This is a genomic window from Phytobacter sp. (genome assembly GCF_059074235.1).
In genome coordinates, this window is record NZ_JCACPZ010000002.1 from 1 (window position 1) to 115343 (window position 115343).

At 53.9% G+C, this 115343-nt stretch carries 108 protein-coding genes, 1 pseudogene and 1 riboswitch (1 of these 110 running past the window's edge); of the genes and pseudogenes, 62 read left to right on the top strand and 47 right to left on the bottom strand.

Translation table 11 applies throughout. The features are described from left to right. Positions 1–635: glutamate racemase (murI, locus tag AC5JPW_RS02665; protein WP_494238133.1), on the bottom strand; the 635-nt coding region annotated here is incomplete at its 3' end. Then, positions 580–2430 (bottom strand): TonB-dependent vitamin B12 receptor BtuB, encoded by a 1851-nt coding sequence (gene btuB / locus AC5JPW_RS02670; protein WP_494238134.1) that lies wholly within the window; start codon positions 2428–2430, stop codon positions 580–582. The genes btuB and murI, both read right to left, overlap by 56 nt. Positions 2431–2496: 66 nt before the next feature. Further along, positions 2497–2802: riboswitch (cobalamin riboswitch) on the bottom strand. A gap of 118 nt (positions 2803–2920) precedes the next feature. Between btuB and trmA the strand changes: the two genes are divergently transcribed. Continuing rightward, on the top strand, positions 2921–4021 hold the full coding sequence (gene trmA, locus AC5JPW_RS02675) for a tRNA (uridine(54)-C5)-methyltransferase TrmA (protein ID WP_494238135.1): 1101 nt from the start codon (positions 2921–2923) through the stop codon (positions 4019–4021). A 39-nt stretch (positions 4022–4060) separates the two neighbouring features. Here trmA and AC5JPW_RS02680 read toward each other — a convergent pair whose 3' ends face one another. Beyond that, positions 4061–4414, bottom strand: a complete 354-nt coding sequence (locus AC5JPW_RS02680) for a YijD family membrane protein (RefSeq protein WP_494238136.1) — start codon at positions 4412–4414, stop codon at positions 4061–4063. Between the two features lie 10 nt (positions 4415–4424). Beyond that, complete coding sequence (fabR, locus tag AC5JPW_RS02685) at positions 4425–5063, bottom strand: HTH-type transcriptional repressor FabR (RefSeq protein ID WP_494238137.1); 639 nt, start codon at positions 5061–5063, stop codon at positions 4425–4427. Positions 5064–5259: 196 nt separating this feature from the next. Between fabR and sthA the strand changes: the two genes are divergently transcribed. Then, complete coding sequence (sthA, locus tag AC5JPW_RS02690) at positions 5260–6660, top strand: Si-specific NAD(P)(+) transhydrogenase (protein WP_494238138.1); 1401 nt, start codon at positions 5260–5262, stop codon at positions 6658–6660. On the opposite strand, the gene oxyR is transcribed toward sthA, so the two are convergent. The 4 genes from oxyR to argC all read right to left on the bottom strand — a co-directional run bounded on the left by oxyR (position 6643) and on the right by argC (position 11096). Further along, on the bottom strand, positions 6643–7560 hold the full coding sequence (oxyR, locus tag AC5JPW_RS02695; RefSeq protein WP_494238139.1) for a DNA-binding transcriptional regulator OxyR: 918 nt from the start codon (positions 7558–7560) through the stop codon (positions 6643–6645). The two genes, sthA and oxyR, sit on opposite strands and share 18 nt — an antisense overlap. Before the next feature lie 286 nt (positions 7561–7846). Further along, on the bottom strand, positions 7847–9220 hold the full coding sequence (gene argH / locus AC5JPW_RS02700) for an argininosuccinate lyase (protein WP_494238140.1): 1374 nt from the start codon (positions 9218–9220) through the stop codon (positions 7847–7849). A 79-nt stretch (positions 9221–9299) separates the two neighbouring features. Beyond that, positions 9300–10073: an acetylglutamate kinase gene (gene argB / locus AC5JPW_RS02705; RefSeq protein WP_494238141.1), complete on the bottom strand. Its 774-nt coding sequence runs from the start codon at positions 10071–10073 to the stop codon at positions 9300–9302. An 18-nt stretch (positions 10074–10091) separates the two neighbouring features. Further along, complete coding sequence (argC, locus tag AC5JPW_RS02710; RefSeq protein WP_494238142.1) at positions 10092–11096, bottom strand: N-acetyl-gamma-glutamyl-phosphate reductase; 1005 nt, start codon at positions 11094–11096, stop codon at positions 10092–10094. Positions 11097–11268: 172 nt separating this feature from the next. Between argC and argE the strand changes: the two genes are divergently transcribed. From argE to nagA, 10 genes are all read left to right on the top strand, one after another. Further along, positions 11269–12420 (top strand): acetylornithine deacetylase, encoded by a 1152-nt coding sequence (gene argE / locus AC5JPW_RS02715; protein ID WP_494238143.1) that lies wholly within the window; start codon positions 11269–11271, stop codon positions 12418–12420. 272 nt (positions 12421–12692) lie between these two features. Continuing rightward, positions 12693–15344, top strand: coding sequence for a phosphoenolpyruvate carboxylase (gene ppc, locus AC5JPW_RS02720; RefSeq protein WP_494238144.1), 2652 nt, complete (start codon positions 12693–12695; stop codon positions 15342–15344). 96 nt (positions 15345–15440) lie between these two features. Further along, positions 15441–16295 (top strand): AraC family transcriptional regulator, encoded by an 855-nt coding sequence (locus AC5JPW_RS02725; protein WP_494238145.1) that lies wholly within the window; start codon positions 15441–15443, stop codon positions 16293–16295. Positions 16296–16546: 251 nt separating this feature from the next. Beyond that, positions 16547–17209 (top strand): fructose-6-phosphate aldolase, encoded by a 663-nt coding sequence (gene fsa / locus AC5JPW_RS02730; protein ID WP_494238146.1) that lies wholly within the window; start codon positions 16547–16549, stop codon positions 17207–17209. A 53-nt stretch (positions 17210–17262) separates the two neighbouring features. Beyond that, on the top strand, positions 17263–18366 hold the full coding sequence (gene gldA, locus AC5JPW_RS02735; protein ID WP_494238147.1) for a bifunctional L-1,2-propanediol dehydrogenase/glycerol dehydrogenase: 1104 nt from the start codon (positions 17263–17265) through the stop codon (positions 18364–18366). Positions 18367–18502: 136 nt separating this feature from the next. After that, positions 18503–19252, top strand: coding sequence for a DeoR/GlpR family DNA-binding transcription regulator (locus AC5JPW_RS02740; RefSeq protein ID WP_494238148.1), 750 nt, complete (start codon positions 18503–18505; stop codon positions 19250–19252). A 162-nt stretch (positions 19253–19414) separates the two neighbouring features. Further along, positions 19415–21838: a glycyl radical protein gene (locus AC5JPW_RS02745; protein ID WP_494238149.1), complete on the top strand. Its 2424-nt coding sequence runs from the start codon at positions 19415–19417 to the stop codon at positions 21836–21838. 13 nt (positions 21839–21851) lie between these two features. After that, positions 21852–22766, top strand: a complete 915-nt coding sequence (locus AC5JPW_RS02750) for a glycyl-radical enzyme activating protein (protein WP_494238150.1) — start codon at positions 21852–21854, stop codon at positions 22764–22766. Between the two features lie 9 nt (positions 22767–22775). After that, entirely contained in the window at positions 22776–23519 is a 744-nt protein-coding gene (gene nagB / locus AC5JPW_RS02755) for a glucosamine-6-phosphate deaminase (RefSeq protein WP_494238151.1), read from the top strand. Positions 23520–23522: 3 nt separating this feature from the next. Then, a complete protein-coding gene (gene nagA, locus AC5JPW_RS02760) occupies positions 23523–24668 on the top strand; it encodes an N-acetylglucosamine-6-phosphate deacetylase (RefSeq protein ID WP_494238152.1) in 1146 nt (381 codons plus the stop codon). 27 nt (positions 24669–24695) lie between these two features. Here the strand turns inward: nagA and metF are convergent, their stop codons facing one another. The 3 genes from metF to metB all read right to left on the bottom strand — a co-directional run bounded on the left by metF (position 24696) and on the right by metB (position 29389). Next, complete coding sequence (gene metF, locus AC5JPW_RS02765; RefSeq protein ID WP_494238153.1) at positions 24696–25586, bottom strand: methylenetetrahydrofolate reductase; 891 nt, start codon at positions 25584–25586, stop codon at positions 24696–24698. A 207-nt stretch (positions 25587–25793) separates the two neighbouring features. Further along, positions 25794–28226, bottom strand: coding sequence for a bifunctional aspartate kinase/homoserine dehydrogenase II (locus AC5JPW_RS02770; protein ID WP_494238154.1), 2433 nt, complete (start codon positions 28224–28226; stop codon positions 25794–25796). A 2-nt stretch (positions 28227–28228) separates the two neighbouring features. Beyond that, a complete protein-coding gene (gene metB / locus AC5JPW_RS02775) occupies positions 28229–29389 on the bottom strand; it encodes a cystathionine gamma-synthase (protein WP_494238155.1) in 1161 nt (386 codons plus the stop codon). Positions 29390–29667: 278 nt separating this feature from the next. On the opposite strand from metB, the gene metJ reads away from it, so the two are divergent. Next, the gene (gene metJ / locus AC5JPW_RS02780) at positions 29668–29985 is read left to right on the top strand and encodes a met regulon transcriptional regulator MetJ (protein ID WP_437888660.1); all 318 of its coding nucleotides are present in this window, start codon (positions 29668–29670) and stop codon (positions 29983–29985) included. 481 nt (positions 29986–30466) lie between these two features. On the opposite strand, the gene AC5JPW_RS02785 is transcribed toward metJ, so the two are convergent. Then, positions 30467–31147: an oligogalacturonate-specific porin KdgM family protein gene (locus tag AC5JPW_RS02785; protein ID WP_494238156.1), complete on the bottom strand. Its 681-nt coding sequence runs from the start codon at positions 31145–31147 to the stop codon at positions 30467–30469. Between the two features lie 374 nt (positions 31148–31521). Then, positions 31522–31734 (bottom strand): 50S ribosomal protein L31, encoded by a 213-nt coding sequence (rpmE, locus tag AC5JPW_RS02790; protein ID WP_437432262.1) that lies wholly within the window; start codon positions 31732–31734, stop codon positions 31522–31524. A gap of 207 nt (positions 31735–31941) precedes the next feature. Here rpmE and priA point away from each other — a divergent pair, with 207 nt between their 5' ends. The 7 genes from priA to rraA all read left to right on the top strand — a co-directional run bounded on the left by priA (position 31942) and on the right by rraA (position 39917). Beyond that, entirely contained in the window at positions 31942–34137 is a 2196-nt protein-coding gene (gene priA / locus AC5JPW_RS02795; protein ID WP_494238157.1) for a primosomal protein N', read from the top strand. Between the two features lie 85 nt (positions 34138–34222). Then, on the top strand, positions 34223–35287 hold the full coding sequence (gene cytR / locus AC5JPW_RS02800; protein ID WP_494238158.1) for a DNA-binding transcriptional regulator CytR: 1065 nt from the start codon (positions 34223–34225) through the stop codon (positions 35285–35287). Positions 35288–35382: 95 nt separating this feature from the next. Then, entirely contained in the window at positions 35383–36375 is a 993-nt protein-coding gene (gene ftsN / locus AC5JPW_RS02805; RefSeq protein ID WP_494238159.1) for a cell division protein FtsN, read from the top strand. 90 nt (positions 36376–36465) lie between these two features. Beyond that, entirely contained in the window at positions 36466–36996 is a 531-nt protein-coding gene (gene hslV / locus AC5JPW_RS02810) for an ATP-dependent protease subunit HslV (protein WP_494238160.1), read from the top strand. A 9-nt stretch (positions 36997–37005) separates the two neighbouring features. Next, the gene (gene hslU / locus AC5JPW_RS02815; protein ID WP_494238161.1) at positions 37006–38340 is read left to right on the top strand and encodes an ATP-dependent protease ATPase subunit HslU; all 1335 of its coding nucleotides are present in this window, start codon (positions 37006–37008) and stop codon (positions 38338–38340) included. 69 nt (positions 38341–38409) lie between these two features. Beyond that, positions 38410–39339, top strand: a complete 930-nt coding sequence (gene menA, locus AC5JPW_RS02820) for a 1,4-dihydroxy-2-naphthoate polyprenyltransferase (RefSeq protein WP_494238162.1) — start codon at positions 38410–38412, stop codon at positions 39337–39339. 92 nt (positions 39340–39431) lie between these two features. Beyond that, entirely contained in the window at positions 39432–39917 is a 486-nt protein-coding gene (rraA, locus tag AC5JPW_RS02825) for a ribonuclease E activity regulator RraA (protein WP_494238163.1), read from the top strand. Between the two features lie 60 nt (positions 39918–39977). Here rraA and AC5JPW_RS02830 read toward each other — a convergent pair whose 3' ends face one another. After that, entirely contained in the window at positions 39978–40907 is a 930-nt protein-coding gene (locus AC5JPW_RS02830; protein WP_494238164.1) for a LysR substrate-binding domain-containing protein, read from the bottom strand. A 407-nt stretch (positions 40908–41314) separates the two neighbouring features. On the opposite strand from AC5JPW_RS02830, the gene AC5JPW_RS02835 reads away from it, so the two are divergent. The 7 genes from AC5JPW_RS02835 (at position 41315) to AC5JPW_RS02865 (ending at position 49896) form a co-directional block, all read left to right on the top strand. Continuing rightward, complete coding sequence (locus AC5JPW_RS02835; RefSeq protein WP_494238165.1) at positions 41315–41920, top strand: ankyrin repeat domain-containing protein; 606 nt, start codon at positions 41315–41317, stop codon at positions 41918–41920. 39 nt (positions 41921–41959) lie between these two features. Then, positions 41960–42853 carry an oxamate carbamoyltransferase subunit AllH family protein gene (locus AC5JPW_RS02840; RefSeq protein WP_494238248.1) on the top strand — a complete coding sequence of 298 codons (894 nt, stop codon included), beginning with the start codon at positions 41960–41962 and terminating at the stop codon, positions 42851–42853. Then, positions 42813–44360: an acyl-CoA synthetase FdrA gene (gene fdrA, locus AC5JPW_RS02845; protein WP_494238166.1), complete on the top strand. Its 1548-nt coding sequence runs from the start codon at positions 42813–42815 to the stop codon at positions 44358–44360. The genes AC5JPW_RS02840 and fdrA overlap by 41 nt, the downstream gene beginning before the upstream one ends. After that, the gene (locus AC5JPW_RS02850) at positions 44360–45778 is read left to right on the top strand and encodes a YlbE family protein (RefSeq protein WP_494238167.1); all 1419 of its coding nucleotides are present in this window, start codon (positions 44360–44362) and stop codon (positions 45776–45778) included. The genes fdrA and AC5JPW_RS02850 overlap by 1 nt, the downstream gene beginning before the upstream one ends. A gap of 128 nt (positions 45779–45906) precedes the next feature. Then, on the top strand, positions 45907–47451 hold the full coding sequence (locus tag AC5JPW_RS02855; RefSeq protein ID WP_494238168.1) for a permease family protein: 1545 nt from the start codon (positions 45907–45909) through the stop codon (positions 47449–47451). 83 nt (positions 47452–47534) lie between these two features. Next, positions 47535–48485, top strand: coding sequence for a carbamate kinase family protein (locus AC5JPW_RS02860; protein WP_494238169.1), 951 nt, complete (start codon positions 47535–47537; stop codon positions 48483–48485). Positions 48486–48507: 22 nt separating this feature from the next. Then, positions 48508–49896 (top strand): amidohydrolase family protein, encoded by a 1389-nt coding sequence (locus AC5JPW_RS02865; protein WP_494238170.1) that lies wholly within the window; start codon positions 48508–48510, stop codon positions 49894–49896. 156 nt (positions 49897–50052) lie between these two features. On the opposite strand, the gene zapB is transcribed toward AC5JPW_RS02865, so the two are convergent. Then, positions 50053–50298: a septal ring assembly protein ZapB gene (gene zapB / locus AC5JPW_RS02870; protein WP_121497563.1), complete on the bottom strand. Its 246-nt coding sequence runs from the start codon at positions 50296–50298 to the stop codon at positions 50053–50055. A gap of 451 nt (positions 50299–50749) precedes the next feature. Between zapB and AC5JPW_RS02875 the strand changes: the two genes are divergently transcribed. The 4 genes from AC5JPW_RS02875 to fpr all read left to right on the top strand — a co-directional run bounded on the left by AC5JPW_RS02875 (position 50750) and on the right by fpr (position 55182). Further along, a complete protein-coding gene (locus tag AC5JPW_RS02875; RefSeq protein ID WP_494238171.1) occupies positions 50750–51595 on the top strand; it encodes an MIP/aquaporin family protein in 846 nt (281 codons plus the stop codon). A gap of 21 nt (positions 51596–51616) precedes the next feature. After that, the gene (glpK, locus tag AC5JPW_RS02880; RefSeq protein WP_494238172.1) at positions 51617–53125 is read left to right on the top strand and encodes a glycerol kinase GlpK; all 1509 of its coding nucleotides are present in this window, start codon (positions 51617–51619) and stop codon (positions 53123–53125) included. Positions 53126–53269: 144 nt separating this feature from the next. Further along, positions 53270–54280: a class II fructose-bisphosphatase gene (gene glpX, locus AC5JPW_RS02885; protein ID WP_494238173.1), complete on the top strand. Its 1011-nt coding sequence runs from the start codon at positions 53270–53272 to the stop codon at positions 54278–54280. A 155-nt stretch (positions 54281–54435) separates the two neighbouring features. Continuing rightward, positions 54436–55182 carry a ferredoxin--NADP(+) reductase gene (gene fpr / locus AC5JPW_RS02890; RefSeq protein WP_494238174.1) on the top strand — a complete coding sequence of 249 codons (747 nt, stop codon included), beginning with the start codon at positions 54436–54438 and terminating at the stop codon, positions 55180–55182. Here the strand turns inward: fpr and AC5JPW_RS02895 are convergent, their stop codons facing one another. After that, the gene (locus tag AC5JPW_RS02895) at positions 55183–55602 is read right to left on the bottom strand and encodes a DUF805 domain-containing protein (RefSeq protein ID WP_494238175.1); all 420 of its coding nucleotides are present in this window, start codon (positions 55600–55602) and stop codon (positions 55183–55185) included. A 113-nt stretch (positions 55603–55715) separates the two neighbouring features. On the opposite strand from AC5JPW_RS02895, the gene AC5JPW_RS02900 reads away from it, so the two are divergent. Both AC5JPW_RS02900 and tpiA read left to right on the top strand, forming a co-directional pair. Continuing rightward, positions 55716–56303 (top strand): DUF1454 family protein, encoded by a 588-nt coding sequence (locus tag AC5JPW_RS02900; RefSeq protein ID WP_494238176.1) that lies wholly within the window; start codon positions 55716–55718, stop codon positions 56301–56303. A gap of 107 nt (positions 56304–56410) precedes the next feature. Next, positions 56411–57178 (top strand): triose-phosphate isomerase, encoded by a 768-nt coding sequence (tpiA, locus tag AC5JPW_RS02905; RefSeq protein ID WP_494238177.1) that lies wholly within the window; start codon positions 56411–56413, stop codon positions 57176–57178. Between the two features lie 51 nt (positions 57179–57229). Here the strand turns inward: tpiA and AC5JPW_RS02910 are convergent, their stop codons facing one another. From AC5JPW_RS02910 to cpxP, 6 genes are all read right to left on the bottom strand, one after another. Next, the gene (locus AC5JPW_RS02910; RefSeq protein ID WP_494238178.1) at positions 57230–58534 is read right to left on the bottom strand and encodes an SLC13 family permease; all 1305 of its coding nucleotides are present in this window, start codon (positions 58532–58534) and stop codon (positions 57230–57232) included. A gap of 73 nt (positions 58535–58607) precedes the next feature. After that, positions 58608–59363, bottom strand: coding sequence for a CDP-diacylglycerol diphosphatase (gene cdh / locus AC5JPW_RS02915; RefSeq protein ID WP_494238179.1), 756 nt, complete (start codon positions 59361–59363; stop codon positions 58608–58610). 105 nt (positions 59364–59468) lie between these two features. Continuing rightward, positions 59469–60458 carry a sulfate ABC transporter substrate-binding protein gene (locus AC5JPW_RS02920; RefSeq protein WP_494238180.1) on the bottom strand — a complete coding sequence of 330 codons (990 nt, stop codon included), beginning with the start codon at positions 60456–60458 and terminating at the stop codon, positions 59469–59471. A 147-nt stretch (positions 60459–60605) separates the two neighbouring features. After that, complete coding sequence (pfkA, locus tag AC5JPW_RS02925) at positions 60606–61568, bottom strand: 6-phosphofructokinase (protein ID WP_437432245.1); 963 nt, start codon at positions 61566–61568, stop codon at positions 60606–60608. Positions 61569–61771: 203 nt separating this feature from the next. Then, positions 61772–62656: a CDF family cation-efflux transporter FieF gene (gene fieF, locus AC5JPW_RS02930; RefSeq protein ID WP_494238181.1), complete on the bottom strand. Its 885-nt coding sequence runs from the start codon at positions 62654–62656 to the stop codon at positions 61772–61774. A 147-nt stretch (positions 62657–62803) separates the two neighbouring features. Then, on the bottom strand, positions 62804–63307 hold the full coding sequence (gene cpxP / locus AC5JPW_RS02935) for a cell-envelope stress modulator CpxP (protein WP_494238249.1): 504 nt from the start codon (positions 63305–63307) through the stop codon (positions 62804–62806). A 150-nt stretch (positions 63308–63457) separates the two neighbouring features. Here cpxP and cpxR point away from each other — a divergent pair, with 150 nt between their 5' ends. Both cpxR and cpxA read left to right on the top strand, forming a co-directional pair. Next, positions 63458–64156, top strand: coding sequence for an envelope stress response regulator transcription factor CpxR (gene cpxR / locus AC5JPW_RS02940; protein WP_494238182.1), 699 nt, complete (start codon positions 63458–63460; stop codon positions 64154–64156). Further along, the gene (gene cpxA / locus AC5JPW_RS02945; protein WP_494238183.1) at positions 64153–65526 is read left to right on the top strand and encodes an envelope stress sensor histidine kinase CpxA; all 1374 of its coding nucleotides are present in this window, start codon (positions 64153–64155) and stop codon (positions 65524–65526) included. The genes cpxR and cpxA overlap by 4 nt, the downstream gene beginning before the upstream one ends. A 39-nt stretch (positions 65527–65565) precedes the next feature. Here cpxA and yiiM read toward each other — a convergent pair whose 3' ends face one another. After that, complete coding sequence (yiiM, locus tag AC5JPW_RS02950; protein ID WP_494238184.1) at positions 65566–66240, bottom strand: 6-hydroxyaminopurine reductase; 675 nt, start codon at positions 66238–66240, stop codon at positions 65566–65568. Positions 66241–66397: 157 nt separating this feature from the next. On the opposite strand from yiiM, the gene AC5JPW_RS02955 reads away from it, so the two are divergent. Continuing rightward, on the top strand, positions 66398–67294 hold the full coding sequence (locus tag AC5JPW_RS02955; RefSeq protein ID WP_494238185.1) for a dihydrodipicolinate synthase family protein: 897 nt from the start codon (positions 66398–66400) through the stop codon (positions 67292–67294). Between the two features lie 47 nt (positions 67295–67341). Here the strand turns inward: AC5JPW_RS02955 and kdgT are convergent, their stop codons facing one another. The 4 genes from kdgT to rhaS (AC5JPW_RS02975) all read right to left on the bottom strand — a co-directional run bounded on the left by kdgT (position 67342) and on the right by rhaS (AC5JPW_RS02975) (position 71148). Then, positions 67342–68325, bottom strand: a complete 984-nt coding sequence (kdgT, locus tag AC5JPW_RS02960; RefSeq protein WP_494238186.1) for a 2-keto-3-deoxygluconate transporter — start codon at positions 68323–68325, stop codon at positions 67342–67344. A gap of 259 nt (positions 68326–68584) precedes the next feature. After that, positions 68585–69205: a superoxide dismutase [Mn] gene (gene sodA, locus AC5JPW_RS02965; protein WP_494238187.1), complete on the bottom strand. Its 621-nt coding sequence runs from the start codon at positions 69203–69205 to the stop codon at positions 68585–68587. Between the two features lie 178 nt (positions 69206–69383). After that, a complete protein-coding gene (gene rhaR / locus AC5JPW_RS02970) occupies positions 69384–70232 on the bottom strand; it encodes an HTH-type transcriptional activator RhaR (protein WP_494238188.1) in 849 nt (282 codons plus the stop codon). 79 nt (positions 70233–70311) lie between these two features. Further along, a complete protein-coding gene (gene rhaS, locus AC5JPW_RS02975) occupies positions 70312–71148 on the bottom strand; it encodes an HTH-type transcriptional activator RhaS (protein WP_494238189.1) in 837 nt (278 codons plus the stop codon). Positions 71149–71450: 302 nt separating this feature from the next. Between rhaS (AC5JPW_RS02975) and rhaB the strand changes: the two genes are divergently transcribed. The 9 genes from rhaB to rhaM all read left to right on the top strand — a co-directional run bounded on the left by rhaB (position 71451) and on the right by rhaM (position 81388). After that, entirely contained in the window at positions 71451–72920 is a 1470-nt protein-coding gene (gene rhaB / locus AC5JPW_RS02980) for a rhamnulokinase (protein WP_494238190.1), read from the top strand. Beyond that, positions 72917–74176 carry an L-rhamnose isomerase gene (locus AC5JPW_RS02985; protein WP_494238191.1) on the top strand — a complete coding sequence of 420 codons (1260 nt, stop codon included), beginning with the start codon at positions 72917–72919 and terminating at the stop codon, positions 74174–74176. Before rhaB ends, AC5JPW_RS02985 begins: the two co-directional genes overlap by 4 nt. Positions 74177–74292: 116 nt before the next feature. Then, positions 74293–75123 carry a rhamnulose-1-phosphate aldolase gene (rhaD, locus tag AC5JPW_RS02990; protein ID WP_494238192.1) on the top strand — a complete coding sequence of 277 codons (831 nt, stop codon included), beginning with the start codon at positions 74293–74295 and terminating at the stop codon, positions 75121–75123. A 91-nt stretch (positions 75124–75214) separates the two neighbouring features. Then, positions 75215–76201, top strand: coding sequence for a rhamnose ABC transporter substrate-binding protein (gene rhaS / locus AC5JPW_RS02995; RefSeq protein ID WP_485887594.1), 987 nt, complete (start codon positions 75215–75217; stop codon positions 76199–76201). Positions 76202–76309: 108 nt separating this feature from the next. Continuing rightward, entirely contained in the window at positions 76310–77821 is a 1512-nt protein-coding gene (locus tag AC5JPW_RS03000) for a sugar ABC transporter ATP-binding protein (protein WP_494238193.1), read from the top strand. Then, positions 77821–78825 carry an ABC transporter permease gene (locus AC5JPW_RS03005; RefSeq protein ID WP_494238194.1) on the top strand — a complete coding sequence of 335 codons (1005 nt, stop codon included), beginning with the start codon at positions 77821–77823 and terminating at the stop codon, positions 78823–78825. Before AC5JPW_RS03000 ends, AC5JPW_RS03005 begins: the two co-directional genes overlap by 1 nt. After that, entirely contained in the window at positions 78822–79826 is a 1005-nt protein-coding gene (locus AC5JPW_RS03010) for an ABC transporter permease (protein ID WP_494238195.1), read from the top strand. The genes AC5JPW_RS03005 and AC5JPW_RS03010 overlap by 4 nt, the downstream gene beginning before the upstream one ends. A 102-nt stretch (positions 79827–79928) precedes the next feature. Beyond that, on the top strand, positions 79929–81077 hold the full coding sequence (fucO, locus tag AC5JPW_RS03015; RefSeq protein WP_494238250.1) for a lactaldehyde reductase: 1149 nt from the start codon (positions 79929–79931) through the stop codon (positions 81075–81077). After that, a complete protein-coding gene (rhaM, locus tag AC5JPW_RS03020) occupies positions 81074–81388 on the top strand; it encodes an L-rhamnose mutarotase (protein ID WP_494238196.1) in 315 nt (104 codons plus the stop codon). Before fucO ends, rhaM begins: the two co-directional genes overlap by 4 nt. 45 nt (positions 81389–81433) lie before the next feature. Here rhaM and AC5JPW_RS03025 read toward each other — a convergent pair whose 3' ends face one another. From AC5JPW_RS03025 to AC5JPW_RS03045, 5 genes are all read right to left on the bottom strand, one after another. Further along, positions 81434–81700 (bottom strand): type II toxin-antitoxin system ParD family antitoxin, encoded by a 267-nt coding sequence (locus AC5JPW_RS03025; protein ID WP_494238197.1) that lies wholly within the window; start codon positions 81698–81700, stop codon positions 81434–81436. Positions 81701–81784: 84 nt separating this feature from the next. Beyond that, on the bottom strand, positions 81785–83047 hold the full coding sequence (locus AC5JPW_RS03030) for an MFS transporter (protein ID WP_494238198.1): 1263 nt from the start codon (positions 83045–83047) through the stop codon (positions 81785–81787). Between the two features lie 45 nt (positions 83048–83092). Continuing rightward, on the bottom strand, positions 83093–85216 hold the full coding sequence (locus AC5JPW_RS03035) for an alpha-galactosidase (RefSeq protein WP_494238199.1): 2124 nt from the start codon (positions 85214–85216) through the stop codon (positions 83093–83095). Positions 85217–85331: 115 nt separating this feature from the next. Then, positions 85332–86327 (bottom strand): LacI family DNA-binding transcriptional regulator, encoded by a 996-nt coding sequence (locus AC5JPW_RS03040; RefSeq protein WP_494238200.1) that lies wholly within the window; start codon positions 86325–86327, stop codon positions 85332–85334. A gap of 64 nt (positions 86328–86391) precedes the next feature. Further along, positions 86392–86940, bottom strand: coding sequence for a helix-turn-helix domain-containing protein (locus AC5JPW_RS03045; protein ID WP_494238201.1), 549 nt, complete (start codon positions 86938–86940; stop codon positions 86392–86394). Positions 86941–87044: 104 nt separating this feature from the next. On the opposite strand from AC5JPW_RS03045, the gene AC5JPW_RS03050 reads away from it, so the two are divergent. The 10 genes from AC5JPW_RS03050 to AC5JPW_RS03095 all read left to right on the top strand — a co-directional run bounded on the left by AC5JPW_RS03050 (position 87045) and on the right by AC5JPW_RS03095 (position 96776). After that, a complete protein-coding gene (locus AC5JPW_RS03050) occupies positions 87045–87707 on the top strand; it encodes an AzlC family ABC transporter permease (RefSeq protein ID WP_494238202.1) in 663 nt (220 codons plus the stop codon). Further along, positions 87707–88030: an AzlD domain-containing protein gene (locus tag AC5JPW_RS03055; protein ID WP_494238203.1), complete on the top strand. Its 324-nt coding sequence runs from the start codon at positions 87707–87709 to the stop codon at positions 88028–88030. Before AC5JPW_RS03050 ends, AC5JPW_RS03055 begins: the two co-directional genes overlap by 1 nt. A 148-nt stretch (positions 88031–88178) precedes the next feature. Beyond that, positions 88179–90779: a sigma 54-interacting transcriptional regulator gene (locus AC5JPW_RS03060; RefSeq protein ID WP_494238204.1), complete on the top strand. Its 2601-nt coding sequence runs from the start codon at positions 88179–88181 to the stop codon at positions 90777–90779. Positions 90780–90972: 193 nt separating this feature from the next. Continuing rightward, on the top strand, positions 90973–91455 hold the full coding sequence (locus AC5JPW_RS03065) for a PTS sugar transporter subunit IIA (protein ID WP_494238205.1): 483 nt from the start codon (positions 90973–90975) through the stop codon (positions 91453–91455). Next, positions 91452–92627: a glycoside hydrolase family 88 protein gene (locus AC5JPW_RS03070; protein ID WP_494238206.1), complete on the top strand. Its 1176-nt coding sequence runs from the start codon at positions 91452–91454 to the stop codon at positions 92625–92627. Before AC5JPW_RS03065 ends, AC5JPW_RS03070 begins: the two co-directional genes overlap by 4 nt. 24 nt (positions 92628–92651) lie before the next feature. Continuing rightward, positions 92652–93146 carry a PTS sugar transporter subunit IIB gene (locus AC5JPW_RS03075; RefSeq protein WP_494238207.1) on the top strand — a complete coding sequence of 165 codons (495 nt, stop codon included), beginning with the start codon at positions 92652–92654 and terminating at the stop codon, positions 93144–93146. An 11-nt stretch (positions 93147–93157) separates the two neighbouring features. Further along, positions 93158–93961, top strand: coding sequence for a PTS mannose/fructose/sorbose/N-acetylgalactosamine transporter subunit IIC (locus AC5JPW_RS03080; protein WP_494238208.1), 804 nt, complete (start codon positions 93158–93160; stop codon positions 93959–93961). Next, entirely contained in the window at positions 93954–94793 is an 840-nt protein-coding gene (locus tag AC5JPW_RS03085; protein WP_494238209.1) for a PTS system mannose/fructose/sorbose family transporter subunit IID, read from the top strand. The genes AC5JPW_RS03080 and AC5JPW_RS03085 overlap by 8 nt, the downstream gene beginning before the upstream one ends. A gap of 45 nt (positions 94794–94838) precedes the next feature. Next, positions 94839–95798: a hydroxyacid dehydrogenase gene (locus AC5JPW_RS03090; protein WP_494238210.1), complete on the top strand. Its 960-nt coding sequence runs from the start codon at positions 94839–94841 to the stop codon at positions 95796–95798. A gap of 279 nt (positions 95799–96077) precedes the next feature. Beyond that, positions 96078–96776 carry an oligogalacturonate-specific porin KdgM family protein gene (locus tag AC5JPW_RS03095; RefSeq protein ID WP_494238211.1) on the top strand — a complete coding sequence of 233 codons (699 nt, stop codon included), beginning with the start codon at positions 96078–96080 and terminating at the stop codon, positions 96774–96776. A 38-nt stretch (positions 96777–96814) separates the two neighbouring features. On the opposite strand, the gene AC5JPW_RS03100 is transcribed toward AC5JPW_RS03095, so the two are convergent. From AC5JPW_RS03100 to AC5JPW_RS03140, 9 genes are all read right to left on the bottom strand, one after another. Continuing rightward, positions 96815–98320, bottom strand: a complete 1506-nt coding sequence (locus tag AC5JPW_RS03100; RefSeq protein WP_494238251.1) for a glycoside hydrolase family 43 protein — start codon at positions 98318–98320, stop codon at positions 96815–96817. 131 nt (positions 98321–98451) lie between these two features. Next, complete coding sequence (locus AC5JPW_RS03105) at positions 98452–98997, bottom strand: P-loop nucleotide/nucleoside kinase family protein (protein WP_494238212.1); 546 nt, start codon at positions 98995–98997, stop codon at positions 98452–98454. After that, positions 98994–99431 (bottom strand): PTS sugar transporter subunit IIA, encoded by a 438-nt coding sequence (locus AC5JPW_RS03110; protein ID WP_494238213.1) that lies wholly within the window; start codon positions 99429–99431, stop codon positions 98994–98996. Before AC5JPW_RS03110 ends, AC5JPW_RS03105 begins: the two co-directional genes overlap by 4 nt. Positions 99432–99440: 9 nt before the next feature. Continuing rightward, entirely contained in the window at positions 99441–99710 is a 270-nt protein-coding gene (locus AC5JPW_RS03115; protein WP_494238214.1) for a hypothetical protein, read from the bottom strand. A gap of 70 nt (positions 99711–99780) precedes the next feature. Then, positions 99781–100623, bottom strand: a complete 843-nt coding sequence (locus AC5JPW_RS03120) for a class II fructose-bisphosphate aldolase (protein WP_494238215.1) — start codon at positions 100621–100623, stop codon at positions 99781–99783. Next, on the bottom strand, positions 100610–101977 hold the full coding sequence (locus AC5JPW_RS03125) for a PTS sugar transporter subunit IIC (RefSeq protein WP_494238216.1): 1368 nt from the start codon (positions 101975–101977) through the stop codon (positions 100610–100612). The genes AC5JPW_RS03120 and AC5JPW_RS03125 overlap by 14 nt, the downstream gene beginning before the upstream one ends. Continuing rightward, the gene (locus AC5JPW_RS03130; protein ID WP_494238217.1) at positions 101970–102284 is read right to left on the bottom strand and encodes a PTS sugar transporter subunit IIB; all 315 of its coding nucleotides are present in this window, start codon (positions 102282–102284) and stop codon (positions 101970–101972) included. Before AC5JPW_RS03130 ends, AC5JPW_RS03125 begins: the two co-directional genes overlap by 8 nt. Positions 102285–102294: 10 nt before the next feature. Next, the gene (locus AC5JPW_RS03135; RefSeq protein WP_494238218.1) at positions 102295–103275 is read right to left on the bottom strand and encodes a 6-phosphofructokinase; all 981 of its coding nucleotides are present in this window, start codon (positions 103273–103275) and stop codon (positions 102295–102297) included. A 415-nt stretch (positions 103276–103690) separates the two neighbouring features. Next, positions 103691–103903, bottom strand: a complete 213-nt coding sequence (locus AC5JPW_RS03140; RefSeq protein WP_494238219.1) for a YdgH/BhsA/McbA family protein — start codon at positions 103901–103903, stop codon at positions 103691–103693. 360 nt (positions 103904–104263) lie between these two features. Here AC5JPW_RS03140 and AC5JPW_RS03145 point away from each other — a divergent pair, with 360 nt between their 5' ends. Together AC5JPW_RS03145 and nadS are read left to right on the top strand one after the other, a co-directional pair. Further along, entirely contained in the window at positions 104264–104587 is a 324-nt protein-coding gene (locus AC5JPW_RS03145) for a type II toxin-antitoxin system RelE/ParE family toxin (RefSeq protein ID WP_494238220.1), read from the top strand. 47 nt (positions 104588–104634) lie between these two features. Then, the gene (nadS, locus tag AC5JPW_RS03150; RefSeq protein WP_494238221.1) at positions 104635–104937 is read left to right on the top strand and encodes a NadS family protein; all 303 of its coding nucleotides are present in this window, start codon (positions 104635–104637) and stop codon (positions 104935–104937) included. 79 nt (positions 104938–105016) lie between these two features. Here the strand turns inward: nadS and AC5JPW_RS03155 are convergent, their stop codons facing one another. Continuing rightward, positions 105017–105226: a YdgH/BhsA/McbA-like domain containing protein gene (locus AC5JPW_RS03155; RefSeq protein WP_494238222.1), complete on the bottom strand. Its 210-nt coding sequence runs from the start codon at positions 105224–105226 to the stop codon at positions 105017–105019. Positions 105227–105355: 129 nt separating this feature from the next. After that, positions 105356–106192 (bottom strand): formate dehydrogenase accessory sulfurtransferase FdhD, encoded by an 837-nt coding sequence (gene fdhD / locus AC5JPW_RS03160; protein ID WP_494238223.1) that lies wholly within the window; start codon positions 106190–106192, stop codon positions 105356–105358. Between the two features lie 157 nt (positions 106193–106349). Here fdhD and fdnG point away from each other — a divergent pair, with 157 nt between their 5' ends. From fdnG to fdhE, 4 genes are read left to right on the top strand one after another with little or no spacing between them, the layout of a single operon-like run. Next, positions 106350–109400, top strand: coding sequence for a formate dehydrogenase-N subunit alpha (fdnG, locus tag AC5JPW_RS03165; RefSeq protein ID WP_494238224.1), 3051 nt, complete (start codon positions 106350–106352; stop codon positions 109398–109400). Positions 109401–109412: 12 nt separating this feature from the next. Next, positions 109413–110315: a formate dehydrogenase subunit beta gene (fdxH, locus tag AC5JPW_RS03170; RefSeq protein ID WP_494238225.1), complete on the top strand. Its 903-nt coding sequence runs from the start codon at positions 109413–109415 to the stop codon at positions 110313–110315. Beyond that, a complete protein-coding gene (gene fdoI / locus AC5JPW_RS03175) occupies positions 110312–110947 on the top strand; it encodes a formate dehydrogenase cytochrome b556 subunit (RefSeq protein ID WP_494238226.1) in 636 nt (211 codons plus the stop codon). The genes fdxH and fdoI overlap by 4 nt, the downstream gene beginning before the upstream one ends. Next, positions 110944–111873, top strand: coding sequence for a formate dehydrogenase accessory protein FdhE (fdhE, locus tag AC5JPW_RS03180; protein ID WP_494238227.1), 930 nt, complete (start codon positions 110944–110946; stop codon positions 111871–111873). Before fdoI ends, fdhE begins: the two co-directional genes overlap by 4 nt. A 35-nt stretch (positions 111874–111908) precedes the next feature. On the opposite strand, the pseudogene AC5JPW_RS03185 reads toward fdhE, so the two are convergent. Further along, positions 111909–112196, bottom strand: a pseudogene (locus tag AC5JPW_RS03185) (PIN domain-containing protein); the annotation flags it as partial. A 132-nt stretch (positions 112197–112328) separates the two neighbouring features. Here AC5JPW_RS03185 and AC5JPW_RS03190 point away from each other — a divergent pair. Beyond that, positions 112329–113237, top strand: coding sequence for an alpha/beta hydrolase (locus AC5JPW_RS03190; protein ID WP_494238228.1), 909 nt, complete (start codon positions 112329–112331; stop codon positions 113235–113237). A gap of 44 nt (positions 113238–113281) precedes the next feature. Here AC5JPW_RS03190 and fabY read toward each other — a convergent pair whose 3' ends face one another. The 3 genes in view from fabY to AC5JPW_RS03205 are tightly spaced (at most 44 nt apart) and all read right to left on the bottom strand, a layout consistent with a single transcriptional unit that may run on beyond the window. Then, entirely contained in the window at positions 113282–114223 is a 942-nt protein-coding gene (gene fabY, locus AC5JPW_RS03195; RefSeq protein WP_494238229.1) for a fatty acid biosynthesis protein FabY, read from the bottom strand. 44 nt (positions 114224–114267) lie between these two features. Next, positions 114268–114705: a D-aminoacyl-tRNA deacylase gene (gene dtd, locus AC5JPW_RS03200; RefSeq protein ID WP_494238230.1), complete on the bottom strand. Its 438-nt coding sequence runs from the start codon at positions 114703–114705 to the stop codon at positions 114268–114270. After that, on the bottom strand, positions 114702–115343 hold the 3' portion of the coding sequence (locus AC5JPW_RS03205) for a virulence factor BrkB family protein (protein ID WP_494238231.1). It continues 231 nt past the right edge of the window; 642 of the gene's 873 nt are visible here — the last part of the coding sequence; its start codon lies off the right edge, out of view; the stop codon is at positions 114702–114704. Before AC5JPW_RS03205 ends, dtd begins: the two co-directional genes overlap by 4 nt.

Here is a 115343-nt window from a genome sequence, read left to right on the forward strand (position 1 = left end):
TGTTGCAGCAAAGGGAAGTGGGTACAACCTAGCACCACCGTATCCGGCGGTTCAGTCATACGCAGCCACGGGCGAAGGATTTTCTTTATTTCATCAAGCGGGACAGGCTTGCCATGCAGTTTGGCTTCGGCCAGCTCCACCAGCTCAGCGGAACCCAACATTTCGATCTTGCACTCATTCGCAAAACGCGAAATCAACTCATGGGTATAAGGCCGCTTCACCGTCGCACGGGTGGCCAACAATCCCACGACACCATTCGCCGTTAAACGCGCGGCAGGTTTGATTGCAGGGACGACACCGACAACAGGGAAAGAGAATTTTTCGCGCAAGGCAGGGAGAGAAACGGTACTTGCGGTGTTACAGGCGATAACGGCAAGGGAGAGTGGGTATTGGGCCTGAACGGCGGTCACGATTTCAACCACGCGTTCAACAATAAACTCTTCGCTCTTTTCCCCATAAGGAAAGGCAACGTTATCGAAAGTATAAATGTAATGCAGATCCGGCAGGAGATGCCGGATCTCGTCATAAACCGATAACCCACCGACGCCGGAATCAAACACCAGCACGGTGGGCCGTAGTTTAGAAGGTGTAGCTGCCAGACAAGGTGTATTCTCGTCCTGCAGTTTGGTAGCCATAAGCTGTCTCGTAGTCTTTATCGAACAGGTTAGCTATTTTACCACGAACTGTCAGGTGAGAGGTCACAGGATATGACAATCCAATGTCCCAGACGCTCACGCCCCCCATCTTAACGGTATGGGAAGTATAGGTTGTTGCATCATAGGCACTGTCATAACGTTGCCCCATATATTGATACGCCACGTTCCAGCCGAGATCATAAACCTGTCCGGTCAGTTCGTACTTCACCTGCTGCTTCGCGCGGCGAGCAAGCACCTTGTTGGTTTCGTCATCACGCGGGTCGATATACTGCAGCGTCAGATGATGATCAACAGGGCCTGTCGTTACGTTTCCGGTCCACTCCACACCTTTAATTGTGGCAGAGTTGATGTTGTAGTATGCGGTGTTGCTGTAAGTAATGAGATTATCAATTTCATAACGATAAGCAGACAGGCGCCAGTCAATCGGCCCGGTCAGCCCTTCAAGCCCCGCTTCCCACTGCTTAGACTCTTCCGGTTTCAGATTCGGGTTGGACGCGATGCCAAACCGCTCTGCGCCAAACTGCTGCCCAAGCGATGGCGCCAGGAACCCGGTACCGTAAGAAAGCGTCGCACGGTAGTTGTCAACAAACTCCCAGCCTGCGGCTGTCTGCCAGGTACCATGCCAGCCGAACTGCTCATCATGGTCCTCACGCCCGGACGCTTCCAGGGTAACGCGGTCAATTTGCTGCTGACCGGTCAGATAGAGTCCGGTGGTATCACGCTTATAGACATCCGTACTGGATGTGCCGCTGGATTGCAGTTTCTCTTGCTTCCAGTCAACGCCACCGCTGACTGAGCCCTGTCCAACCTCAACGTTATTACCCCATTGGATATAACGCTGTTCCATGTTGTCCAGGCTCGCGCTGGATGCGTAGCGGCCATCCTGCGCGTTGTAATTGTAGTTTTTGAGATGCTGATAGTTAGCAATCAGCTGAGAAGAGTAAATCCCGGAATGATAGTTAAGACCGGTATCCCATGATTGGGTGTAGTTCTGGCTTTCATCGCCACCACCTGCATAGCCACCGCTGCCCTGATCGTAGTCGGTATTTGAGGTGTAACCGTAGCCACGGAAGAAACCTGAAACGCTGTCATTAAACTTGTGCTGAACGCCGCCCCAGAACAGCTTATTGCGGTAACCGTCGCGATCGCTGTCGTCAGCGTAGGTTGAATCAGGCTGAACGTTAAAACCTTTGGTCGTCTGATAGGCGCCCGCAGCGGTTACCATCGTGTCGCCGAAGCGTTGATTGATCGCGCCGTCGTAGTTCTGATATCCCCTGGACCCCATTCCTGCGTTAATCTGCGCACGCTCATCATCACTCATCGTAATGATGTTCACTACACCGCCAATTGCACCAGAACCATAAACCGCAGAACGTGGGCCACGGATGTATTCGATGCGTTGAACAAGTGATACCGGGATCTGACCAATATCAATCGCATTGCCAATGCCGGCACGCGCCATGGGTACGCCGTCAATCAGCACCAGTACATGGCGTGCTTCAGTACCGCGAACAAAGAGAGACGAACTCTGCCCGATTCCACCATATTGGGCAATGTCCACGCCCGGTAGACGACGCATAACATCGTTGAGATCTTTTGACTGCCAGCGCTGAATATCTTCACGCGTGACCACATCGGTAGGTGCCAGTACGGTATTCACTGGTTGTTGAAAACGATTTGCTGTCACTACCAGAGTGTCTGAGTTACTGTCCTGCGCCCAGCCAGAAAATGCCGTGACGGAGAGAGCCGTCAGCAGCGAAGCTTTTTTAATCATTGTGTGAGCATCCACATAATAAGAAGGATGCCGCAGGTACCATCAGTAGCTCGCGACGATGACACCAAATGCGACGTAATTCCGGCAGGTCTTCGGGCTCGGGGGTACTACAAGATGATGACTTCCCACTTCATATCTACCCGTCATACTTCAAGTTGCATATGCGTTGGCTTTCCTCGCTCACCCCAGTCACTTACTTTAGTAAGCTCCTGGGGACTCGCTGCGTTGCCGCCTGCCTGCAACTCGAATTATTTAGGGTATAAGCAGTGTCTGCTTTCGCTATCATCCCACCCTTCCTTACCGCTGCGCGTCAGCCCCAGATTCACACTGGGTTCCCTTTTAACTCACAGGACCGGAACAGGGATGCTACATTCAGAAACATATAGATGTCCAGACTGCTATGAGGGGAATCGAAAAAACATCCGAGACTGGACATCCCCTGAGCAATCCCTACAATCCCCGCGTTATTCTTAATCATTCAGGAAATACGATGACACCAGAACACCTGCCAACAGAACAGTACGAAGCGCAACTGGCCGAGAAAGTCGTGCGTCTGCAGTCGATGATGACGCCCTTCTCCGCGCCCGTACCGGAGGTGTTCCGTTCGCCAGTCAGCCACTACCGCATGCGTGCAGAGTTCCGCATCTGGCACGATGGTGACGACCTGTACCACATTATTTTCGATCAGCAGACCAAAAGTCGTATCCGTGTCGACAGCTTTCCGGCCGCGAGCGAGTTGATTAATCAGTTGATGAAAGTGCTGATGGAGAACCTGCGCGAGAACAAAACGCTGCGCCACAAGCTCTTCCAGATTGATTACCTGACCACCATGAGTAATCAGGCCATTGTATCCCTGCTGTATCATAAAAAGCTGGATGATGAATGGCGTGAAGAGGCGACCCGTCTTCGTGATGCCCTGCGAGCACAAAACCTGAATGTGCACCTGATTGGCCGTGCAACCAAAACCAAAATCGAGCTGGACCAGGACTTTATTGACGAGCGCTTGCCTGTCGGCGGTAAAGAGATGATCTATCGCCAGGTCGAAAACAGCTTTACGCAGCCCAATGCAGCTATGAATGTGCAGATGCTGGAGTGGGCACTGGGTGCCACGAAAGAATCAACCGGGGACCTGCTGGAGTTGTACTGCGGTAACGGTAATTTCTCGTTGGCGCTGGCACGTAACTTTGATCGCGTCCTGGCAACGGAAATCGCTAAACCGTCGGTCGCCGCCGCGCAGTACAACATAGCGGCAAACCATATCGACAATGTGCAGATTATCCGTATGTCGGCAGAAGAGTTCACTCAGGCCATGAACGGTGTTCGTGAATTTAACCGCTTGCAGGGCATCGATTTGAAGAGTTACCAGTGTGAGACGATTTTCGTCGATCCACCACGCAGTGGGCTGGACAGTGAAACCGAGAAGATGGTGCAGGCGTATCCGCGGATTCTCTATATCTCCTGTAATCCGGAAACCTTGTGTAAGAATCTGGAAACGCTAAGCCAGACGCACAACATTGAGCGTCTGGCCCTGTTCGATCAGTTCCCTTATACGCACCATATGGAGTGCGGGGTTCTGCTGACAGCGAAGTAGTACCGATTGCCGGATGGCGGCATAAATGCCGTATCCGGCCTACAGCCCCTGATTACGGTTACGCATACGGAAACCGATCCAGAACACCAGAATCACCGACAGCACCGCGGGGAAGAAGTTGGAGCCGATATCCGGATACTCCGCACGCACCACGGTGCTATAAAGCAGCACACCGAGAATAAAGCAGGCCGCTGCAAGACCGGGCAAGCCAACGGGCATGGTACGGTTTTGATAACGCTGATGCAGGCAGTAGACCGTCAGCACCAGTGAAAGAATCGGGAACACGGAGAAAGGCACAATGGAGCTAAAAATCGCTGCAAAAGTGCCATTAATGGATAAGCCAGCGATCAACGCCAGCAACAACGTACCTTTATCTTGACCTGACTGTTTCATTACTCACCCTTCACTCGTCGGTTTGATGTGCTACTTTTTCTTGTTCACGTCGATACCAGTAATACGCACCTTTAGAAATCATCCGCAGTTGCAATACCAGTCGCTCTTCTAATTGCCGGCGTTGTTCAATGCCCACATCCAGTGCCTCAGCGCCCGCACTGAAAACAATCGTCACCATGGCCTCGGCCTGCGCTTCGGTGAACGCTCGCGGCATATGGTTTTCGAGTTCAAGATAGTCAGCAAGTTCCGCAATAAAATGCTGGATTTCCCGCGCAACCGCCGCACGAAACGCAGCCGACGTTCCTGAGCGTTCACGCAGTAACAGCTGGAAAGCATTAGGGTTGTTGCCGATAAACTCCATAAACGTTGAGACCGATGTGCGGATAACACTGCCACCTTTAGCAATACGTTGACGCGCCTGGCGCATCAACTGACGTAGCATCAAACCACTCTCATCGACCATGGTCAGGCCGAGTTCATCCACATCGCGGAAATGACGATAAAAGGACGTTGGGGCAATACCCGCTTCCCGCGCAACTTCGCGCAGACTCAGGCTGGCGAAACTTCGCTCAGCGCTCAGTTGACTGAATGCTGCTTCAACCAGCGAACGCCGGGTTCTCTCTTTTTGTTGCGCTCTTACGCCCATCACGATGCTTGAATCCCTCCGCAGACCTTCTGGCACTATACCAGAGAATAAAACTAATCGGATTGTACTGGATTGTGAATGATTGTTTACGAGGTCTTTCTGCTTTCCCGCACGAAAAAAGCACAACGATAATTGGGTTATCCCGCCGTTGATGTTACTATTATGTTGCTTTTATGTATAAGAACAGGTAAGCCTTGCCATGCCACATTCCTACGATTACGACGCAATAGTTATAGGCTCAGGCCCGGGCGGCGAAGGTGCTGCTATGGGTCTGGTTAAACAGGGTGCCCGGATAGCGGTCATTGAGCGCTATCACAACGTGGGCGGCGGTTGTACCCATTGGGGAACCATCCCCTCTAAAGCCCTCCGCCATGCCGTTAGCCGCATCATTGAATTCAATCAAAACCCGTTATACAGCGACCACACCCGTATTCTCCGCTCCTCTTTTGCCGACATTTTGAATCATGCAGACAGCGTGATTAATCAGCAAACGCAGATGCGTCAGGGCTTTTACGAGCGTAACCGCTGTGAAATCCTACAGGGGAATGCGCACTTCGTTGACCCGCATACGCTGGCGCTGGAGTGTCCGGACGGGTCGGTTGAGACCTTAACAGCCGAGAAATTTGTGATTGCCTGCGGTTCACGCCCTTACCACCCGGCGGACACCGATTTTGCGCATCCGCGCATCTACGACAGCGACTCAATCCTCAACATGCATCATGAACCCCGCCATGTGATCATCTATGGTGCGGGGGTGATCGGCTGTGAATATGCCTCGATCTTCCGCGGGATGAACGTCAAGGTGGATTTGATCAACACCCGCGATCGTCTGCTGGCTTTCCTCGATCAGGAAATGTCGGATTCGCTCTCTTACCACTTCTGGAACAGTGGCGTAGTGATTCGCCATAACGAAGAGTATGAGCGCATTGAGGCCATGGACGACGGTGTGATTATGCACCTGAAATCCGGTAAGAAAGTAAAAGCAGACTGCCTGCTCTATGCTAACGGCCGCACCGGTAACACGGACAGCCTGAAGCTGGAAAACATTGGTCTGGATGCCGATGGGCGTGGTCAGTTGAAGGTCAACAGCATGTACCAGACTGCGCTACAGCATATCTACGCGGTCGGTGACGTGATTGGCTACCCGAGTCTGGCATCTGCCGCTTACGACCAGGGCCGCATTGCCGCGCAAGCGATGATAAAAGGTGAAGCCACCGCGCACCTGATTGAAGATATCCCGACCGGGATCTATACCATTCCTGAAATCAGCTCTGTGGGTAAAACCGAACAACAGCTGACCGCAATGAAAGTGCCTTATGAAGTGGGCCGGGCGCAGTTCAAACACCTGGCAAGGGCGCAAATTGTGGGAATGAGCGTAGGGACGCTGAAAATTCTGTTCCACCGAGAAACCAAAGAGATTTTGGGGATTCATTGCTTTGGTGAGCGCGCGGCCGAAATCATTCACATCGGCCAGGCGATTATGGAGCAGAAAGGCGGTGGTAACACGATTGAGTACTTTGTTAACACCACCTTTAACTACCCGACCATGGCGGAAGCCTACCGGGTAGCCGCGTTAAATGGCTTAAACCGCCTGTTTTAACGCGCTGTCAAAGTGGCCATCCATCGCACCACGGATGGCCTCCGCCAACTGCTCATAGCGGTTACGCAGCGGTGAGCCAGGGCGATAAACCAACCCAACGGTACGCCGGGGTTCCGGCTTGATGCAGGGCAGATAGACCACGCCATCACGCTCGCGCTCACGCGGAACCGCCAGCGCAGGCAGCAAAGTAATACCGCTCCCTGCCGCCACCATGTTGCGCAGCGTCTCAAGACTGGTTGCCCGGAAATGGGTATCTTCTTCCGCACCCGCTTCAAAGCAGAAGCCCATTGCCTGATCGCGCAGACAATGACCATCTTCCAGCATCAGCAATTTCTCACCTGCCAGGTCGGCCATCGGAACGCGGTCGCGACTCGCCCATGGATGGTCAGCATAAATTGCCAGCATCATCGGCTCATCAAACAGCGGCACTTCAATAAAGGCTTCACTCTCTTTCACCAGCGCGAGAATGGCACAGTCGAGTTTACCGCTGTCCAGTTGCGCCAGTAATTGATGGGTTTGCGCTTCGTGCAGGTACATTTCCAGTTTCGGGAACGTCTGATGCAGCAAAGGGATAATATGCGGCAGCAGATAAGGTCCAACGGTGGGGATTAAACCAATATGCAGTGGGCCGGACATTGCTTCCCCCTGCTGGCTTGCCATCTCCTTGAGCACTTTGACCTCACGCAACACTGTGCGCGCCTGATCCACCAGCAACAGACCGGCCTGCGTAAACAGGACTTTGCGGCTGGTGCGTTCTAGCAACATCACACCCAGCTCATCTTCCAGTTTACGAATTTGCCCGCTCAGAGTTGGCTGGCTGACATGGCAGGAATCCGCTGCACGGCGAAAATGGCGGTGTTCAGCTAACGCCACCAGATATTCAAGATCACGAATATTCATTATTCATCCTCCGTCGCCACGATAGTTCGTGGCGATAGATAGAATAGCAATGAACGATTATCCCTATCAAGGGTTCTGTACAATAATTAGCACAAGAAACGAAGCGGTCACCATTACCCTTGATGCCACTGCCTCTATCTCTCTGAATAACTAAAGCCAACGTGAACATTTTGCGGACCCCGTGTCCGCTTTTTTTTGCGTAAAAAAGCCCAACGCAGGGTCAGGCTATTTTGCTCTCCCTCCGTGTGGACAGAGGGATGTAGTGAGGGCATCAGCCCGCAGAGGATCAGACTAAACGATTTTTCGCATCCGCAATTGCCTGTGCAACCTGCTGCGGGGACACGCCGCCTTTCGCAGCACGCTTGTCCAGACAGGATTGCAGCGACAGAATCGGATAGACGTCATCGGCGATAACGGCACTGAATTTCTGCAAATCCACCAGCGCCAAATCTTCCAGCGGTTTACCCTGACGAATAGCTTCGACAACCGCTTCGCCTACAATATGGTGTGCTTCACGGAACGGCACGCCTTTGGCAACCAGATAGTCCGCCAGTTCAGTCGCATTCGCGTAGCCCTGCTGCGCCGCTTCCTGACAACGCGGACGTTTCACCTGAATGCCATCCAGCACCAGTGCCGCCATATGCAGGCAGTCAAGCCAGGTGTCGAGTGCATCGAACAGCCCTTCTTTATCTTCCTGCATATCTTTGTTGTAGGCCAACGGCAGCCCTTTCAGGGTCATCATCATGCCGGTCAGCGCACCTTGTACACGCCCGCATTTACCACGGATCAGTTCCAGCGCATCCGGGTTTTTCTTCTGCGGCATCAGTGATGAACCAGAAGTCACACGGTCAGAAAGCTCCACAAATCCTGCTTCGCCGGTGTTGAAGAAAATCAGATCTTCAGCGAAACGAGACAAGTGCACCATGCTAATAGAGGCATCTGAAAGCAATTCCAGCACGTGGTCACGGTCAGAAACGGTGTCCAGGCTGTTGCGGGTCGCAGAGGCAAAGCCCAGCCATCCAGCCAGCTGCTCACGATCAATTTCGTATGCAGTACCCGCCAGCGCACCACAGCCCAGCGGGCTCACATCCAGACGTTTAAGCGTATCCTGTAAACGGCTCTCATCACGCGCCAGCATTTCAACGTAGGCCAGGCACCAGTGTGCGAAAGTGACTGGCTGGGCACGCTGCAAGTGGGTGTAACCCGGCATCACCGCATCCTGATTATTCTCTGCGGTTTCGACCAACGCGGCTTGCAACTGACGACAAGCGGCAAGCAACTCCACGACTGTGTCTTTGCACCACAACTTAAGATCGGTTGCGACCTGGTCGTTACGACTACGCCCGGTGTGCAGCTTTTTGCCCAGTTGACCCACTTTGTCGATCAGCTTGCCTTCAACCCAGCTATGAATATCTTCCGCATCACTTTCGAGGATCTGCTGTGGGTTGGCCTGCACTTCCTGCAGCAACACATTCAGTGCTTCTTCAAGTTGCAGTTGCTCATCGCTGGTTAACACACCTACGGTGACCAGTGCTTTGGACCAGGCCACAGAGCCAACGATATCCTGCTCCGCCAGGCGATAGTCAAAGCGCAAAGAGTCGTTGAACTGTTTGAACCGTTGATCTGCTGCCTGAGTAAAACGCCCACCCCAAAGTGCCATAACATGCTTCCTTAAATTCTTAGATTTCAATACCGGATAGCGATGCGCGTATCCGGCCTGGAGATGATGTTGTCTGTGCTTACGCGAGAATACGGGTGCCGATAGGCGTACCGTTAAACAGTGCTGGCAGTTGTTCTGCGTGACGCCAGGAGGCAATATCAACCGGGCGGTTCAGGGCGCGAGCTGCATCCAGCGCCGCATTTACCTTCACAATCATGCCGTCGGTAATAATCCCCTGCTCAATCAGCTGCTCCGCTTTTGCTGCTGTCATTTCGGCAATGCGCTGGCCTTTCCCATCCAGAATGCCGCTGACATCGGAGAGCAAAATCAAATCTGCGCCCAGCGTTGCCGCCAGAGCAGTCGCTGCCTGGTCAGCATTGACGTTCATCAGGCGACCATCGTCCGTCACACCGATAGAGCTAATGACGGGCAAGAAGCCCCCGTCCAGCAGTGCGTTCACCAGCTTCGGCGAGCCCGGCAGTGCCTGACCAACATGGCCCAACTCTTTATCGAGTTGCGTCACTTTCACGCTATCCCCATCGCCCAGGAACAGGCCAACGGAAGCAATCTTGTGTTTTTTCGCCCAGGCCAGCAGGGTTTTGTTCGCCGTGCCCGCCAACGCACCGGTAATAATATCGATTTGATCGGCAGGCGTGACGCGCAGACCGTTTTTCTTGGTCACCGGCAGATTGAGTTTTTTCATCAGCTCATCCACCACGCAGCCGCCGCCGTGCACAATCACTAACGGGCGGTCATGGGATTCACGGTAATTCACCAGCGCGGTAAACAGACGCTCCAGCGCTTCTTCACTATCCAGCAGTACGCCACCGAGTTTAATAATTAATGGGTTCATTTTCACGCCTGCACTCAATTAGATTAGAGACTGGGTTTCAGCATAGCCGAAACGAATATTTGCACACTGCATTGCCTGAGCGGCCGCACCTTTCAGAAGGTTATCTTCCGTCGCAACCACAATCAGGTGTTCATCCTGTACCGCAAAACCGATATCGCAGAACGGCAGACCCACCACATTTTTCAGTGCCGGAACGCCTTTTTCATACAGACGCACCAGCGGCTTGTCGCCATAGGCCTGCTGGAAAATCGCCGCAATCTGCGCGTGTGTGACACCCGGCTTCAGACGGCAGGTAATGGTTTCCAGAATGCCACGCGGGAAGTTACCCAGGTGCGGGGTAAAAATCACCGGTGCGCCCAAGTGAGTCGTGATTTCCGGATGGTGGCGATGGTTAAACACACCATACGGCTGCAGGCTGACTTCGCAGAAGCTGTTGGAGATCGCCGCTTTGCGCCCTGCACCACTGACGCCACTGGTCGCGTTGATCACCGGCCACTGGTTGAGATCCAGTACACCCGCATCGATCAGTGGTTTAAGAGAGAGTTGTGCTGCGGTTGGATAGCAACCTGGAACCGCGATGAGATTCGCGTCCCTCAGCGCGTTGGCGCTCCACTCGGCCAGCCCGTATACCGCCTGCGCGAGCAGGTCAGGATGCTGGTGAGTGAAGCCATAGAATTTTTCATAGAACGCGAGATCGTTAACGCGGAACGCACCAGAGAGGTCAAACACCACGCAGCCTGCTGCGAGGAACTGCGGTGCCAGGTCGTGACTCACTTCATGTGCGGTCGCCAGGAACACCACGTCCACACCCTCAACGAATTCGCTGATGTCGGACATAGGCTGCAACGGCAGATCGACAATACCTTTCAACTGCGGATGTAAATCGGAGACTAATTTTCCTGCATCATTGCTTTGCGCTGAAACCGTCAAAGCGGTTATGTTCATATGAGGATGGCGATTTACATAGGTCACTAGCTCTGCGCCGGCGTAGCCGCTGGCACCCACAATTAACGTGTTCAACATCGGGGCAGTCTACCTTCTTAGTGCGTCAAGTTTGCCAGGGAGTGATTCGGCATCAATCCCTCGTCGCTCTGTAAAGGCGCCGAATGGGTTCCTTTACGCTCAACATTAATGTATTTTTATTCACTATTAATGCATGAATATTGATACTATCACGAACTCAGGTATGTCAACAATGAAAATGAATTTGCCACCATTTATCGAGATTTACCGCGCCCTGATTGGCACTCCGTCCATCAGCGCAACGGAAGAAGCCCTTGATCAAAGCAATGCTTCTTTAATCAATCTGCTGGCTGGGTGGTTTGGCGACCTCGGGTTCAAGGTTGAAGTGCAGCCCGTCCCCGGCACCCGTAACAAGTTTAACCTGTTAGCCAGTATTGGCGAGGGAGCCGGTGGCCTCTTATTGACCGGCCACACGGATACCGTTCCGTTTGACGACGGACGCTGGACGCGCGATCCCTTTACACTGACCGAACACGACAACAAACTTTACGGACTGGGCACCGCAGACATGAAAGGCTTCTTCGCCTTCATCCTGGATGCCCTGCGTGATGTTGATGTGACGAAACTGAAAAAGCCGCTCTATGTGCTGGCAACCGCCGACGAAGAGACCAGCATGGCGGGCGCACGTTACTTTGCAGAGAACACGCAGCTCCGTCCGGATTGCGCCATTATTGGCGAACCGACTTCCTTGCAGCCGGTACGCGCTCACAAGGGCCACATCTCCAGCGCTATCCGCATTCTGGGGCAATCGGGTCATTCCAGCGATCCGGCGCGTGGGGTCAACGCCATCGAACTGATGCATGACGCCATCGGCCATATCCTGCATCTGCGCGATAACCTGAAAGAGCGTTATCACTACGACGCCTTCACCGTGCCGTACCCAACGCTGAACCTTGGCAGCATTAACGGTGGCGACGCCTCTAACCGAATTTGTGCCTGCTGCGAACTGCACATGGACATTCGACCGCTGCCGGGCATGACCCTGAACGATCTGAACGGCCTGCTTGAAGAGGCGTTAGAGCCGGTAAGCAGCCGCTGGCCGGGTCGCCTGACGGTATCCGAACTGCATCCACCAATTCCAGGTTACGAATGCCCGCCGGACCATCAGCTGGTAGAAGTGGTGGAAAAACTGCTGGGTGTAGAAACGGAAGTGGTTAACTACTGCACCGAAGCGCCGTTTATTCAAACTCTGTGCCCAACGCTGGTGTTAGGACCAGGCTCCATTAATCAGGCCCATCAGCCTGATGAATATCTTGAGACACGCTTTATAAAACCAACACGCGAGTTGATCACACAGGTCGTGCATCACTTCTGCTGGCACTGATTAACCCCCTCCTCATCCCGATAAATCGCCCTCGGGGTGAGGAGAAAACGCAGTGACGTTGTTCACAATTCCATAAGCTATGCTTATCAGCCGCAAAGCGAATTAAATTTCGTAAATTCACGGCATTTATTCGTTTGCTGAACCGATTTCGCAGCAATTGACGCCGTGGGTTTTACGTGGCTTTATAAAAGGCGGTGTCTGATATCTATCCGTTTCACGTTGCAGGACGGTGGATATAACAAAATAAAATGAGATGGGGTGTCTGGGTTAACATGAACGAACAATATTCCGCTTTGCGTAGTAATGTCAGTATGCTCGGCAAGCTGCTGGGGGATACCATCAAGGATGCGTTGGGAGAGCACATTCTTGAACGGGTCGAAACAATCCGTAAGCTGTCCAAATCTTCACGTGCTGGTAATGAAGCTAACCGTCAGGAGCTGCTCAACACGCTGCAAAACCTGTCCAATGATGAACTGTTGCCGGTCGCTCGCGCCTTCAGCCAGTTTCTGAACCTTGCCAATACCGCCGAGCAATACCACAGCATTTCGCCAAAAGGCGAAGCCGCAAACAACCCGGAAGTGATTGCTCGTACGCTGCGTAAACTGAAAGACCAACCCGATCTCAACGAAGCGGCTATCAAGAAAGCCGTTGAATCGCTGTCGCTGGAGCTGGTGCTGACCGCCCACCCGACAGAGATCACCCGCCGTACACTGATCCACAAAATGGTGGAAGTGAACACCTGCTTAAAGCAGCTGGATAACACCGATATCGCCGACTATGAGCGCCATCAGCTGATGCGCCGCCTGCGCCAGCTTATCGCGCAGTCCTGGCATACCGATGAAATCCGTAAACATCGCCCGAGCCCGGTCGACGAAGCCAAATGGGGCTTTGCGGTTGTCGAAAACAGTCTGTGGGAAGGCGTGCCTAACTATCTTCGCGAGCTCAACGAACAGCTCGAAGAGAACCTGAATTACAAACTGCCAGTCGATTTCGTACCGGTCCGCTTTACCTCCTGGATGGGCGGCGACCGCGACGGCAACCCGAACGTTACTGCAGACATTACCCGTCACGTCCTGCTGCTGAGCCGCTGGAAAGCGACCGATCTGTTCCTGAAAGATATTCAGTTGCTGATCTCTGAGCTGTCGATGGTCGAATGTACCGACGAGCTTCGTGAACTGGCCGGTGCCGAAGGCGCGCAGGAACCGTATCGCTATCTGATGAAAAAACTGCGCGGCCAGCTGATGGCAACGCAGGCCTGGCTGGAAGCGCGCCTGAAAGGCCAGCGATTGCCGAAACCAGAAGGTCTGCTGAGCCAGAACGAACAACTGTGGGAACCGCTTTACGCCTGTTACAAATCTCTGCAAGCCTGCGGTATGGGCATCATCGCCAATGGTGAACTGCTCGATACCCTTAGGCGCGTGAAATGTTTTGGCGTGCCGCTGGTGCGTATTGACGTTCGTCAGGAAAGCACCCGTCACACCGAAGCACTGGGCGAACTGACCCGTTACCTGGGTATCGGCGATTATGAAAGCTGGTCTGAAGCTGACAAACAGGCATTCCTGATCCGCGAGCTGAACTCCAAGCGTCCTCTGCTACCGCGTAACTGGGAACCTAGCAATGAAACCCTCGAGGTGCTCAGGACCTGCAAAGCAATCGTTGATGCGCCGAAAGGATCGGTTGCCGCCTATGTGATCTCCATGGCGAAGACCCCGTCCGACGTTCTGGGCGTGCACCTGCTGCTGAAAGAAGCCGGTATCGACTATGCTCTGCCGGTCGCGCCTCTGTTCGAAACCCTTGACGATCTGAACAACGCCGATGATGTCATGACCCAGTTGCTTAACATCGACTGGTATCGCGGCTTTATCCAGGGCAAACAGATGGTGATGATTGGCTATTCTGACTCCGCAAAAGACGCGGGCGTGATGGCCGCTTCCTGGGCACAGTATCAGGCGCAGGACGCACTGATCAAAACCTGTGAAAAAGCCGGCATCGAACTGACGCTGTTCCACGGTCGCGGTGGTTCTATTGGCCGTGGCGGTGCACCGGCTCACGCCGCCCTGCTTTCTCAACCACCGGGTAGCCTGAAAGGCGGCCTGCGTGTCACCGAACAGGGTGAGATGATTCGCTTCAAATACGGTCTGCCAGAAGTCACCATCAGCAGCCTGTCGCTCTACACCAGCGCCATTCTGGAAGCGAACCTATTGCCACCGCCGGAGCCGAAAGATGGCTGGCGTGACATCATGGACGAGCTGTCGGACATCTCCTGCGATATGTACCGTGGCTACGTGCGTGAAAACAAAGACTTCGTGCCGTACTTCCGCTCTGCCACACCAGAGCAGGAACTGGGCAAGTTGCCGCTCGGTTCCCGTCCGGCTAAACGTCGCCCAACCGGCGGAGTGGAGTCTCTGCGTGCGATTCCGTGGATCTTCGCCTGGACGCAGAACCGCCTGATGCTACCAGCCTGGCTGGGTGCGGGTGCGGCGCTGCAAAAAGTGGTGGAAGATGGCAAACAGAGCGATCTGGAAGCCATGTGCCGCGACTGGCCGTTCTTCTCTACTCGCCTGGGCATGCTGGAGATGGTCTTCTCTAAAGCGGACCTGTGGCTGGCGGAATACTACGATCAGCGTCTTGTTGCCCCGGAACTGTGGGCGCTGGGTTCAGAGCTGCGTAAGCTGCTCGAAGCGGATATCAACGTGGTGCTGGCTATCGCCAACGACTCCCATCTGATGGCCGATTTGCCATGGATTGCCGAGTCTATTCAACTGCGTAATATCTACACCGACCCGTTAAACGTGCTGCAGGCTGAGTTGCTTCACCGTTCGCGTAAAGCGGAAGAGGAAGGTAAAGAGCCGGATCGCCGCGTTGAGCAGGCATTGATGGTTACCATCGCGGGTGTCGCTGCGGGTATGCGTAATACCGGCTAACCCTCACAGCATCGAGCAAAAAGGCCACACCGGGTGTGGCCTTTTTTTATGCCGCCCGTTAAGGTTATGCGGTTCGTGTGCCAGGAAAAGGAAACCATGAATTACGACGTCAGCCACCTCCTCTCTCGTCTGATTAACGGCCCAACACCTCTGCACCAGATCTGCTTTATCGGTGCGACAGGGCCAGCGCCATCGCTCGCCTTGCAGGTGGATTTCCCACGTCTGGAAATCGTGCTGGAAGGGAAACTGGATGATTTAGGGATGGCTGGAGAGACGCCATTAATGGTGGAGCATGACGTTCTGTATGTCCCGGCAGGCAGCTGGAATTTCCCGCAGTGGTCCACCCCCGCCACCACGCTGAGTATCCTGTTTGGTAAACAACAGTTGGGGTTCAGCGTGACGCGCTGGGATGGCGAAGAGCTGTATAACCTGACAAAACAGCATGTTGCCCGCCGTGGGCCGCGTATCGGCTCTTTCCTTTTGCAAACGCTCCATGAAATACAGATGCAGCCGAAAGAGCAGCAAACCGCCCGTTTAATTGTCGCCAGTCTGCTCAGCCACTGCCAAGATTTGCTCGGCAGTCAGATTCAAACCGCATCCAAAAGTCAGGCTCTTTTCGAAGCCATACGCGACTATATCGACGAACATTACGCCATGCCGCTAACCCGCGAATCCGTGGCGCAGTCTTTTTATATCTCCCCCAACTACCTCTCTCACCTTTTCCAGAAAACCGGCACCGTTGGGTTTAATGAGTACCTTAACCATACGCGCCTCGAACATGCCAAAGCGCTGCTTAAGGGTTATGACCTTAAGGTGAAAGAAGTCGCGCACACCTGTGGATTTGTGGACAGCAACTACTTCTGCCGCCTGTTTCGCAAGAACACTGAGCGTTCTCCGTCAGAGTATCGTCGGCAATATCACAGCCAGTTAATCGAGAAAAAGCCGTCATAACACGCCGTCATGTAATGCGTGCAAAAATGCTATTTGCTGGATTTTTGTAATATTAAAACGTGCCAGGTTTTGTTAAGTTCAGCGTAATCAGTCGCCTACCGACCCAACACCACTCAAACGTGATGCAGATCATGCTTTCAACCTGATATTACATTTGTCCAGTTTTTGGCAGAAATGTCACGTAGCGCGCCTTACTCCCCCCCTCGTATTCTGTAGACAGAAATCATTCGGGGAAATTAAGAGGACGTATCATGGAACTGTATCTGGACACCGCCAATGTGAACGAAGTTGAACGACTGGCGCGTATCTACCCCCTCGCGGGCGTGACCACCAACCCGAGCATTGTTGCTGCGGGTAAAGAATCCATCTGGGACGTCTTACCGCGCCTGCAAAAAGCTGTCGGCCCGGAAGGTACGCTGTTCGCACAGGTGATGAGCCGTGACGCAGCAGGCATGGTGGCTGAGGCCAAACGCCTGAGCAACGCCGTACCGGGTATTGTCGTCAAAATCCCGGTGACCTTCGAAGGACTGGCGGCCATTAAGCTGCTCAAAAAAGAGGGTATCCCGACACTGGGCACTGCCGTTTACAGCGCTGCGCAAGGGCTGCTTGCCGCACTGGCTGGCGCAAAATACGTTGCCCCTTACGTGAATCGTGTCGATGCCCAGGGTGGAGATGGGATCCGCACCGTTCAGGAGCTTCAGAGCCTGCTTGAGCAGCATGCACCGGAAAGCAAAGTGCTGGCAGCAAGCTTCAAAACCCCTCGTCAGGCGCTGGACTGCCTGCTGGCCGGTTGTGAAGCGATCACCCTTCCTTTAGATGTAGCGCAACAAATGCTCAATACGCCCGCGGTAGAGTCGGCAGTGGAGAAATTTGAACAGGACTGGAACAACGCATTTGGCAATCTCAACCTGTAACCCGGCAAGAGGGCCGCAACCCGCGGCCTGAATAGCCAGAATGGAGAAAATGTATGGACCGCATTATTCAATCCCCAGGCAAATATATTCAGGGTGCAGACGTTATCATCCGTCTCGGTGACTACCTCAAACCACTGGCAGCAAGCTGGCTGGTTGTGGGGGACAAATTTGTTTTAGGTTTCGCTCAGGAAGCGTTGCAAAAAAGTCTGGCCGATGCCGGTCTGGCTTGCGAAGTGGTGCCTTTCGGCGGCGAATGTTCACAGAATGAAATCGACCGCCTACGTGCAATTGCAGAAAACGCACATTGCGGTGCCGTGTTGGGTATTGGTGGTGGTAAAACCCTCGATACCGCAAAAGCCCTGGCCCATTTCATGGGCGTGCCGGTGGCGATTGCGCCCACCATCGCATCTACGGATGCACCTTGCAGCGCGCTGTCGGTCATCTACACCGATGAAGGCGAGTTTGATCGCTATCTGATGCTGCCGAATAACCCGGACCGCGTCATTGTCGACACCAAAATCGTGGCAGGCGCACCGGCGCGTTTACTGGCGGCTGGGATTGGTGATGCGCTGGCAACCTGGTTCGAAGCCCGTGCCTGTTCCCGTAGTGGTGCCACCACTATGGCAGGCGGGCAGTGCACTCAGGCAGCCCTGGCGCTGGCAGAACTCTGCTATAACACGCTGATCGCCGAAGGTGAAAAAGCGATGCTGGCCGCTGAGCAGCATGTCGTCACCCCAGCGCTGGAATTGGTCGTTGAAGCCAATACCTTCCTGAGCGGTGTCGGCTTTGAAAGCGGTGGTCTGGCGGCAGCGCACGCTATCCACAACGGCCTGACGGCAATCCCGGATGCCCACCATTACTACCACGGCGAAAAAGTGGCCTTTGGTACACTCACGCAGCTGGTACTGGAAAATGCGCCAGCGGAAGAGATTGAAACCGTCGCCGCACTTTGCCACACCGTCGGTCTGCCAATCACGCTGGCACAACTGGATATTACTGACGATATCCCGGCCAAAATGCGCATCGTGGCAGAAGCCGCCTGTGCCGAAGGCGAAACCATCCATAACATGCCAGGTGGCGCAACAGCGGATCAGGTTTATGCCGCGCTGTTAGTCGCCGACCAGTATGGTCAGCGCTTCCTTGAAGAGTGGGAATAACCTCATCACGCTCCCGGCACCGTCCGGGAGTGTTTCTTTATGTTCTTTTCAATCCATATTGTCACTGAAATTTATGTGCTTTATAGTGCGTTTTTCCCCTTAGTGAATCCTCTTCATGCAATCATCAGACAGAAGAATGAGCATCTATGCCATTCTGCAGCAGGAAAAAAAGGTCGTGGTTAATGACCTGGCAGAGAAATTTGGCGTCACCAAAATGACCATTCGCCGTGACCTCTCATTCTTCGAAAAGCAGGGTATTGTAAAAACCAGTTACGGCGGTGCCTATCTCACCAGCGGTGCCAGCGTGGAGCCCAGTTTCCAGCTCAAATCCGTGCAAATGGTGGATGATAAGCACCTGATTGGACTTAAAGCCGCTGAACGGGTGGAAGATGGCGACACCATAATTATCGACTGCGGCACCACGGCGCTGGCTTTCGCGCAATGTATTTTCGATAAGAAAATCATGGTGATAACTAACTCCGTGCCGGTCGTAAATCTGCTCAAGGGACGCAGCAACATCAAGCTGATTGTCGCTCCGGGTGAGTATGAAGATGATACCCAGGGCATGGTCTCATTCAGCACCGCCGAATTCTTCAGTACGTTGCATGCCGACAAAGTCTTTCTGAGTACTCAAGGCATCAATGAGCAGGGTGAGCTGACGGTCCCCAAAATGACCGACGCCCATGTCAAACAGGCACTGGCCCGCGCCGGGCGACAAAAAATCCTGCTGGCCGACAAAAGCAAATTCGGTCAGACCTTCCTGGCGGGTCATGGTCAACTTAGCGATTTCGATGTGGTGATTAGCCAAAGCGACGTTTCGGCAGACGTATTAACCCTTCTTACCCACCACTCCACTGAACTTATCCTGGCTGACAACGCCGAATAATCCCCTTCGCCCTCGATGAGGGCGCTTGTGTTTTTCTGTGCCACTAAATGTTCCATGTGGATTCTTTTGTGACAAAAGAAACAAAATAAAACATTAAATGATTGACAAAAACACACCTCAGGAATGAAATGCACAAAAACCATTTCACCAGTGAGGGAATTTATGAACGGATTACTCAGCTTCAAACCCACCAGCAACGACTGTGATTTTGCGCGTATCGCCAAAAAACAGGATCAGATGTTCCATCGCGTGGCGACCATCTGCCCGGAACGCGCCGAGATCATCACCGACTCCTTCAAACGCTCCGAAGGCAAATCGATCGTCATTCGCCGCGCGCTGGCGCTAGCCGATATTCTGGAAAAAATGACCATCTACATCGAACCGGACATGCTGATCGTCGGTAACCAGGCGAGCGCCAACTTTGCGGCACCTGTCTTCCCGGAATTCTCGTTTAACTGGGTTATTGATGAGCTGGACGAGTTCGACAAACGCTCCGGTGACAGTTTCCAGGTGAGCGAAGAGACCAAAGCACGCCTGCGCGTGCTGCAGGATTACTGGCAGGGCAAAACCCACCAGGATGAAGTGCTGGCCAACCTGCCGCAAATTAACCGCCTGGCAGAAAAACAGGGCGTTCTGCACCGTGGCGGTATCAGCATGTCCGGCGACGGTCACATCATCCCGAACCATGACTTCGTGCTGGAAGTCGGCTACGGCGGCATGCGCGATATCGCCAGACAGCACCTGGCCGAAGACAAAGACCTGACCGAAGAACAGAAAGATTTCTATGAAGCCGTCATCATCACCATGGAAGCGGCACTGAATTACTGCAAACGCTTCTCCGTGCTCGCCAAAGAGGAAGCCGCAAAAACCGCCGACGATAAACGTCGTGACGAACTGCTGGCGATGAGCGAGATGTTTGCCCACCTGATGGAAGGCAAAGCGCAGAACTTCTACGAAGCTGTTGAAACCGTCTACCTGACCCACCTGCTGATGATGATCGAAAGTAACGGCCACTCTTTCTCCTTCGGCCGTTTCGACCAGTACGTCTGGCCATTCTACGAAGCGGATATCAATTCCGGCAAAATCAGCAAAGAGAAGGCGCTGGAGATCCTGACCCACTTCTTCATCATGACCAACAGCCTGAACAAAGTTCGCCCATGGGGCCATACCCAGTACAGCGGCGGCTACCCGCTCTACTCTAACCTGATGGTGGGCGGCATGAAGCCAGACGGCACCGACGGCACCAACGACCTCTCTTATCTGTCGCTGGAAGCCATGGCATTGACCGGCCTGCCGGAGCCAAACCTGAGCGTACGCTTCTCCAAAGATACCCCGCACTCACTGATGCAGGATTCAGCAAAACTGATCCGCAAAGGCTTCGGTATGCCGTCCATCTTCTGCGACGAAGTGGTGATCCCGGCGATGATGACCCTCGGTCTGACAGAAGAAGTGGCTCGCGAATATGCCTCGATGGGCTGCGTGGAAACGGCCATTCCGGGCCGATGGGGCCACCGCGCCACCGGCATGACCTACGTGAACTTCGGCAAAATCCTTGAACTGGTGATGAACAACGGCTGCGACCCAGCAACCGGCGTACAGCTGGTGAAAGTGAACGGCAAAGAAGGCCGCGAGATTAATTATGCCTCTTACGATGAAGTCTGGGCCGCATGGAACCAACTGCTTGAGTTCTACTCCGACCTCGCAGTGGATTGTGACCTGGTCTGCGACCGCGCGTTGAAATATCACGATGCCGACGCCTTTGCCTCCGCCACCATCAACTGTTCGCTGGAGCGCGGTAAAACGTTGAAAAACGGCGGCGCAGAGTATGACTTCGTCAGCTCCTCCAACATCGGTCCTTCCGTGGTCGGCGACAGCCTGGCCGCTGTGAAAAAGCTGGTCTTTGATGACAAAGTGCTGACGCTCAAACAACTGCGCGACGCCATGGACTGCAACTTCGACGGTATCGAAGGTGCCCGTGTACGTAAGCTGTGCCGCAACGCGCCGAAGTTCGGTAACGACATCGACTATGTTGACTACATCGTCGCCGACGTATTCGAGTCCTATCTGAAGCTGCTGCCGAAGTACAAAACCGACCGTTACGGTAAGGGACCGAAGGGCTGTGGATACACCATGTCCACCTCCAACATCACCTCGTATGTACCTAATGGTTTTGACGTTGGCGCGACCCCGGATGGTCGTCTGGCAACCCTGCCGCTGAACGAAGGCGCATCACCGTGCCTCGGTGCAGATAAAGAGGGCCCGACGGCGGTCATCAACTCTGTGGCGAAACTGCCAAACCAGAAAATCGCTGGCGGTCAGTTACTGAACATGAAATTCACACCGAGTGCGCTGGAAGGTGACGATAACCTGGAGAAATTCACCGCGTTCATGGAAGCCAGTCGCGAGAAGAATATCTTCCACAACCAGTTCAACATTATCGATTCGAACATCCTGCGGGCGGCAAAAGAACGTCCGGAGGATTATCCGAACCTGATGGTCCGCGTGGCCGGTTACTGCGCCCTGTTCTCGACGCTGATGCCGGAAGCGCAGGACGCAATTATTGCCCGTACAGAACTGGCCTGGTAAGGCGGGGAAGACCATGAAAACAGGCTTGATATCTCGCATTCAACGCTACTCCACCAAAGACGGCCCTGGGCTACGCACCACCGTGTTTATGCAACAGTGCAATCTGCGCTGTTTGTGGTGTGCGAATCCGGAGACCCTCAAGCCTGGCTTCAACGTGTTCTGGTTTAAAGAACGCTGCCGCCAGTGCGGTTCCTGCGTGCAGGCGGCAGCCAACAATGCCATTACCCTCGCTGAACCTGGCGAGGGGGTAAACATTGACCGTAAGCAGTGCAGCAACCTGATCGAGATGGTGGAAATCTGCCCTTACGAGGCTTATGAAAAAGTCGGCAAAGAGATGACCTCCCGTGACCTGGCAGATCTGCTGCTGAGGGATAAAACCTTTTACGACACCAGCGGCGGCGGTGTCACCTTCTCCGGGGGAGAGCCTGCGCTACAGGCTGAATTTGTACGTGAAACGGTGCATTTTCTGAAAGCAGAAGGCGTGCATGTCTGTCTCGACACCGCAGGCAATATCCGTCGGGAGAAGCTGCAACCACTGGTGGAGGCAGTCGACCTGGTCTCTTTTGATTTCAAAGCCTTTGATCCGGAAATTCATCTTGCCTGTACCGGCGTAGACAACCGTTTGATCCTGGAGAACGCCAAAGCGATCGCCGCAACGGGCAAGCCCATGTTGGCTCGCATGGTGATCGTGCCGACGCAAAACGATCAGCCAGAAGACATCCGCAAACGTCTCGATTTTATCCACAGCCTCGGCAGCGCCGTATCGCAGGTGGATATCCTCGAATACCACATTTATGGCATCGGCAAATATCACAAGCTCGATATGCCTTATTTACTCAACGATCTTCCGCCCCTGGAGCGGGGGATGATTGACCAGACAAAACAGTATGCTGAAGAGATCGGCCTGAAAGCCACTCTCGGCGGTTAAGGAAAACAGATGCTGAATTTTACCCTTACTGATAACTACGATGAGATGAGTCAGCTTGCGGCCAATCGCGTAGCACAAGCGCTGGCGCGAAAACCCAATCTGGTGATGGCACTGCCGACCGGCGGCACGCCAGTGGGCCTGTTGCAGGAAATGAGCCGCATGGCGCAGGAGGAAAACGTCGATTTTTCCCAGGCCTTTTCCTTCAACATCGATGAATACATCCCGCTAAAAAAAGAGGATCCGCAGAGTTATTACTGGTTCCTCGACCACTATTTCTACCAGCATGTCAGGCTGCCGATGGCAAACCGCTTTGTCCCTGATGTGCTGGCTGACGATCTTCTTGCCGAGTGTGCGCGCTATGAGCAAGCGATTGTGAAACTTGGGGATTTTGATCTGACCGTACTGGGTATTGGTCATGACGGGCATATCGGCTTTAACGAGCCCCACGCCACCCATAGCCCGGTGTGCCACGTTATCGATCTCAATGAGGAGACCATTGAAGCCAACGCCCGCTTCTTCGATCGCCGTGAAGATGTGCCACGCCAGGCTATCACCCTCGGCATGGGAACTATCCTCAAAAGCAAAGAGATCGTACTGATTGCCAGCGGTGTGTCAAAAGCACCGGTCATGAAACAGCTCTTTGAATGCAAGACTGTCGACCCCTTTTTCCCGGCCTCTTTCCTGTTGCTTCACCCTGACGTGACTATCATTTGCGATCGGGAAGCAGCATCACTCATTCCTTCCCTGAGGTGAAATATGGTTATCCAAAGTGAGCGTGTCTGGCTGTCCGGGGGATTTTTCCCGGCGCATATTACCGTTGAGGATGGCCGCATCAGTCATATAGCGATGGGGCTTACAGGCAACGCAACCCATGATTTTGGCACACGGCGCATTATCCCTGGCCTGATTGACAGCCACGCCCACGGCGGATGGGATTACGACACCAACGAAAACGATCCTGAAGGGCTTCGCCGCTGGGCAGCAAACCTTCCCGCTGAAGGCGTAACGGCATTCTGCCCGACCACGGTAACAGACGAAGATGCCACGCTGCTTACCGCACTCGGCAATATTTCGCAGGTGATGGATGAGGACTACCGGGGGGCAGAGATACTGGGGATTCATCTTGAAGGTCCGTTCCTGTGCCAACAGTACCGTGGCGCACAACCGGAAAAACAGATCCGCCCGGCAAGCGTTGTTGAATTTGAAGCCTTTGAGAAAGCCGCACGTAACCGAATCATCGCCATAACGCTTGCCCCGGAAGAGGATGCAGGGCTCGCCCTCACCCGCTACTGCGCGCAAAAAGGGATTGTCGTCAACATGGGGCACTCGAATGCCTCCTTCGAGCAGGTGCTGGAAGCGATCGCCAATGGCGCGAAAAACGTCACTCACGTCTATAACGGCATGGCGAAATATGTGAATCGTGAACCGGGGCTGTTGGGTGCGGCTTTTCGCCTGGACGGGCTGTACGGCGAAATCATAGCTGACGGTATCTTTGTCAGCCTGGTGTCCGCGTCTCATCTTTACCGGCTTAAAAATGACGATGATGTCATCATGATCAGCGACTCGATGAAATCAAAAGGCTGCCCGCCCGGACGCTACATGTTCGGCGGTGAACCGATGATATTGGGCGAAGACGGTGCAACACGGCGGGAAAATGGCGTGCTGGTCGGCAGTACGCTGCATCTAAACCGCGGTTTATACAATATGGTGGAAGGGGCGATGGTGCCTTTCGGCGCAGCGCTGAAATCCTGCACGCTCAACCCGGCGCGACTGCTCGGCGTTGAGGGGCATAAAGGCAAACTGCAGCGTGGGTATGATGCCGATATTGTGGTGCTGGAAGATAACTATGATGTGCACACCACCTTCTGTACTGGTGAGGTGGCGTTTAGCGTGGCCGGATGACGCGAACATCCGGCGCGTTGCGCAAAATCAGACTGTCGGGCGTACGCCCAGCGTGTGGCAAATGGCGTAGCTCATTTCCGCACGGTTCAGCGTGTAGAAATGGAAATCCTTAACCCCTTCGCGGCTGAGGATTTTCACCATATCCATGGCGATGCTCGCTCCCACCAGCTTGCGGGTTTCAGCATCGTCATCCAGCCCGGCAAACATTTGCGACATCCATGCCGGAATGCGCACGTTGGTCATATCGGCAAATTTCTTCGCCTGCTTGAAGTTTGAGACTGGCAGGATCCCCGGAATGATTTCCACATCAATACCCGCCGCCACACAGCGGTCGCGGAAGCGCAAATAGCTTTCCACATCGAAGAAGAACTGGGTGATGGCGCGGTTAGCGCCTGCATCCACTTTGCGTTTCAGGTTAAGCAGATCCGCCTGTGCGCTTTTCGCCTCCGGATGGACTTCCGGGTAGGCAGCAACGGAGATATCAAAATCTGCGACGTCTTTCAGTAACGTCACCAGATCGGCCGCATACATATCCGGTTTACCGCTGCCTGGCGGTAAATCGCCGCGCAGTGCCACGATATGGCGAATGCCGTTATCCCAGTAATCTTTTGCGATAGCACGCAGCTCATCAGGTGAGGCATCAATACAGGTCAGATGCGGCACAGCTTCCAGACCGGTACGGTCTTTAATGCCTTTGATGATGCTGTGGGTACGGTCACGCTCGCCCGAATTCGCACCGTAGGTCACGGAGACAAACTTCGGTTTGAGAATGCTCAGACGATCGATGGAGTTCCAGAGGGTCTGTTCCATTTCACTGGTGCGCGGCGGAAAAAATTCAAATGACACATTAATCTGTCCGTGCACTTCAGCCAGGCTCTGATTCAGGGCTTCTCGCTGGTTGGCGTGAAAAAAGCTCATACCTTACCTCATCAATCGCGTGTTGTTATTTATTGCGCTACAAACATCTATCCGTTTAGACGTCTGGATGTAAAAATGACGGAAAAGCGGACGAACGTCAACTGGAAAATCACTATTATGTGTGAGGAATCTTCAGTGAAAATGAAAAAACTTCAGGATGGAGAACAAATTTTTCCCTCTCCCCAGTGGGGAGAGGGTGAAGGGAAATTAGAGCAGCTGCGCCAGGCGATTGATATCAGACTGAATCGCCCCGGCGGTCACGTCGCGCCCTGCCCCTGGGCCGCGGATAACCAGCGGATTATCACGATACCAGCGGCTTTCAATCGCAAACACGTTGTCGCACGGCAGTAGCGAAGCCAGCGGATGTTCCGGACGCACGGCTTCAACACCTACACGTGCTTTGCCATTGGCATCAAAACGGGCAACGTAACGCAGCACCAGTCCCATTTCACGGGCGGCTTCTAACCGTTGCACCATCTGCTCATTCAGCTCATCACCATTTTCGAAGAAGTGATCGATTGACCCCTCTTCACACTCGGCGGGTACCAGTGACTCCACACGAACCTGATCCGGCTCGATGTCATAACCCGCTTCACGGGCGAGGATCACCAGCTTGCGCATCACATCTTTACCAGAAAGATCGACACGCGGGTCCGGCTCGGTCAGCCCCTGCTGCCAGGCCTGGTCCACCAGGTCCGTGAACGGCACTGTCCCGTCAAACTGCAGGAACAGCCAGGAGAGCGTGCCGGAGAAAATCCCGCTGATCGCCAGGATACTGTCGCCACTGTCGATAAGATCTCGCACGGTGTGGTTAACCGGCAAACCTGCGCCAACGGTGGCGTTATAAAGCCAGCGACGCCCGGTTTTTTCAAACGCATCATGAATCTGGCGATACATATTGCTATCGCTCGCCCCGGCCAGCTTGTTGGCGCTGATCACATGGAAACCGTGGCTGGCGAAATCAAGATACTGACTGGCGAGTTGTTCACTGGCGGTGACATCCAGCACCACCAGATCGTCATACGGGTGTGCACGCATCCACAGGAACAGCGACTCTTCATCCTGCTCAACGGCTTCATCATTAAAGAAGGCCAGCGCCCGACTGGCATCCAGCCCTTCATAGTTCAGCAAGCTACGGCTGCTATCCACGACACCCGAGAGCACAAATTCAAACCCGGTACGGGCAGAGAGCGCACTCTGCTCGCGGGCAAACAGCTCCAGCCAGCGCGAACCGATATTGCCTTTGCCAAACAGCACCAGACCGATGCGTTTTTCCGCACGGAATAGCGACTGGTGCAGGCCCTGAATCAGACTTTCCGTTGGCCCGACGCGCAGCACCGCCACCAGGCTGATGCCTTCGTCAGACTGAGAGATAAACTCGACCGGCTGTCCTTTTAGTTGTTGCCAGAAGCGGTGACTGTGCAGAGGATTGCGGCAAACACCTGCCCCCACCAGCGCGACCAGCGCCAGCCCCTGACGCAGACGCAATTCACCCGGCAAACCCGCTTCATCCAGCAGTTTAAAGACGCTGTCCACCACTTCCGAGGTGTAGCAAAGCTGCAGCAGGTTACGGTCAGCATGAACCCCTGTTGCCAGCGGGCGCACCTGTCCACGCTTCAGAATCAGATCGATATCTTTGTGCGCCAGTTTGAAATCCTGCCCGGCGGGCACCTGGAACTCAATCAGGCAGACATCGTCGTGGCTGGTGACAATACGCGCACCCGTGCCCGAAGCCAAAACACGTTCAATACGCGTGGAACCCTGCTCCGGGTTGTAGCTACAACGCAGTTGCAAATCGATATTACTGCCGGAAACTGGCTGCAGGGTGCGGGCGTGCAGAACCGGGGCGGCCAGACGCGCCAGTTCACTGGCTTCATCAAGGCGCAGCAGTGGCAGCAGACAGGCATCTTTCACTTTACGTGGGTCAGCACTGTACACCCCGGCCACATCGCTCCAGATGGTCACGCGTGACACGCCGCCCAACGCACCGACCTGGGTCGCTGAATAGTCAGAACCGTTACGCCCCAGCAGCACGGTTTCACCCGCGTCATTACGGCTGATAAAGCCCGTCACCACGATGCGTTTTCCCGGGTGCTGCGCCAGCAGCTGTTGCAGTAGCGGCCAGGACGTCCCTTCATTCACCTGAGGTTGAGCGGCACGCTCGGCGCGCAAAAACTCACGCGCATCAAGCCAGGCCGCTTCTAACCCCTGCTCATTCAGAACGGCAGACATCAAACGGGCAGACCAGATTTCACCGTGACCCACCACTTCGGCGTAGACCGCATCGGTGATCCCGCCATCCAGTAAACCGGCCAGGCGTTCGAGATCACGAATAAAATCACTGGTCAGCCCGTCCGCCACATCGGCAGGCAGCAGACCGGAAATCAATTCGCTCTGATAACGCCGCAGCGACTGTTGAACCTGATGCGCAGAGAGGCGATCGGTCTGACTTAACTTCAGCCAGCTGATCAACTGGTTGGTGGTGCTGCCCGCTGCCGAGACGACCATCATGTCGCCAGGTTGCGAGTACTCGTTCATGATCCCTGCCACGCGCAGGTAACATTTCACGTCAGCCAGACTACTCCCACCAAATTTGTGCAGCTGGCGTACCTTCGCCCCTGCCTGCGCATTCACACTCATGTTTATCCCTCAGCTGCGATCCGGAAGCCATTTTCCAGATCGGCAATCAAATCTTCACCATCTTCAATGCCGGTTGAGATACGCAGCAGCGTCTCAGAAATTCCGGCGGCGGCACGTGCTTCCGGCGCCATGCCCGCGTGTGTCATGGTGGCAGCGTGGGAGATCAAGCTTTCAACCCCACCTAAAGATTCCGCCAGTGTGAATAATGACAGCCCGCTTAAGAAGCGACGCAGTGTTTGCTCATCGCCATCCAGTTCAAAACTCAACATTGCCCCAAAGCCCTTTTGCTGGCGAGCGGCAATTTCATGCCCTTGATTTTCCGGCAGAGACGGGTGATACAGTTTTTTGACCAGCGGCTGCGTCTTCAGGAAGTCGACAATCGCCTGGGCATTACGCTGTGCCACTTCCATGCGTGGCGAGAGCGTGCGAATACCACGCAGCAGCAGGTAACTGTCGAAGGCACTGCCGGTGACGCCGATATTATTCGCCCACCATGCCAGTTCCGTGACAGTCTCGGGGTCTTTTGCAATCACAACGCCGGCAACCACATCGGAGTGGCCGTTCAGGTATTTAGTACATGAATGCAATACCAAATCTGCGCCCAACGCCAGCGGGTTTTGCAGTGCCGGACTCATAAAGGTGTTATCTACCACGCTCACCGCCCCGGCCTCACGCGCCAGCTGGCAGATTTTCGCAATATCCACGACGCGCAACAATGGGTTGCTCGGACTTTCCACCAGCACCAGTTTCGGTTTTTGCGCCAGGGCGGCTTTTAATGCCTGCTCATCACCCTGATCGACAAACAAAACTTTATAGTGCCCACGTTTCGCCAGGCTATCAAACAAACGGTAGCTGCCGCCGTAGCAGTCGTGAGGCGCTACCAACAAGTCACCTGGATTCAGGTACACCGTGGTCACCAGGTGAATAGCCGACATGCCGGTATTCGTCAGTACCGCTCCGGCACCACCTTCCAGTTCTGCCAGCGCACGCTGGGTAACATCACGCGTAGGGTTGCCACGACGCGAATAGTCATGCGCGCGCGGTTCGTTAAATCCGGTGAAGTTATAGGTGCTGGAGAGGTGGATAGGCGGGACAACGCAGCCGTACTGCTCGTCATCGTTCAATCCGCTACGCACTGCAATGGTGGCCTGTTTACGCGTCATGATGGAGGCTTCCTGGCTTAATGGATGAAAAGTCAGGTCACAGAGTAAACACTGGATTAATGGACGTCAATACATCTGGACATCTAAACTTCTTTGCGTATAGATTGAGCAAATGCGCAATAGCCGTTAAAATTATATGCTTTAGTGAAGCAACGTCGCGCGATACACCGTGTCACAGTAGTGACTCTACGGTAAACTACGCGGGATTACGGTCCGGGCACTGCGCGTTACCCAGGTTCTGACCTTCTATTAATGACTGAGAGGATTAAAGGTATCTCATGGCTGAATGGACCGGCGAATATATCAGCCCCTACGCTGAGCACGGTAAGAAGAGTGAACAAGTAAAAAAAATTACGGTTTCCATTCCTCTGAAGGTGTTAAAAATCCTCACCGATGAACGCACCCGTCGACAGGTCAACAACCTGCGTCATGCCACCAACAGCGAACTGCTGTGTGAGGCATTCCTGCATGCGTTTACCGGCCAGCCTCTGCCCAACGATGAAGACCTGCGTAAAGAACGCAGCGACGAAATCCCGGAAGAAGCCAAAGTGATCATGCGTGAACTGGGTATCGACCCCGATACGTGGGAATACTGATACAAAAAAAGGCAGAAGATATCTTCTGCCTTTTTTGTTTGTTGTGCGGTGTCTGAATCAGAAGCGCGTCACTTCAGGGTGAACTTCTGACAGAGAGATAAAGTAAGACACAACGACATTTTTGATTGCATTCAACATGATAATGGCCTTCCACGCGTTGTTTGATGGATGTTTTCGCAGTGAAAAGCATAGGCCTGTTGTAAAAATTCGACAAGAATTTTGTGATACTCATCACAAAAAACAGCTCAAATCTGATGCCATCCGTTGAGTTTTGCACGATTACGGACGAATAAAAGTCGTCACACCTGTCTCAGAAAAATTCCCAGAGCTATAGGGTTGATAAATTCCATGGATCTGTTTTGCGCGTAGACATATTTAGATCCAGCGACTGGAAAATAAATATTTCGACTTAAAAATTGCGATGACATACGACGACAATAAATATTGCCGTCGTTTTATTTAGACACAGAACAAGAGGGTATTAGAAATTATAACCCAGACCGACACGATAACGGGTCTGGCGGTCGTCAGTGATTGCCGTTTTGTAGCCTGAGGAAACGTTACCCACTTCAACAAATGGAACCCAGGAGCCAAATTTATAAGCAATACGGCCATTATATTCATAATCGCGTTTAGTATTATTATAAAGATTTTCAGCTTCCGCGAATTTATAAATACCGTTTAGTTCAAACATCCAGTTCCCGGTATTATAGCCAAGCCACACTTCCGGGCGGTTAACGCGGCGGTCATCACGCCCCTCAGCGTTACGGCGAGTGTATTCGAAACGGTAACGGAAGGCAGTCCACCAGCTTTCGTTGATGTTGTACTGAACGCGCACGAACGGCTTATAAATGGTCTGATTTTCATCCGTTTCGATGGCAATGCCTGGCAACCATACCAGATTACTCCAGGTAAACTGATAGTTTGCTGTGTATTCAATACCGTTCGTTTCCATGTTGTTAAGCGGCTTTTTAGCTTCCGCATCATCTGAACGGGAAATACCTTCTAATGCCACACCAAAACCGCTGGCAAAACGCTGAGACATATAAACACGATCGTAGTTGCGGCCATCATCATAATATTCATGACGATAATCCACATAACCGGCGTGCGCAGCCCCTGCTATTACAGGCAGCAGTAATAATGCATATTTCAGCTTCATGAAAATTCCTCTTTGACGTAATTCAATAAAAGAAAATATGTAGCTGATAATCCCCAGGCCAGCGTAACAAGTGAAATTCAAAGCTACAGATTTAAAAGAATGTCAGAACGTGGGGAATTGTATTTTAGTGTAAATGTACAAACCTTTTAGATTTTGCCAGGGTTTTCTATTCGTGGCAAAAAAGCAAAGGTTGGTAAGCGTCATATCACCAACTGAAACAATAGATATTTAAAAAAGAAACGATGTACCAAATCAAAAGAACCAGTGTTACAAAAAGGAAAAATCAGCTAAGAAGTGGGAACGGGGAGAACAGAGGGAGATGCAGAATTTGGGCACAAAAAAAGCGCCTTACGGCGCTTTTTTCATCGGGCAACTTACTTGCTGCCTGGGATGCTGAAACGCTTGTTGAAGCGGTCAACACGGCCACCGGTAGCAACATCACGCTGTTTGCCAGTGTAGAACGGGTGGCACTGGCCGCATACGTCGAGGTTCAGGTCGTGACCTACGGTTGAGCGGATTTTGATAGAATTACCGCAAGAACAGTTTGCAGTAATTTCGGTGTAATTTGGGTGAATACCTTTTTTCATGGGAAACCTCAGTTTAAGGCCGCGTCGCTCTTCCAGCCCTAACGCCAGACACCACGCGAAGTTAATGTATTAGTGTATCTCTGCTGCGCGAATACGCACCAAAGGCGGCGAATCATACAGAAATTAACCAGCGTATGCAAACTGATCCGCGCCCCACCGACAACAATGTGTATACTATCCCGCCAGTTTTCAAGTCAGGATCCTGAAATGTCTGTCGCTCACGTTGCGCTACCCGTACCGTTACCTCGCACCTTCGACTACCGCTTGCCTGAAAGCATGGTCGCCCGTGCAGGCTGTCGCGTGCGCGTGCCTTTTGGTAAGCAAGAGCGCGTGGGGATTGTGGTGGCCGTCAGCGAACAAAGTGAACTGCCGCTGGATGAGCTCAAACCCGTCATTGAGGTGCTGGATGGCGAACCGGTGCTCGCCGGGTCACTCTGGCGACTGCTTCTCTGGGCTGCGGATTATTATCACCACCCGATTGGCGACGTGCTTTCCAACGCTTTGCCCATTCTGCTACGCCAGGGTAAACCAGCCAGCGCGGCCGTACAGTGGTTCTGGTTTGCCACTGAGCAGGGCCTGGCCGTCGACATTCATTCTCTCAAACGCTCCCCCAAACAGCAGCAGGCGCTTGCGGCGTTGCGCCAGGGAAGAATCTGGCGCCATCAGGTCGCCGAACTCGATTTCACCGAAGCCGCACTACAGTCATTACGCACCAAAGGGCTGGCAGAGCTGAACAGCGAAGAGCCTGCGTGGCAGGACTGGCGCACGAACTTTACGGTGTGCGGCGATCGTCTGAGGCTGAATACCGAACAAGCCACCGCCGTGGGGGCGATTCGCAGCGCGGACGACAGATTCTCTGCCTGGCTGCTGGCGGGGGTGACCGGCTCCGGCAAAACCGAGGTCTACCTGAGCGTGCTGGAAAACACGCTGTCACAGGGCAAACAGGCGCTGGTCATGGTGCCGGAAATTGGCCTGACACCACAAACAATCGCCCGCTTTCGCGAACGCTTTGCCGCGCCCGTCGAGGTACTGCACTCTGGCCTGAACGACAGCGAGCGTTTATCCGCCTGGCTGAAAGCGAAAAATGGCGAGGCGGCGATTGTTATCGGAACCCGTTCGGCACTGTTCACACCGTTTAAGAATCTCGGCGTCATCGTAATAGATGAAGAGCACGATAGCTCCTATAAACAGCAGGAAGGCTGGCGCTATCACGCACGCGATCTGGCGGTGTACCGCGCGCATAGCGAACAGATCCCGATTATTTTAGGCTCTGCGACACCGGCGCTGGAAACGCTGCACAACGTACGGGCGCGCAAATACCATATGCTGCGTCTGACGCGACGTGCTGGCGGGGCTCGCCCGGCGCTGCAACACGTGCTGGATTTAAAAGGCCAGGCATTACAGGCCGGTTTGTCACCCGCGCTGATTAACCGTATGCGCCAACATTTACAGGCGGGCAATCAGGTCATCCTCTTCCTCAACCGCCGTGGATTTGCCCCTGCGCTTATCTGCCACGACTGCGGCTGGATTGCCGAATGTCCTCGCTGCGATCACTACTACACGCTGCATCAGGCGCAGCACCAGCTTCGCTGCCATCATTGTGACAGCCAGCGCCAGGTGCCGCGTCAGTGCCCCTCATGTGGTTCAACCCATTTGACACCTGTAGGTCTGGGAACAGAGCAGCTCGAACAAGCGCTGACGCCACTGTTTCCTGCCGTGCCGATATCCCGCGTTGACCGCGACACCACCAGCCGCAAAGGCGCACTGGAGCAGCATCTTGCCGATGTGCATCGCGGCGGTGCGCGTATTTTGATTGGCACGCAGATGCTGGCCAAAGGTCACCACTTCCCCGACGTCACCCTGGTGGCCTTGCTGGATGTGGACGGTGCGCTGTTCTCGGCCGACTTTCGTGCCGCCGAGCGTTTTGCCCAACTGTATACCCAGGTCTCCGGGCGTGCCGGACGCGCAGGAAAACAGGGTGAAGTGGTGCTGCAAACTCACCACCCGGAGCACCCACTACTGCAAACGCTTCTGCATAAAGGTTATGACACCTTCGCGGAGCAGGCGCTGGCCGAACGCCAGACCATGCAGCTTCCACCCTGGACCAGCCACGTGATCATCCGCGCAGAAGATCACAACAACCAGCAGGCCCCACTCTTCCTGCAGCAACTGAAGAACTTGCTGCAGGCCAGCCCGCTGGCTGACCCACAACTCTGGGTGTTAGGCCCGGTCCCTGCCCTCGCCCCGAAACGCGCCGGTCGCTGGCGCTGGCAACTTTTACTCCAGCATCCTTCTCGCGTCCGCCTGCAACAGGTCATCAGCGGGACGCTTGCACTCATCAACACGCTGCCAGAAGCACGCAAAGTGAAATGGACATTGGATGTGGACCCTATCGAGAGCTAAGGTTGCGAGGCGGGTCTAAAAATTTAACTCTCATCACACTTTTAATGAAAATACTGTAACCGGTCGGGTTAACTATCTGATAAAAATGTCTCTGCGCGTGCGCCGCGCAGGCGAGGAGAAGAAGGTGAAGACCAGGAACCCGGTTGCTGCTGCGACCATGAAAGATGTTGCCGTTAAAGCGAATGTGTCGACCGCAACGGTATCCCGTGCATTAATGAATCCAGACAAGGTGTCGCAGGCTACCCGCAATCGGGTAGAGCAGGCGGCGATGGAAGTGGGTTACCTGCCACAGGCAATGGGGCGTAACGTAAAACGCAATGAATCCCGGACCATCCTGGTGATTGTGCCCGACATTTGCGATCCCTTCTTTAGCGAGATTATTCGCGGCATTGAAGTTACCGCTGCGGAAAATGGCTATCTGGTCCTGATTGGCGACTGTGCCCACCAGAATCAGCAAGAAAAAACCTTTATCGACTTAATTATCACCAAGCAGATCGATGGCATGTTGCTGCTGGGATCGCGTCTGCCGTTTGATGCCAGTATTGAAGAGCAACGCAATCTGCCGCCAATGGTGATGGCCAACGAATTCGCACCTGAGCTTGAGCTGCCGACCGTACATATCGATAACCTGACCGCCGCCTTTAACGCCGTGAACTACCTGCGCGAGCAAGGCCACCACTTGATTGGCTGTATCGCCGGGCCGGAAGAGATGCCGCTCTGCCACTATCGCTTACAGGGTTACGTGCAGGCGCTTCGCCGCTCAGGCATTACCGTCGACCCCCACTATATTGCACGCGGTGATTTTACCTTCGCCGCAGGAAGTCATGCACTGGAGCAACTGCTGGCGTTACCGAAACCGCCAACAGCCGTGTTCTGCCACAGCGACATCATGGCTCTTGGGGCGCTGTCCCACGCCAAGCGTCGCGGGCTGAATGTCCCGCGTGATTTATCCATCATCGGTTTTGATAACATTTCACTGACTGAATTCTGCGACCCGCCGCTGACCACCGTCGCTCAGCCCCGCTTCGATATCGGGCGTGAATCGATGCTGCTCTTGCTGGATCAGCTACAAGGACATAATGTCAGTAGTGGTTCGCGCTTGTTGGACTGCGAATTGATCATTCGTGGCTCGACAAAAGCGCTGACCTAACGTAAATGGGTTATCAGAATCCCTCTTCTGGTCAAAAGCCCGTCGCTTAAGTAACATGGCGGGCTGATAAACGAAATAAATACAGCGAAACGATAGTGGCACAACGAGATTATGTACGCCGCAGCCAGTCGGCGCCTTCGCGGCAGAAAAAGAGTAGCCCAAGGAAAAAGCAACGCAGTTCGTCTGCTGTCTCACCAGCGATGGTCGCGATCGCTGCCGCCGTGGTCGTGGCCTTTATCGGTGGTCTGTACTTTATTACCCACCACAAAAAAGAAGAATCCGAAACGCTGCAAAGCCAGAAAGTGGCAGGAAATGGCCTGCCTCCGAAGCCGGAAGAACGCTGGCGTTATATTAAAGAGCTGGAAAGCCGTCAGCCGGGCGTGCGTGCACCAACCGAACCTTCTGCTGGTGGTGAAGTGCAGAATGCGGATCAGCTGACAGGTGAGCAACGTCAGTTGCTGGCCCAGATGCAGGCCGACATGCGTCAGCAGCCGACTCAGCTCAATGAAGTGCCGTGGAACGAACAGACAGCGGAACAGCGCCAACAAACGTTACAGCGCCAGCGTCAGGCTCAGCAGCAGGTTCAGCAACAGCAGCAGTGGTCAACGACGGTCACGGAACAGCCTCGCACGCAGCCTCGTGTTGTTGAGCAGCAGCCCCGTACGGCGCAAACCGCCCCGGTGCAGCAGCCGCGTCAGACTCAAACGCAGACGCAGAAACCGGCAACCAGCAGCCAACAGCCTTATCAGGATTTGCTGCAAACGCCTGCGCATACGGCAGCTACCGCACCGAAAACGCAGCAAAGTGCGCCAATAACGCACGAGACAGAGGCACCGAAACCAACCGCCGAGAAGAAAGACGATCGTCGCTGGATGGTGCAATGTGGTTCATTCAAAGGATCGGAACAGGCTGAAACTGTGCGCGCACAGCTCGCCTTCGAAGGTTTTGATTCACGCATCACCAGCAACAATGGCTGGAACCGCGTGGTCATTGGCCCCGTTAAAGGCAAAGATAATGCCGATGGCACCATCAGCCGTCTGAAGATTGCCGGTCACACAAACTGCATCCGTCTCGCCGCCGGGGGTTGAAACCCCCAAAAACCCCCCCATCTATACTTGCATTCAGCCCCGTACCTGTACGGGGTTTATGTTCTGTATTCCTAACCAGGGGGTCTGCTCGTGACAACAATAGTAAGCGTACGCCGTAACGGCCAGGTCGTTATCGCCGGTGATGGCCAGGCCACACTGGGCAATACCGTTATGAAAGGCAATGTGAAAAAAGTCCGTCGTTTGTATAACGACAAAGTCATCGCAGGCTTTGCCGGCGGCACTGCGGATGCCTTCACGTTGTTTGAACTTTTTGAACGTAAACTGGAAATGCACCAAGGTCATCTGGTGAAAGCCGCTGTAGAACTGGCAAAAGACTGGCGTACCGATCGCATGCTGCGCAAGCTCGAAGCATTGCTGGCCGTCGCGGACGAAACCGCGTCGCTGATCATCACTGGTAACGGCGATGTGATTCAGCCAGAGAACGACCTGATTGCCATTGGCTCAGGCGGTCCCTACGCACAGGCAGCGGCACGGGCACTGCTGGAAAATACCGAAATGGGTGCGCGCGACATTGCTGAGAAAGCATTAAACATCGCCGGTGATATCTGTATCTACACCAACCATTTCCACACCATCGAAGAATTGACCTCCAAGGCGTAAGGATTTCCCATGTCTGAAATGACCCCACGCGAAATTGTCAGCGAACTGAACAAACACATCATCGGTCAGGACGCGGCGAAGCGTTCAGTGGCTATCGCCCTGCGTAACCGCTGGCGTCGTATGCAGCTTGATGAAGAGCTGCGCCACGAAGTTACCCCGAAAAACATTCTGATGATCGGCCCGACCGGTGTCGGTAAAACCGAGATTGCGCGTCGTCTGGCGAAGCTGGCAAACGCGCCTTTCATCAAAGTTGAAGCGACCAAATTCACCGAAGTGGGCTATGTCGGTAAAGAAGTGGACTCTATCATCCGCGATCTGACCGATTCTGCTATCAAAATGGTACGCGTGCAGTCCATCGAGAAAAACCGCTATCGTGCCGAAGAGATGGCAGAAGAGCGCATTCTGGACGTACTGATCCCACCGGCCAAAAACAACTGGGGCCAGTCAGAGCAGCCGGCTGAGCCGTCCGCAGCACGTCAGTCCTTCCGCAAAAAACTGCGCGAAGGCCAATTGGATGACAAAGAGATTGAGATCGATCTCGCCGCTGCACCGATGGGCGTTGAAATCATGGCGCCTCCGGGCATGGAAGAGATGACCAGCCAGTTGCAGTCGATGTTCCAGAACCTGGGTGGCCAGAAGCAGAAGCCGCGCAAACTGAAAATCAAAGACGCCATGAAACTGCTGGTGGAAGAAGAAGCTGCCAAACTGGTGAACCCGGAAGAGCTGAAACAGGATGCTATCGACGCGGTTGAGCAGCACGGTATCGTCTTCATCGATGAAATCGACAAAATCTGTAAGCGTGGTGGCAACACCTCCGGCCCGGATGTCTCCCGCGAAGGCGTTCAGCGCGATCTGCTGCCGCTGGTGGAAGGTTGCACCGTCTCCACCAAACACGGCATGGTCAAAACTGACCACATCCTGTTTATTGCCTCCGGTGCGTTCCAGGTCGCCAGCCCGTCAGACTTGATCCCGGAGCTGCAGGGCCGTCTGCCGATTCGCGTCGAGCTGAAAGCGCTGACCACCGAAGATTTCGAACGCATCCTGACCGAGCCAAATGCGTCTGTCACCGTACAGTACAAAGCATTGATGGCGACCGAAGGCGTGAACATTGAGTTTACCGACGACGGCATCAAGCGTATCGCTCAGGCGGCATGGCAGGTTAACGAAACCACCGAGAACATCGGTGCTCGTCGTCTGCACACCGTGCTGGAGCGTCTGATGGAAGACATTTCCTACGATGCGAGCGACCTGAACGGCGAAAGTATTACGATTGATGCAGACTATGTAGGTAAGCATCTTGATGCTTTAGTGGCAGATGAAGATCTGAGCCGTTTTATCTTATAATCCCCGCCACAATGTTTTCATCATTATCGATGGGGGCTTATGCCCCCATTTTTATTATTGGCTGGGACTATGACTGAGACACAACCTTTGAGCCGTACCCAGGCCTGGCTGGAAAGCCTGCGGCCTAAAACGCTACCCCTGGCCTTTGCCGCCATTGTGGTAGGCACGGCGCTCGCCTGGTGGCAGGGTTTCTTCGATCCTCTGGTCGCCGTACTCGCATTAAGCACTGCCGGGCTGCTGCAAATTCTCTCCAATCTGGCTAACGATTATGGTGACGCAGTCAAAGGCAGCGACAAGCCTGACCGTATCGGCCCTCTGCGCGGCATGCAAAAAGGGGCGATCTCCCTTGAGCAGATGAAGCGTGCGCTCATCATCGTCATTGTGCTGAGTTGTATTTCGGGTCTGCTGCTTCTGCTTGCAGCGACGCATACAGTGGCAGACTTTGTCGGTTTCGTGGTATTGGGCGGGCTGTCCATTATCGCCGCTATCACCTACACAGTCGGCAAGCGCCCCTATGGTTATATTGGCCTCGGTGATGTCTCGGTACTGATTTTCTTCGGCTGGTTGAGCGTGATGGGAAGCTGGTATCTCCAGGCGCACATGCTGAGTCTGGCCATCTTCCTGCCTGCCACCGCCTGCGGTCTGTTGGCGACCGCCGTGCTCAACATCAATAACCTGCGCGACATCGACAGCGACAGAGAGAATGGCAAAATCACTTTAGTGGTACGCCTGGGACCGGTTAACGCACGTCGTTACCATGCCTGCCTGCTCGCGGGCGCAATCGTCTGTCTGGCACTGTTTAACCTGCTCTCGTTGCAAAGCGTCTGGGGTTGGCTGTTCCTGCTCGCCACGCCGCTGCTGTTTAAACAGGCCCGTTTTGTGATGCGCGAGCTGAGCCCGAAAGCGATGCCACCGATGCTGGAACGCACGGTAAAAGGCGCACTGCTGACTAACTTATTGTTTGTGGTTGGAATTATCCTGAGTCAGGTGCATTTTTAACTGACAGAGGTCAATTAACAATTGATGATTTTGCCAACAATGCGCGATGCGGGATATACTGACTACTCTCGCAGCAACTGAACGTTAAGCCTATGAAATACGATACGTCTGAGCTCTGTGACATCTACCAGGAAGATGTCAACGTCGTGGAACCGCTGTTCTCCAATTTTGGTGGACGGTCGTCGTTTGGCGGTCAAATCATCACGGTGAAATGTTTCGAGGACAACGGGTTGCTGTACGATCTGCTCGAACAAAATGGCCGTGGTCGTGTACTGCTGGTCGATGGCGGCGGTTCTGTTCGCCGTGCCTTAATTGATGCGGACCTGGCCCGCATCGCTACGCAGAACGAATGGGAAGGTATTGTCGTCTATGGCGCAGTGCGTCAGGTCGATGACCTTGAGGAGTTGGATCTGGGGATCCAGGCCATCGCCGCGATTCCGGTTGGTGCAGCAGGTGAAGGGATTGGTGAGAGTGATGTCCGCGTCAACTTTGGCGGCGTGACCTTCTTCTCTGGCGACCATCTCTACGCCGACAATACTGGCATTATCCTTTCCGAAGATGCGTTAGATATCGAGTAGTTCGCTTTCGCTTTACCGCAAAAGGGGTCAGGAAACTGGCCCCTTTTTCATTTTGCCGGTTCACTCATGGTGCAATAAATCCGAATAAATCGTGGTCAGCACCCCGCCCGGGGCAAACTGTTTCTTGATCCATTGGGTAACCTGCCCGGTTGCCGCATGCTGAGTCGCCAGCAACATGCGTGAATCCTGGCGCGGATTATGAATTTTTCGTGTCACCAGCCGCTTCTCTTCCGCCGCTTCCCGCACCAGGTAATCCGGTAAAAAACCGATCCCCTCACCCAAAATCTGGCACTGACATTTGGTGTTGAAGTCCGGCACCAGAATGGCCTCCTGCCCGTGCAGCAACCACCCCACCTTCTTGTTAATGGTATGCGCGGTGTCTTCCACCATGATGTTGGGATAGAGACGCAACTGGCTTTCAGAGATGGGTTCTGGCACAAAGGCCAGGGGATGGTCAGGTGCAATAGCAAACGACCAGCGAATAGCGCCAATCTCCGTGTAATCAATCCCACCGCCGTCCAGCAACGTGTCTGGCGCACCAATCGCAATGTTCGCCTGATTATTGATAATCGAATCCCAGACGCCGTTGTACACCTCAGTGGTCACGGTTATCTGGCAGGTAGGGAACTGCTTTTTCAGTACCTGCAGCAGTCGCGCCGTGTGGCGTGGCGTGTAGAGCAACTGGTTAATGCAGATACGTACCCGCGCTTCGATGCCCTGGGCGATGGTATCAATGCTGCGCTTGATGGCATGAAAGTCATTCAGCAGATCGGTGGCTTTACGGTAGAAGTAAAAACCCGACTCGGTAAGCTCAATACTGCGCGTGCTACGGGTGAACAGCACAACATCCAGCCCGGTCTCCATACGCTTGATGGTGTAACTGATGGCCGACGTTGTCAGCCCCAGCTCTTCCGCCGCTTTACTGAAACTGCCATAGCGTGCCGCCGTGGTGAACGCCAGGAGGTTCTCTTCGGTAAAGATGGAATTCATGCTTAGGGTGACTCCTGTTGTGAGCGGGCGAAAAAGCGGTGTTCCACCTTACCCTGGAAGAATTGTTGAATGTATTTGTAATCCTTATGGCGGGCAATCAGTTTTGAACAATATTTAACACTGGATTTACATCTAATTTGAAGGCAATCACACTTCTACACTTTCTTTCTATGCCTTGCGTGGAGCGGGGTGAGAGATATTCTGCCGAATAGCTCTCCGCCAGGAAAAAATGGCTTCAATATAAGAAAATCCTTGCTCAGACGCACATCCCACCCTCATTGTTAAATCATATTCAACAATGCTTCCTTTAGTGATGAATGATTTTTAAACGGATGTTCAATGCAGATCTCTGTTGCTATTCTCAACAACAGAGAACGTTATTAGCTTCAAGAAAAAGGGGTCAGAAAATGTCTCAAGATGAACTCAGCGGCGAATTTTTACTGGCCGCAGAAAAAGGCAATGCCGATGCGCTAAAAGCCTGCCTTGCTAAAAATGTCGATATTAACGTAACTAACCGACAGGGTCGCACGGCAATCGTTATTGCCAGTCTGAATAAACACTACGATTGCGTGGAATTATTAATTTCTTCCGGTGCTGATATTAATAAACAAGACCAGACCTGCTTTAACCCTTTCCTGATTAGCTGCCTGAATAACGATTTAACGTTATTACGCCTGGTGCTTCCGGCAAATCCCGATCTGAATTGTTTAAGCCGCTTTGGTGGCGTGGGTATTACCCCTGCCAGTGAAAAAGGCCACGTTGAAATCGTTCGTGAATTACTGACCCATACCGATATTAATGTGAACCACACCAACTTTGTTGGCTGGACGCCGCTGCTGGAAGCCATAGTGCTCAACGACGGCGGAGCGAAGCAGCAGGAGATCGTTAAGCTGCTGCTGGACCACGGCGCTAATCCACATATGACCGATAAATACGGTAAATCACCGCTGACCCTGGCGCGTGAAAAAGGCTATCACGAGATTGCCGCCCTGCTGGTTACCGCTGGGGCATAACAGAGGAGACGCGTTATCGCACAGCCAGAAAGGCGGTGCATTGTAGCGCTATCGGCAGACGGAGCCTTTCCCCGCGAGCCTCTTAGCGGCGTTGTTGAGCAGGTTTTCTCCCGTGCGGTTAACCTGTTCATCCCAGAGCAAAACACGCTTGTTACCTTATTAAGCGAAATTTGCGATAACGCCCCGAACAGCTGTCGCCTGGCGCTCAGGCACTGTCATGAAGACTTTCGCACTGGCGAGCCAGTGCAGTTTTACCCGGATGGCATCAGGATTGGTCAGGATAAATGGATTAGTTATTCCCAATGTCAGCAGTGGCATCCTCCAGACCTTTCTATTACTGCCGAACACTTTCAGCGAATTTCCTGGCACACGTGGAGTGCACGCATTCATCAGGAAATAAGCACTAGCAGTTCTCTTTTTTATTATCGCGGTGACAATATTTTTTATCGCGAACTGGAAAAACATCTTAACCATAACCGTGGAAATTTATTGCATGCGCTGCGCAGTGATTTAAATCCGCAAGCAGCAATAATCAAATTATTAGGATTAGGTATTGGCCTGACCCCAACGGGCGATGACTGGCTTACCGGTTTTTTCGCCATATGGTTATTACCCGGTCATCCGGGGTGTAAAGATCGCCAACATTTTATATCGGCGATCACTCAGGCAAAAAATAAAACGACCTTACTCAGTGCAGTGACACTGAGTGCAGCAATACAGCATCGCTATCGGGAAAGCATCGGGCAATTAATTAAAAAGATTGCCACTAACGATAGTAAGGAAATAACTGACACTCTCACCGAAATTAAAAAAATCGGGTCAAGTTCAGGCTGCGACATGCTTTGTGGCATGGCAGACGCCTGCGCGCTGACCGCCTGTTTTGGAGAATATTATGACGACCAGGATAGTTATCAAAAAGAACACCTATTTTGATTCTGTCTCTTTGATGTCCATCTCGACGAAGGCCAACAAGCTCGACGGTGTTGAGCAGGCATTTGTCGCGATGGCGACGGAAATGAACAAAGGCGTGCTCAAAAATCTGGGGCTGTTAACGCCAGAGCTTGAGGAAGCAAAAAACGGCGATCTGATGATCGTCATTAAAGGTGCAAGCGACGAAGCCAACGACGCCTCTCTCACCGCCATCGAAGCGCTTTTCACCCAGAAAGACAAAGGGGGCAGCCACGAGTCCCGTTACGCCACTATCGCCAGCGCCAAGCAGCACCGCCCGGAGAGTAACCTGGTGGTGATCTCCGTGAACGGTCAGTTTGCCGCCCGAGAAGCCCGTCAGGCGCTGGAAAATAATCTCAACGTGATGCTCTTTTCCGACAACGTCTCACTGGATGACGAGGTGGCACTCAAACAGTTGGCGCACGAAAAAGGGTTGCTGATGATGGGGCCGGACTGCGGCACCGCGATCATCAACGGCACGGCGCTGTGCTTTGGGAACGCCGTGCGTCGCGGCAACATCGGCATTATTGGCGCGTCCGGTACCGGCAGCCAGGAGCTGAGCGTGCGCATCCATGAATTCAGCGGCGGCATTTCGCAACTGATTGGCACCGGCGGTCGCGATCTCAGCGAAAAAGTAGGTGGCCTGATGATGCTCGACGCGCTGGCGATGCTGGAAGCGGATGAGCAAACCGACGTTATCGTGCTGGTCTCCAAGCCACCCGCACAGGCGGTAGCCGACAAAGTTCTGGCTCGTGCGCGTGCCTGTCGTAAGCCGGTCGTGGTCTGCTTCCTTGGCCGTAATACGCCACCAGCAGATGAAGACGGGTTGCAGTTTGCCCGCGCCACCAAGGAAGCTGCGCTGAAAGCGGTGCTGCTGACCGGGGTGAAAAAAGAGTCTCTCGACCTGCACTCACTGAACTGGCCATTGATTGAAGAGGTCCGCGCCCGCCTGACGCCGCAGCAGAAGTACATTCGCGGTCTGTTCTGCGGCGGCACCCTGTGCGACGAAGCGATGTTCGCCGCCATGGAAAAGCATACTGACGTCTGGAGCAACATCCACCCGGACCCACAATTCCGCCTGAAAGATCTGAATAAAAGCCAGGGACACACTTTCCTCGACTTTGGCGATGACGATTTCACCAACGGCAAACCGCACCCGATGATCGACCCGACCAACCGCATCAGCCGCCTCTTACAGGAAGCGCGTGACCCGCAAGTGGGCGTGATTGTCATGGACTTCGTGCTCGGCTTTGGCTCCCACGAAGACCCGGTCGGCGTGATGGTCGATGCCATTAAAGAAGCGAAAGCCATCGCCGCTGGCGAAAACCGCCCGCTGGAAATTCTGGGCTACGTGTTAGGCACCGATCTGGACACACCGTCTTTACAGCAACAATGCCAGATGCTGACCGATGCCGGCGTTATCTGGGCAAGCAGCAGCACCAACACTGGGTTACTGGCGCGTGAATTCGTCGTCAAAGGGGAGGAAGCCTGATGAGTCAGACACTGTTTAACCAACCGCTGAACGTGATTAACGTCGGCATCGCTATGTTCACTGATGATTTGAAAAAACAGCGCGTGGACGTCACCCAGCTTGACTGGACGCCGCCGGGTCAGGGGAATATGCAGGTTGTTGCAGCCCTTGATCAAATAGCGTCCCCCACGCTTGCCGACAGAATTGCCGCCGCCAACAAACTGGCGCTGGAGCGCATTATTCAGTCGCACCCGGTGCTGGTCGGTTTTGACCAGGCCATCAACGTGGTACCAGGCATGACGCCCACCACGATTCTGCACGCAGGCCCTCCTATTACCTGGGAAAAAATGTGCGGGGCGATGAAAGGCGCGGTGACCGGAGCACTGGTGTTTGAAGGACTGGCTAAGGATCTGGAGGACGCGGCAAGGCTGGCGGCATCCGGCGAGATAACCTTCTCCCCGTGCCACGAGCATGACTGTGTCGGTTCTATGGCTGGCGTCACATCGGCCTCCATGTTTATGCACGTCGTTGAAAATAAAACGTATGGTAATCGCGCTTACACCAACATGAGTGAGCAGATGGCGAAAATCCTGCGTATGGGCGCCAACGACCAGAGCGTCATTGACCGTCTGAACTGGATGCGCGATGTGCAGGGCCCGATTCTGCGCGATGCCATGAAGCTGGCGGGCGAGATTGATCTGCGCCTGATGCTGGCTCAGGCGCTGCACATGGGCGACGAGTGCCACAACCGCAACAACGCGGGCACCACGCTGCTGATTCAGGCGCTGACGCCGTGGATCATTCAGACCGGTTATCCGGTGGAACAGCAGCGCGACGTGTTTGAGTTTGTCGCCAGCAGCGATTACTTCTCCGGCCCGACCTGGATGGTGCTGTGTAAAGCGGCGATGGATGCCGCCCACGGCATTGAGTACAGCACCGTGGTCACCACCATGGCGCGTAACGGCGTGGAGTTTGGCCTGCGCATCAGCGGCCTGCCGGGCCACTGGTTTACCGGCCCGTCACAGCAGGTGATTGGTCCGATGTTTGCGGGCTACAAGCCGGAAGATTCCGGGCTGGACATCGGCGACAGCGCGATTACTGAAACCTACGGCATTGGTGGTTTCGCCATGGCAACAGCTCCGGCCATCGTGGCGCTGGTCGGCGGCACGGTAGATGAAGCCATCGACTTCTCACGCCAGATGCGGGAAATCACGCTGGGCGAGAACCCTAACGTGACCATACCTTTGCTGTCGTTTATGGGCGTACCAACGGCTATCGATATCACCAAAGTCGGCGGCAGTGGAATTTTGCCGGTCATCAATACCGCCATTGCCCACAAAGACGCGGGTATCGGCATGATTGGCGCAGGCATCGTTCATCCGCCGTTCGCCTGTTTTGAGAAAGCCATTTTGAGTTACCGCGACCGCTACTGCCAATAACAAGAAAACAGGGCTGGCGAAGGTCAGCCCTGGGTAGTTGAGCGCGATTCGTTATTCACCTGCAGGACCCGTACCGATCCCGGAATATCCCGGATCGTAGAGCGTTTGTAACCTGTGAAGGACATTCCATGAACAGAGTAAAATTAGAGTGGAAACGCGGTGACTGGGCAGCCTACTTCGGGCTGATGACCAACAACCTGACTAACCTGCTCACCATGATGGGGCTGCTCATCTTCGTGGTGGGTATCCCCAAAGAGATTGTTTACGGCCGTATCGCCCCGGCGTTTGGTTTTGCCGTGCTGGTCGCGAGTATCAGTTACGCATGGTTTGGTATGCAGATGGCACGCCAGACGGGGCGGACTGATGTTACCGCTCTGCCTTCCGGGCCAAGCGCGCCGTCGATTTTTACCGTCACCTTCCTCGTACTGATGCCGGTTTATCAGCAGACGGGTGATGCAGATTTCGCTATTCAGATTGGCCTGGTGTGGTGCTTCGTTGAAGCGCTGATCCTCGCCGGTGGCTCTTTCCTCGGCGAAACCATCCGCAAGATGATCCCGCGCACCGTATTGCTCTCCTGCCTCTCTGGTCTGGGTCTGCTGCTGCTGGCCATGAACCCGATGCTGCAGGCCTTCGAAGCACCGACCGTGTCGTTCATCGTGCTGCTGCTGATCTTCATTAACTGGTTCGGCAAGAAACCGATTTTCGCCCGTATCCCGACCGGTCTGTTGCTGCTGATTGCCGGTACAGCCCTGGCGTGGATTTCTGGTCTGCAAAGCCCGGAGGCCATTAAAGCGTCGATGTCGTCCTTTGGCTTTAACCCGCCGGAAATCCATGTGGACAGCTTCATGCAGGGTCTGCCGCACGCGCTGCCTTACCTGGCCTCTGCCGTACCGCTGGGCCTGGCAAACTACATCTTCGACCTGGAAAATATTGAAAGCGCCCACGCCGCCGGTGATGAGTACAACACCCGCAAAGTCATGCTGGCAAACGGCCTCTCCTCGATGCTGGGCTGCCTGCTGGGCAACCCATTCCCGGTGACGGTCTATGTCGGTCACGCGGGCTGGAAAGCGATGGGTGCCAGCATCGGCTACACCCTGGCATCCGGCGTCACCATGTTCCTCGTCCCGCTGTTTGGTCTCGGCGCGTTTATGCTCGCCATTATTCCGATGACCGCCATCGTGCCGATTCTGGTGTTTATCGGCGTGGTCACCGCCAACCAGGTGGTGAGGGAAACGCCCAAAATTGAGGTTCCTGTCATCTTCATCTGCCTGTTCCCGTGGATAGCCAACTGGGCGCTCACCATGGTCAACAGCGTGATGGGTGCCGCGGGTACCTCAGCGGCAAAACTGGGCACCGACCTGCTGCACAGCAAAGGCGTTTACTACCAGGGGCTGGTGCATCTGGGCAACGGCGCACCGCTCGCCAGTATGATCTGGGGCTGTATCGCCATCTTCGCCATCATCAATAAACCGCTGCGTGGTGCTGTTGCTGCCGCAGGTGGCGCGCTGCTGGCGCTGTTCGGGGTCATACACTCCCCGGTTGTCGGCTTTGCTCAGGGCTCATCGCTGATGTTCGTCGCCGCTTACCTGATGATGTCCGGCATGTTCGTGGTGAAACATGTGCTCGACAGCCGTGAAGCCGCGCAGGCTGCTGCGCCGGTCTCTGAAGCTTGATGATTGCCCCGTATTCCCCCTCTCCCCTATGGGGAGAGGGCCGGGGTGAGGGGATCAAACCGCACCTTTGCGAAGGAAAACACATGAAAGAACTCGTGGTGGTTGCCATTGGTGGTAACAGCATTATCAAAGACAACGCCAGCCAGTCCGTTGAACACCAGTCCGAAGCGGTCAAAAAGGTCGCGGAATCGGTACTGGAGATGCTGGCCTCGGATTTCGACATCGTCCTTACCCACGGCAACGGTCCGCAAGTCGGGCTGGATTTACGCCGCGCCGAAATCGCCCATGAGCGGGAAGGTTTACCCCTTACGCCGCTGGCTAACTGTGTCGCCGACACCCAGGGCGGCATCGGTTACTTAATTCAACAGGCACTGAACAACCTGCTCAGCCAGCGTGGCGATCAGAAGGCCGTCACCGTGGTCACCCAGGTGGAAGTCGATGCCAAAGACCCCGGCTTTACGCACCCAACGAAACCTATCGGCGCGTTCTTTAGCGAAGCCCAGCGAGACGCACTACAGGTTGCACACCCGGACTGGCACTTTGTCGAAGACTCCGGTCGTGGCTATCGTCGCGTCGTCGCCTCCCCGGAACCGCAGCGCATCGTCGAAGCGGATGCGATTAAAGCGCTGACCAAACAGGGCTTTGTGGTGATCGGCGCAGGTGGCGGTGGGATCCCGGTGATTCGTTCTTCACAAGGCCATTATCAGAGCGTGGATGCGGTGATCGACAAAGATCTCTCCACGGCGCTGCTGGCCCGGGAAATTCAGGCCGACATTCTGGTTATCACCACCGGCGTGGAAAAAGTATGCGTCCACTTCGGTAAACCGCAGCAGCGCGCCCTTGATGAAGTGAACGTCGCCGCGATGACGGAGTACATGCGGGAAGGCCATTTCCCGGCGGGTAGCATGCTGCCAAAAATCGTCGCCAGCCTCGATTTTCTGCGCCAGGGCGGCAAACGGGTGATCATCACCTCGCCAGACTGCTTACCTGCTGCCCTGCGCGGTGAAACGGGCACCCACATCGTACCTGCCTGACAGGCCACAAAAGGAAGAGAAGATGACTGACAATAAAAGCCGCCGGGAATTTTTAAGCCAAAGCGGCAAAATCGCCACCGCCTGTGCGCTGTTTGGCGCGACGGGTTCTGTCGCGTATGCTGCGAAGTCCACCACTGAGAGTGATGAGACACGCAACGCCATGACGCTCCTCGATAAACACTACTATCTCGACAATGTGCTGCTGGAAACGGGTTTCGAATACGAAGGTAAGACAGCGACGCATACGCTCACCACACTGCATACGCTCGAAATCAACAATGGCAAAATTGTGGCGTTGGGCGACAACAAGCAGCATAAAAATGCTGCTCTACCCCGCTACGATGCCGGCGGTAAGCTGATGCTGCCCGCCATGCGCGATATGCACATCCATCTGGATAAAACCTTTTATGGCGGCCCCTGGCGGTCACTGAATCGCCCGGCGGGCACCACCATTCAGGATATGATTCGCCTGGAGCAGACGCTGCTGCCGGAACTTCAGCCCTATACCCAGGAGCGTGCCGGGAAGCTTATCGACCTGCTGCAGTCTAAGGGGTCAACCATTGCCCGCAGCCATTGCAACATTGAACCGACCTCCGGGCTGAAAAATCTGGAAAACCTGCAGGCAGTGCTGGAGCGTCGTCGCGCCGGTTTTCGCTGCGAAATCGTTGCCTTCCCGCAACACGGTCTGTTGCTCTCTAAATCTGAACCACTGATGCGCGAAGCGATGCAGGCGGGGGCGCACTATGTGGGTGGTCTGGACCCCACCAGCGTTGACGGGGCAATGGAAAAGTCGCTCGACACCATGTTCCAGATTGCACTCGATTACGGTAAAGGGGTCGATATCCATCTGCATGAAACCAGCCCCGCAGGAGTAGCCGCCGTCAATTATATGGTTGAAACAGTGGAGAAAAACCCCGCACTGAAAGGCAAGCTGACCATCAGTCATGCCTTTGCGCTGGCAACGCTTAATGAACAGCAGGTAGATGAACTGGCCACCCGCATGGCGGCGCAGCAGGTTACCATCGCCTCGACCGTGCCGATTGGCACCCTGCACATGCCGCTTAAGCAGCTGCGCGAGAAAGGGGTATTTGTGATGACCGGAACCGACAGCGTGATCGACCACTGGTCGCCTTATGGGCTCGGCGACATGCTGGAAAAGGCCAATCTGTATGCGCAGCTCTACATCCGCCCGAACGAGCAGACGCTGTCACGCGCACTCGGAATCGCAACCGGGGATGTCTTGCCGCTCAATGATAAAGGCGAACGCGTCTGGCCAAACGCGCAGGATGAGGCCAGCTTTGTGCTGGTAGATGCGTCCTGCTCTGCCGAAGCAGTCGCGCGCATTTCACCACGCACCGCCACCTTCCATCAGGGGGAACTGGTGTGGGGAACGATGAGCAAATCAGCCTAAAAACAAAAAGGCACCCTCGGGTGCCTTTTAGATTCGCGAAAGATTTCGTGTTGTAGCAAGATGGCCAGTAAGCGAATCCCCGGGAGCATAGTCCACTATGCGACTGGGGTGAGCGAACGCAGCCAACGCCGCTACGGCACGAAAGATGAAGCGTAATCAGACTTCTTCCATGCGGCCTAAGAGTGCCTGCAGGCGCTCCTGCCAGCCATGCTGTTGGTCTTTAAGCTGATTGTTTTCACGCTCCAGCTCTTCACGACCCTGCTGAGCAGAATGAATCTCCTGGCTCAGGCTGTTGTTCTTTTCTTTCAGCTCTTCGATTTCCATCTGCAACAACGTGATGGTATCAATCGCCTGCTGTACTTTTGCTTCCAGTTTCTCGAATACTTCTAATGACATCGTCATACCTCTCCTGAATTGCAAGGCGTTGATGGGTAGCTGTATCCCGGGGATACACCTTCGTTCCGTGAACGGCGACGCCTTAATCTGTTTAGCGCACGGTCTTAGTATCCGATTGTATGAAGCCCTGTAGCCCCTGTCCAGCGACAAGCCGCGCAGATCAAGCTTTGCAACACTTTTCAGTTTATGCCTGGGGACAGTAGCGGCCCTACTCCTTAATTGTTAAATTAAGGGTTACAAAAATGATTCAGCTCACACTTCGCTATAGTTACCTGCCATTCGAAAACGCGCCTCATAGCGCGAAAACGCTCATTTTATTGACGCAGTACACACATTTTGATTTCGATATTTCTCGTTTTTGAGCGTTAACGATAAATTAACAGTATGTCTACACGACATCTTGGAGCCCCGACCTCCATGCAAACAATAACCATTAAACTCTTTGCAGGATCCGATTATGAGTCAAACCTCAACCTTAAAAGGCCAGTGCATCGCCGAATTCCTCGGAACCGGGTTGTTGATTTTCTTCGGTGTGGGATGCGTTGCGGCGCTCAAAGTCGCGGGCGCCACCTTCGGGCAGTGGGAAATCAGTATTATTTGGGGTCTGGGCGTGGCGATGGCCATTTACCTGACCGCAGGGGTTTCCGGCGCACACCTTAACCCGGCAGTAACGATCGCGTTGTGGCTCTTTGCCTGTTTCGATGGGCGCAAAGTTGTTCCCTTTATTTTTTCCCAGTTTGCCGGCGCGTTCTGCGCCGCCGCGCTTGTTTACGGGCTTTATTACAATCTTTTCCTCGATTACGAACAGACGCACCACATTGTCCGCGGCACTGTCGAAAGTGTTGACCTGGCTGGCACTTTCTCAACTTACCCGAACCCGCATATCAATTTTGTGCAGGCCTTCGCGGTTGAAATGGTGATTACCGCTATTCTGATGGGCGTCATTATGGCGCTGGGGGACGACGGTAACGGTATTCCTCGCGGTCCACTCGCGCCACTGCTGATCGGCCTGCTGATCGCGGTTATCGGTGCCTCTATGGGTCCACTGACCGGGTTTGCGATGAATCCGGCACGTGATATCGGGCCGAAAGCATTCGCCTGGCTGGCAGGTTGGGGCAACGTTGCCTTCACCGGTGGCAAAGATATTCCTTACTTCCTCGTGCCGCTGTTCGCGCCAATTGTCGGCGCATCGCTGGGTGCCTTCGGTTATCGTAAACTGATTGGACGCCATTTGCCGTGTGATGTGTGCGCCGTGGAAGAGAAAGACGCCACCACTACCGCTCAACAAAAAGCTTCGCTGTAATGTGACTACGGGACATAAATCATGACTGACAAGAAATATATCGTTGCGCTCGACCAGGGCACTACCAGCTCCCGCGCCGTTGTAATGGACCATGACGCCAACATCATCAGCGTTTCACAGCGCGAATTCGAACAAATTTATCCTAAGCCAGGCTGGGTTGAGCATGACCCAATGGAAATCTGGGCAACCCAAAGCTCGACTCTGGTAGAAGTGCTGGCGAAAGCCGATATCAGTTCCGACGAAATCGCCGCTATCGGTATCACCAACCAGCGTGAAACTACCGTGGTCTGGGAGCGCGAAACCGGTAAACCGATTTACAATGCCATCGTCTGGCAGTGTCGCCGTACTGCGGAAATCTGCGAGAAGCTCAAGCGTGAAGGTATGGAAGATTACGTGCGTAGCGCTACCGGCCTGGTGGTTGACCCGTACTTCTCCGGTACCAAAGTGAAGTGGATCCTCGACCATGTTGAAGGTTCCCGTGAGCGTGCTAAACGTGGCGAGTTGCTGTTCGGTACCGTTGATACCTGGCTTATCTGGAAAATGACCCAGGGACGCGTACACGTTACTGATTACACCAACGCCTCCCGTACCATGCTGTTCAACATCAACACGCTGGAGTGGGACGACAAAATGCTGGAAGCGCTGGACATCCCACGCGCCATGCTGCCGGATGTACGCAAGTCTTCTGAAGTCTACGGCCAGACCAACATTGGTGGTAAAGGCGGTACGCGTATTCCTATCGCCGGGATCGCCGGTGACCAGCAGGCGGCGCTGTTCGGCCAACTGTGCGTCAAAGAAGGAATGGCGAAGAACACCTACGGTACAGGCTGCTTTATGCTGATGAACACCGGCGAGAAAGCGGTGAAATCAGAAAACGGTCTACTGACCACCATCGCCTGCGGTCCAAAAGGCGAAGTGAATTATGCGCTGGAAGGTGCGGTGTTCATGGCGGGTGCGTCTATTCAGTGGCTCCGTGACGAGATGAAACTGATCAGCGATGCGTTTGACTCTGAATATTTCGCGACCAAAGTGAAAGATACCAACGGCGTGTACGTGGTACCGGCGTTTACCGGTCTGGGTGCGCCTTACTGGGACCCGTATGCCCGTGGCGCGATCTTCGGTCTGACCCGTGGCGTGAACTCTAACCACATCATCCGTGCCACCCTGGAATCTATTGCTTACCAGACACGCGACGTTCTGGAAGCGATGCAGGCTGACTCCGGCATTCGTCTGCACGCCCTGCGCGTTGACGGCGGCGCTGTCGCCAACAACTTCCTGATGCAGTTCCAGTCCGACATTCTTGGCACCCGCGTGGAGCGTCCGGAAGTGCGAGAAGTGACGGCGCTGGGTGCAGCTTACCTGGCTGGTCTGGCAGTCGGCTTCTGGCAGAACCTGGATGAACTGCAGGAGAAAGCAGTCATCGAACGTGAATTCCGTCCGAGCATCGAAACCACCGAGCGTAACGTGCGTTACAGCGGCTGGAAAAAAGCCGTGAAACGCGCCCTGGCGTGGGAAGATCACGAAGAGTAATCCCCTCACCCTCACCTCTGTTTTCTCCCTCTCCCTGAGGGAGAGCGCTGGGGTGAGGGTCTCAGGCCACACCGTACCCGACCGTCCCCATGTCCCCTCTATGTGTTAAACTTCGCGCAATTTCTTTGACTTCACGAGTATGCAATGAGACGAGAACTTGCCATTGAATTTTCCCGCGTGACGGAAGCGGCTGCGTTGGCTGGCTACAAGTGGCTGGGTCGCGGCGACAAAAACATCGCCGACGGCGCAGCGGTTCACGCAATGCGCATTATGCTAAATCAGGTCAACATCGACGGTACCATTGTGATTGGCGAAGGGGAGATCGACGAAGCCCCAATGCTCTACATTGGTGAAAAAGTCGGTACCGGCAATGGGGATGCGGTGGATATCGCCGTTGATCCGATTGAAGGCACCCGCATGACCGCAATGGGTCAGGCGAATGCCCTGGCGGTGCTGGCGGTGGGCGATCAGGGCTGCTTCCTGAACGCACCGGATATGTACATGGAAAAACTGATTGTCGGCCCAGGCGCCAAAGGGGCTATCGACCTTAACCTTTCTCTGGCCGATAACCTGCGCAACGTCGCTGCAGCACTGGGTAAACCGCTCACGGAACTGACGGTGACCATTTTGGCTAAACCGCGCCACGACGCCACTATCGCCGAAATGCAAACACTCGGCGTGCGCGTCTTCGCGATTCCGGATGGCGATGTTGCCGCCTCTATTTTGACCTGCATGCCGGACAGCGAAGTCGACGTGCTCTACGGCATCGGCGGCGCACCGGAAGGTGTCGTCTCAGCGGCCGTTATCCGTGCGCTCGATGGCGACATGCAGGGCCGCCTGCTGGCTCGCCACCACGTGAAAGGCGATAGCGAAGAGAACCGCCGCATCGGGGAAAACGAACTGGAACGCTGCCAGGCCATGGGCATTGAAGCGGGCATTGTTTTGCGTCTGGACGATATGGCGCGCAGCGACAACGTGATTTTCTCCGCCACCGGGATCACCAAAGGCGACCTGCTGGATGGCATCACCCGTAAGGGCAATATTGCGACCACCGAGACCCTGCTGATTCGCGGGAAATCGCGCACCATTCGCCGTATTCAGTCGATTCACTATCTGGACCGCAAAGATCCGGACGTGCAGACGCATATTCTGTAAGTTTTTCGCCTAAATAATTCGAGTTGCAGCCGACGCACCTGCAACCTGAAGTATGACGGGGATATTTGTCGGGGAGAGCTTTCCAGATTATATGGACTGGAAATCCTCCCCATTCACGACGAAGATAAGGCAATGATTCTGAACAGGAGAAAATCATGGCCGACTGGGTTACAGGAAAAGTCGTTAAAGTCGAGTTCTGGACCGACGCGTTGTTCAGCCTGACCGTTCATGCCCCTATTCTTCCCTTCACCGCCGGACAGTTTGCCAAGCTTGGCCTCGAAATCGACGGCGAGCGGGTACAGCGCGCTTACTCTCACGTCAATGCGCCGGGGAATCCTGATCTTGAGTTCTATCTTGTCACCGTGCCAGAAGGGAAACTCAGCCCACGCCTTGCCGCGCTACAGCCTGATGATGACATTTTGATCGTCAGCGAAGCGGCCGGATTCTTCGTGCTGGAAGAAGTGCCGGACTGCGAAACACTCTGGATGCTGGCCACCGGGACGGCTATTGGCCCCTACCTGTCAATTTTGCAGGAAGGCAAAGATCTTGAGCGCTTCAAAAATCTGGTGCTGGTGCATGCGGTACGTTATGCCGCAGACCTGAGCTACCTGCCGCTGATGCTGGAGCTTCAGCAGCGCTATGAAGGCAAATTGCGCATTCAGACGGTAGTGAGTCGTGAGAGCGTTTCAGGCTCGCTGACCGGGCGTGTACCGACTCTGATTGAGAGTGGTGCGCTAGAAGAAGCGATAGGACTGCCGATGACCACCGAGACCAGTCACGTCATGCTCTGCGGCAACCCGCAGATGGTGCGTGACACTCAGCAACTGCTGAAAGAGACCCGGCAGATGACCAAACACTTACGCCGCCGGCCGGGCCATATGACTGCCGAGCATTACTGGTAATCAGCGGTACTTCACGTCCAGCGTGTCTTTACCGAATTTGTTTTCGCCCTGGGTGCCGACAAACGCGCCCAGGTCGATAAACATGCCCACCATAATCAGCGCTGGCGCAAAACGCCCAACGGCCCATTGCAACGTACCGTTCAGCATGTCCCAGTTCCCGGCCAGCAGCATCCACGCCAGCACGAACAACAGCGCCCAGGGGCCGGATTTACCGCGATCGTGAAGACGTTTCACAATCACACAGGCGGTTGGCCATAACAGGCACACCAGCATGAACGCGGCGCTCTGGCTGGCAAGCAGGTTGAAATCGACTGCGTAAAAAAGTGCGGCCATCGCCACCACCCAAATCGCCATCCACACCCAAAAATCACGGCGACCAATGCGCCCTTTAATTGAGAATAACCACTGCTGAATACCCATGTAAGGTTCCTTATTATCGTACTGCTGCGTAGTTTACCCTGGCGGTGCGAGTTTTTGACAAGCCCGGCCGATATCGTTTTAATCGTGAGCAAAGTGAAATGAGGATGATGTTGATGAAAACCTGGTGGCTCTTGTTGGCGGCGTTGATTATCTGCCCGCCTGCATTCGCAGAAGATGCGCCATCTGCGGCGACAGCACCCTATTTGTTGCCCGGCGCACCGACCTTTGAGCAATCCATTAGCCAGTTCAGAGAGAAGTTCAACGAGGACAACCCTGAACTGGCTTTAAGTGAGTTCCGTGCCATTGATTCCGGTACTGACGCCGCACGCCTGACCCGTGCGGCAACGAAAATTAATGACAATCTCTATGCCTCGACGGCGCTGGAGCGCGGCACACTGAAAATTAAGTCGATGCAGATAACCTGGCTGCCCGTCAGAGGGCCGGAGCAGAAAGCCTCACGAGCAAAGTCGCAAGAGTATATGGCGGCGGTGATCCGTGAGTTTTCACCGGGTCTGACCAAAGCGCAGAGCCTGCAAAAACTGCAAAAATTGCTGAACAGTGGCAAAAACAAACTTTGGTATGCCGAAACGGAGGGTGCTATTCGCTATGTTGTCGCAGATGACGGCGAAAAGGGGCTGACCTTCGCCGTTGAACCGATTAAGCTGGCGCTATCTGAAAGTCTCGAAGGCGACAATAAATGACAAAAAGCAAAGCCTTTGCGGGGACGAATCTCTATACTGTTTCACAGACCACGCTGCCCTGAAGGGTAGCTATATTCCTTAATTCGCTTCGTGCGTGGAGAGTAAAAATGCGACATCCTTTGGTGATGGGTAACTGGAAACTGAACGGCAGCCGCCACATGGTAAACGAACTGGTTGCTAACCTGCGTAAAGAGCTGGCTGGCGTGACCGGTTGTGGCGTAGCGATTGCACCACCAGATTTGTACCTGGATCTGGCTCACCACGCCGCTGCGGGCAGCCACATTATCCTGGGCGCGCAGAACGTAGACGTTAACCTGTCTGGCGCATTCACCGGTGAAACAAGCGCTGAAATGCTCAAAGATCTTGGCGCGAAATACATCATCATCGGCCACTCTGAGCGTCGTACTTACCACAAAGAATCTGACGAATTCATCGCGAAGAAATTTGCCGTGCTGAAAGAGCAGGGTCTGATCCCGGTTCTGTGCATCGGTGAAACCGAAGCAGAAAACGAAGCGGGCAAAACCGAAGAAGTCTGCGCACGTCAGATTGACGCTGTCCTGAAAACTCAGGGCGCTGCGGCCTTCGAAGGCGTGGTTATCGCTTACGAACCTGTATGGGCTATCGGTACCGGCAAATCAGCTACCCCGGCTCAGGCTCAGGCCGTTCACAAATTCATCCGTGACCACATTGCTAAAGCCGACGCAAAAGTCGCTGAGCAAGTGATCATTCAGTACGGCGGTTCCGTAAACGCATCCAACGCCGCTGAACTCTTCACCCAGCCGGACATCGACGGCGCGCTGGTTGGCGGTGCATCCCTGAAAGCTGACGCTTTTGCGGTGATCGTTAAAGCAGCAGAAGCGGCTAAACAGGCGTAATTGCCTTGTCCCCTCTCTCTTATGGGAGAGGGGACACAAAACGTACCAGCTCTACAATTTCCCCAGCACGCTAAACCACAGATAATCCAGCGGCAACAGCACCAGATAGGTTGCCACCGCCAGCGCGATACACAACAACATCCCCGCCCGGGCAGGCACCTTGCCTAACGCCATCGCCACCACAATCGGTGACGCCTGATACGGCAGCAGCGGTGTGGAATACCCCAACACCTGAATCATGATCACCGACAGCAGCGGGAACCCGGTGGCATCGGAAAAACTCTGCGCCAGCGTGGTAAACAGTGCCGGTACGCCATTGGCGGTCATGATGAAGTTCAGCGCCGTGGTGGTTCCGGTCAGCGCGAGGAAGCTGGTGAAGGGCTTGTCAGGGTCCAGTGGCATCACATGCAGCAAGGCATTGCCCACTGCTGCACCAATCCCCGTCTGAGTGACCGTGATCGCCAGCCCAAGAATACCGGCCACGTAGATACAGGTTCGAATATTCACGCCATTCGAGAACTCTTCGCCATTGATAAAACCCACACGTGGTAAGAGCGTAATGCAGGCGGCCACCAGTCCCGTCCAGGCCGGGCCAATACCATGCAGGCTCTCCGTTACCCACATGGTCAGGACAACCGCCAATAGCCACGCCAGCCGCTTCTCTTCCCTGCTCATGGGTTCGGAGGGTGCCATCTCCTCTGGCGCGCGGGGTTTACCCGGAAAGAGCCAGCAAATCAGGCCAATCAGGATGAGACCTTTGAGTACCCCGAGCACCGGCGTGTGCAGCAGCAGGTAAGGGACATAATTCAGGTGAATACCATACGACCCCTCCGCCGCCCCGCTCATCACGAGGTTGGGGACGTTTGCAGGCAGAATGGTCGCCGAGAGCTGAAAAGTACCAAACCCTACCGCCAGTGCCAGTCCATACCAGGCTCGCGTGCCTTCATTAATCCCCGCACGAGCCGCCATCGCCGCTACTATCGGCATCAACAAAGCAATGCGCCCCATGTTGGAGGGCATTACAAAGGCCAGTGCGTAGCTGAGCAACACCACACTTGCGACCATGAGCAGCCATGAATCCGTCAGTCTTGAGGAGAGGGCCCGCGCAGCGCGGTCAGCCAGCCCGGTTTTGCGGATCGCCACCCCCAGCACAAAACCGCTGAACACCAGCCAGAACGCTGAAGAGGCGAAGCCGCCAAAAATCACATCCGGCGGGGCGATTTTAGCAATCATCGCAACGGTGAAAAACAGCAGTGCAGTGATGAACTCCGGCAGCAACGAGGTCGCCCAGAGCACAATCGTAATGCCAACAATCACGGAAGGAAGGAACAGAGGGTGAGTAAACCAGAGCGACATACCTGTCTCCTGTAGAATTTTTCAGCAAGTCTACGGCGACAGGCTTGCCCGGTAAACGCCAAATCTGGTGGGGCTATTTCAGGATATCACATTGATGATCCTGAATTTCCTCAGCAAACGCACGGTTGAAGGTGAACAGGTCTCGCTGCGTTGCCAGCAGAACAAACGAGCGATCGGCCTGCTGCAACATCGCCATCGAATAACGCCCCATATGATCACGCGCATCAGGGACTTCTTCCGCCAGCATCAGGAACGGGCTGCGCTGTACCAGCTCCGCTTCCGTTACCCGTCGCGCCAGATAGTGATGCCCTAACAGGCCACCGGGCAGAGCCAGCCAACGGCTGCTGATAGTCGCCGCTTCACTATCGAGCTTAATACGTACATCGTTTCGCAGGCAGGACATATGAATATGGAAGTGGTTTTGGGTCCGCCCGGTGCGCGAGTTGATGGTAAGAGAAATGGCGTTATCCGGCAGTGGGCTGCCGCGCATTTTTCCCATAACGCCGCGTGATTGCCAGGCCTGCCAGAAAAAGTTTGGGGTGTGAGGCTGCAACAACAAAGGGCTTTCAATACCATTGATACGATAAGTCGGCATGAGCAGGTATTGCAGGGGGCCATTACGGTCTTTGAGCAGCACATAACCGGCATCCAGATTGGCCTGCTCGCAGGGTGCAGGTAAGTGGGAATCGCGCTGATGAGGGACACACTGCCCGGTGACAATCTGGCGAAGTTGATCCCTGTCGCTACTGTTCCACCAGTAGGCACCGTAAGCCGCCGTCAGCAGCATCAAAATCACCAGGGCTATTGCAGTTCGCTGCACAATCTTCATCGGACGTCCTCTTTCCAGAAAGAACATGAAGCATAGCGCAGTAAAACGGGAAAAAGATGTACAGAGGGGAAAACAAAAACGGCCCCGTTAAGGGCCGCCTGGGGATTAGCGTTTGCTGATTTCGTCGAACTTGCCGCCGTTGGAGAAGTGCTCTTTCTGCGCTTTTGTCCAGCCACCAAAGACATCGTCAATGGTGAACAGCTTCAGTTTCGGGAACTCGTTTGCATATTTCGCGGCAATGTCTTTGTCACGCGGACGGTAGAAGTTCTTCGCCGCAATCTCCTGCCCTTCCGGGGTGTAGAGATATTTCAGGTACGCTTCGGCAACCTGTTGGGTGCCTTTCTTCGCGACCACTTTGTCGACAACAGCGACGGTCGGCTCCGCAAGAATGGATTCGCTTGGGGTGACGATTTCAAACTTGTCTTTACCCAGCTCGTTTGTCGCCAGCAGCGCTTCGTTTTCCCAGGCAATCAGCACGTCGCCGATACCGCGTTCAACGAAGGTGTTGGTTGCGCCGCGCGCACCGGAGTCCAGCACTTCGACGTTTTTAAACAGCGCCTTCACGAACTCCTGAGCTTTAGCCTGGTCACCGCCATTCTGGTGCAGAGCATAGCCCCACGCCGCCAGGTAGTTCCAGCGTGCACCACCGGAGCTTTTCGGGTTCGGGGTGATAACGGACACGCCCGGTTTGATTAAATCATTCCAGTCGTGAATTTGTTTCGGGTTGCCTTTACGCACCAGGAAGACAATGGTGGAGGTATAAGGCGCAGAGTTATCCGGCAGACGTTTGATCCAGTTCTTGTCGATGCTGCCACGCTCGGCAATCGCATCCACGTCATAGGCCAGCGCCAGGGTCACAACATCCGCATCCAGACCGTTAATAACCGAGGTTGCTTGTTTGCCTGAGCCACCGTGTGACTGGCGAATGGTGACAGTATCGCCGGTTTCCTGTTTCCAGTGTGCGCTGAACGCTTTGTTGTACTGTTCATACAACTCACGCGTTGGATCATACGACACGTTCAGTAATTGAATGTCTTTCGCCAGAACGCTGCCAGATGCCAGCAGCAATGTTAATCCTACGCCCCACTTGTTCATCGCCCACTCTCTCAGGTTATGTATTTTGATGTGATCAGCGTGCCAGAAAGATGTCCAATGATTAAAGAATAAAAAAAGATTGGCTATAACTTTGGGGAATATCAGCTGACAAAGAAACGCCCTCGAAACAGAGGGCGTTGAATGTGTTTAGTAGAGCTTTTTAGCGCAGTCCAGCCAGTCACCTTTGAACGGACGCTTCATGTTCTCGATAGCGTCGATAATGTCGTGGTGAACCATTTTTTCGTTCTGGATACCGACACAACGACCGCCGTGCCCCTGCAGCAGCAACTCAATGGCGTATGCGCCCATACGGGATGCCAGGATACGGTCGTAAGGCACCGGGGAGCCGCCGCGCTGGATGTGGCCCAGAACGGTCGCACGGGTTTCACGCTCGGTTTCGGTTTCGATGTATTTTGCCAGTTCATCGATATCGCAGATGTGCTCAGTGATGGCGACAATGGCGTGTTTTTTACCTTTCGCGATACCCGCTTTAATTTCTGCGACCAGGTCTTCACGGCTGAATTCTACTTCAGGCAGCACGATAAACTCGCAACCGCCAGCAATAGCAGCGGCCAGGGTCAAGTCACCACAGTAACGGCCCATCACTTCAACGATGGAAATACGCTGGTGAGAAGAAGAGGTGTCACGCAGGCGGTCAATCGCTTCAACCACGGTGTGCAGTGCGGTGAAATAACCGATGGTGTAATCGGTACCGGCCACATCGTTGTCGATGGTGCCTGGCAGGCCGATGCACGGGAAGCCCATTTCAGTCAGGCGCTTAGCCCCCATGTAGGAACCGTCACCGCCGATAACGACCAGCGCATCAATACCACGCTTTTTCATGTTCTCGATAGCCACGGCGCGGACGTGCTCTTCGCGGAATTCCGGGAAACGTGCAGAGCCGAGGAAGGTGCCGCCACGGTTAATCATGTCTGACACACTATAGCGATCCAGTTGAATCATACGGTCTTCGTACAGGCCGAGATAACCATCATAAATACCCGCAACTTCCAGACCTTCAGTTAATGCTGCACGGACAACGCCACGAATTGCTGCGTTCATGCCCGGCGCATCACCGCCACTTGTCAACACACCGATTTTTTTAATCATGACTACCTCTGAACTTAGGAATGCAAAAATAATGTTCTGTTGGCCAAAACGACGCTCCACAGGAGCAAACGGCTATGATGCAAATATTATATTAATCACTATTTGCTGAATTGATTCAGGTCAGACCCTATGGCGGTAATTTATACACTAAATGCGGGTCTGACTCTCTTTTTTTACAACGAAATACGACAGCAGCAACGCGCTTATCGTCCTTGAGGTATTACCGAGCAGGGATCCTGATGAATAATCACATCCGACCCTGGAAAACGCTGCAGAATTGCTTGTTCCACCTGTTCAGCGATGATGTGCGCCTGAACCAATGGAAGGTTATCCTCCATCTCCAGATGGATTTGGATGAACCGTGTTGGACCTGACTGCCTTGTTCGCAGATCGTGAGCACCGCTGACGCCCGGCCAGGCCGTGACAATATCGAAAATGTCCTGGCGTTCTTCATCCGGCAATGCCCTGTCCAGTAAAGACTGAACGGCTTCATATCCCATACGTAATGCGCTGTATAAAATATAACAACCGATGCCCAAAGCAAACAGTGCATCCGCCCGATGCCAGCCGTACCACGACAGCCACAAAGCGACCAAAATTGCACCGTTCATCATAACATCAGACTGATAATGAAGCATATCTGCCCTGACCGCCTGACTCTGGGTTTTTCGTACCACCCAACGCTGAAAAGTGACAAGGATCACAGTGCTGACTAAAGCAATCAGGGTAACGGCAATACCAATGCCGGGTGAATACATCGGTTCCGGGTTTGCCAGGTGCTGAATACCGGTCAAAAACAGGAACAGCGCCGAGCCGGAAATAAACATACTTTGTGCCAGTGCGGCGAGCGATTCAGCCTTCCCGTGGCCAAATGTGTGTTCATCATCTGCCGGTTGCAGTGAATAACGCACCACCAGCAGGTTAGTCAGCGAAGCGGCAATATCCACTAGCGAATCCACCAGCGCTGCCAGGATGCTCACCGAACCGGTGTACCACCACGCAAAGATTTTAATCACTAATAATGACGACGCCATGATCGTGGCCGCGATGGCGGCACGGCTGACAAGGCGTCCGTAAGATTCGTTCATAAAGGCTCCCACATTCTTCAGTGGGTAGTATAACGAAAGGCAACTTATCAGGCGGGAATTCAGGATGCTGAATTTAGGGCAAAAAAAACCCCCACATCATGTGGGGGAAGACAGGGATGGTGTCTATGGCAAGGAAAACAGGGTTCATTACTGGGAACGCTGGGTACTACTGCTACTGAAGAACTTTAACGGAGAGCCTTGCTGCATTTGCGCGACTTCGCGCAGTTGGTCCATCCGTTTTTGATGCTTCTGGTTCAAAACCGCTTGCTGCTCAGGCGTTAGCAGGTGATACATCTGGTTGCGGACTTTCGCCATCTCAACCTGACGCGCTATCTGTTCCTGCGCCATTTTTTCTGCCTGATTCCGCACAGCGGTTTCATCAAAATTTTCTGCGGTGATAAGGCGATGCATTGCCTCCACTTCGCTAACATTAACAGGGGGCTGGTCGTGCCGTGCCTGCTGCATCAAATCTCGCATCTGTTGGCGTTGATGCTCGGTTAAATGTATGCCGTCAAACATATGGTTCTGACCATTACGCTGCGCGATTCCCTCAGTCGGGTGCCAGTTATCGCCTGTTACGACTTCAGCAGCCTGGCCAATCGTACTGAGCGCCAGTGTTGAGGCCATGACGGCAGCGGTAACTATGCGCATCATTTGCTCCCAAAATCTTATGTGTCGCGAATCAACGAGAATCAGTCTACGATTCAGGCTGCAAACATGCGTCAGGGGGTGTAAAACAACGTAAAGTCATGGATTAGCGACTCTTGATGACGTAATTTCTGCCTCGGAGGTATTTAAACAATGAATAAGATTCTTTTAGTAGATGATGACCGAGAGCTTACATCCCTGTTAAAAGAGCTGCTCGACATGGAAGGTTTTAATGTGCTGGTTGCCCATGATGGGGAGCAGGCGCTCGACCTCCTTGATGACAGCATCGATTTGCTTTTGCTCGACGTCATGATGCCGAAGAAGAACGGTATCGACACCCTTAAAGAGCTACGCCAGACACACCAGACACCTGTCATTATGTTGACAGCCCGCGGCAGCGAGCTGGATCGCGTTCTCGGCCTTGAGCTGGGCGCGGATGACTATCTGCCAAAACCGTTTAACGATCGCGAACTGGTTGCGCGTATTCGCGCCATTTTGCGCCGCTCGCACTGGAGCGAACAGCAACAGAACACCGATAACGGTTCTCCGACCCTGGAAGTGGATGGCCTGAGCCTGAACCCAGGTCGTCAGGAAGCCAATTTCGATGGTCAGTCGCTTGAGCTCACCGGCACCGAATTCACCCTGCTTTACTTGCTCGCACAGCACCTGGGTCAGGTTGTCTCGCGCGAACATTTAAGCCAGGAAGTGCTGGGCAAACGCTTGACGCCGTTTGATCGCGCCATAGATATGCATATCTCTAACCTGCGCCGCAAACTGCCGGACCGCAAAGACGGTCACCCGTGGTTTAAAACCTTGCGTGGTCGCGGCTATTTGATGGTATCCGCTACATGATAGGAAGTTTGACCGCCCGCATTTTTGCCATTTTCTGGCTGACGCTGGCGCTGGTATTGATGCTGGTCTTGATGGTGCCGAAACTGGATTCACGCCAGATGACGGAGCTGCTCGACAGCGAGCAGCGTCAGGGCGTGATGATTGAGCAGCACGTCGAGGCGGAGCTGGTCAACGATCCGCCCAATGACCTGATGTGGTGGCGCAGATTATTCCGCGCTATCGACAAATGGGCTCCGCCAGGACAACGCCTGCTGCTGGTCACCAGCGAAGGCCGCGTCATTGGCGCAGAACGCAACGAAATGCAGATTATCCGCAACTTTATTGGTCAGGCGGATAACTCGGATCACCCGCAGAAGAAAAAATATGGTCGGGTAGAGCTGGTAGGGCCCTTTTCCGTCCGGGACGGGGAAGATAATTACCAGCTCTATCTTATCCGCCCGGCCAGCAACTCTCAGTCTGATTTCATCAACCTGCTGTTTGACCGACCGCTGCTATTGCTTATCGTCACCATGCTCATCAGTTCGCCTTTGCTGCTCTGGCTGGCATGGAGCCTGGCAAAACCGGCGCGTAAGTTGAAAAATGCGGCAGATGAAGTGGCACAGGGCAATTTACGCCAGCGTCCGGAACTGGAAGCCGGGCCACAGGAGTTCGTCGCCGCCGGAGCCAGTTTTAACCAGATGGTCACCGCGCTGGAACGCATGATGACCTCGCAACAGCGACTGCTTTCTGACATCTCACACGAGCTGCGTACGCCCCTCACGCGTCTGCAACTGGGTACGGCGCTTCTGCGTCGACGCAGTGGGGAGAGTAAAGAGCTGGAGCGGATCGAAATGGAAGCACAGCGTCTCGACAGCATGATTAACGACCTGCTGGTGATGTCCCGTAATCAGCAGAAAAGTGCGCTGGTCAGTGAAACCGTTAAGGCTAACCATCTGTGGAATGAGGTGCTGGACAACGCCGCCTTTGAAGCCGAGCAGGTGGGGAAAACGCTGACGGTCAACTTCCCGCCAGGGCCATGGCCGCTGTACGGTAACCCTAACGCACTGGAAAGTGCGCTGGAGAATATCGTGCGTAACGCCCTGCGCTACTCGCACACCAAAATCGAAGTCAATTTCTCGGTCGACAAAGAGGGCATCACCATCAACGTTGATGATGACGGTCCTGGCGTCAGCCCGGAAGACAGAGAGCAGATTTTCCGTCCCTTCTACCGTACTGACGAAGCGCGCGATCGCGAATCAGGTGGCACGGGTCTGGGGCTGGCGATTGTGGAAACCGCCATTCAACAGCACCGTGGTTGGGTGAAAGCCGACGACAGCCCGCTGGGCGGTTTGCGCTTAACAATCTGGCTGCCGCTGTATAAACGTTCGTAACACCTGTTCCCCCTCACTGCAATGTGAGGGGGAACAGTTCTACTTTCCCCACAATCTTCGCGAATTATCCTCGATAACCCCACTTAAACGCCGCTTCTGCATCGTTCTTGTCCAGCTTGCAGACAGCCCGGCCGCAGAGAGTAAACGCCGATACTGTTCGTCATCGAACGGCATATGCCAGGCAATGGACGCCGCATCCTGAACGCTCACATCACTGGTGCGTGATGCCAGTTCAAGCGGTGCATCCGTCGAAACCTTTCCCGCCGCAATCACGCGATAGAGCCAGCCAATGCGCCCACAAGCCTGCATTTGTGACGCCATATCGCTGACGTTAAAGTGAAAGTTGAGCTTGTAGCAGGGCGAGCGCGGCTGGGTAACCTGAATCAGCGTCTCTCCCCACCGGAAAATATCACCGATAAAAACATTCCTCTCCGTCAGCCCTTCCGTCGACAAATTCTCGCCGAAAGCGGGCGCGTAGTAGAGCGCGTCGTTATCAGGGAAGGTCTGACGCCAGAAGGCGTAATGCTCGCGAGGATAGTGACAAAGCGCCCTGTCCGGCCCGCCGTGAATCACCTTCTCCGCCTGTTGGTCCCCCTCCAGACCACGATCCGTTAAGGTTAACTCTCCGTCCACCTGGAGCTTGGCGATTGCGCTGGGCTTACTGCCCGCATAATCCTTTACAGTGCCTGTATAAACATTAACCGGATGCCGCATCTTTTCCCCCGGACGCTAAAATTGTTCCGGTATTACACCACACTTTTTACCCCGAAATCGTGCAGAAATGAGACACCGGTGCGCGTGAATTCCGTCAGGACGTGCTATCACTTATTGAAGAAGTGAAACGCTATTTCATATTCAAGGAGACAGTGACGTGAAGACTGAAAATGAATTTTCCGGCGTCTGGTGCCCGTCCATTACGCCAATGACACCCGACGGTAAAGTTGATCTGAATGGATTAAGACAGCATATTTCACGCCTGACCGACGCCAGAATCGATGTGGTATTGCTAATGGGCAGCATTGGCGAGTTTGCCTCTTTCACCCTTGATGAACGGCTCATGCTGATCCGCGAAGTGCGCGGTATGACGCCCGGTACCCTGGTGGCAAACGTCTCTTCAACCAGCCTGAATGATCTACTCTGGATGGCGGACGAAGCCTTCCGTACGGGTTATGACGCGGTCATGGTCCTGCCCCCTTACTACTACGGGCAAACGCCTGCACAGCTGCTGAGTTACTTCCGCCATCTGGGGCAGCGACTAAACGGTAAGTGGTTTGCCTATAACTTCCCTGCACGCACCGGCTGTGACCTGACACCGGAGCTGGTCGCCACGCTGGCGGCCGAGTTCCCGAACTTTGCCGGCATTAAAGACACCGTTGATTGCCAGTCGCATACCCGCAATATCATCCTCGCGACCGAAAAAGTCCGTGATGATTTCGCCGTGCTTTCCGGCTATGACGAGTATTTCATTCCGAACCTGCTGGCAGGTGGTGCGGGCGTTATCTCCGGGTTAAACAACGTGATGCCAGAGCTATTTGTCAACGCGCGAGAAGCCTGGAAGCAAAATGACCTGACGGCTCTGCATGATGCGCAGCGTGAAATCGGCAAATTCATGTCGATTTATACGATTGGCGAGGATTTCGTGACCACCATTAAAACCGTGGTATCGCGCAAATTCGGTTACTGCGGTGCTACGTCGCGCAATTTTGGCGGCGAGTTAACACATGCCGAGTGTGCGCAAGTGGATAAGGTTTTTGGTATACCCCACTGACAAAAAAGCCGGCCTGCAAAGGCCGGTTTCTCATTGAACGTTCTGCGCTATTTCACCGCACTGCGCAGGTCCGGAGCCACTGCATCCCCTTTCACTTTACGTGACCAGACAGAGGTCAAAATCGGCACCAGAATGGAGGTCACAATCACCGATGTCGCTACCAGCGAAGTCGCGGCAGGCGCCATCGCTTTAAACTCCGGCACCATCTCGGCAATCAGTACCGGTGTTGCCACTGCCGCCCCGGCAGAGCTGGAAGCCGCAAGCCCTGCGGTACCATCTCCGCCGCCAATCAGCTTATCGGCAATAATCAACGGAATGCCCGTAATCACAATCACAGCCAGCCCCAGCAGCACGCCGAGCAAACCAGTCTGGGCAATCACGCTGAGATCGATGGTGTTACCGAGCGCAAAGGCGAAGAAGGGAATCAGCGTCTGTACTGCGCGGGTAAAGAACTCACGCAATTCGGGGTCCAGATTACCCAGACCAAAGCCAATCAGGAATGGCAGTACTGCGCCAACAAACACATGTGGTTCAAATGAGGCGATACCCGCCGTACCCAGAATCACCATCGTCATCAATGGGCCAGATTCGAGGGACATCAGCACAAACGCCCCGGCCTCTTCTTTGGTGCCGTACTGCTGCATGATGGAGGCGTAAAGCCCGCCGTTAGTCATGTCCATTGAGGCGACCAGCGCCAGTGTCGACAGCCCTGCAAAGAAGCCCGCTTCCACGCCGTGCGCCGGAATCAAACGTGATGTCACCGCCGCAACCACCCAGGCCACCGCAATTTTGGTCACCACCAGGGTGCCGGACTTGCGCAGCACCGTACCGGTCGCACTGAGCTTAATTGACGCGCCCATGCAGAAAAACCACACCGCCAGAATCGGCACGGTCCCGGTGATCATGCCATTCGTGAAGGAGCCAAAATACTTTCCCGCACCCGGCGAGAAGGTGTGACACAACGCACCAAGAAACAGAGGAACCAGCATCATCCCGCCCGGGATTTTTTCTATTGCACGTTTGATTTGCATACCGCCACCTGTCAAAAAATCACTGATTTTTGTGCGCCATTTCGCCCTTAAAAAGGAGCGAGTCCAGCGCTGATGGCGAAATGTTAGAACGTCGTCACACCCAGAAAAGTGATCTCACATACAAAAACAAAACAATATTTCATTTTTATTGGATCATTGTTTTTATTTAAAGCGGCCGATTTGCCTCCATAAAAAAACCCCCACCGACTATGTCGACAGGGGCTTGATTCACCCGCGAAAGCGGGAGATTTAGCAAAACTTATTTCTTAGCGGCGAAACGTGCTGCTGCTTCGTCCCAGTTAACCACGTTCCAGAACTCTTTGATGTAGTCCGGGCGACGGTTCTGGAATTTCAGGTAGTAAGCGTGTTCCCACACATCCAGACCCACGATAGGGAAGCCAGACGCGCCAGAGATAGCTTCGCCCATCAGCGGGGAGTCCTGGTTAGCGGTAGAAACCACAGCCAGTTTGTCGCCTTTCAGCACCAGCCATGCCCAGCCAGAACCGAAGCGGGTTGCTGCTGCTTTTTCGAATTCAGCTTTGAAGTTATCAACGGAACCGAAATCACGCTCGATAGCTGCTTTCAGGTCGCCCTGCAGGGTGGTGTCTTTTTTCAGGCCTTTCCAGAAGAAGCTGTGGTTTGCGTGGCCGCCAGCGTTGTTACGCAGAACGGTCTTTTTGTCTGCCGGCAGTTGGTCCAGTTTAGTGATCAGCTCTTCAGCAGACAGGCTGGCGAATTCTGGCAGGCTTTCCAGCGCTGCGTTCGCATTGTTTACATAAGCCTGGTGGTGTTTAGAGTGATGGATTTCCATCGTCTGCTTGTCGAAATGAGGCTCAAGTGCATCGTAGGCGTACGGCAGGGATGGCAGTGTATAGCTCATACTAATCTCCATTATTGTCGGGCGGCAGATGTGTTAACGCCGCGTAAGCAGTTGGTTCATTATAGTTAGTTAAATGATATTGAAAATGTTTATCAATGCCGTAGTTTTAATATGGTTATAACATTCTGTTATGTAAACAAGCCCATGTGGCATAAGGGAATGTCAGACCAGCGGGATTCTATGCCGCTTCGTTATGCCGCTGCCGCCACTGGCTGGGGGTCATGCCGGTTTCACGAGTGAAAACCACCGAGAAATAGTTGCTGTCTTCAAAGCCACAGCGTGTGGACACTTCACCAATCATCAACTCCGTATGTTGCAATAAATACTGCGCGTGGCAAATCCGCAACTGCCGCAGGTAGTGGTTGATAGTCATCCCGGTCTGAGTCCGAAATTGCTGGCGGAGTGCCCGCTCGCTGCACCGCTCCTGCTCGCAAAACTGCTCAAGCAAAAAGCTGCGGTTGAGGCTGCCAGAAAGCGCAGTAATGAGTTTATCGAGCAGCGGCTCGCTGTTGGCGGCGGCCAGATTATCAGCAGCAAAGCGATGGCGCTTCAACGTCATCACCAGTTGGGCAAACAAGGCTTCTGCCATAGCATTCGCCAGGGCATCACTTTTGGTGCTCTCCTGTTCTAGCTGAGTGATCACCTGCCGGGCCTGGGTCATCCCGGTGCTGCCAATACGCCAGTGCGGCGTCCACTCTGAACCCTGAAGCCCCGGAATATGTGCCGCCCAGTCGAGATTCAGCGACAGGCGATCGGGGCAGTAGATGATATTTTGCAGCACCAGATCGTTGACCGATGCATAGGAGTGTTTGTCCTGCGCGCGGATGTAAAACAGGTCACCGCGGGTGATGCGATAAGGTCGGTCATTGAGCACATGCAGCCCGTTGCCACGCCAGACCAGCACCAGTTCGTAAAACTCGTGCGTATGCTCGGCAAAGACGTTTTGCGGATAGCGATCCGCCACGGCAACGGTCTGCCCTGGACGGGGGAAAAAATCGGCGCTACGAAGAATTAACTGGCTTGCCACAACGTCACCTCAGCCCAAAACAACCGATAAGTATTAGCTGATTTACGACAAAAAATCGGTGACAGCCTTCTCGTTACCGCTATTGCAATTGCACATCCCGTCCCTGACGGATATCCCGCGGCGACCAGTCAAACTCTCGGCGAAAAAGCGTCGAAAAGTGGTTACTGTCGCCAAAACCGCAGCGATAAGCGATATCGGTAATGCTGTCATCGCCATGACGTAGCATATGGCGCGCCTTGATCAGTCGCAGGCGGTTGAGATACCGCTGCGGCGTCAGCCCGGTATAGCTTTTTAGCTGGCGATGCAGGGTGCGCAGCGACAGCGCGTACTCATCAGCGAGCGACTCCCAGCACACCTCTTCGGCAAAGTGATCTTCCAGCCAGGACATCAACTGATTAAGCCGCGCATCGTTACTGAACGCCCCCTCCTCCAGACTGCTTTTACGCAACAACACCAGTAGCTGCATAAACAGAATTTCACGGTTAGCAGTGGTCGGCATATCCAGCGCATTGCCCAGGGTTTCCATCTGACCGATTATCTGGCGCACCTGTTGAAGAACGCATTGGTTAACACGCCAGTGCGACGGGTAATGCCCATCCTGCTCCTGCGGCAACAGCGCATTTAAGCCCGCCAGGAACTTGAATGCATCCGGTGAGCGATAGAGCACATTGGTCAGGCAGAGGTTGTCAGTATGTTCATATAAGTGCCTGTCGTGATCGCGCACGAAGCAGACTGTCCCACCACTGATGGTGTAGGACTGGCCGTTAAACACATGGATACCAGTGCCATGCTCAACAATCACAATTTCATGAAAATCATGATGATGCTCGGGAAACGCCGCCTGGGGCAATCGCGGCTCGATAGCAACAGGCGTGATGCCCGAAGGAAAAAAGTCCGCGCTGTGTAATACGGTCATATTGCCCCACTCACTAATGAGAAATGTTCTCAAAATAGTAATTAAGGGTGGCCGATCGCACCTTGAATTTTTGACCACAAACATGGCAAAGCCTGTCGGTTTTTCAAGAAAAGGCCGGAAAGATCAGGAATTGCGGCATGCGTCACACCGCTGAAATCCGCCGCTTTTGCTGGAAAATGTGAACTCTCTCACTTTCACCTTTGCTTTCTTGCCAGTCCCTAATGGCGACTGTCAGTAACAAGAAGGTTACCGCGACGTCCTTTTTTTAGACTGGGGGCAACAACTCTCACAAGGACCTCACCATGACTTTTCGCCATTGTGTCGCCGTCGATTTAGGTGCCTCAAGCGGCCGCATCATGCTGGCCTGCTACGCGACAGAACAGCGGAGGCTCACGCTGCGTGAAGTTCATCGCTTCGCCAACTATCTGGAAAAAAAGCACGGCTACGACTGCTGGGATATCGATGCGCTTGAAGATGAAATCTGCCTTGGACTGGAAAAAGCCTGTGCTGAGGGCGTGGTCATCGACAGTATTGGTATCGACACCTGGGGCGTGGATTATGTGCTCATCAACAAGCTCGGGGAGCGCGTCGGTTTGCCCATCTCTTACCGTGATCATCGCACCGATGGCGTGATGCATCAGGCTCTGGAGCAGCTCGGCAAAGCCAGTATTTATCGCCGCAGTGGCATTCAGTTTCTCCCCTTTAACACCCTGTACCAGTTTCGCGCCCTTGCCCAACAGCAACCAGAAGTCATGGCATCCGTTGAGCATGCCTTGCTGATCCCGGACTATTTCAGCTTCCGCCTGACCGGCAATATGAACTGGGAATATACCAATGCCACCACAACCCAACTGGTGAACATTGAAACCGACAGTTGGGATGAAACACTGCTCAACTGGACCGGCGTGCCTGCCTCCTGGTTCGGTACGCCGACCCATCCGGGCAATGTGATTGGTCACTGGCAAAATCCGCAGGGCGAAGCCATTCCGGTGGTCGCCGTTGCCAGCCACGACACCGCCAGCGCGGTCATTGCCTCACCGCTTAAACATGCCGATTCCGCTTATCTCGCTTCAGGCACCTGGTCACTGATGGGCTTTGAAAGCACCACACCCTACACCGATGACGATGCCCTGGCGGCCAACATTACCAACGAAGGCGGCGCGGAAGGTCGCTACCGTGTGCTGAAAAATATTATGGGGTTGTGGTTGCTCCAGCGAGTACTGAAAGAGCGCAATGTAGACGACCTGCCTGCGCTGATTGCTGAGGCGTGCGCCCTGCCTTCATGCCGCTTCGTGATCAACCCCAACGATGAGCGCTTTATCAACCCACTCGATATGAGTCACGAGATCCAGGCCGCTTGTCGCGAAAGCCACCAGCCCGTTCCACAAAGCGATGCCGAACTGGCGCGCTGCATCTTCGACAGCCTGGCACTGCTCTACGCTGACGTCCTGCACGAGCTTGCCCAGCTTCGTGGCAAACCATTCACCCAACTGCACATCGTGGGTGGCGGCTGCCAGAACCAGCTTTTGAATCAGCTTTGCGCCGACGCCTGTGGCCTGCCGGTGGTCGCTGGCCCTGTTGAAGCCTCCACGCTCGGCAACATCGGCGTGCAACTGATGACGCTCAATGAACTGAGCAGCGTCGACACTTTCCGTGACGTGGTGGCCGCGAGCTACACGCTGACCACTTACACCCCTCATCCTGATAACGAAATTGCCCGCCACGTCGTGCGGTTTCAGCAAAAACGACAGACTAAGGAGCTTTGTGCATGACCACTCAACTAGAACAAGCTTGGGAAATCGCTAAACAGCGCTTCAATGCTGTAGGCATCGATGTCGAAGAGGCACTGCGCCAGCTCGACAAACTGCCCGTCTCCATGCACTGCTGGCAGGGCGATGATGTCGCCGGTTTTGAAAACCCGGAAGGCAGCCTGACTGGCGGTATTCAGGCAACCGGTAACTACCCAGGTAAAGCGCGTAATGCCACCGAACTGCGCGCCGACCTTGAGCAAGCGCTGAGCCTGATCCCTGGCCCGAAACGCCTGAACCTGCACGCGATTTACCACGAAGCAGGTACGTCAGTCAGCCGCGACGCCATCAAGCCTGAGCACTTCAAAAACTGGGTTGAGTGGGCAAAAGCGAACAAACTGGGTCTGGATTTCAATCCATCCTGCTTCTCACATCCTTTAAGCGCAGACGGTTTCACCCTCTCCCATGCGAACGACGAAATCCGTCAGTTCTGGATTGACCACGTGAAAGCCAGCCGCCGCGTCTCCGCGTACTTCGGTGAGCAACTCGGCACGCCTTCAGTGATGAACATCTGGGTGCCGGATGGCATGAAAGACATCACCGTTGACCGCCTGGCACCGCGCCAGCGTTTGATGGCTGCCCTGGACGAAGCGCTGAGCGAGAAGTTCGACCTCGCCCACCACATCGATGCCGTGGAAAGCAAACTGTTCGGTATCGGTGCAGAGAGCTACACCGTCGGCTCTAACGAATTCTGCCTGGGCTACGCCGCCAGCCGCCAGACCGCCTTGTGCCTGGATGCCGGTCACTTCCATCCTACTGAAGTGATTTCCGACAAGATTTCTGCCGCCATGCTCTATGTGCCGCGCCTGCTGCTGCACGTCAGCCGCCCGGTGCGCTGGGACAGCGACCACGTGGTGCTGCTGGACGACGAAACCCAGGCGATTGCCAGCGAGATCGTGCGTCACAACCTGTTCGACCGCGTGCATATCGGTCTCGATTTCTTTGATGCTTCCATCAACCGTATCGCCGCCTGGGTTATTGGTACCCGCAACATGAAGAAAGCCCTGCTGCGTGCTCTGCTGGAACCAGTTGAGCAACTGCGCCAACTGGAAGCAGACGGCGACTACACCGCGCGTCTGGCGCTGCTGGAAGAGCAGAAATGCTTACCGTGGCAGGCCGTTTGGGAGATGTATTGCCAGCGCCACGACACCCCGGCAGGTAGCCAGTGGCTGGAGAGCGTGCGTGCGTATGAGAAAGATGTATTGAGCCAGCGCGGGTAAGACCGCCCTCACCCTAACCCTCTCCCATGGGGAGAGGGAACTTTTACCCCCTCTCCCCATGGGAGAGGGCCGGGGTGAGGGGGAATCCTCACCGCGATAACAGGAACGAGAAAATTATGCAGAACATCATTAACGCCTGGTTCACCCAGGGCATGATCAAAGCCACCAGCGATGCCTGGCTCAAAGGCTGGGATGAGCGCAACGGCGGTAACCTGACGCTGCGTCTGGACGATGCCGACATCGCCCCGTATGAAGCTGACTTCCATGCGAAGCCGCGTTATATCGCGTTGAGCCAGCCAATGCCGTTGCTCGCCAACACGCCGTTTATCGTTACCGGTTCTGGCAAATTCTTCCGTAACGTCCAGCTCGACCCGACGGCCAACCTTGGCGTGGTAAAAGTGGACAGCGACGGCGCGGGCTACCACATTCTATGGGGCCTGACGAATGAAGCGGTGCCGACCTCTGAACTGCCGGCGCACTTCCTGTCACACTGCGAGCGCATCAAGGCTACCAACGGCAAAGACCGTGTCATCATGCACTGTCATGCCACCAACCTGATCGCCCTGACCTACGTGCTGGAAAACGATTCTGACTTCATCACCCGTAAATTGTGGGAAGGAAGCACCGAGTGTCTGGTGGTCTTCCCGGATGGCGTCGGCATCCTGCCGTGGATGGTGCCGGGTACCGATGAAATCGGAGAGGCCACCGCAGAAGCCATGAACAAACATTCCCTGGTACTGTGGCCGTTCCACGGCGTCTTCGGCAGTGGTCCAAATCTGGATGAGACTTTTGGTCTTATCGATACCGCGGAGAAATCCGCAGAAGTGCTGGTGAAAGTCTATTCCATGGGTGGCATGAAACAGACCATCACCCGGGAAGAGCTGATTGCGCTGGGTAAACGCTTTGGCGTCACCCCGCTGGCAAGTGCGTTAGAGCTGTACCAATAAGAACGTCCTATAACCCCTTCGGGCAACGATCTGAAGGGGAAACTCTGTAACTACCTATGCAGTAAAAACACTAACTCGTGGAGTAAAAGCAATGAAAATAAAGACAAGCTTAATCCTCACCGTTGCCGCTCTGGCGTTGTCCGGTTCCGCATTAGCAGAAGTCAAAATCGCGCTCGTAGCGAAATCATTAGGAAATGGTTTTTTTGAAGCAGCAAACACCGGCGCGCAGGAAGCCGCCAAAGAGTTAGGTGATGTAAAAGTTATCTATACCGGCCCTACCACCACCACCGCAGAAGCACAGATCGAAGTGCTTAACGGCCTGATCGCTCAGGGTGTGGATGCGATCGCGATTTCCGCGAACGATCCGGATGCCGTGGTCCCGGTACTGAAAAAAGCCATGCAGCGTGGCATTAAAGTCGTCTCCTGGGATTCCGGGGTGGCGAAAGGCGGCCGTCAGATTCACCTGAATCCGTCGAACAATGCCCTGATTGGCGAAACCAACGTCAAGCTGGCGGCAGATGCATTGAAAGCACTGAATGTGGAAAAAGGCGACGTGGCAATCCTCAGCGCAACGCCAACCTCCACCAACCAGAATATCTGGATTGAAGAGATGAAAAAGGTGCTGCCTAAGTACCCGTCCATCAATCTGGTGACCGTCGCCTACGGTGACGATCTGTCTGATAAGAGCTACCGCGAAGCGGTCGGCCTGTTGAAATCTTACCCGGATCTGAAAGTGATCGTCTCTCCGTCCTCCGTGGGCATCGTGGCGGCGGCACAGGCGGTGAAGGACCAGGGCAAGATTGGCAAAGTGTACGTCACCGGTCTGGGTCTGCCGTCTGAAATGGCGGGAGCGGTCAAATCCGGTGCCACAAAAAGCTTCGCTATCTGGAACCCGATCGATCTGGGCTACGCCGCGACCTACCTGGCGGACGATTTAGTCAAAGGGACGGCGACCAAAACCGAGGCCAACATGGGCAAACTCGGCAAGGTGAAACTGGATGCTGACGGCAGTGGCGCAATGGCAGAGCCGTTCGTCTACGATGCCAGCAACATTGATAAGTTCTCGAAAATTTTCTAATCCCTTCTCCCTCTCCCTGTGGGAGAGGACCGGGGTGAGGGCATCAGGCCGCACGCCACCCTCACTCTGATCCCTTCCTGAAGGGAGAGGAGATATATGGAGAACATCATGACGGCATCCACACCCCTGCTGTCGCTCAAGGGCATCACCAAAGTCTTCCCTGGTGTGCGTGCCCTCGAGAACGTACAGCTCGACCTCTGGCCCGGCAGCGTCACCGCACTCATTGGCGAAAACGGCGCGGGCAAATCCACGCTGGTCAAAGTCATGACCGGTATTTACCAGCCTGAAGAGGGCGAAATCCTTTATAAAGCCATTCCCATTCAGCTTCCGACCCCAGAATCTGCGCACAAGGTGGGGATCACCGCCATACACCAGGAAACCGTTCTGTTCGACGAATTGTCCGTGACGGAGAATATTTTCGTCGGCCAGTACCTCTACAAAGGCTTGTTGAAAAAGCTCGACTGGCCCGCCATGCACCAGAAAGCACGGGATATTCTGACCCGCCTGGAAGTGCAAATCGACCCGCGTGCCACGCTCAAAACTCTGAGTATCGCCCAGCGCCATATGGTGGCGATTGCCCGTGCGCTGTCGTTTGAAGCGCAGGTGGTTATCCTCGACGAGCCCACTGCAGCGCTCTCGCAGCACGAAATTCTGGAGTTTTATCAAATCGTTGAGCGGTTAAAACAAGAGGGCAAGGCCATCCTGTTTATCTCGCACAAATTTGATGAAATCTTCGAACTGGCGGACTACTACACCATTTTGCGCGACGGCGTTTACATCGGTTCCGGCGCCATGCAGGAGATCACCGAAGAGCGCATGGTGGCGATGATGGTCGGTCGCGCCATCACCCAGACCTACCCGAAAGTCGCCTGCGAAAGGGGTGACACGGTGCTGGAAGTGAAAGACCTCTGCCACCCGACTGAATTTGCCCATATCGATTTCTCCCTGCGTAAAGGGGAGATCCTCGGCTTCTACGGCCTGGTCGGGGCCGGGCGTACCGAACTGATGCAGGCCCTCTCCGGCGTTTCCCGCCCCTCCTCTGGCGAAATTGTGCTTAACGGCAAAACGGTGCATTTCCGCCAGCCCGCGGATGCGATTCAGGCCGGGATTGTCTGCGTGCCGGAAGAGCGGCAGAAGCAGGGGGCGATCATCGAAATGCCGATTGCCCAGAACATCAGCCTGCCGCAACTTAGCAAACTCAACCCCAACGGCGTACTCAATGATGCCAAAGAGTGGGCGCTGGCAGATGAATACGCCAGACGTCTGCAGGTGAAAGCCTTTAGCTGGAAACAACCGGTAGAAACCCTCTCCGGCGGCAACCAACAAAAAGTCGTTATCGGTAAATGGCTCGCCACTCACCCGGACGTGATCATTCTCGACGAACCGACCAAAGGCATTGATATCGGCTCCAAAGCGGCGGTGCACCAGTTTATGTCTGAACTGGTCTCCCACGGACTGGCGGTGATTATGGTGTCGTCGGAACTACCGGAAGTAATGGGCATGGCGGACCGCATCATCGTCATGCACGAAGGGCTGATGGTCGCGGAATACCAGGCCGGTGAGGCGACGGCGGAAACCATCGTCAGCGCGGCCAGTGGTGCCGGTAAGGAGGCAGCATAATGTGGCAACAACTCCTGAAACACCGTGAAGCCCTGCTGGGCGGTGTGATTGTGCTGATGGTGCTTGCCATCGGCAGCCGTGTGCCGTCATTTATCGGCCCCGGCAATCTGGTGGAGATGTTTAACGACACCTCTATTCTTATCATCCTCGCGCTCGGGCAGATGATGGTGCTGCTGACCAAAGGCATTGATTTGTCGATGGCAGCAAACCTCGCGCTGACCGGCATGATTGTCGCCCTGCTGAACTTCCATTATCCGGCTATCCCGGTCTGGGCATTGCTGATCCTGGCAACCTTGCTCGGGCTGGTCATGGGGATGATCAACGGCCTGTTGGTCTGGAAGATGGGTATTCCGGCCATCGTGGTCACACTCGGCACCATGAGCATCTATCGCGGCATTATTTTCCTGCTCTCCGATGGCGGCTGGATCAACTCCCACCAGATGAGCGCTGATTTCCTCGGCCTGCCGCGCGCGTCTCTGCTCGGTTTGCCGCTGCTGAGCTGGTGTGCCGTTGCGGCGCTGCTGATCGTGGGTTACTTCCTGCGCTACAGCCGCACCGGACGCGCCCTTTACACCGCAGGCGGCAACGCAACGGCAGCGTATTACACCGGTATCAACGCCGGGAAAATGCAATTCGTCAGTTTCTGCCTTTCCGGCGCACTGGCGGGATTCTGCGGTTACCTGTGGATCTCCCGCTTCGCCGTGGCGTATGTCGACGTGGCTAACGGTTTTGAACTGCAGGTCGTGGCAGCCTGTGTGATTGGCGGCATCAGCACCATGGGCGGAACAGGCCGGGTGCTGGGATGTTTGTTGGGCGCGCTGTTCCTCGGCGTTATCAACAACGCACTGCCTGTCATCGGTATTTCCCCCTTCTGGCAGATGGCGATTTCCGGCACGGTGATTGTCATTGCGGTTCTGCTGAATGAACGTGGCAACAAACGCAAAGGGCGTCTTATCCTGCGCGATGCAGCCCTGGCACGACAGAAAGTGGCGGTGAAATCATGACCAAAATGCTGACGTCCAACGCGGTGAACACGATTCCCGCCGCACCTTCCTTCTGGCAGCGCCTGCTCTGCTGGGAAGGCTTTTTACTGGCGGTGACGCTGGCAGTGTTTATTGCCAACTCGCTGGCCTCGCCCTATTTCCTGAATATCTGGAACCTTTCTGACGCCACCTTTAACTTCACGGAAAAGGCGATCATCGTGCTGCCCATGGCGATGCTGATCATTGCCCGTGAGATTGACCTGTCGGTAGCCTCCACTATCGCACTGAGCTCGACGGTGATGGGTTTCTGCGCCGCGGCGGGCCTGGATACGCCGCTGCTGGTCTGCGTTGGGCTGGGGGTCGGTCTGTTGTGCGGGCTGTTCAATGGCATCCTGGTGACGCGTTTTAACCTCTCGTCCATCGTGATCACCATCGGCACCATGAGCCTGTACCGCGGCATCACCTACATCCTGCTGGGCGATCAGGCGCTTAACGCGTATCCGGAGAGCTTCGCCTGGTTCGGTCAGGGCTATGTGTTCGGCGCACTGTCGTTTGAGTTCGCGCTGTTTATCGTCCTCGCCGTCGTGTTCGCCTTCCTGCTGCATCGCACTAACTTTGGTCGCCGCACCTATGCCATCGGCAACAATCCGACGGGCGCGTGGTACTCCGGCATCAACGTGAAGCGCCACAACCTGATTCTGTTTGCGCTGGTCGGGTTAATGGCGGGCCTGGCATCGGTGTTACTGACGTCACGACTGGGCAGTACCCGACCGACCATTGCGATGGGCTGGGAACTGGCGGTGGTCACGATGGCGGTGCTGGGTGGGGTCAATATTCTCGGCGGGTCCGGCAGCATGGTGGGCGTGGTGATTGCCGCCTTCCTGATGGGGCTGGTGACCTTTGGTCTGAGCCTGCTCAACGTGCCGGGCATTGTGATGTCGATTATCGTCGGCGCGATGCTGATCGTGGTGATTTCACTGCCGATTATCTACCGCCGGGTCATGCAGCGCAGGCGCATTTAATTTCCCCCTCAGCTCGATGCGGCCTTTCCCCCTCTCCCCTGTGGGGAGAGGACCGGGGTGAGGGGAACAGGATTTCCCAAAATCAATGTTAAGGAGAATATGATGAGCTTTATGTTAGCCCTTCCCAAAATCAGCCTGCATGGCGCGGGCGCAATCGGTGATATGGTCAACCTGGTCGCCAACAAACAGTGGGGTAAAGCGCTGATTGTGACCGATGGCCAACTGGTCAAACTCGGCCTGTTAGACAGCCTGTTCGCCGCCCTCGACGCGCACCAGATGTCCTATCACCTGTTTGATGAAGTCTTTCCAAACCCGACCGAAGAATTAGTGCAAAAAGGCTATGCGGCATACAAAGCTGCAGATTGCGATTACGTGATTGCCTTCGGCGGCGGCAGCCCAATTGACACCGCCAAAGCGGTAAAAATCCTCACCGCTAACCCTGGCCCGTCTACCGCTTACTCCGGCGTGGGCAAAGTGAAAAACGCAGGCGTACCGTTAGTGGCCATCAACACCACCGCCGGGACAGCCGCTGAAATGACCAGCAACGCGGTGATTATCGACTCTGCGCGTCAGGTGAAAGAGGTGATCATCGACCCGAATATCATCCCGGATATCGCCGTTGATGATGCCAGCGTGATGCTGGAAATCCCGGCTTCTGTCACCGCTGCAACCGGTATGGATGCCCTGACTCACGCGGTGGAAGCCTATGTGTCCGTGGGTGCGCATCCGCTGACCGACGCCAACGCGCTGGAAGCGATTCGCCTGATTAACCTGTGGCTGCCCAAAGCCGTCGACGATGGTCATAACATCGAAGCCCGCGAGCAGATGGCCTTTGGACAGTACCTGGCAGGGATGGCATTTAACAGCGCCGGTCTGGGCCTGGTTCACGCCCTCGCCCACCAGCCGGGGGCGACGCATAACCTGCCGCACGGCGTCTGCAACGCCATCCTGCTACCGATCATCGAAAACTTTAACCGCCCGAATGCCGTGGCACGTTTCGCTCGCGTAGCGCAGGCGATGGGTGTCGAAACCCGTGGCATGAGCGACGAAGCGGCAAGCATGTCGGCGATTCAGGCCATTCGCGATCTCAGTGCACGCGTGGGCATTCCGTCTGGTTTCAGTAAGCTGGGCGTCACCAAAGAAGATATCGAAGGCTGGCTGGACAAAGCGCTGGCGGACCCTTGCGCACCGTGCAACCCGCGCACTGCCAGCCGCGATGAAGTCCGCGAGCTCTACCTGGAGGCATTATGATCCGTAAGGCCTTTGTGATGCAGGTGAACCCTGGTGCACACGAAGAGTATGAACGTCGCCATAACCCCATCTGGCCCGAACTGGAGGCAGTGCTGAAAGCACATGGCGCGCACCATTACGCCATTTATCTCGATAAAGCCCGTAACCTGCTGTTCGCGACAGTGGAAATTGAGTCAGAAGAGCGCTGGAACGCGGTGGCCAACACCGAAGTCTGCCAGCGCTGGTGGAAGCACATGAGCGATGTGATGCCCTCCAACCCGGACAACAGCCCGGTGAGCGCAGAGCTTAACGAAGTGTTTTACCTGGCGTAAAAACGTAATAGCTCCCCGCAGGGGAGCTATTGCCAGAATATTAACTCAATCTCTCTCATCCTTTGTCGCCACCCTGGCTTTGATGTTTCTGAGGAAAGCATCCTGCTCCCATTTTTCCGCTTCACCGCTTTCCAGCCCTTCAGCTAACAACGCTCTTAGCTGATTTAAACGCGATTGCGCCTGCTGCTCACGTAATAGCCTTAAGGAATCACGAACCACTTCACTTTGCGTTCGATAATCCCCGGTAGCGATCAGCGACTCAACAAACTCACGAAGTTCATCGCCCAGATCTACAGTCATTGTACGTGCCATACCTGCTCCAGATGTAAGAACTGTTCTTACATTTTAAAACAGCTTTATGCTGTTTTGCCACCATAAGAGCTGCGTTTTTCGGCTTTACCTCGCTTCCAGCGTACCGCCCGTCGCAACGGCTGGCTGTCTACCGCTCAGGGTAAAGGCGGAGAGCAGGGTGATGGCCAGGACAAAGCAGCCGAGAATTAAATAGGTGTCCTGGAAACCAATACGGTCATACATATTGCCGGCAAACGCGGAGAGGAAAATCGCCGCCAGCTGTTTGGCAAAGTTAAAACCAATCAGGTAGATAGTGGCGGACAGGCGGGTATCGAACACACCGGTGATGTACTTGAATGCCCCCACCAGCAGGAACGGCACTTCCAGTGCATGGAGCATTTTCAGCGCGATCACTTCATAGACCGTGGTGGCAAACGATGAACCAATGATGCGTGTGGTCATCATCAAGCCGGCGATCAGCAGTGTGTTTTTGGCACCGATGCGGTTAATGATCCACGGTGAGCAGAACATTATGACCGCGTTACACAACTCCCCTGCCGTGGTGGTAAAACCAAAGGCTTTTGTCCCGGCCTGCGGCGTATCAAAGAAGGACTTAAAGAAGGTGGCAAACTGCTGATCGAACACGTCGTAGACGCAAGCCACACCCACCACGTACAGAATAAACATCCACATTTTCTTCATGCGGAACAGGTCGATGACCATTTTGATATTGATGGTCGACGGGCGGTTGCCCTCCCCTGACAGGGAAATCGGTTCCTGCGATTGTACTTTTGCCAGCGCCAGCAGCACCATCAGCACCACTGCCGCCGCCGAGCCCATCCAGAAGACAAACGCCGGGTTAACGCTGAACAGAATACCCGCCGTTGAAGCACATAACCCCCAGCCCAGGCAGCCGAACATGCGCGCTTTGCCGTATTCGAAATGACTATTGCGGCTCACTCTCTCCACATAGGCTTCAATAGCCCCCGAACCCGCAGAAAAGACAAAACCAATGTACAAACCGCCCGCCAACGCCCCGGCCCAGATGTTAAATTTCAGCAGTGGGGCAAAGACGTAGAGGAAGAACGGGGCGAACAGCACCAGCATGCTGACGATCACCCACAGCATGTTTTTGCGCAGCCCCAGCTTGTCAGAAACCACCCCCAGAATGGGCTGGAAAGAGATAGCGGAGAGCGACATACAAGAAAAGACGATGCCGGTATGGGTTTTGCTGAGGCCAATTTCATCAGAGAGCCAGATAGGCAGGAACGGAAAACAGGTGGCCATGATGAAGAAATACAGGAAAACGAATAAACCAAAGATCCAAAACGTCGGGTTGTTTTTATGGGTACAGGTGGTCGTGTTCATTATTATTATCCTCAGTATTGAGGCCGCAGTGCGGCCCCGTTAGGGTCACACGCGTTCAAAACCTACCAAAATAGCGCTTTCCGGATCGAGCACCGGCAGCGCGAGCCCTGCTTGCATCAACCACTCACCGCTGACGATTTGCGGCGTAATCATCCAGGCCGGAAGCTGGCGCATGGTGTGCCCGCCCTCGTCGGTGATACGGATGTTAGGGTGATCGAGAAGCGTAATGCGGTACTGCGCCTGGGCATCCAGCCCGGCAACCCGCAGCGGAGCCAGCAGGGTATAGTCCGGCATCGCCAGTTGGCTCACGGTGTACAGCCCCTGACGCTGGTCCTGACTTACTATCCCTTGTACCAGCGTGGTGCTGTCCGGCATATCAATGCGCCACTGCGTGCCGCTGTGAATCACTTCGCGCCACTGCTTATAGAGCGCGGCGTAATGGCGATAACCTTCGCGCTCTTTGGCATCCGCATTCACCGGGTCCAGTTCCAGCCCCAGATGACCAAACAGTGCCGTCAGGCCACGGAATTCAATGCTGTGCTGGCGATACGTCGCATGGCAGCGGTGGTTGCCAATATGCGCACCCATGACTTCCGGCGGGAAGAAATAACCCATGCCGCGCTGGATGATATTACGTTCCAGCGCATCGTTGTTATCCGATGCCCAGAAACGGTGGCAGCGGGTCAGCACTTCATAATCGATACGTCCGCCCCCGGCAGAGCAGGACTCAAATTCAATATGCGGAAAACGGCTGCGTAGAGTGTCCAGCAGACGGTAGAACGCATGGGTCTGTGCATCGGCCGCGGCACGACGCCCCTGCCCCGGCTGCACCAGCTCGCGGTTCATGTCCCACTTCACGTAGTCAATTTCATGCTCGCCAAGCAGCCAGCTCATGCGCTCCAGCAGATAATCAAACGCCTCAGGGATCGTGATGTTCAGTACCAGTTGATGGCGGCCGAGGATCTGTGAATAGCCCTCCAGCGCCAGCACCCAGTCAGGATGGGCGCGGTACAAATCTGAGTTCGGACTGATCATTTCCGGCTCCACCCAGATGCCAAACTCCATGCCCAGTCCTTTCACACGGTCGATAACCGGACGCAGCCCCTCCGGGTATTTCCCCTCATCCAGATACCAGTCGCCAAGCGCGGCAAAGTCGTCATTGCGCCCTTTGTACCAGCCGTCATCGATGATGAAGCGCTCCACACCCAGCGCTGCGGCTTCTTCCGCCATCTTCATGATGTACGCCGGGTTATGGTCAAAGTAGATACCTTCCCAGGTGTTGAGGTGCACCGGGCGTGGCTTGTCCTGTACGAAGTGGATGATATTGGCGCGCAGGAAACGGTGGAACTGCTGGCTCATGCCGTTCAGCCCCTGCGAAGAGTGGCTGGCATACAGCCACGGCGTCCACAGCGTTTCCCCTTCAGCCAGCGCCATTTCGCCAGGCAGATAGAGCGCTTCGGCCTGAATGTAGCGGCGGCCGTCAGTTTTGACTTCCGCACGCAGCCGGTGATTGCCGCTCCAGCCCAGATGCACGCCCCAGACGCTACCCTGCGACTCACTGAAATTGCGGCTGCCGGTCATCAGCGCCGGGAAGTGTTCGTGGGAGGTACGTCCACGGCGGTTTTCAATCACGAAGCTGTCGTGTTCGAGAGTGACGCGGTGCGGCTGAAATTCACGGATCCAGCGTCCATGAAACGCCATGACATCACGAGCGTACTCTGCGATCGGTAGCGTGACCGCCAGGCGGTTCACCTGCCACGGCGCATCGGCCAGATTGGTCAGGCCGTGGCGCACCTGCAGTACTCCGCTGACGTCGAGCTGCAATTCACTGGTGAGGCGCAGCCCCGCCACTTCGTCTTCGCTGATAAGCGTCAGGCTCTGCCCGTTGTGCTGCACGTCAACGGTACTAAAAATGGGCGAGCCGTCCAGGCCATTGCGGTGCCCTTCCAGCCCCGGCGAGCCAAACAGACCATGACCGGATTCCGCCATCAGCGTCACCGGCGAATCGACATCCAGTCGACCATTAGCAACGGGGCGAATCAGGCTTTGCGCATCCTGCGCGCAGAAGTGCTGGAGATGGGGTCCCCAGTAGATGATTTCCGCAAAAGGGTGAGTTTTGATTACGACATCGGTCGTGGCGCTTTCAAGGCGCAGATAACGAGCTTCCATAAGGCGTCTCCAGATTCGGGATGCCGTTATCCTTGATCCGAAACGTTTCGGGTAACAACCGAAACGTTTTGGTTATGTGATCTGCGCAAAATTTTGGCGATGTTTTTAAGAAGAGTCAGGCGGTCGTGCCGGGGCGGAATTCGGTCTGCCAGAGCACCTGTAATTGAGTGAGATCCTCACCGGCAATCAACTGAAGCACCATGTCGGCAATCTGCTTACCCACTGCTTCACGGGTGGCCTGCACCACGGCGGCAACATCCACGTCAACGATGCTGTCGTCGGGCAAACCGTCGTAAACCACCAGTGCGACACGATCGTCACCGCGTAATTTCCCCTGCTTGAGCAGCGCCATAGCGGCACCGTCCCCGTGGGTATTGCAGTCGGTAATGATGGCCTGGGGCGGTTCGGGCAACGCAAGCAATGCTTCAACAGCCTGGTAGCCCGCGCGGCGTGAAGGCGGCAGCATGCGGAGCCATTCATCGGAAAGGCCGCTCTCCTGCAGCGCATCCAGGTAGCCCTGGCGTCGCTGGGTGATAAAGGCCTGATTGTTGTTTTCGCCAAGCATAGCAATGCGCTGATGCCCTTTTTCAATCAGATAGCGGGTGGCGCGATAGGTCCCGGCGTAGTTATCGAAATCAAACCACGCATACGGCCTGGTCAACTGGCTACGCCCCAGCGCGAGGAAGGGAAAGCCGGTGGCTTGTAACTGCTCAAGTCGCGCATCGTTATCCAGCGTATGGGCAACAATCAGGGCATCCACACGGCGGCTTTGTACCATGCGCAGATAGCTGTGTTTGTCCGCCAGGTCATCGTCGGCAATCAGCAATAAATCGATATCGTGGCTCGCCAGCTCCCGGCTGATTTCGCCCACCATCTCCATAAACACGCTATTGTTGAGCGGCACCGGGTGCACCGGAAACACCAACCCGACGGCATCGATTTTGCCCATCTTCAGGCGGCGCGCCAGAGTGTTGGGGCGATAGCCGCGTCGGTCCGCTTCGGCCTGCACACGGGCGCGCGTCTCCTGCGACACATCGTCGTAGCCATTCAGCGCACGGCTGACGGTGGTAACGGAGATACCGAGTTGTTTTGCGATTGCTTTAAGTGACATACCTTTCCGTGTCTCCAGAGAGCGTTATGTTTTTATAAGCCCTTGCTGAGGCCAGCGCACTGGCTCAGTTCTGCTCCGCCATCATGACGGCTTCAGTGTCCGGCTCCAGCGCTTTAAAGATGTGGGCCTGGTCAGCCGGATAACAGATGTAATCCCCTGCGCTTAACTCTTCCGGCGATTCCGTTAGCCCGACCATCGCACGACCCCGTGTCACAATAATATGCTCGACTGAACCCGGTGGATGGGGATGTGAGATACGATCCGCACCCGGCTGCGCGGTCAGAATGTAGAGATCGCGACGCGCGCCCGGTGGGCAGGTGGCAAGCAAAATCGCCTCAAAATTGGCATGTTCAGCCAGCACCTTTGTGCCTTCACCACGACGGATGATTTGCGTTTTTACCGTCTGGGGTTCCAGCAAACGGGCGAAGGGAATATCCAGCGCCACGCAAAGCGACCACAGGGTTTCTATACTGGGATTGCCGTTCCCGGCTTCCAGTTGCGAAAGCGTCGATTTAGCGATCCCGGCACGGCGGGCGATTTCCGCCAGTGAAAGCCCGGTTCGCAGGCGTTCGCGCACCAGGCTTTTGGCAATAACGCTAATTGGCTGTGTCATGACACGGCTCCAGTGTTCGATATAATGAACGAATCGTTCTTCTTGAAAAACGATGTCAGTGTGTTCATTATAATGGATTCCCGTTCGATATAGCTAAAAATCGCATGTTCAAACATCACTTCTCAAGCCTTAAAAGCGACACCATCAAAGCCATTTTCCTGGTCTGCCTGGCCGTTGGCGTGGTGGGCGTCTCCTATGGATCACTGGCGATGGCCTACGGCTTTTCGCTCTGGGTACCCCTTTGCCTCTCGATTCTGGTGCTGGCCGGAGCCTCCGAGTTTATGTTCATCGGCATTGTGGCCAGCGGTGGTAATCCGCTTGCCGCCGCCGTTGCCGGTTTGCTGGTGAACGCTCGCCACCTGCCCTTCGGCGTGACGGTACGTGAACTGGTCGGCAACCGTACGGCAAGCTTTTTGGGCTGCCACATCATGAACGATGAAAGCGTGGTGTTCGGTTTATCTCAGCCCACGCCGGAGCAGCGCAAGGCAGCGTACTGGCTCTGTGGTTTGGGTGTTGCGCTGTTCTGGCCGGTAGGCGTGCTGGTGGGTGCTGGGGTCGGAAAACTGTTGCCCGCCCCGGAAACCATCGGCCTGGATGCGGTTTTTCCTGCCATTTTGCTGGCACTGGTGCTCCCTGCACTCAAGAAGAGAACCACGCTGATTCGCGCCTCCAGCGGAGCGGTTATCTCGTTGGCCGCAGTACCGTTTACGCCGGTGGGGCTACCGGTCCTGCTCTCGTTACTTGGCCTGTTCACGAGGAAGAAATAATGACGAATGTCGCTCTTATCATTGGTGGCATTGCCATTTTATCGGCGGGCACCTATCTGATGCGCCTGGGAGGCGCGAAGCTGGGTAACAAACTGGCTCTGTCGGAACGCTCACAGGCGCTGCTCTCTGATGCGGCCACCACGTTGTTGTTTGCCGTCGCGCTGGCGGCAACTCTGTATGAAGGCGAACACTTTGCCGGTATGGCCCGTGTTCTGGGCGTGATGTTTGCCCTGTTCCTTGCCTGGCGCAAGATGCCGTTAATCGTGGTGATTATTTCCGCCGCGGTGGTCACTGCGCTACTGCGTTTTGCTGGGGTACAATAGCGGCTGCGAGTCCCGTCACATTCTTATTAAAACATGGTTTCATTTTCCTTCAGGCCGGTAGAAAGTAGTCAGTGTTTAATGACTTTCTTAGTGTCTAGTGTCGAATAAAATCGACACTGGATGCACACTGCGCTTGTGAGGCACACCCATGGCACTCTCCGCCAAAGAAAAGCTCTTTCAAAATATCTTAACTCATTACGCCAGTCATACGGCTGGCTTCACCGCACAGGACTGTGCGGACTTTATGCAGGTGAATCGCAGCGTCATTAGCCACTACTTAAACAGACTGTGTGATGACGGCAAGTTATTAAAAGAGAATACCAGGCCGGTTCGCTTCTTTGTCAGCAATAGCGGTGATGTCCTGCCCACTCGCCCGGTTTTAGTGTCGAAAAATAATGATGCCTTCTGTCGATTGATTGGTGCAGGGGGTAGCCTGGAAGAGATCGTGTCATTGTGCCGTTCCGCCGTCGACTACCCCACCCAGGGTTTACCTATATTACTATCGGGTGAGAGCGGCGTGGGTAAGAGTCATCTTGCTTCGCTTATCTGGCAATATGCGCTTGAGCGTGGGGTGATTTCTGCCAATAGCCCGTTCATTGAGCTTAACTGTGCAGATTACGCCAACAACCCCGAATTACTGTCGGCAACGCTGTTTGGCTACACCCGGGGGGCTTTCACTGGCGCCGATCGGGAAAAACGTGGGGCGTTTGATGAAGCCGACGGTGGGTTTCTTTTTCTGGATGAAGTGCATCGTCTCTCAGCTGAGAACCAGGAGAAGCTATTTCTGTTTATGGATAAAGGCTATTTTTATCGGCTGGGCGACAATCGTACCCGTCGTCCCGCCACGTTACGCTTTATCTTCGCCACCACGGAAAATATCGATACCGCGCTACTTAACACCTTTCGTCGACGCATCCCGGTTCGTGTCACTCTGCCTAATTATATCTCTCGCCCATTAACAGAACGTATTTCTCAGGTAGAGCATTTCTTGCATGAGGAAGCCACCAGCCTGAACAGAGATATTCATCTGGATAGTCATCTGATGCATCAACTGGTGATGTCCCCGGTGCGAGGAAATATTGGCGAACTAAAAAACCAACTCAAGGTGATGGCAGCCAGTGCATGGAGTGAACAAAAGCAAAATGCGTTTATCACTCTGCATACCGCTCGTCCCAGTGGTGAAGTCCTGGTTATTACGGCCAAAGAAAAATGTGTCCCACTGGATGTCGCGGTCTTGCTACCCAAAGCCATGCGCGATGACGTTATTTTCCGTGAGTTTTGCCATAGTGGCAATGTGTTGCTACTGAACCGCAAGCTGGAACAGCTCCTGACGACAGTTCATGGTGTGCTGAGCGCGGAACAGATCTTCAGCGGCTATCTCTGGCAAAACACGATGCATGCCATCAATGAACTGGAAGCGCTAACGGGCATCGTGTGTCAGCAGGAATTACGTAAAGCGATATGGCTAAGCCTTATCTGGGCACTGCATATTCAACACGATGAAGCGCAGGTCGCAGAGTTACAGACGATTACCGATTACGTATCCTGCAAAGCGCGCCTGCTCGCGGAGAACTGCATCGACCTGCTGCAAAAGCATGTCACTCACAGTGCGCTTCCCATGCTTATGCCTTTACTGAGTTGCGCACTGAACAAACTAGCGGGTGAAGATGATGCGATACAGGGTGTCATTGTCTCACACGGTCGTTCAACCGCGTCCAGCATTGCAGGGATGGCCAACCAACTGACCGGGGGCTATTTCTTTAAGGCCTTTGACATGCCCTGGTCTACGTCCACTAGCGATATTATTAATTTGCTGATTGCCCATCTGGCCGCCCTTAAGCAAGGGGCTGGACTCATCATTTTGGTGGACATGGGCTCGCTTAAAGAGATTTATGAAGAAATTAAGCTGCACCTGCATGGCGAACTACTGGTGATCAATAACGTCAGTACCTCGATGGCTTTGGATATTGCAGCAAAAATTCAAAACCAGTTGTCGATGGAAGAGATTATTGAAGGCGTAAAAGGGGCCTATGAAATCGAGACCCGCTATTACGCAGGTGTGTTGCCCGGCAACAAAATCATTATTTCCTGTATTTCGGGTGAGGGAATTTCGAGAAAACTCAAAGATATTTTAAGTCGTTATCTCGCCAGAGAAGAGATAGACATTGTGACGATGGAATATGACGACCTGAAATGGAAAATTGCCCGCGCCGATCCTGCGCTGCATGGCACAAGGTTAATCATTACTACCACCGACCTGGAGGCAGGTTATATCCCACTGCTGAACGTGGAACAATTGATTAAAGAGAAAACCCAGGTGCTGCGCCGCGACTATTTTACAGACCTGGTGGTGGAAGGCAGTCTCGAGCCGATGGTGGAAGAAGTGGTGAAACTGTTTACCGTCGAAGGCGTTGCCAGTCGGCTGAATTTCCTCAATCCGGTGATCATCATCGACGAAGTTGAATCGGTGATTAAGCAATACGAGTCCTTTTATAAAATCCATTTTGAGAGCTATTTGCGTATCAACTTATTCATGCATATCGCACTGATGATTGAGCGCGTGATGGTGAATACCGGCATGCGCCATCGGGACGACGTCTCACTAACGCTTGAACAACAGGCTTTTGTGGCAGTCCATGACACTTTTTTCCAGGCCCTAAACCGCAAATATCACCTGACGGTGCCCCTGACCGAAGTACTAATGATTTATGAAATCATGGAACCCTGGATCACAACAGAACCTATGTAACCCACCTCACGCTGGCCCAGTCCAGCGTTTTCATTTCGACGCTACGGTAAATGTACGGATTCAACAGTAGTTAAAGCGTCCAGGAATAAACAAAAAACCTTTGATTACATTAGGTTGAATAATTGGCACGCCATTTGCTCATCCCTGTTAGCAAATAACACTCCGCGTTCGGTTAAAGAGAAAGGAACAGGTAATGCGAGAAATTTATATCGCCAGTCATGGCCGCTATGCCGAAGGCATTATTTCCGGCCTGAATTTACTGATTGGTGAGGAGCATGGTGTGACACCCATTTGCGCCTATTGCGGCGAAATAGGTTCCACCGCCGAGTTGGGAAGATATTTTGAAGACATCGCCAGTGAGGCCGCTCGTCGCGGTAACGAACTGGTGCTGTTTACCGATATGCAGGGCGGTAGTGTCAACAATACCGCTGTGCAAGTGATGGTGAAATACCCTCATATGCATGTCATCAGCGGTGCCAATTTGATCATGTTGATGGAGTTTTGCATGTCAGAGCAGGCGAGTACCGAAGCCCGTTTACAGGACGCGATTGCCGCCGCCACGAATGCCATGCAGTACATGAATGTCCAGCCTGAAATTATGGCTGCACGTCAGGCTACGCTGGCGGCCCACTGTGATGATGCCGACGATTTTTTTGCGTCGGAGAGCACCCTATGAGTGTCATCCTGGAAAGGCTGGACCGCCGCTACCTCACGCCACAACCCGCGCTGGACAAAGCCTGGCTCAATGGGGCAATCGCGGATGCGCTCAGCGGCATTGACGCCATGCTGCCGCGCTTTAGCCAGACATTCCCGGCGGCCAGCGTGCAAGGCAGCGTCTATCCCCCCGTTGAGAAAGTGGACTGGACGGAGGGCTTCTGGACTGGCCTGTTGTGGCTCGCCTGGGAAGTCACGGGAGAAGAGAAATACCGTCGCGTCGCAGAGGGCTTCCTCGATAGCTTTGAAGAGCGCCTGAATAAGCAGATCAAAGTCGATACGCACGACCTCGGTTTTTTGTATCTGCTTTCCTGCGTGAACAGTTGGCGGCTCACCGGTAATACCCGAGCGCGCACCCTGGCGCTGCGGGCTGCAGACCTGCTTTATCGGCGTTTCAATAGCACGGCGGGCGTGATTCAGGCATGGGGGGATTTGAACGACCCTGCGCGCCAGGGACGAATGATTATCGACTGTAATCTCAACGTTCCCCTGCTTTTTTGGGCCGCTGATGAAACCGGAAATACCGCCTGGCGCGACGCGGCCACACGCCATCTGGCCCAGGCTGCCCGTTATCTGGTGCGCGAAGATGCCTCGACGTTCCATACGTTCTACATGGATATCTCGAACGGGGAACCGCAGCGCGGCGATACCCATCAGGGATTCAGCGACAGCTCATGCTGGGCACGCGGCCAGGCGTGGGGCATCTACGGTTTTGCGCTGGGTTTTCAGCACACAGGCAACCCTACACTACCGGAGCTCTCCCGCAAGCTGACGCATTATTTTCTTAATCGTCTGCCAGAAGATGGTGTGTGCTACTGGGATTTAATCTTCACCGCCCAGGACCATGCATACCGGGACACCTCAGCCGCTGCGATTGCCGTTTGCGGTATGGCGGAACTGCTTAAACAGCTGCCGCTGACCGATTCACTGCGTCCGGCTTACCTCAATGCTATCAGCCTGATGATGCGTAACCTTCAGGCACATTACTTCGCGCATAACGAAGACGGCCTTTTGCGCGAAGGTGTTTACAACTTTGGCCGTGATATGGGCATCAACGTACCGAATCTCTGGGGAGACTATTTCTGGTTCGAAGCCCTGGTACGCCTTTCCCGAGTCTGGACACCCTACTGGTAAATATAAAAACAGGAGTACGTAAGAATGATTTCGCTAATAAGAATTGATGATCGATTAATCCACGGTCAGGTGGCCGTTGTCTGGACTAAGCATCTGGGCGTCAACCGCATACTGGTCGCCAACGATCAGATTGTGAACAATGAAGTGCAGAAAATGTCTCTGCGCATGGCGGCTCCGGATACAGCGAAATGCGCCATTATGGCGGTAAGTGATGCGGGTGATGTCCTTAACGATCCACGCTCTGAAGCGATGAAAATCATGGTCATTGTTAACAATGCCGCTGATGCCCGCCGTCTGATTGAGCAGGTTCCTGCAATAAAAGAGCTAAACGTCGCCAATTATGGACGTATTACCGACAATCTCGCGGCTAAAAAGCGGATTAGCGACACCGTGTACGTCACACCTGAAGATGTGACTGACTTCCATGCCATCGCCGAGCGTGGTGTGCAGGTGGACTACCAGGTTTTACCGTCTCATCCGGTCAAAAACCTGATTGAAATGCTGACCCACGCCGGTTAAGAGAGGCCGCTATGTTAACGTCCGCACTACTCGTTGCTTTGGTGATGTTCCTCGCCAAGACTGCCGATCACACCCTGGGTCAGCCGCTGGTCGAACGCCCGCTTATCTGCGGTGCGCTGGTAGGTTTGGTGTTAGGTGATTTTCAGCAGGGGATCATCATTGGCGCCACGCTGGAACTGATCTTCCTCGGCACCATCACTATCGGCGGTTCCGTCCCGGCAGACCTGGCTGTTGGCTCGGTACTGGCAACCGCATTTACCATTCTGACTAAAGCAGAACCACCGGTTGCCGTGGCCCTTGCCCTGCCTATCAGCCTGTTGGCCGTTTTTGTCTACCAGGTTCTCAAGCTGGTCTATACCGGTCTGGTGGAAAAATATGATGCACTGCTGGAAGAGGGGCGCGATCGCGCCGCGCTGGGACTGGTGCTCGGTATGACCTTCTTCTATGGCGTACCCTTCGCCGTGATCGCCTTCTTTGGCGTGCTATTCGGCACCGATGTAATCCGCAGCCTGGTGGAAAGCATTCCCGATACCGTTATGCGCGGTATGACGGCTGTGGGCGGTGTACTGCCTGCGCTGGGTTTCGCCATCCTGCTTAAAGCCCTGTGGAACCGCAATATTGCCGCGTTCTTCTTTATTGGATTCGCAATGACGGCGTACCTCAAGCTGCCGATCATCGGCATTGCGATTATTGCCGCCTCCGTTGCCGTGTACCTGTGCCTGAACGAGTTCAATCAGCTAAAAGCCAACAAACAGAAAACCGCGACGGCCGCGCCAGCGTCTGTTGATGATAAGGATGGGTTCTTCAATGACTGATATTCACATGAAAAACGTCGCCGCCCGTGATGAAGATAAAAGCGAGAAAAAGCTGTTTCGCCAGCTCTTTATTCGCCAGTTCCCCCTGCTGGGCACGATGAACTTTACCCGTATGGAAGGACTTAGCTACGGCTGGGCGCTGGCTCCGATGCTGAAAAAGATTTACCCGGATCCGCATCGCTATATGGAAGCCTTGAAACGTAACAGCCAGTTCTTTAACACCAACCAGCATCTGGCCCCTTTTATTATGGGCCTGACGCTCTCCATGGAAAAAGAGAACGCTGCCAATCCGAGCTTTGACACCTCCAGCATCAATGGGATTAAAGTCGCCCTGATGGGGCCATTTGCAGGAGTAGGCGATTCATTCTTTTACGGCGTTCTGCGTATTATCGCTACCGGGATTGCGATAGGGCTTGCGTCACAGGGTAATCCGCTCGGGCCATTGCTGTTCCTGCTGATTTATAACATTCCAAGCTACCTGATTCGCTATTACGGCGGAGTGATGGGCTATCGGCTAGGGTCGAAATATATTGCCGAAGCGACGCAGTCTGGGTTGTTAAGTTGCGTCACCAAAGCCTCTGCGATAATGGGGCTGATGATGGTCGGGGCAATGAGCGCCAGCATGGTGAAATTTACCACCACCTTTAAAACGACCATCGCCGGGCAGCCCTTTGTACTGCAGGATATTCTCGACAAAATTTGTGTCGGGTTAATTCCGCTGATGCTGGTACTGGTGTGTCTGCGGATGCTCAATAAAAAGGTCAGCCCAAATAAAATCCTTATATTCCTGATCATATTTGGCTTCACTGCCGCAGGCATCGGCATTATTTAATTAACGTGCCCCTCTTGATAAAAGGGGGGCATTACAGGACTAAAAATGACATTATACGCCGCCTGTTTTACTAACCGACCAGAAAAATTTAATCAGGTTTTCTCCGCAGGGAACCTACAACAGCTCTCCAGCTGGTGTCATTTTTACCCGCAGACCATCACCGAGAAAAATATTGCGACACGACTTCCTGAGCTTGCAAAAACTGAGGTGATATTTTCGAGTTGGGGCATGTTTCCCCTTAATGAATCCCAGCTTGATGCTCTACCAAATCTAAAAATTATTTTTTATGCCGCCGGGAAAACGAATGCCTTCGCCAGTACACTTATTAAACGCGGCATTATTGTCGTCAGTGCCTGGCGCGCGAACGCCGTACCAGTGGCGGAATTTTGTCTTGGGCAGATCTTACTGGGCTGCAAAGGGTATTTTCGTAATAAGCGTGAATACCTGACACCCGCAGATTTTACGCCGTTACACCATCATCACCCCGCGCCCGGTGTCTATGATGAGCGTATCGCATTAATTGGTGCAGGTGCTATTTCACAGACGCTGGCCCAGCTTCTTCGCCCCTTTGCACTAGAGGTGATCACTGTTCCTTCGCGCGCCGGGAAGCGAACCTTGAGCCTGGAAGCCGCCTTTGAAACCGCGCTGGTGGTAAGTAACCATTTACCCAATCGCGATGACAACCAACATATTCTCAACGGCAATTTATTCCGTCGAATGCGCCCCGGCGCGGTGTTTATTAATACCGGCAGAGGGTTGCAGGTTAATGAGGCTGAGCTTATCACTGTCATGCAGCAACGCCCCGATCTGACTGCCTTACTGGATGTGACGTCCCCGGAGCCACCCGCTTTCAACTCACCGCTCTATCAGCTACCCAATATTCTGCTGACCAGCCATATCGCTGGCGCGCTGAATAATGAAACACGCAGGCTTGGCGACCTTATTATCGCTGAATTTAAACGCTGGATGGACAATGAGCCGCTACAACATCAGGTGATTTTTTAATTTCCAACAGACATAAAAACAATCTTATTTTATGTGACCACGGTCAAGGCTAGTGTTTAGCGATTTCCATCTTTCTTTATTGTGTCTAAGACAAATAAAAAAACTTAAATAAATCGCTTTAATTTCATTAAGTTAATATTTGGCACATGACTTGCAATTAAATATTTCAACCATCAACACAATAGAGGCACATATAAATAATAACGAATTACTCTGCATCCGTATTTTAAATTTAAAAATCACGCTACACATGCGTGTTAATAACTAAATGGATAAACCATGAAAAAATCATCTTATTTTGCCATTGCCTTACCGCTGACCTTATTTACCATGAATGCTTTCTCCGCTGCCACTTGGGTAGATAATCGTTACGCGCACACCACCGCCTCTGAGAAAAACCAGTATAAAATTGGCGCTGGACATATTTTTGATAACGGTGCCGGTATTCTGGTTTCGGCGATGTACGATTTAGGCCAAAATTTTGACCAGATGCGCAGCACCTTTCAGGAATACGAAGGGTGGTATCCTGTTCCGTTGAACGATAAATGGACGCTCACGCCGGGTGGTCTGTCCGATGTCGACAGTAACGGCACGAAAATCGCCCCTTATTTAGGACTTGATTATAAAGTCAGCAAAGTTTTCAGCATTGGCAGTCGCTATCGTTATAACCACATGACCCACAAAGAGCATGATTACAACGGCAACATGGACTACAACGATAGCCATCAGTTTGACCTGTTCTTTAACTACCAGGCCACGGATAAACTCTGGCTGCAATTGAATCCGGAGTTTTTCGTCAACGCCAATGATTTCAACGCTTCAAACGGACAGAAAACCCACTGGGAGCCGAGCATTGTGGCGCGCTATCGGCTGGATAAAAACTGGATGCCGTACGCCGAAGTGGCCTGGCTGGACCAGGATCAGAACCATGACGACCAGGTACGATTCCGTATCGGTATCCGCTATTACATCAACTAAGTACATTATCCACCGGGGCAGACGTGCTGCCCCGGTTTTTATGCCCTGCGCACCACGACGTGCGAAAACAGCGCCATACCCTGCGTCTCACTCTCCTGCCCACGGGCATAAAGGCCAAATCTGGCCCCAACCCATTTCCCCGCCCCCGCAGAAAAAACCGGGGTCACTTCCCGCCACACTTCACCGGCAACGCGATAGCAAAAACGGCTGATACCATCGTAATCAACATGGAAACCAAGTTCAGGGTTCTCTGACACGTCATCGCAAATGACCAACACGGATTCACTCAGTTCCCCCCGCTCGCTATTCCACCCGTGGCGTAACCGTAACTGCACGCCAGAGTTTTCTCGCACCAGGCAAAGCGAGGAAAAGCGTTCGCCATAGATAATCAGGCCCGCTTCATCTCCCGGCTGGCTGAACCGACTCGCCAGTGAAAGGGTGACCATAAAACGTTCGGCGGGAAATTTTTGCAACAGCATCTGTGGCAAGGTGTAGAGGCTACCGGCATGGGGCGCACAGCGCAGCGCCAGACCCTCTGTACTGACCCCTATCCACTGCGGCTGAGGGTTAGACTGCCACTGCCATTGCAGGCCTGGCTTACCTTCGGGGAAGTCATCGCTGGTTTGTGGCGAGCAGGGCATTGCCGGTAAGGAGGGCCGGGAATGACGGATAACGGGCTGCCCTTTACCCGCATTGCCCAAGGGTTCACCGATGGCGGGCCAGCCATCTTCCTGCCAGCGCAGGGGCTGCAAATGCACGACCCGGCCATAGACACCCTTGTCCTGAAAATGGAAAAACCAGTCTTCCCCATTCTCCAGTGCTACCCATGCCCCCTGATGTGGGCCATTAACCGCCGTATCACCCTGATGCAACACATCCCGGGGCTGCCATGGACCCGAAAGCTCTGCGGCTCGTAATACCGTTTGCCAACCGCGCTTAACACCGCCCGCGGGCGCAAAAATCCAGTATTCATTGGCACGTTTATAGAGCTTTGGCCCTTCGAGCGTAGGGTGGGAGGGCGTGCCATCGAAAATAATCTGTCCATCATCAAGCAGGCGGGAAGCATCCGGAGCCATTTCAATCAGTTGCAGCTTATTTTTAATGCCACTACGACTATACGCAAAAGCATGCACCAGCCACGCCCTACCGTCGTCGTCCCAGAACGGGCAGGGATCAATCCAGCCGGAAGCTTTTTTCAGGCATCGCGGCGTGCTCCATTCGGCTAGCGGATCGCGTGTATGGGTAACAAAAATACCGTCGTCCGGCAGGCTGTAGAAAATCCAGAACTGCCCATCATGATAGCGAATTGACGGTGCCCAGACCCCCTTCCCGTGCTGGACAACATCGTATTCCGGTGACGGTAGCCGCTTAACGGCATGGTTGACGATATGCCAGTGAATCAGGTCGCGCGAGTGGAGTAGCGGTAAAGCGGGCAGCTGATTAAAACTGGATGAGACCATCCAGAAATCCTCGCCCACTCTTATTACATCAGGATCGGCATAATCAGCATGCAGGATGGGGTTTTGATAGTGTAACGTCATGATAAGACTCCTTTTAACTGTCGAAGCCGTTGCAATAATCACGCCACTGAATTTTTAATATAAATTTCAATTAATTAAGATGGTTACGACACAAAAAAAGCGCCATATAGCGCTCTTTCGACGGTGGAAACATGTCAGGTGTATAACTGCTCTTCAATCCAGGCGTTAAGCGGGGCGAATGCAATCTCGCCCCCCTGTTCGACGCGAAATACCGGGCCGATCGCCATCGGCTCAGCCTTCGCGGCCAGCACAGCCAGTTCGGGCAAGTACTCTTCTCCCGGATGCCCCATCCGGCGCTCGCCCAGGCGACTGGCATAGCGGGCCACGGCGACCTCGGGTGATACTGCGTTCCACACCTCCAGTACCCGCGTCACACCCGCCTTTTCCAGATAATCGATCAGCGTTTCCCGTGGCTGAAAGCCAAACCAGGCATCGACCAGAAACGGACAGCCCGGTGGCGCGTTACGAATAATGGACCAGATAACGTCATAGGCGGCGTACCCCAGTTGCCGATTGAATGCCCGGTCAATCTGGGCAAACTTCGCCATAAATGGCTCTTTAATGCCATCTATGGTGAGAACCGGCAGGGAAAATCGCGCCGAGAGCTGGCGCGTAACCGTGGATTTACCGGATGCCGGTACGCCATTCACCAGCACGACGGTTTTAGCTTGAGTCGTCATAGTAGTGCCACGACCTCCTCCCGGGTACGCGCCGCCCGCAGCGCCGCCATCGTCGCATCGTTATCCAGCAGATGAACGATGGCGCGGATCCCTTCTTCGATGTGGGCGTTGCTGTTGCGGGCCCCAAACATGATCACAATGTCCGCCGCCTCACTCTCGCCAAAGCGAATCGGTTCCTGCAGTAATACCAGACTAAAACAGTCCCGCTTTACGCCGCATTCCGGGCGGGCGTGCGGCATGGCGATACCTTCATCAAACACGTAATAGGCCCCATGCTCCAGGGTACTGTCGATCACCGCTTCACCGTAGCGTGCCTCCAGATAACCGCCGTCGATTAAGGGCCTGGCAGCCAGCCGAATCACCTGCTGCCAGTCCGTCTCCGTGACACCGACCTGAATGGCATCTGCTTCGATGAGAAGATCTTTAATCGTCATCTTTTCTCCCTAAATATTACGCCGAATAATATTGCGCAATTCATCAATACGAAGAAATAAAGAATCCACGTCCTGGCGATGATTTTTACTTTTCGCAAAGACATTTAATGCCCGGTTATACATCAACATTAATTGTTTTTGTACATCGTTATTCCGTGGATCCTCTTCCAGCTTACCTTCCAGTTTCTTAATATCGTCAGCCAGCAAAGCCGCCTGCTGATTATATTCCTCCACTGCCGATTCGTCTTTTTTCCACAACGATTTCAATGATTCAAACATGACTGACTCCCGCCCCAATGGATGCCGGAGCATCAGGGTTATGGAATAAAATGAATAGGGTAATACAGGATTATCTAAATAAATTCATTTTCTCGACCAACACCTGAGTGACCGCATCATTGGCCGGGATCAGGAATTTTCGCACGCTGTCGTTCACCTTGCCTTTATCAAAGGTGGATTTGCACTGACCAACCCACTGCACATTCATCTCGGTCCCCACATTCACCTTATTGATACCCTCGGTAACGGCTTTGCGCATATCCTCATCGCTGACGCCTGTCCCACCGTGCAGCACCAGCGGCGTACCGGTGGCAGCGCTAATATCCTGTAAACGCTGATGTTGAATCTGCGCCTTGCCGGTGTAGAGCCCGTGAACGGTACCCACGGAGACGGCCAGCATGTCGACATCGGTTTCATCGACAAAGCGCTTTGCATCTTCCACCGTGGTAAAGCTGATAGCATCCATTTCCACCGATTTACCGTCTTCCGAGCCGCCAATCGCACCCAGCTCACCTTCAACCGAAATACCGCGCGGGCGCGCCATTTCAACAACGATTCGGCTATTGGCAATATTCTCATCAATATCCAGATGCGAGCCGTCATACATAATTGAACTGAACCCGGCATCAATTGCCGTCTGAATCGCATTAATATCCGAGCAGTGATCTAGGTGCAAACAGGCTGGCACATTTTCACTTGCCGATAATGACCGGACGGAATCAACCAGTAATTGATATCCCAGATATTGTGCCGTCCCTGTCGATATCTGAATCATTAATGGGCTGTTGGTTTTCTTTGCTGCTTTAAAAAAGGCAGGCAGCATTTCCAGGCAATGTAAGTTAAAGGAACCGACGGCTTTAAACTGACGCTCTTTCGCAATATCTAACAGCGCATTGAAATTATGCAGACTCATGGGCTTTCTCCCCTTTAGGTTTAGCTGACTTGCCATTAACGAACCAGGCAAGGAAGGCAACGAAGATGATAAACAGACCAACAAACAGCCAGTTATTCTGGAAGGCATGACCGAGCACCAGACCGGAGCTAATAACGTCCGAGTCACTGAAGGTCACACCGGTAAAGCCGTAACTTTCCAGCATCGGCACAAGGATGGCCGGCAGGAAGGTAATAAAGAGGCCGTGAACAACGCCGCCAATGACCGCGCCGCGACGCCCACCCAATGCGTTGCCGAACACACCTGCCGTGCCGCCCGCAAAGAAGTTAGTGAGCAGACCAGGCAGAATCATCGCCAGACCAAACATCGGGAAGACCAGCATGCCGATAATGGAACCGACGGTGGTCGCCAGGAACCCAACAATGACCGCGTTAGGGGCATAAGGGAACAACACCGGGCAGTCGAGTGCCGGTTTGGCATCCGGTACGATGCGCATGGCAATACCACGAAACGCAGGAACAAGTTCGTTAAGCAGCAGACGTACACCGCTATAAAGGACAAAGACCCCGGCCACAAACTGGATGGACTGCATAAAGGCGTACATCAGGAAGTTCACGCCGTTGGAGAACTGAGAGATGTATTCCGGGCCCGCCGCTACGGCCGGGATCAGGTACATCGGCACCATCACCACCGCCATCGCGAGATAGGTGTCCTGCAGGAACTTGAAGTTGTCTGGTAACTCCAGGTCTTCAGTTGAACGAGAGCCTTTACCGACGACTTTTGCCACCGCCGCTTGCACCAGATAGCCGATAGTGCAGAAATGCCCCAGTGCCACATCGTCCGAGCCGGTAATACGTCTGACCACCGGCTGGGCGAGTGCGGGCATCAAGACCGCCATTGCGCCACCAAAAATACCACCGGTCAGGATTAACGGCAGCCCGGTCAGACCGGCTTTGTAGCCAATAACCGCACCGATGGTCGCCATCCACAGCAACGCCTGGCCGGTCAGGAAGATGTATTTCAGTGGCGTCAGGCGGGCAATGATGATGTTGACGGCGAAAATCACCAGCAGCGTCAATGCCACTTCCGATCCCAGTTCACGGTTTGCCAGTCCGGCAATAGCGGCAACATCCGTGATATAGCCTTTCATGCCAAAGCCATGGGTGAAGATATCGTTCAGGAAAGTCAGAGTAGCAACAATAATGTTGATACCCGCCATCATGATTAAAAAGCCGAGCAGCGTTTTAAACGTCCCTTCAGCGATTTTACCCGGTGACTTCTTCTGTAAGATCAAACCGAGCATGGCGATAAAGGCGATTAATATCGATGCCTGCCCGAGTAAATCTTTAACGATAAACTCAACGAAGCTATTCATGATCGGCCACCTTCATATCGTGGAGTTTTAAAAAGGCGATAATTTTCTGCTCTATTTCTTCTTTATCCGTTAATTTATTGAGCACCACAACACGCCTGATTTCTTCTTCACTGGCATCTGCTGTTAAAATGTCGGCAAATACTTTTTGGGTCAAAATCATATCGGATTTAAACGCACCAGCTTCTGAAACTGTCGTGTGTTCCACTTTTGCCGGGATTTCTAGTTTTTTCAGTACCGCCTTTGCGCTCATTTCGATCGCAAAGCTGGAGCCGAGGCCGCAGCCACATACGCAGAGAACTTTAAGCATGTAAATCTCCTCAAATAATATTGAGTTGTTTGGCCAGTTTGTAAGGGTGTCCTTCAGTGTCTACCAGACGTTTTTTCATACTAATAAGATCAATCGGAATTGGTTTATTGCTTGAATTGATAATAATGGCTTTATTTCTCATGCCAGATTGAATACAGCGAACCACTTCACTGGCCATAATAGTGCCCTGGTAAATTTCCTCGCAGGTAGGGTCGCCGTTACGTAAACCGTAGCCAATAATCGTTTTACGAATCCGCACGCCAATGCGGGGTTCAAGCTGCTTAATCATGGTATCGATAGCCCCCTGGAACCCCGGTGAATACTCGCGTGTATAGCCTTCAGAGCAGAGAACAACAACGCTGTTCTGTCGGGCGAGGCGCGTTTTAATACGCTCTGCCAGCTCATCAGCCGGAATCTGGCATTCCGGGATCAGAGCGATATCAGCATTGCTTTTAATCGCGGATTGCAGCGTGAGTTCACCACAATACCCGCCGAGAACTTCCACCATAAATACACGGCCGGGTAGTGCTCGCCCTGTATTTCTCAGCCGCGAAACTTCTTTGATAATTTGCTCACAAGCGGTAGAAAAACCAATCGAATAATCACTACCATAAACATCGTTATCGATGGTCATCCCCACCCCAAAACAATTCACATCAAATTCACTGAGTGTATTGAGAAATTGCAGTGAACCATCACCCCCCGCCATAATTAATACATCAATACGTAATGACTTTAATTTTTTAGCTATGGCTTCATATTCACTTCTCACTAATTTTCGGGTGGTTCTTCCTGATGTAATAATCGGAATCGAAGCGATAGAAAAATCGACCAAATCACACCAGGCGATCTCATTGTGCTTTTTTTCAAGCAGCCCAGGAATCCCTCCATTAAAGAGGGTTATTTCAGCTTGAGTCAGTCGTGCAATCTGGAAAATAAAGTTATTAATGCCAGAAACATCACCACCGCTAATGACCACTCCGATTTTCATCGCGAACTCCTCAATGGCTGCCAGTGGGAATATTTTTCCCTGACTTCAAGCCTTATATTTGCAATGAAAGTCACATTTTCTGGATAAATTTAATATAGCAAAGCGTTGACACCGATATTTAATGGTCAACATTTGCGATATAAATCACATAAACGGAAAGAGAGGTCACTCACATTATTTTTATTAATTCCTTTCCAATCATTGAGTTATAAGGATGTAAAAATTAAACAGCAAGGGACAGTAAAAAACGCCGAGGGGAAGAATAAGTGGAGAATGAATTTGTGACTTTACGCGCATTTTTTGCCGTCAAAGAGGCATAGTGGAACGCTATAAAGGGGAGACAAGGTATGCAGAGGGGGGGAAATGAACCTGTCCCCGCTCCGAAGAGCAAGGGACAGCGGCAAAGCGGGGAATCTTATTTGCTCAGTTCAGCGGTCATGTGGACCTGGTTGCCAGAGAAGGCTTCGGTAATTTGGTAAGATGATGCACCGGCCAGTTGTGCTTTAGCGGCAATTTTGGCTTCTGCACCGGAAAGAGTGGTGTCAGTTGCGGTCACTGTCTGTGCTGCGAAAGAACCAAAAGAAGCTGCGAGAGCGATAACTGCTACAAAAGTTTTGATGCTTTTCATGATGTATACCCTTCAGTAAGTTTGTTTAAGTGAGGCACCGCGCCTCGATTAAATAAATAATAGACCTGTTCCCCCTCAACAGAAAGTGGAATGATTTGCATTTATCTTTCAAATTTATTGAACGAACAACATGAAGCAAAAATGCCTAACAGACTGGCTGCAACCACCTGTCAAATACGGTCGCTTATGCACGGTTTCTGCGACGATGAATTTACGAAAACGGGGTGGGCTGAGTTCGTGCTGGCGACTGAGTCGCGCTTAAGAGTGAGGGAGATCCTAAATCGTACTCCGTACTAACTTTACATAGATATTCGTACCATGTACTAATATAATATTTGAAGGAGCACCAGGAGTGAACGGATGAACTACATGGAATTTGTAGAGACCCCGACATTCAGCAAAGCGCGTCGAGTCCTGATGGAAGACGATGAATTTCAGGAACTTCAGAGCTATTTGTTGAATGTATATGAACGGGGTGATGTGATTGGACACACAGGTGGATGCAAAAAGCTCCGCTGGAGCCGTCCTGGTATGGGAAAGCGAGGTGGTGTAAGGATTATTTACTACGTTAAATTAGCGAGTGAACGAATTTACCTGATACTCATTTATCCGAAGAATGTAAAAGATGATTTAAACGAGTCTGAGAAAGCAATATTGAAGACGCTGTCTCAGCAGTGGGAATAAGGGGCGTAACCCTGAGGGTGCCCACCCTTCCTTATGAGGAAATAAAAATGGATAAAGCATTGTTTGCTGATCTTGTGACCAGTCTGGAAGAGATGGTGGCCATCGAGAAAGGTCAGATGGTTCCGGCATCCGAGAATATCCACCGCCATATCTTGCCTGATGTTAAAGCGATTCGAAAAAGTGCAGGCATGAAGCAAGCTGAATTCGCGGATGCGATTGGTCTGAGTGTCGATCTTGTTCGCAGTTGGGAACAGCAGCGTAGAGTGCCATCTGGTATTGCATTGAAGCTTCTGTTTCTTTTGGAAAAACAGCCTGAAATTATCAATACCTTAAGAACCATTCCTGTTTAAGAAATTGAGCAAGCTTCAGGTCATTCAGAAACGAAAAAAGCGCCCGTAGGCGCTCTTTCGACTGTACTGCTTGTTTGGCTTATTTGGTTAGCTGTGCGGTCATGTGTACACGGTCACCGGTGAAAGCTTCAGTGATGTGGTAAGACGCACCAGCCTGCTGTGCCTGAGCGGCGATTTTAGCTTCAGCACCGTCCATAGTCGTGGAGGTTGCGGTAACAGTTTGAGCAGCGAAAGAACCGAAAGAAGTAGCCAGTGCGATAACTGCAACGAAAGTTTTGATGTTTTTCATGATGTAAATCCTTCTCAATGTTTGTTGGGGTGAGGCACTGTGCCTCGATGAAGTAGATATTAGACCTGAACCCCATCAACAAAAAGCGGAAGGATTTGCTTTTATTTGTCAAAATTTTTGATTAACAAATCAACCAGCAATTAAACGCTGCGGATGCGTGTAAATGGTGGCTCTGCCGGGTTTGCAAAACCCCACCAGCGTCAGGTTGCAGCGCTCGGCAACCTCAACGGCCAGCGTGGTCGCGGCGGAGACGGCAAACAGGATCTCTACACCGCACATCGCGGATTTCTGCACCATTTCGTAGCTTGCCCGGCTGGAAACCAGCGCTGCACCGGACTGCCAGAGTTCACCTTCATTCGCGCGGTGTCCTAACAATTTGTCCAGCGCCACATGGCGGCCCACATCTTCATGTCCTCCAGGCAGCTCACCGGATGGCAGCATCCAGGCTGCGGCGTGTGTACATCCCGTTAGCTTTCCGATGGGTTGAAAATCCGTCAGATGGTGGAGCGCCTGATCAAGGTTCGCCAGATTAAATGTCTGCGTAAACGGGAGAGGCGCTATGGGTTTACCAATGTCGTTCAATTGCTCGACACCACATACACCGCAACCGGTTCTCCCGGCCAGCGCACGGCGACGCTCTTTCAGCCCCATAAACCGACGACTGGACAGTTCGATTTGCACTTCGAGTCCATTGCAGGAGGGCACGACTTCCATTGCGTAGATTTCTGAAGCGGTTTCTATAATCCCTTCGGATAAGGAAAACCCGACGGCAAACCACTCCAGGTCTTTGGGGGAAGCCATCATGACGACGTGCGAAATACCGTTATAGACCAGTGCTACTGGCACCTCTTCCGCCAGGATATCGGGGTGGGAGTTTTGCAGATCATCGCGTCGCCACAGCGTAATCTGCCGTGAACCTGGGATCTGAGTAGCATTTTCAAGTTGCTGAGTATGGGTTTTGTTCACGTTGTATTAACCGAATTAGAACAGGGTGACAAACAATATGGTATTCTGAGTTATACCCCTTTTGTGCAAGGGGATTTGCATCGATTTTGAACCTTTGCGGCGGCGACCGCAAAGTAAATAAAAAACCTCGTGACAATGTCGAAACAAGGAGTAAACCATGCAGGTCAGCAGAAGGCAGTTCTTTAAGATCTGCGCTGGCGGTATGGCAGGTACGACAGCAGCAGCACTGGGCTTTGCTCCAGGCGTGGCGCTGGCGGAAACGCGGCAATATAAACTACTGCGCACCCGTGAAACTCGAAACACCTGCACATACTGTTCCGTTGGCTGTGGGCTATTAATGTACAGCCTCGGTGACGGTGCGAAAAACGCCAAAGCATCTATTATCCATATCGAAGGCGATCCGGACCACCCGGTAAACCGTGGGGCACTCTGCCCGAAAGGCGCGGGTCTGCTGGATTTTGTCCACTCCGAAAGCCGCCTGAAATACCCCGAATATCGTGCACCTGGCTCCGATAAATGGCAGCAAATCACGTGGGATGATGCGTTTGATCGCATTGCCAAACTTATCAAGCAAGACCGCGATGCTAACTACATTGCGCAAAATGCGGAAGGCACGACCGTCAACCGCTGGCTCTCCACCGGGATGCTGTGCGCTTCTGCCTCCAGTAATGAAACCGGCTATTTAACCCAGAAATTTACCCGCGCCCTCGGCATGCTTGCCGTGGATAACCAGGCGCGTGTCTGACACGGACCAACGGTAGCAAGTCTTGCTCCAACATTTGGTCGCGGTGCGATGACCAACCACTGGGTAGATATGAAAAACGCCAACCTCATCGTTGTGATGGGTGGGAATGCGGCTGAAGCGCATCCGGTGGGATTCCGCTGGGCGATGGAAGCTAAAATCCATAATGGCGCCAAGTTAATCGTTATAGATCCTCGTTTTACGCGAACCGCTTCGGTCGCGGACTTTTACACGCCTATTCGTTCCGGGACGGACATTGCCTTCCTGTCCGGCGTGCTGCTCTACCTGCTGACCAACGAAAAATACAACCGTGAATACACCGAGGCTTACACCAACGCCAGCCTGATCGTGCGTGAGGACTTTGGCTTCGAAGATGGCCTGTTCACGGGTTATGACGCAGACAAGCGTAAATATGACAAGACCAGCTGGAACTACGAGCTGGATGATAAAGGCTTTGCCAAACGCGATACCACCCTCACCCATCCGCGTTGTGTATGGAATCTGCTGAAAGAGCACGTTTCTCGTTACACACCAGATGTGGTCGAAAACATCTGTGGTACACCAAAAGCCGACTTCCTGAAAGTCTGTGAATACATCGCAGAAACCAGCGCCCACGACAAAACCGCATCGTTCCTCTATGCCCTCGGCTGGACACAGCACTCCATTGGTGCACAAAACATCCGCACCATGGCGATGATTCAGTTGTTGCTCGGCAACATGGGAATGGCAGGTGGTGGCGTGAACGCACTACGTGGTCACTCCAACATTCAGGGCCTGACCGACTTAGGGCTGTTGTCGCAGAGTCTGACCGGCTACATGACGCTGCCAAGCGAAAAACAGGCCGATCTTCAGACCTATCTGACCGCAAACACGCCTAAACCGCTACTTGAGGGACAGGTCAACTACTGGGGCAACTACCCGAAATTCTTCGTCTCTCTTATGAAGGCCTTCTATGGCGACAAAGCCACGAAGGAGAATGACTGGGGCTTCGACTGGTTGCCGAAATGGGACAAAGGTTACGACGTCCTGCAGTATTTCGACATGATGTACAAAGGTCAGGTAAACGGTTATCTCTGCCAGGGCTTTAACCCGGTAGCGTCGTTCCCGAACAAGAACAAGGTCGTGGCGGCGCTGTCGAAACTGAAATTCCTGGTGACCATCGATCCACTCAACACCGAGACCTCCACCTTCTGGCAAAACCACGGTGAGTCGAACGATGTGGACTCATCGAAAATCCAGACCGAAGTCTTCCGTCTGCCCTGTACCTGCTTTGCCGAAGAAAACGGTTCTATCGTTAACTCCGGTCGCTGGCTGCAGTGGCACTGGAAAGGTCAGGATGCGCCAGGTGATGCGGTAACGGACGGCGAGATTCTGGCGGGTATCTTCTTACGCCTGCGCAAAATGTACGCCGAAGAAGGCGGCGCGAACCCGGAACAGGTCCTGAACATGACCTGGAACTACGCCACCCCACACGAACCGGCTTCAGAAGAAGTGGCGATGGAGAGTAACGGTAAGGCACTGGCCGATCTTATCGACCCGGCAACGGGGGCAGTGATCGTGAAAAAAGGCCAACAGCTCAGTTCGTTCGCCCAGTTGCGTGATGACGGTACCACCTCCAGCGGCTGCTGGATTTTCGCCGGAAGCTGGACGCCGGAAGGCAACCAGATGGCGCGCCGCGATAACGCCGATCCGTCAGGCCTCGGTAACACACTGGGGTGGGCATGGGCATGGCCGTTGAACCGCCGCATTCTCTATAACCGTGCCTCTGCTGATCCGCAGGGCAAACCCTGGGATCCAAAACGCCAGCTCCTGAAATGGGACGGGGCGAAGTGGAGTGGAATGGATGTTCCGGATTACAGCACTGCGGCACCAGGCAGCGATGTTGGACCGTTTATCATGCAGCCAGAAGGCATGGGACGTCTGTTCGCCACCGATAAGATGGCTGAAGGGCCATTCCCGGAACATTATGAGCCGTTTGAAACGCCACTCGGTACGAACCCGCTGCATCCAAACGTTGTCTCGAATCCTGCCGCTCGTGTCTTCAAGGACGATCTGGAGCAAATGGGCAAAGCGGACAAGTTCCCGTATGTCGGTACAACCTATCGTCTGACCGAACATTTCCACTACTGGACCAAACACGCATTGCTTAATGCCATTGCGCAGCCAGAACAGTTCGTGGAGATCGGGGAAAAACTGGCGGGTAAACTGGGTATCGTGCAGGGCGACACCGTAAAAGTCTCCTCTAACCGTGGCTACATTAAAGCCAAGGCCGTGGTGACTAAACGTATTCGCACGCTGAAAGTGCATGGGCAGGATGTGGATACCATCGGCATTCCTATTCACTGGGGTTATGAAGGCGTGGCGAAGAAAGGCTTTATCGCTAACACCCTGACCCCGTTTGTCGGTGACGCAAACACCCAGACGCCGGAATTTAAAGCGTTCCTGGTGAATGTGGAAAAGGTGTAACGGAGACGACTTATGGCTTATCAATCGCAAGACATTATCCGTCGTTCCGCGACTAACGGTTTCACCCCCGCGCCACAGGCGCGGGATCATCAACTGGAAGTGGCAAAGCTCATCGACGTGACCACCTGCATCGGCTGTAAGGCCTGCCAGGTGGCATGTTCAGAGTGGAATGACATCCGTGATGAAGTGGGACATAACGTCGGGGTTTACGATAACCCTGCCGATCTCACCGCAAAATCATGGACGGTGATGCGCTTCTCGGAAGTGGAACAAAACGACAAACTGGAGTGGCTCATCCGCAAAGATGGCTGCATGCACTGTGCCGATCCTGGCTGTCTGAAAGCCTGTCCGTCAGAAGGGGCTATCATTCAGTATGCCAATGGGATTGTCGACTTCCAGTCAGAACAGTGTATCGGCTGTGGCTACTGCATCGCCGGTTGTCCGTTCGACGTTCCACGCCTGAACCCGGAAGACAACCGCGTCTACAAATGTACGCTGTGCGTAGACCGTGTGACTGTCGGCCAGGAACCTGCCTGCGTAAAAACCTGCCCGACTGGCGCTATCCACTTCGGTTCGAAAGAGGACATGAAGGAGCTGGCAGGTGAGCGCGTTGCCGAACTGAAAACCCGAGGTTATGACAACGCAGGTCTGTACGATCCAGCCGGTGTTGGCGGTACACATGTCATGTACGTGCTGCACCATGCGGACAAACCAACGCTGTATCACGGTCTGCCGGAAAACCCGGAAATCAGTGCAACGGTGAAGTTCTGGAAAGGTATCTGGAAACCACTGGCTGCCGTTGGCTTTGCCGCAACGTTTGCAGCAAGTATCTTCCACTACGTCGGTGTCGGTCCGAACCGGGCAGAGGAAGAAGACGATAACCTGCACGAAGAGAAAGACGAGGTGCGCAAATGAAAAGACGTGACACCATCGTGCGCTACACGGCGCCGGAACGCATCAACCACTGGGTCACCGCCTTCTGCTTCGTGCTGGCGGCGGTGAGCGGACTGGGGTTCTTCTTCCCTTCCTTTAACTGGCTGATGCATATTCTTGGCACGCCACAGCTAGCGCGCATTCTGCATCCGTTCGTCGGCGTGGTGATGTTCGCCTCGTTCATCATCATGTTTTTCCGCTACTGGCACCATAACCTAATCAATCGGGATGATATCTTTTGGGCGAAGAATATTCATAAGATCGTCGTTAACGAGGAAGTGGGTGACACCGGGCGCTATAATTTCGGTCAGAAGTGTGTCTTCTGGGCGGCGATTATCCTGTTGGTACTGCTGCTGGTGAGTGGCATCATCATGTGGCGTCCGTACTTTGCACCTGCGTTCTCAATTCCGGTTATCCGATTTGCCATCATGCTGCATTCGTTTGCCGCAGTCGGGTTAATTGTGGTTATTATGGTGCATATCTACGCCGCCCTTTGGGTTAAAGGCACGATTACCGCCATGGTGGAAGGCTGGGTCACCAGCACGTGGGCGAAAAAACATCACCCACGCTGGTACCGGGAAGTCCGCCAGAAAAAGGAAAATACGACTGAATGAGTATTCGCATAATCCCGCAAGATGAGCTGGAGAAGAGCGATAAACGCACGGCGGAAGTGATTCCGCCGTTATTATTCCCCAGGCTGAAAAATCTCTATAACCGTCGTGCAGAACGCCTGCGCGAACTGGCTGAAAATAATCCGTTGGGTGACTATCTGCGCTTCGCGGCCCTGATCGCCCATGCGCAGGAAGTGGTGCTATACGACCATCCGCTGCAGATGGATTTGACCGCACGCATCAAAGAGGCCAACGACCAGGGCAAGCCACCACTGGATATTCACGTGCTGCCGCGCGATAAACACTGGCAGCGGTTGCTGCTCTCGTTGATCGCTGAGCTGAAGCCTGAAATGAGTGGCCCGGCGCTGTCCGTCATTGAGAATCTGGAAAAGTCATCTGAAAATGAGCTTGAGCAAATGGCGAGTGCGCTCTTTGCCTCCGACTTTGGCTCCGTGAGTAGCGACAAAGCGCCGTTTATCTGGGCCGCACTGTCGCTCTACTGGGCTCAGATGGCCAGCCTTATTCCTGGCAAAGCCCGCGCAGAATATGGCGAACAACGTCAGTTTTGCCCGGTATGCGGCTCCATGCCGGTTGCCAGCATGGTGCACATTGGCTCCACTCAGGGCTTACGCTATCTGCACTGCAATTTGTGCGAGACCGAGTGGCACGTGGTGCGCATCAAGTGCAGTAACTGCGAGCAAACGCGCGATTTGCATTACTGGTCTCTGGACAGCGAACAAGCGGCAATCAAAACAGAAAGCTGTGGCGACTGCGGCACTTACCTGAAAATTCTGTATCAGGAAAAAGACCCGAATGTGGAAGCCGTTGCGGACGATTTATCGTCGCTGGTGCTTGATGCGCGCATGGAGCAAGAAGGCTTTGCCCGCAGCTCTATTAACCCGTTCCTGTTCCCTGGTGAAGGACAGTAGCCACGTTACCTGTACCGGGCCGCGATTGCGCCCGGCTATAGTTGATAAGGTGTGACGACTCCCGGTATACCGGCAAAATCTTTCGTATTACGCGTCACTAACTCCCGGCGCTGAATTTGTGCCGTAGCCAGAATGATGGCATCAGGTAGCTTGATGCCATATTCCTGACGTAAGTTGACGCTCCGCTTAGCAATTTCCTGCGTAATATCGATGACTTCGAAGGCATTCAACGCATTTCGCGTCCGCTGTTCCTGCTGATACTTTTTCGCCCCCACCATCACCTCCATCCAGGTAATCAGGCTGATCGCATGTTGAGGAGGGTAAGTGATGTCTTTCCCTTCATTTCATCTTTGCGAGCCGCTTTCCAGATTGTGCCATCCTCTCAAAATCCCCATTTCCCTCTGCGTTTTTCCAGGTTATAACACTGTATATCCATACAGAAAGAGATGTGAAACATGGCGCTGGAAAAGGGTATTGCAGAACTGGTAAAGGATTTTATCGCCGCCGGGCGGCCTTCATCGCGAGATAAGAGTATTGATGACCGGAGGGCGGGCTACCTTGCCAGCGTGGTGTTAGCCGGTGAGACAGAACCCCGGGTGAGCGTTAAGGATATCAACCTTGAGGGTATGACATTTCGCATCTTCTCTCCCCTGGATGCGACAGGCGCATTACCGACGTTGATTTACTACCACGGCGGGTGCTTTATCAGCGGTGAATTTGCGACTCACGATAAACAACTCCGCCAGCTCGCCTTTTACAGTGGCTGTCGGGTGATTGCGGTGCAGTATCGACTTGCACCAGAACATCAGTTTCCGGCTGCACATGATGACGCACTGAGAGGAGCGGACATTGTCTGGCAGCACGCTGCCCAGCTTGGTGTAGATCGCCAAAAGATCACGCTGGCGGGCGACAGCGCGGGCGGGCATCTGGCACTGGTTACCGCGCTTCGGTTAAAAGCCGCAGATATATGGCTACCCGCTCAGCTCATACTTATTTACCCGATGCTGGACGCAACGGCCTATTTTGAAAGCTATGTCAGCAATGGTGTGGACTACGTAATCACCCGAGATGCACTCCTGAGCGGCTACGAAATGTATCTCGGTGACACTGATCCCATGCACCCGGAGGCCAGCCCGCTTTGGCGGGATGATTTCCATGGCCTTCCACCCACCCACGTCATCACTGCGGAATTTGATCCACTCAGCGACGAAGGCGAAGCGTTGTATCAGCGGCTAATCGAACAAGGCGTAGAGTGTACCTGCCAGCATCATCTCGGCGTGATACACGGCTTCTTCCAGTTGGCAGGGATCAGTCAGGCGGCACGCGGGGTGATACGGGATGTAGCCGGGCGATTAGCGGTTTAAGTATGCTCAGATAAACAAAGTCCGGCTTTCGCCGGACTCTGTTATCACTCTTCTTCGTTGCCGCCTTCTTCATAGGCCCCAAAGGGTTTGGCGGGAAGAACGATATACACTGCTTCAAACACGGCCCCCTGCACATCTTCGCCAAACAGCTCAACTTGCAGTTGTACTCGCGCTTTGCGTCCGCGGGCCAGTCTGTCGAGGTCACCGCTCAGCGAGCCCAGATCGGCGATTGCACTTGGCTTACCGGTTATGGGCGTGCTGTAACGAATATGTGCATCAGCAAGAATAATGGTCCCGCCAAGATGACGCTCGCGTAGCATCAGCCAGATAAGCCCCCAGCCGGTGAGTGTCGCTAGCGAAAACAGACTGCCGGCGAAAAGCGTATGGTGCGGATTCTGGTTGCCGGTTTCCGGCATGGTGGTGATAAATTTCTGTCCGGTGTACTGCTGAATGCGCACACCCATTTTTTCGCTGAGCGGAATGTGCTGATACCACGCCTGCTGTAACTGCCCGCACCAGTCGCCGCGGTGCAAAATGTCATCCAGCGTGGCGACAGGTTTGATCATTAGAAAGTGGCGTACCGGCGTGGTTTGCGGCGCGGTTATTTCACCTTCGTTGACGAACCCCAGTTTGGCGAAGAACTCCACCGCATCTTCACGGGCGCTACAAGTGACGCGCTTCACTCCTTCCTGACGAGCAACAGACTCGAGGGTCATTGCCATCAATGTCCCTAAGCCTTTGTCCTGCACGGAGGGGTGTACAGCCATGAAACGAATCGACGCTTCGTTATCTGCATTGATATAGAGCCGACCAACGGCCACCAGCTCACCCTCTTCATCCACAACCATTTGATGATGGGCCATGGCATCCCAGGCATCACGTTCGGAGCCTTTCGGTTGATGCAGCGGCTTGCGCAGCATCTCCCAACGGAACTGGTAGTAAAGCTCAAGCTCTTCTTCTGTTTGCGGTACGCGAAGGTGATACATAGCTGTATTCTCTCTTGTGACCCGGGGCAACACCGCAAGCTGGCTCATACTTGCAACCAGAACGTTACGGGGCCGTCGTTGACCAGTGAAACCTGCATATCTGCGGCGAATCGCCCGGTTTTTGTTTCCATTTGCTGACTGCGACAGCGGCTAACGAAGTAGTCATACAGCGCTTCGGCCTTTTCCGGCGCAGCCCCTCTGGAAAAACCCGGGCGCATACCGCGCTCGGTATCCGCCGCCAGCGTAAATTGTGATACGACCAGCACACTACCACCGGATTGTTGAACATTGAGGTTCATCTTGCCGTCAGCATCGCTGAAAATACGATAACCCAGCACGCGCTCGCACAGGCGATTCGCTTTTTGCTCGTCATCTTCCCTTTCGACACCTAACAACACCAAAAGTCCCGGGCCAATTTCACCCGTCACTTCCCCCGCCACGGACACGCTGGCCTGGGATACGCGTTGAATCAATGCAATCATGGTTGGTCTGCTTCTTCTTGTTCTGCTGCGGTTTTTAGTTTTCGGTATTCTCCGAGAGTGACAGTTATTTCCGCACCAAGCAAGACGATACACCAGGTCCAGTAGACCCAAAGAAACAGGATAGGGATGACAGCCAGCACGCCATAGATGAGCTGATAAGATGGAAATGTGGTGATATAAAGCGCGAACCCTTTTTTACCCGCTTCAAAGAGCACTGCGGCGACAAAAGCACCGACAATAGCATCACGATTGGGCACCCGGGTGGTCGGCACAATACTGTAAAGCAGCCAAAATGAGAGCCACGATAAAATCAACGGGAAGATGCGCAGCACATCATCAATGACCGTATTGAGGTCACTGGCCCAACGTAGCGACAGCAAATATGAACTGATAGCCAGACTCGCACCGGCCAGCAATGGCCCCAGTGTCAAAATCATCCAGTAAACCGCAAAGGAATAGACGCGTGGACGCACACGGGTACTGCGCCAGATGGCGTTCAGCGCACTGTCGATGGAATACATCAGCAAGAGCGAAGTGATAACCAGACCACAGGCCCCTACCGCCGTCATCTTGCTGGAGTTTGCGACAAACTGCTCAATATAGTTTTGAATCACGTCACCCGTGGTCGGGATGAAATT

Coding starts and splice junctions, on each gene's coding strand:
- cpxA (WP_494238183.1), top strand. CDS start 64,153: ATGATAGGAAGTTTGACCGCCCGCATTTTTGCCATTTTCTGGCTGACG.
- AC5JPW_RS03145 (WP_494238220.1), top strand. CDS start 104,264: ATGAACTACATGGAATTTGTAGAGACCCCGACATTCAGCAAAGCGCGT.
- trmA (WP_494238135.1), top strand. CDS start 2,921: ATGACACCAGAACACCTGCCAACAGAACAGTACGAAGCGCAACTGGCC.
- AC5JPW_RS03045 (WP_494238201.1), bottom strand. CDS start 86,940: ATGACACAGCCAATTAGCGTTATTGCCAAAAGCCTGGTGCGCGAACGC.
- zapB (WP_121497563.1), bottom strand. CDS start 50,298: ATGACGATGTCATTAGAAGTATTCGAGAAACTGGAAGCAAAAGTACAG.
- AC5JPW_RS03000 (WP_494238193.1), top strand. CDS start 76,310: ATGACGGCATCCACACCCCTGCTGTCGCTCAAGGGCATCACCAAAGTC.
- rhaS (WP_485887594.1), top strand. CDS start 75,215: ATGAAAATAAAGACAAGCTTAATCCTCACCGTTGCCGCTCTGGCGTTG.
- rhaD (WP_494238192.1), top strand. CDS start 74,293: ATGCAGAACATCATTAACGCCTGGTTCACCCAGGGCATGATCAAAGCC.
- AC5JPW_RS03065 (WP_494238205.1), top strand. CDS start 90,973: ATGCGAGAAATTTATATCGCCAGTCATGGCCGCTATGCCGAAGGCATT.
- AC5JPW_RS02920 (WP_494238180.1), bottom strand. CDS start 60,458: ATGAACAAGTGGGGCGTAGGATTAACATTGCTGCTGGCATCTGGCAGC.
- gldA (WP_494238147.1), top strand. CDS start 17,263: ATGGACCGCATTATTCAATCCCCAGGCAAATATATTCAGGGTGCAGAC.
- argB (WP_494238141.1), bottom strand. CDS start 10,073: ATGAACCCATTAATTATTAAACTCGGTGGCGTACTGCTGGATAGTGAA.
- AC5JPW_RS03135 (WP_494238218.1), bottom strand. CDS start 103,275: ATGAAAATCGGAGTGGTCATTAGCGGTGGTGATGTTTCTGGCATTAAT.
- hslU (WP_494238161.1), top strand. CDS start 37,006: ATGTCTGAAATGACCCCACGCGAAATTGTCAGCGAACTGAACAAACAC.
- AC5JPW_RS02680 (WP_494238136.1), bottom strand. CDS start 4,414: ATGAAACAGTCAGGTCAAGATAAAGGTACGTTGTTGCTGGCGTTGATC.
- rhaS (WP_494238189.1), bottom strand. CDS start 71,148: ATGACCGTATTACACAGCGCGGACTTTTTTCCTTCGGGCATCACGCCT.
- ppc (WP_494238144.1), top strand. CDS start 12,693: ATGAACGAACAATATTCCGCTTTGCGTAGTAATGTCAGTATGCTCGGC.
- AC5JPW_RS03025 (WP_494238197.1), bottom strand. CDS start 81,700: ATGGCACGTACAATGACTGTAGATCTGGGCGATGAACTTCGTGAGTTT.
- AC5JPW_RS03190 (WP_494238228.1), top strand. CDS start 112,329: ATGGCGCTGGAAAAGGGTATTGCAGAACTGGTAAAGGATTTTATCGCC.
- cpxP (WP_494238249.1), bottom strand. CDS start 63,307: ATGCGCATAGTTACCGCTGCCGTCATGGCCTCAACACTGGCGCTCAGT.
- AC5JPW_RS02770 (WP_494238154.1), bottom strand. CDS start 28,226: ATGAGTGTGAATGCGCAGGCAGGGGCGAAGGTACGCCAGCTGCACAAA.
- tpiA (WP_494238177.1), top strand. CDS start 56,411: ATGCGACATCCTTTGGTGATGGGTAACTGGAAACTGAACGGCAGCCGC.
- fdrA (WP_494238166.1), top strand. CDS start 42,813: ATGACGACCAGGATAGTTATCAAAAAGAACACCTATTTTGATTCTGTC.
- yiiM (WP_494238184.1), bottom strand. CDS start 66,240: ATGCGGCATCCGGTTAATGTTTATACAGGCACTGTAAAGGATTATGCG.
- AC5JPW_RS03120 (WP_494238215.1), bottom strand. CDS start 100,623: ATGAGTCTGCATAATTTCAATGCGCTGTTAGATATTGCGAAAGAGCGT.
- sodA (WP_494238187.1), bottom strand. CDS start 69,205: ATGAGCTATACACTGCCATCCCTGCCGTACGCCTACGATGCACTTGAG.
- sthA (WP_494238138.1), top strand. CDS start 5,260: ATGCCACATTCCTACGATTACGACGCAATAGTTATAGGCTCAGGCCCG.
- argC (WP_494238142.1), bottom strand. CDS start 11,096: ATGTTGAACACGTTAATTGTGGGTGCCAGCGGCTACGCCGGCGCAGAG.
- AC5JPW_RS02865 (WP_494238170.1), top strand. CDS start 48,508: ATGACTGACAATAAAAGCCGCCGGGAATTTTTAAGCCAAAGCGGCAAA.
- AC5JPW_RS03070 (WP_494238206.1), top strand. CDS start 91,452: ATGAGTGTCATCCTGGAAAGGCTGGACCGCCGCTACCTCACGCCACAA.
- fdoI (WP_494238226.1), top strand. CDS start 110,312: ATGAAAAGACGTGACACCATCGTGCGCTACACGGCGCCGGAACGCATC.
- AC5JPW_RS03060 (WP_494238204.1), top strand. CDS start 88,179: ATGGCACTCTCCGCCAAAGAAAAGCTCTTTCAAAATATCTTAACTCAT.
- cpxR (WP_494238182.1), top strand. CDS start 63,458: ATGAATAAGATTCTTTTAGTAGATGATGACCGAGAGCTTACATCCCTG.
- AC5JPW_RS02830 (WP_494238164.1), bottom strand. CDS start 40,907: ATGAATTCCATCTTTACCGAAGAGAACCTCCTGGCGTTCACCACGGCG.
- AC5JPW_RS02910 (WP_494238178.1), bottom strand. CDS start 58,534: ATGTCGCTCTGGTTTACTCACCCTCTGTTCCTTCCTTCCGTGATTGTT.
- fucO (WP_494238250.1), top strand. CDS start 79,929: ATGAGCTTTATGTTAGCCCTTCCCAAAATCAGCCTGCATGGCGCGGGC.
- rhaM (WP_494238196.1), top strand. CDS start 81,074: ATGATCCGTAAGGCCTTTGTGATGCAGGTGAACCCTGGTGCACACGAA.
- AC5JPW_RS03115 (WP_494238214.1), bottom strand. CDS start 99,710: ATGTTTGAATCATTGAAATCGTTGTGGAAAAAAGACGAATCGGCAGTG.
- priA (WP_494238157.1), top strand. CDS start 31,942: ATGTCTGTCGCTCACGTTGCGCTACCCGTACCGTTACCTCGCACCTTC.
- AC5JPW_RS02855 (WP_494238168.1), top strand. CDS start 45,907: ATGAACAGAGTAAAATTAGAGTGGAAACGCGGTGACTGGGCAGCCTAC.
- menA (WP_494238162.1), top strand. CDS start 38,410: ATGACTGAGACACAACCTTTGAGCCGTACCCAGGCCTGGCTGGAAAGC.
- glpX (WP_494238173.1), top strand. CDS start 53,270: ATGAGACGAGAACTTGCCATTGAATTTTCCCGCGTGACGGAAGCGGCT.
- nagA (WP_494238152.1), top strand. CDS start 23,523: ATGGTTATCCAAAGTGAGCGTGTCTGGCTGTCCGGGGGATTTTTCCCG.
- oxyR (WP_494238139.1), bottom strand. CDS start 7,560: ATGAATATTCGTGATCTTGAATATCTGGTGGCGTTAGCTGAACACCGC.
- argH (WP_494238140.1), bottom strand. CDS start 9,220: ATGGCACTTTGGGGTGGGCGTTTTACTCAGGCAGCAGATCAACGGTTC.
- AC5JPW_RS02895 (WP_494238175.1), bottom strand. CDS start 55,602: ATGGGTATTCAGCAGTGGTTATTCTCAATTAAAGGGCGCATTGGTCGC.
- metB (WP_494238155.1), bottom strand. CDS start 29,389: ATGACGCGTAAACAGGCCACCATTGCAGTGCGTAGCGGATTGAACGAT.
- AC5JPW_RS03155 (WP_494238222.1), bottom strand. CDS start 105,226: ATGAAAAACATCAAAACTTTCGTTGCAGTTATCGCACTGGCTACTTCT.
- AC5JPW_RS02850 (WP_494238167.1), top strand. CDS start 44,360: ATGAGTCAGACACTGTTTAACCAACCGCTGAACGTGATTAACGTCGGC.
- AC5JPW_RS03040 (WP_494238200.1), bottom strand. CDS start 86,327: ATGTCACTTAAAGCAATCGCAAAACAACTCGGTATCTCCGTTACCACC.
- nadS (WP_494238221.1), top strand. CDS start 104,635: ATGGATAAAGCATTGTTTGCTGATCTTGTGACCAGTCTGGAAGAGATG.
- AC5JPW_RS02985 (WP_494238191.1), top strand. CDS start 72,917: ATGACCACTCAACTAGAACAAGCTTGGGAAATCGCTAAACAGCGCTTC.
- AC5JPW_RS02900 (WP_494238176.1), top strand. CDS start 55,716: ATGAAAACCTGGTGGCTCTTGTTGGCGGCGTTGATTATCTGCCCGCCT.
- btuB (WP_494238134.1), bottom strand. CDS start 2,430: ATGATTAAAAAAGCTTCGCTGCTGACGGCTCTCTCCGTCACGGCATTT.
- AC5JPW_RS03110 (WP_494238213.1), bottom strand. CDS start 99,431: ATGACGATTAAAGATCTTCTCATCGAAGCAGATGCCATTCAGGTCGGT.
- fdxH (WP_494238225.1), top strand. CDS start 109,413: ATGGCTTATCAATCGCAAGACATTATCCGTCGTTCCGCGACTAACGGT.
- AC5JPW_RS03130 (WP_494238217.1), bottom strand. CDS start 102,284: ATGCTTAAAGTTCTCTGCGTATGTGGCTGCGGCCTCGGCTCCAGCTTT.
- AC5JPW_RS02875 (WP_494238171.1), top strand. CDS start 50,750: ATGAGTCAAACCTCAACCTTAAAAGGCCAGTGCATCGCCGAATTCCTC.
- AC5JPW_RS02725 (WP_494238145.1), top strand. CDS start 15,441: ATGAATTACGACGTCAGCCACCTCCTCTCTCGTCTGATTAACGGCCCA.
- AC5JPW_RS03055 (WP_494238203.1), top strand. CDS start 87,707: ATGACGAATGTCGCTCTTATCATTGGTGGCATTGCCATTTTATCGGCG.
- rhaB (WP_494238190.1), top strand. CDS start 71,451: ATGACTTTTCGCCATTGTGTCGCCGTCGATTTAGGTGCCTCAAGCGGC.
- rraA (WP_494238163.1), top strand. CDS start 39,432: ATGAAATACGATACGTCTGAGCTCTGTGACATCTACCAGGAAGATGTC.
- argE (WP_494238143.1), top strand. CDS start 11,269: ATGAAAATGAATTTGCCACCATTTATCGAGATTTACCGCGCCCTGATT.
- glpK (WP_494238172.1), top strand. CDS start 51,617: ATGACTGACAAGAAATATATCGTTGCGCTCGACCAGGGCACTACCAGC.
- cdh (WP_494238179.1), bottom strand. CDS start 59,363: ATGAAGATTGTGCAGCGAACTGCAATAGCCCTGGTGATTTTGATGCTG.
- AC5JPW_RS03035 (WP_494238199.1), bottom strand. CDS start 85,216: ATGGAAGCTCGTTATCTGCGCCTTGAAAGCGCCACGACCGATGTCGTA.
- kdgT (WP_494238186.1), bottom strand. CDS start 68,325: ATGCAAATCAAACGTGCAATAGAAAAAATCCCGGGCGGGATGATGCTG.
- AC5JPW_RS03005 (WP_494238194.1), top strand. CDS start 77,821: ATGTGGCAACAACTCCTGAAACACCGTGAAGCCCTGCTGGGCGGTGTG.
- AC5JPW_RS03140 (WP_494238219.1), bottom strand. CDS start 103,903: ATGAAAAGCATCAAAACTTTTGTAGCAGTTATCGCTCTCGCAGCTTCT.
- AC5JPW_RS03080 (WP_494238208.1), top strand. CDS start 93,158: ATGTTAACGTCCGCACTACTCGTTGCTTTGGTGATGTTCCTCGCCAAG.
- AC5JPW_RS02745 (WP_494238149.1), top strand. CDS start 19,415: ATGAACGGATTACTCAGCTTCAAACCCACCAGCAACGACTGTGATTTT.
- AC5JPW_RS02740 (WP_494238148.1), top strand. CDS start 18,503: ATGAGCATCTATGCCATTCTGCAGCAGGAAAAAAAGGTCGTGGTTAAT.
- fieF (WP_494238181.1), bottom strand. CDS start 62,656: ATGAACGAATCTTACGGACGCCTTGTCAGCCGTGCCGCCATCGCGGCC.
- AC5JPW_RS03085 (WP_494238209.1), top strand. CDS start 93,954: ATGACTGATATTCACATGAAAAACGTCGCCGCCCGTGATGAAGATAAA.
- rpmE (WP_437432262.1), bottom strand. CDS start 31,734: ATGAAAAAAGGTATTCACCCAAATTACACCGAAATTACTGCAAACTGT.
- fdhE (WP_494238227.1), top strand. CDS start 110,944: ATGAGTATTCGCATAATCCCGCAAGATGAGCTGGAGAAGAGCGATAAA.
- nagB (WP_494238151.1), top strand. CDS start 22,776: ATGCTGAATTTTACCCTTACTGATAACTACGATGAGATGAGTCAGCTT.
- cytR (WP_494238158.1), top strand. CDS start 34,223: ATGTCTCTGCGCGTGCGCCGCGCAGGCGAGGAGAAGAAGGTGAAGACC.
- AC5JPW_RS03090 (WP_494238210.1), top strand. CDS start 94,839: ATGACATTATACGCCGCCTGTTTTACTAACCGACCAGAAAAATTTAAT.
- AC5JPW_RS03010 (WP_494238195.1), top strand. CDS start 78,822: ATGACCAAAATGCTGACGTCCAACGCGGTGAACACGATTCCCGCCGCA.
- AC5JPW_RS03105 (WP_494238212.1), bottom strand. CDS start 98,997: ATGACGACTCAAGCTAAAACCGTCGTGCTGGTGAATGGCGTACCGGCA.
- dtd (WP_494238230.1), bottom strand. CDS start 114,705: ATGATTGCATTGATTCAACGCGTATCCCAGGCCAGCGTGTCCGTGGCG.
- AC5JPW_RS02860 (WP_494238169.1), top strand. CDS start 47,535: ATGAAAGAACTCGTGGTGGTTGCCATTGGTGGTAACAGCATTATCAAA.
- AC5JPW_RS02785 (WP_494238156.1), bottom strand. CDS start 31,147: ATGAAGCTGAAATATGCATTATTACTGCTGCCTGTAATAGCAGGGGCT.
- AC5JPW_RS03050 (WP_494238202.1), top strand. CDS start 87,045: ATGTTCAAACATCACTTCTCAAGCCTTAAAAGCGACACCATCAAAGCC.
- AC5JPW_RS03095 (WP_494238211.1), top strand. CDS start 96,078: ATGAAAAAATCATCTTATTTTGCCATTGCCTTACCGCTGACCTTATTT.
- fsa (WP_494238146.1), top strand. CDS start 16,547: ATGGAACTGTATCTGGACACCGCCAATGTGAACGAAGTTGAACGACTG.
- fpr (WP_494238174.1), top strand. CDS start 54,436: ATGGCCGACTGGGTTACAGGAAAAGTCGTTAAAGTCGAGTTCTGGACC.
- AC5JPW_RS02750 (WP_494238150.1), top strand. CDS start 21,852: ATGAAAACAGGCTTGATATCTCGCATTCAACGCTACTCCACCAAAGAC.
- metJ (WP_437888660.1), top strand. CDS start 29,668: ATGGCTGAATGGACCGGCGAATATATCAGCCCCTACGCTGAGCACGGT.
- metF (WP_494238153.1), bottom strand. CDS start 25,586: ATGAGCTTTTTTCACGCCAACCAGCGAGAAGCCCTGAATCAGAGCCTG.
- AC5JPW_RS03030 (WP_494238198.1), bottom strand. CDS start 83,047: ATGAACACGACCACCTGTACCCATAAAAACAACCCGACGTTTTGGATC.
- fabY (WP_494238229.1), bottom strand. CDS start 114,223: ATGTATCACCTTCGCGTACCGCAAACAGAAGAAGAGCTTGAGCTTTAC.
- AC5JPW_RS03075 (WP_494238207.1), top strand. CDS start 92,652: ATGATTTCGCTAATAAGAATTGATGATCGATTAATCCACGGTCAGGTG.
- AC5JPW_RS03125 (WP_494238216.1), bottom strand. CDS start 101,977: ATGAATAGCTTCGTTGAGTTTATCGTTAAAGATTTACTCGGGCAGGCA.
- pfkA (WP_437432245.1), bottom strand. CDS start 61,568: ATGATTAAAAAAATCGGTGTGTTGACAAGTGGCGGTGATGCGCCGGGC.
- AC5JPW_RS02835 (WP_494238165.1), top strand. CDS start 41,315: ATGTCTCAAGATGAACTCAGCGGCGAATTTTTACTGGCCGCAGAAAAA.